Genomic DNA, 112,174 nt, shown 5'->3' on the forward strand with positions numbered 1-112,174 from the left:
TTCGCCGCCCGCCGCACCCCGCCGAGCAGCAGCTGGATCCCGCAGGCCAGCACGGTCGCGATCCACGCGCCCCGGCTGAACGACAGCGTCAGCGGCACCACCAGCAGCACCGCGCAGACCAGCGCCGCCGTCCGGGTCCGCCCCGCCGGGGCGCCGAGCGCCATCCCGGTCGCGATCACCAGGCCGTACGCCACCACCGTCGCCATGCCCATCACGTCGGTCGCCCCGAAGGTGCCCACCGCCCGGACGTCCTCGCCCTGGTACGAGGCACCCGTCCCCGTCAGGTACTGCGTCACGCCCACCGCGCCCTGGAGCAGCGCCAGCGCCACCAGCGCCCACGCCACCAGCGCGAAGTCCCGCCGGTCCCGGACCGTCAGCAGCACCGCCGCCGGCACCAGCACGAACACCTGCACGTAGCGGGCGACGCCCGGCAGGCTCGACGCCGGGTCGTTCGAGGTGACCGCCGCCAGGCAGATCCCGAGGACCGGCAGCCCCAGCACCACCGCCGCCGTCCGGGTCAGCGGCCGGGCGCCGCCCCGCACGACCCGGACCAGACACACCAGCACCAGCAGGCCCGAGGCCGCGTCGGCGACCGTGCCCGTGCCGCCCGTCCCGCCCTCCGCCCCGCCGCCGCCCGGCACCAGGAGCAGCGCGATCACCGCCAGGACCGGGGAGAGCGCGCCGGCCCGGCGCGCCCACTCCCGGGCGTCCGGCGTCCCCGCGAGGACCGGCGCCGTCGTCACGGCCGTCGCCATCTCAGCTTCCCGTCGGTCGGAGGAGTCCGGCCGCGGTGCGGACCAGGATGCAGACGTCCTGCCAGAGCGACCAGTGGTCGATGTAGTGGTTGTCGAAGCGGCAGCGGTCCTCGATCGAGGTGTCGCCGCGCAGCCCGTTCACCTGCGCCAGACCGGTGAGCCCGACCGGCATCCGGTGCCGCGCCGCGTACCCCGCGTGGATCTTGCTGAACTGCGCGACGAAGTACGGCCGTTCGGGCCGCGGCCCGACCAGGCTCATGTCGCCGCGGAGCACGTTCCACAGCTGCGGCAGCTCGTCCAGCGACGACTTCCGCAGGAAACCGCCGGCCGCGCTCATCCGCCGGTCCCCGGCCACGTTCCACCGGGTCGCCGACTCCGTCTCGTCCGACGGCCGCAGCGTCCGGAACTTCAGCAGCGTGAAGTGCCGTCCGTGCTGGCCCACCCGCTCCTGCCGGAACAGCACGCCCGGCCCGTCCGACAGCCGCACCGCCAGCGCGCACAGCGCCAGCACCGGCAGCGCCAGCGCCAGCGCCGGACCGGCCAGCGCGATGTCCAGCGCCCGCTTCGCCCGCGCCCCGCGCCGCTCGCCCGGCGGGACCAGCCGGCGGCGGGCGTACCCCCACACGTGCTCGCCCATCGGCCCGTCGCACAGCTCCCCGCCGACCCGCCAGGTCACGCACCCGTAGTGCTGGAAGAGCGTCACCAGCTCCGGCTCGTCCGACAGGAACACCGCTTCCTGGACCGCGTTCTGGATGACCGCCCGGCGGATCTCCTCCGCCGTCGTCAGCAGCGGCAGCCCGCCGTCCACCGGCCGCTGCTCGCCGACCGTCGCGTCCGGCAGCCCCACGACGCCGACCGGCCGCATCCCGTACTCGGGGTGCTGGAGGGCCGCCGCCGCGAACCGGCGGGCCGCCGTCGGCGGACCCACCACCAGCGCCGAACGGGGCCGCTCCCGGGCGATCCGCCGCCCGCGCGCCAGCAGCACCGCCCGCAGCACCGCCGCCACCCCGACGTGCGCGCCGTACGCCGCGCACAGGTGCCCCGGCCCGATCGCCAGCGCCGGCGACCAGGCCGCGGCCCCGGCCGCCGCCACGCACCACACCACCCCGGCCCGGGAGGCCAGCGCGGGCAGTTCGTCGAGCAGCCGCACGTGCGCCGCCGGCCGGTACAGCCCGCCGCGCCCGTCGAGGACGAGCAGCAGCGCGGCCACCGGCAGCAGCAGCCGCGGGTCCTGGTGGGCGGGGCCGAGCAGCGCGGCACCGGCGAGCACCGCCAGGCAGTCGACGGCCCGCAGCACCGCGGGACCCGGCTGCGGCCGCGCGGCCGACCGGTGGCGCGGCGGCGCGAGCCGGCCGGGCAGCCGGCGCCGGGGGAGGAGCGAGGCGGACCCGAACGCCGGGCCCGCGACCGGCCACGGGCCGGGCGAAGAGGGAACGCTGGTACTTTCCGTGGTCACTGCGCAATCGGCTCTCTGTGCTCGGTGCCCCGCACTCCGGCCAGCTCGCGGTAGATCTCCGCGACGGCCGCGCCGGTGCGCCGCACATCGAATCTGCTGAGGACGTGCTCGTGGGCCTCCCGGCCCAGGCGGTGCCGCAGCTCCGGCCTGCCGAGCAGGCGGCCGAGAGCGGCGGCGAGGGCGGCCGGGTCCTCGGGCGGGACCAGGCACGGTGCTTCATGACCGGGCGGCAGGCTCTCGCGCGCCCCGTCGACGTCGGTGACGACGACCGGCCGGCCCGCCGCCATCGCCTCCAGCGGCGCCAGCGCCATGCCCTCCCAGCGGGACGGCAGCACGACGACGTCCGCCGCCCGGTACCAGGGCGCGGTGTCGCCGACGGCGCCGGCGAACCGCACCGAAGGACCGGCGGCGGCCCGCAGCCGCTCCCCGTCGGGACCGTCGCCGACCAGGACGAGCCGCGCCGCCGGTACGTCGCGGAGCACGGCCGGCCAGGCGGCGAGCAGCACGTCCTGGCCCTTCTGCCGGCACAGCCGGCCCACGCACACCACGGTCGGCGCCGGGTTCCGGGCGGGCCCGCCGGTCGCGAACCGGGCCACGTCCACGCCGTTGTGCACCACGGACCAGGCGGCCGCGACCCCGGCCTCCTCGCCGGTACGCCGCTCCGCCGCGCTCACGCACAGGATCCGGTCGGCCCAGCGGGCGCCGAACCGCTCCCAGCGGCGCGCCAGTTCGGCCGTGGTGCCGGTGACCGCCTCGAAGGACCAGGCGTGCGGCTGGTACACGGTCGGGATCCGGCCGCGCACCGCGAGCCGGGCGCACAGGCCCGCCTTCGCCGAGTGCGCGTGGACGAGGCCGGGCCGCACGGCCCGGACCACCCGGGCCAGGTCGCGGGTCTCCCGGAACAGCGCGGGACCGGGGTCCCGGCCGGCCCGCCAGTCGTGGACCTCGGCGCCCCCGGCGCGCAGTTCCGCGGCGAGCGCGGCAGACGGCGGGCAGGCGACGACGGGCCGCAGCCCGGCGGCGCGCTGGGCGCGCACCAGGTCGGCGACGACCCGGGCGACCCCGCCGTCGCCGGGCTGGACCGCGTGCAGAACGGTGACGGACCAGGGGTCCGTGGTCGGGGCCCGCACGTCAGCGCCGTACGTCCGCCCGCGGGACGTGCGCGCCGGGCCGGACCTGGACGCGATCGGCTCCCCGGCGCGGCGCCCCCGCCGTGCTGAATTCCGCGGTGCCGGAGTTCGGAGAACCCGTCGCGGAATGGGCGGAATCCCCGGTCCGCGAGGTGCCGAAGGGGACGCGGGCCGCCTCTCCGGGCGCCGGCGCGGCGGGCGTCACCGCGCGCGACAAGGCGCACCACACGTTGCGACGCACAGCAAGAACCGCTGAATTCCGCATACAGGTTCTCCGCTTTGATGAGAGAAGGAAGGGAAGACCCGTGAAGGCCGGGGGAGAGGGGAGAGGTGTCGTCCGCACGAAATGGGTGAACGCGCGGCGGGCCCGGAAGCAACGTTCGGAAACGTTATAACCCCGGCGCGGGGCGATAGTAAGCATTAGATGCTCGGAAACGCTAACTCCCGTATCCGCACGGCAGGTTCCTCGTTGAGCGTGTTGCGCCATTCCCCGGTCCGTCGCCCGAATGGCCCTCCGATGGCCCAAAGATCGGTTGAACGTCACCCGTTCGGGAGAGCAACCGATGAATATCCGGAGCGTTGTTGAGGGAGCCGGGCCGAACAGTCCGCGCAGTCCGAGTTGGAAATCGATCGAGGAGAACTTCTCCATGTCCCGTATCGCGAAGGCCGTTGTCCTGACCGTGGGTGCCGCCGCCGCGGTCGCCGGTGCCGCCGGTGCCGCCGCCGCCGACTCCATCGCCGAGGGCGCTGCCGTGAAGTCCCCCGGCGTCGGCTCCGGCAACGTCGTCCAGGTCCCGGTCCACGTCCCGGTCAACCTCTGCGGCAACACCGTCAACGTCATCGGCGCGCTGAACCCGGCCTTCGGCAACACCTGCGTCAACGCCTGATCTCGCACGTCGGATCGGTCCTTCCGAAGCCGGTGCGCCCACCCCGCGGGTGGGCGCACCGGCTTTTTCCTTGTGATCACCGGGCCCCCACCCGTTCGGACGCACCCGGCGTGCGCCGTCCGGTGCAACGGCGCACGCCCCCCTGGAGGGCAGGTCGCGCCGGCGGATTCACTCGAACGTGTCGGTGGCGCTCAGTAGTTCTGCGGTTGCGGAGGGCTATACCCGCAGGCACGGTGGGAGGGCAGTTGTCCGACGCATAAGGAAAAGGAACACATATGCGTCCCCTGGCTTCACGCCGTCTCACCGCCCTGGCGATATCCGCCGCCCTCACCCTCGGCATGGCGGGACCCGCCGTCGCCGACGACCTCACCCCGTCCCGCGCGGCCCACCAGGCCGCCCGCTCCGCGCTTCCCGACGCCGCCGCCCTGCTGGCCCAGACCAAGGCGCTCGGCGACGTCGGCGGGGTGACGACTCCCGTGACCGAACTCGTCACGGCGGCCCTCGAAGCCGACGACGGCCAACTCCCCACGGCCGACGCCGACGCCCTGAAGGCCCGCATCCAGGCCGCCGTCGACCGGGCGAGAGCCGCCGCGCCCGCCCCGCTCCCGGAGGCCCCGGCCGTCCCGCCCGTCGCCGACGCCCCGGTCACCCCGCCGGCCGCCGAGGCGCCCGCGGTCCCGCCGGCCGCGGAGACCCCGGCCGGGCTGCCCGTGAAGCCGCCCGCCGCCCTGCCCGTCACGGCCGGGGCGAAGGCCGCGCAGGCGGCGCCCGCCGACCTGGTCGCCGACGCCCTCGCCTCCGTCGAGAAGGCCGTCGCCGGGCTCCTCGCCGCCGTCACCTCCGGGGACGCCACCGGCGTCGTCCCGCAGGTCACGGCCACGCTGACCTCCCTGGTCAACCTCGCCGTCGCGACCGTGCTCGGCAGCGGCCTGCCCGCGCCGGACCTGCCCGGCCTGCCCGCGCTGCCGTCCCTCCCGGTGGAGACCCCGGAGCTGCCCGTCGACCCGCCGGTCGAGGCGCCCGAGCTGCCCGTCGAGGCGCCGGTGAAGCCTCCGGTCGCGGCGCCCGAGCTGCCGGTGAACCCGCCGCTGCCGGTCCGCTGACCCGCGCACCCCTCACCGACCCGTACCGGTCCGGCCACCCCGCCGGGCCGGTACGGGCGCGTGTGCGACCGGTCATCCGGAAATCGCACCGGGCCCCTTCGATCGGGTGCAGTGTCGAGAAATCCCCGCCCATGGAGTTTCCGGGGCGCGCACCTCTCGTTACAGAAGACGGAAACGACGCACGGAATTCCCCAAGAAGGCCGTGCGGAACGTGAGTTGGAAGTACAGAGGAAGGATTCTCCCCATGAAGCCCACCAAGGTCGCCGCGGTCGTCGCCGGTTCGCTCATGGCCCTCGGCGCCGCCGCCCCCGCCATGGCCGCGGAGGCGCTGACCCCCACCAGCCTGAACGGCGGTCTGGAGGCCATCGCCGCCAACGGGCTGAAGTCGGACGTGCTGAGCAGCACCACCGAGGGCTCCCCGGTCAAGACCGTCACCGACACCGCCACCCAGCTGAACCAGACCGGCAAGGGCCTCCCGCTGCTCGGCGGCCTGCCGGCGAACCCGCTCGGCGGCTGATCGAATGATTTTCTGACCGGTCGCCGTGTGGCCTGGACACCACACGGTGCGCCGCTCCCTACTCTCTGGACCGTCCCACCGCACACGTCAGCGGGGGGACACGGCCGGACGGAGCGAGGGGGGATCCTCGCCGGTCTCTCCCTTTCTCCCGAGGAAGAGCGGTATGCGGTCCATCATCAGCAGGAAAGTACTCACCGCGGCTGCAGCGACCGGCCTGCTGTCGCTGACCGGCGGTTTCGCGCTGGCCGCGCACGCCCAGCCCGGAACCGGCGACAGGCCGGGACCCGGCAGCGGCCAGGCGGCCCATGCCCCCGTGCCGCCGGAACTCTGCGGCCCGGGCATGGACCTCGGCGGTTACGTGGCGTCGGCCGTCGGAGACCTCTGCGCCCAGGCGGCGGAGGACCCCGACGGCGGCTACGGCGAGGAGCCCACGCACCCGCCGACCAAGCCGCCGACCCACCCGCCCACGCATCCGCCGACGCACCCGCCGACCCATCCCCCGACGCATCCGCCCACGCACCCGCCGACCCACCCTCCGACGCACCCGCCGACCACGCCGCCGACGACTCCGCCGGGTGAGTGTGAGGAGCCGGAGCCGGGTGAGGAGCCGGAGCCGGGCTGCGAGCCGACGACGCCGCCGACCAAGCCGCCGACGCACCCGCCGACGACGCCGCCCACGACTCCTCCGACCACACCGCCGACGACTCCGCCGGGCGAGTGTGAGGAGCCGGAGCCGGGTGAGGAGCCGGAGCCGGGCTGCGAGCCCACCACTCCGCCGACCAAGCCGCCGACGACGCCTCCCACCAAGCCGCCGACGACGCCGCCCACGAACCCGGACGAGCCGCCGGGCGAGTGTGAGGAGCCGGAGCCGGGTGAGGAGCCGGAGCCGGGCTGCGAGCCCACCACTCCGCCCACCAAGCCGCCCACGACGCCGCCCACCACACCGCCCACGACTCCGCCGGGCGACTGCGAGGAGCCGGCCCCCGGTGAGGAGCCGGAGCCGGGCTGCGAGCCGACGACGCCGCCCACCACACCGCCCACCACCCCGCCCGGCAAGCCCGAACTGCCCGACACCGGCAGCGACCCCGCCCTGTGGGGAGCGGCCGCCGTCAGCGCCGCCCTCATCATCGGCGGCACCGTCGTCCAGCTCCGCGGCGGACGCCTCGTCCGCTCCCGCCGCCACTGACGTACGGATAGCGCTGACCCGACGTCAACCGGGGCCCCACCCTCACCGGCGGGGCCCCCGTCGTTGCTGCACATGGGGGATCCCGCCGCGACGTTTCGGCCAACCGGCTCGTTCACCCGGCATGACTCTGCGCTCTCACGCCGGCATGGGCATCCTCATGACCGCGCTCGCCTCCGCCGCCATGGCCACCCCGGCCGCCGCCGTCGAGGCCCCGGTGGTGGTCCCCCTCCAGGGCCTCGAACCCGTCCTCCCGATGGACGCCCCCACCGTCGCGACCGGCGTCCCCGTGCCCGTCCCCGGCGCGCCCACCGGCTTCCAGAAGGGCTTCGGCGCGCTGCCCGACGTGACCCTGCCCAGCGTCCCGCTCACCGGCACCCTGCCCGCGACCGTCGTGGAGGCCCCGCTCCCCGAGCTCCTGGAGGGCAGCGAGCCCGGCCGCGCGCTGCTCACCAGCCCGCACTCCGAGATGGCCGCCGCCACCCCCGGCGCCGTCCTCGGCAACCCCGTCGAGGCGCCGCGGGGCAACGGGCTCGCCGGACTGCCCGACCTCGCCCCGCCGCAGCTCGGCCTCATCGCCCCCACGCTCAGCGGCGCCCTCGACTCCCGGCTCGGCCTCGCCCCCGGCCGCGACTGACACCCCTTCCTTCCCCCACCCCCTCCCTCCGGAAGGGTGTGCGAAAGCAGTCCGGGCGGGTGAAGACACGATTCTTCCCCGCTACCGCACGGGCTTTCCGTCGTTGCACCGGAAGGCTTGTCGCATGGCCGCGGCCCGCGGACCGGTGCGCCGCCCGTCGTATCCGACGGCGGGAGGAGACCGGACCGCGGGCCACCTTTCCGTCTTTCCCCTCCCGTTCGGCCCAACGGCCGTGACCCCGTCCCCGGTGCGGCGTTGATACGGAAGTGACGGCCGTGATCCCTGCGGTCGCTCGACCCATCCAAGGAGTTCTGATGTCTCGCATCGCCAAGGCTGCCGCCGTTCTGGCCGGCACCGGTGCCGTTGCCCTCACCGGAGCCGGCCTGGCCGTCGCCGACTCGGGCGCCGAGGCCGTCGCCGCCCACTCGCCCGGCGTCGCCTCCGGCAACGTCGTCCAGGTCCCGGTCCACGTCCCGATCAACGTCTGCGGCAACACCGTCAACGTCATCGGCCTGCTGAACCCGGCCTTCGGCAACACCTGCGCCAACGTCGACGCCCCGCACGCCGACGGCGGCTACGGCGGCTGACCGGCCCCCGTTCTCACGACCGTCCCCCCGACCCCGCCAGGGCCGGGGGGACGGCCGCGTTCCGGGGCGGGCCCGCCCGTCAGGCGTACCGGTAGATCCGGCTGTGGTCGAACATCTCCGCCGGCGTCACGCCCCACGGCGCCATCGGCTGGTGCCGGGCCACCACCTTGCGGTACTGGGAGTCGCCCAGCGGCGGCGGCTCCGCCGGCAGGTACGCGGCCCCCGGATTGCGCTGCTGCCACCGCGACCACACCAGGTCCACGAACGAGTGGTGCAGCCAGAACACCGGATCGTTCACCGAGCCGCCGCCCAGCATCAGGCCGCCCACCCAGCGGTGCACCCGGTTGTGGATCCGGAACCGCTCGTTGCCCGAGCCCGAGGCCCAGCCCTCCAGGCGGTTGCGGAAGCCCGACGGGCTCGTCGAGTTCCACGGCGCCGTGTCGTACGCCCGCTCCCGCATCACCTCCTCCAGCTGCGCCGCCGTCGGCAGCGCCACCGGATCCCGCGGCCGGCCGAAGTCCCTGGTCAGATACGACACCTCGGTCATCGCGTGCTTCACCGTCCACTTCCCCGTGGCGTACGCGAAGGGGCCGGTGGTCACCTGGAGGTCCGAACGGCGGCCGTTGCCGCCCAGGAAGTCCTCCGACCAGAGCGACGACGCCGGGGTGTTGTCCCGGGTCCAGTCCCAGTACGGAACCGTCACCGACGCGTCGATCCGGCGCAGCGCCCGCTCGAACTCCAGCAGGAACTTCCGGTGCCACGGCAGGAAGCTCGGCGCCATGTGCGCCGTCCGCAGCCGGCCGGCGCCGTCCGCCACGTAATGGTCGATGTGCATCCGGACGAACTCGTCGTACTCGCCGCGGCGCTTCAGTTCGAGCACCGCGGCCACGAACCTGCGGCGCTCCGCCGTCGTCAGGTCGCGCTGGTTCTTACGCGTGTACACCACGCGGGTTCCCTTCCGTCGGGTCGGAGTGGAGGCCGTGCCCCGCCGCGTACCGGGACAGCGGGGCCGGCCCCGCCGCGTCCACCGCCGCGCGGACGGCGGCCAGCGGGGTCGGGCAGGACTCGTAGTGGTCGAGCGGGGTCACCCAGCCGCCGTCGGCGCACCGCATCAGGTGCAGCGGCCGGCCGTCCACCAGGGCCACCGGCTCGCCCCCCGGCCCGGTGAGACCGCGGATCCGGCGGCCCGCGTACATCTCGTCGAAGGCGAACGGGTCGGCCGGCTCCTCCCGGAGCGCGATCCGGCCGAGGGCGCCGCCCGTGACGGCGGTGACGGCCAGCGCGAACAGGGACCGGAGGGCGACACGGCGCGGGAAGGACATCGGCGATCTCCTGGCGTCGACAAGGGGGCCTCAGGGCACAACGATGAAAACCCGTGTTCGTTGCGGCCGGGAGTTCGAGCGGGGGAATGTCGGCCGGATGAGTGAATTCGGTACGGGGAAAGGGTGGTTGCCCCACTAGCATCCCGTTCCATGACCACTCCCCACGTCCTTTCCGAGGCGCGCAGCGTCTCTCCGCTGGGCACGCTCACGGTGATTCCGTGGTCCAGCGAAGCCACCGCCGATTCCCCCGGCACGCCTTTCCTGATGGCGTATTCCCTCGGCGACGGCCGCGACGGGCCGGAGGCCGGTCAGCAGGCGATGCGCGCCGCCCTGGAATCCATGGGCCTCTCCGTCGGCGACCGGCTCTTCGACCTGGAGAAGGACGCGGGGATCAGCGCCACGCTGCTCGTCGAGGCCGGCACCGCGGTCCTCACCCTGCCCTTCCTGAAGGTGCAGTGCCCGGTGCCCGACGAGTGGCGGGCCGCCGCCGACGCGAGCGGCAAGGTCTACTTCCTCTGCTCGGTCCGCCCCTGGGCCGACGGCGTCCCCGGGCAGCCGGTGGACGAGGACCGGCTGCGCGCCTTCGTCTCCGACGAGGCGACGCTCGCCGACTGCGCCCACGTCATGCTGCCGGTCCGGCGCGTGCAGGGCTGAGCGGAAGGAGCGGCGCGATGACGACGCTCGGGGTGCGCGACGGCGTACCGGGTCAGCGGCAGCGGGACGGGGCGGCGGAGGCCGGGCGGCGGGAGGACGGGACGGTCGGCGCGAGCCGGGCGCTCGGCGTGCTGCTGGTCGTCACCGGCGCGGCCGGGATCCTCGCCGCGTGGGTGATCACCACGGACAAGTTCAAGCTCCTGGAGGACCCGGGCTTCCAGCCGGGGTGCAGCCTGAACCCGGTGGTGTCCTGCGGGAACATCATGAAGAGCGAGCAGGCCGCGGTCTTCGGCTTCCCCAACCCGATGCTCGGTCTCGTCACGTACGCCGTCGTCGTCGCCGTCGGCGCCGGGCTGCTCGCCGGGGCCCGGTACCGGGGCTGGTTCTGGCTCGGGCTGAACGGCGGGATGCTGTTCGGCGTCGGCTTCTGCACCTGGCTGATGCAGCAGTCGCTGTACGAGATCAACGCGCTCTGCCTGTGGTGCTGCCTCGCCTGGGCGGCGACGGTCACCATGTTCTGGTACGTCACCGCGCACACCGTGCGGACCGGGGTGCTGCCCGCGCCGGCGGCGGTGCGCGGCTTCCTCGGCGACTTCACGTTCGCCCTGCCCGTCCTGCACCTCGGGATCATCGGGATGCTGATCCTGACCCGGTGGTGGGACTTCTGGACCGGCTGAGGTGAACCGGCGCGCCGTCCGGCCGCGGGCCGCACTCCTGGTGCTGCTCGCGGCCGTCGTCACGCTGCTGCTGGTGCCGGGGCGGCTCGTGCCCGGCGAGCGGCCGACGGGGGCCGGGACCGCGCCTGATCCGGTGCGGCGGGCGCAGGTGGCGGCCGGCTTCTTCACCGGCTCCGACGCCGAGGGGGTGCGGCGGATCTCCGGGGTGGAGCGCTGGCTGGGCGGCGCCGGTCTGCGGGTCGGGCACACGTACCTGCCGGGCGACCGGTGGAGCAACATCGAGGGGCATCCGGCGCTGTTCGCGCCCTGGGCGCGGTGGAAGGCGGAGCGGCCCGGGCGGCTCTTCGTGCTGAACGTGCCCATGATGGACCGCAACGAGGCCGGGCTGAGCGACGCCGAGGTGCGGGACGGGCTGCGGCGCGGTGCCGCCGGCGCCTTCGACGGGCACTTCCGGACGCTCGGCGAGCGGCTGGTCGCGCACGGGCTCGGCGACGCGGTCCTGGTGCTCGGCTGGGAGATGAACGGCACCACGTACGGGCACCGCTGCGGGCCGGACCCGGCGGCCTGGAAGGCGTACTGGCGGTCGGCGGTCGCCACGCTGCGCGGGGTGCCGGGGCAGCGGTTCCGCTTCGACTTCACGCCGAGCCGGGGGCGGGACGCGGTGCCGTGGCCGGAGTGCTATCCCGGGGACGACGTGGTCGACATCATCGGGATGGACGCCTACGACCAGCCCGAGGGGGTCTCCTTCGAGGAGCAGGTGAGCGAGGAGTACGGGCTCGCGCACCACGTGGCCTTCGCGAAGGCGCACGGCAAGCCCGTCTCGTACCCGGAGTGGGGGCTGTTCCGGAACGGGGACAACCCGGCGTACGTGCGGGGGATGCTCGACTGGTTCGCCGCCTACCGGCCGGTCTACCAGACAATGACGGACTACTGCCCGCACGGTGTGTGGGGGTGCGCGGACAATCCGCGGTCGGCCGAGGTGGTCAGGGGCGCGCTGGGAGCGCCTGCCCGGCCCTGAGAGCGTCGACCGTGCGGTGCAGCAGCTCGGTCAGGTCGTCGGTGAGGCCGCGCTCGGCCCAGTAGAGGGTGGTCTCGCGGAGCGCGCCGAGGACGGCCGTGGTGAGGACCCGTACCTCCAGGTCGTCGGCGGCGCGGCCGGTGCGGTCGGCGAGGGCGCGGGCGAGCCGGCGGCCGGTCTCGGCGCTCGTCTCGGCGAGCCGGGCGCGGACGGCCGGGGTGCCGGCCATCAGCCGGGCGCGGAGCCGGATCTCCTCCGGGTCGGCCGCCAGGGCGGCGCCGACGGCCTCGGTGAGGACGGCGCGGAGCGATTCGAGGGGGTCCTCGCCGGCGGGGCGGGCGCGCAGCAGGGCTTCGAGGCGGGTGTCGTCGGCGCCGCCGGTGAGGACGATGTCCTCGCGGACGGGGAAGTACCGGACGACGGTCGAGGGGGAGACGTCGGCCTCGGCGGCGATGCGCTCGACGGTGGCCGCCTCCCAGCCGTGGGCGGCGGCGATGTGCCGCGCGGCCCGGCGGATCGCCGCCCGGGTCCGTTCCTTCTTCCGTTCCCTCAGGCCCGTGGACATGGGTCCATTCTGCCCGGTCAGGCCTGGTAGGCGACCAGGGAGATGCCGACGTAGTGGACGATGAACGCGGCGAGGGTGAACGAGTGGAAGACCTCGTGGAAGCCGAACCAGCGGGGGGACGGGTTCGGGCGCTTGATGCCGTAGACGATCCCGCCGGCGCTGTAGAGCAGGCCGCCGACGACGACGAGGACCAGGACGGCGATGCCGCCGGTCCGCAGGAAGTCGGGGAGGAAGAAGACGGCGGCCCAGCCCATCGCGATGTAGCAGGGGGTGTAGAGCCAGCGGGGCGCGCCGACCCAGAAGACGCGGAAGGCGATGCCGGCCGCCGCGGCGGCCCAGACCGCCCACATGAGCGGCCGCGCGGTGGAGTCCGGGAGCAGCAGCAGGGTGAGCGGGGTGTAGGTGCCCGCGATGATCAGGAAGATGTTGGCGTGGTCGAGGCGGCGCAGCACCGCCTCGCCGCGCGGGCCCCAGTTCCCCCGGTGGTAGAGGGCGCTGACGCCGAAGAGCAGGCAGGCGGTCAGCACGTAGATCCCGCAGGCGACGCGGGCCCGGGGGGAGTCGGAGAGGGCGACCAGGACCAGGCCGGCGACGATCACGGCCGGGAACATGCCCGCGTGCAGCCAGCCCCTGAGCCGTGGCTTCAGCGGGAGCGACGGTGCCGCGGCGATCGGGGCGGGCTCGACCGGTGTCACGTCCGGTGTGGCTGCAGTCATGACACGGAATCGTACCTACGCGCCCGTAGGTCCCGGGTATGAGTGGCGATGCTCACGTGTGCACCCCCCTGGACATATGGGCGGATCCGGCGGATGATCAAATGAGTGCGGTCGGCACCGGATGAGCAGCTACGACGCATCCGGGTCGCAGCCCCCACGGGGCATACAGCGAACAGAACACCCCTCGACAAGGAGCAATCGTGGCGCGCGACAACGCGGCTCCCCTTCCCACCCAGCACCAGGAGCTCATCTCCTGGGTGAACGAGATCGCCGAGATCACCCAGCCGGACGAGATCGTCTGGTGCGACGGCTCCGAGGCCGAGTACCAGCGCCTCTGCGAGGAGCTGGTCGCCAAGGGCACGTTCACGAAGCTCGACCCGGTGAAGCGCCCGAACTCGTACTACGCCGCCTCCGACCCCACCGACGTCGCCCGCGTCGAGGACCGCACCTTCATCTGCTCCGAGAAGGAGGAGGACGCCGGCCCGACCAACCACTGGAAGGCCCCGGCCGAGATGAAGGAGCTCTTCGCGGGCTCCGAGGGCATCTTCCGCGGCTCCATGAAGGGCCGCACCATGTACGTGGTCCCCTTCTGCATGGGCCCGGTCGGCTCCCCGCTCTCCGCCATCGGCGTCGAGATCACCGACTCCGCGTACGTCGCGGTCTCCATGCGCACCATGACCCGCATGGGCCAGGCCGTCCTCGACGAGCTCGGCACCGACGGCTTCTTCGTGAAGGCCGTCCACACCCTCGGCGCCCCCCTCGCGGAGGGCCAGCAGGACGTGCCGTGGCCGTGCAACTCCACCAAGTACATCTCGCACTTCCCGGAGACCCGCGAGATCTGGTCGTACGGCTCCGGCTACGGCGGCAACGCGCTCCTCGGCAAGAAGTGCTACGCGCTCCGCATCGCCTCCGTCATGGCCCGCGACGAGGGCTGGCTCGCCGAGCACATGCTCATCCTGAAGCTGACCCCGCCGCAGGGCGAGGCGAAGTACGTCGCCGCCGCCTTCCCGTCGGCCTGCGGCAAGACCAACCTCGCCATGCTGGAGCCGACGATCCCCGGCTGGACCGTGGAGACCATCGGCGACGACATCGCCTGGATGCGCTTCGGCGAGGACGGCCGCCTGTACGCCATCAACCCCGAGGCCGGCTTCTTCGGCGTCGCGCCCGGCACCGGCGAGCACACCAACGCCAACGCCATGAAGACCCTCTGGGGCAACTCCGTCTTCACGAACGTCGCGCTCACCGACGACGGCGACGTGTGGTGGGAGGGCATGACCGAGGAGGCGCCCGCGCACCTCACGGACTGGAAGGGCAACGACTGGACGCCGGAGTCCGAGACGCCCGCCGCCCACCCGAACGCCCGCTTCACCGTCCCGGCCGGCCAGTGCCCGACGATCGCCCCCGAGTGGGAGGACCCGAAGGGCGTCCCGATCTCGGCGATCCTCTTCGGCGGCCGGCGCGCCTCCGCCGTCCCGCTGGTCACCGAGTCCTTCGACTGGAACCACGGCGTCTTCCTCGGCGCCAACGTGGCCTCCGAGAAGACCGCCGCCGCCGAGGGCAAGGTCGGCGAGCTGCGCCGCGACCCGTTCGCCATGCTGCCGTTCTGCGGCTACAACATGGGCGACTACATGGCCCACTGGGTCAAGGTGGGCGCCACCGCCGACGCGGCGAAGCTGCCGAAGATCTACTACGTGAACTGGTTCCGCAAGAACGACGCCGGCAAGTTCGTCTGGCCCGGCTTCGGCGAGAACAGCCGCGTCCTCAAGTGGATCGTCGAGCGCCTCGACGGCAAGGCCGACGGCGTCGAGACCCCGATCGGCGTCCTGCCGACCAAGGAGGCCCTGGACACCGACGGCCTGGACCTGGCCGAGGAGGACCTGGACTTCCTGCTCACCGTCGACAAGGACGTGTGGCGCGAGGAGGCCGCCCTGGTCCCGGCGCACCTGGAGACCTTCGGCGAGCACACCCCGAAGGAGCTGTGGGACGAGTACAAGGCGCTGGTCGAGCGCCTGGGCTGATCCCCCGGCCACCCCGAGACTCGTGGTGGGCTGCCCCGAACTACCGCCCTGACCAGTGGGGTCACGACGGTCCATCACGACGCAACCGGCCCCGGAGCCCCCTCAGGCTCCGGGGCCGGCGCACGTCCCGGCGGGGATCAGGCGCCCCGGTCCTCCAGATAGCGGGTGTGGGCGCGCTGGCGCAGTTCCTCCGCCTCCTGCAGGGCCGCCGCGATCTGCCCCGCCTCCTCGCGGAGCGCGGCCAGCTGCCGCTCCAGATGCCGCTCCGGCGGTTCCGAGCCCGGGTTCACCCGGGTCCACCAGCGGGTCCGCACGAACGCGTCGACCGCCTCCGGCACGTCCTGCCGCACCGCGCGGGCCAGCACGTGCAGGTGCTCCGGGTCGCTGACCCAGCCGGGTTCGAGCAGCGCCTCGAACAGCGCGTCCAGCTCGTCGAGCCGCTGCCGCGCCGACTCCGGCAGCTCCACCTCCGCCAGGTACTCCCGCAGCCTGGCGTGGTCGGCGCGCAGCGACTCCAGCTGCTCGCCGGCGCTCGGGAAGTCCGGGGTGCCGGGCCGCTCCGGCGGGGCGATCAGCGCGCCCGCCGCGTACAGGCCGCACACCACCAGCGGCCACAGCGCGCCGGCCGCGCCGGTGAGGGTGACCCCGAGGCCGGCGAGGCCGCAGACGCAGCCGGTGAGGTTCTTGCGGGACCCGGCGTAGCGGAGCACGCGGTCACTGGTACCCACGGATCTCCTCGAAGGCGCCGTCGAGGGAGCCCTGGGCCGCCTCGAAGAGCTTGCCGCCGGTCAGCTCCGCGATGTGCTCCAGCTCGGCCCGGTCGGAGTCGCCGAACAGGATCGGGAAGACCGGGGTGCGCTGCTGCTCGGCGGGGAGCGCGCGGTAGAAGGCGTCGAACTCGCCGGCCGCCATCCCGTCGGTGTTCTCCCCGTCGGTCATGAGCACGACCGAGGTGAAGGTGTCGCGGGGCGCGGCGCCGAGGCTGCGGTACGCCTCCGTGACGCTGGAGTAGACCGCGGTGCCGCCGGAGGCGGTGAGCCGGCCCGCGTCGGCGCGGATCGCGTCGCGGGCCCGCGCCGGGTCCTTCGGGTCCACCGTGTACGTGCGCACCTCGCCGGTCTTCACGGTGCTGCCGAACGGCATCAGGGTGACCTCCTCGCGGTCCCGGAAGTCGCCGGTCAGCTCGGCCAGCGCCTCCTTGAGGCGGGTCAGCCGCTCGCCGGCCATCGACCCGGAGGTGTCCAGGACGTAGACCGTGCGGGAGGGCCGGCGGAGGGTGTTGTCGTACGCGTCGAGCAGGCCGTCGGCGACGGCCCGGCTGCCGGGGAAGGGGAGTTCGCGCCGCAGGTCCCGGTCGAGCCGGGGCGCCGGCTCGACGCCGGCGACGACGGGGCGGCGCAGCGTCGTCCCGGTGATGCGGCGCTGCGCCTCCGGGGTGCGGAGCCAGGTGCTGAGCCGCTGGGCGGACTCCTTGGCGTGGGCGGGGGCGGCGGTGAGCAGGGTGAGGGGGTAGTCGGCGGTGACGACGCCGTCGGCGGGGCGGATGACGGTGAGCCCGCCGGGCGCGGCGAGCAGGACCGACTCGTAGTTGACGAGGGCGTCGACGTCGGTGCGGCGGCCGTAGGCGGTGGCGAGCCAGCCGGAGGAGCCGGAGGTGAGCTTCTGGCCGGTGAAGAACTCCCGGAGCTTCGGGGTGGCCTTGCGGACGTCCTGCTCGCTGAGGGCGGACTGGGCGCCGGAGAGGCCGGAGGCGACCGAGACGAGCGCGGAGAAGCCGGAGTTGGACCGCTTCGGGTCGGTCATGCCGTACGTCAGCTTCCCGGCGGCGACGGCCTGGTGGAGCTGCGACCAGGTGACCTTCCGCGGGTCCCAGCCGAGCCGGGTGACGACCTCGGGGCGGACGCCGAGCGCCACCGGGGAGGTCATCACGGGGGTCTCGTTGGTGATCCGGCGGGCGGTGTCGGGGCGGAGCCGGAGGTAGTCGTTGGAGGACAGCCAGACGGCGTCGTAGTCCTTCTCGGCGCGGCCGGAGGCGATCTGCTCGACGGCGTCGAGGGTACCGGCGTAGGTGGTGCGGACGGTGACGCCGGTGGCCTCGCGGGCTTCCTCCAGGACCGGTGCCATGTCGGCGAGTTCGGAGGAGGCGAGGACCCGGAGGGTGCCGGGCGCGGCGGGCGGCGTCCGGTCGGTCCTCGGGCGGCCGGCGCCCTGGCCGCCGGTCGAGTTGTCGGGGACGGAGCAGGCCGCGGCGGTGGTGGTGAGGGCCAGGCCGAGCGCGAGGGCGGCGAGCAGGCGCGGGAGGGCGCGGGGTCTCATGCCGGGGTGCCGCCTTCCAGGGCGCCGGTGCGTCGGCTGCGGTCCAAGTGGGCGCTCGCTTCCTGGAGTTCGGCGGTGAGGGAGGAGACGGTGGCGGCCATCGCCTCGGTCGCCTGCACCTTGTAGGTGTCGATGGCGTCGAGGGTGCGGTAGATCTGCTGGAAGGCGGTGCGCAGGGTCTCGGCGCCGACGGCGGGGTCGGCGGCGATCCGCTGGATCTCGCCGGCCTTGGTGGACAGCATCTCGGCGTTGCCGCGGATGAGGTCCTCCGTCGTCGAGCGGAGCACGTTCACCTGCTCGGTGACCTTGCGCTGGTTCTCCAGCGCGGAGGCGAGCATGACCGCGATCCGCAGCGCGGACAGGGTGGTGGTCGCGGCCCGGTCGACGCCCTTGATCAGCTCGTCGTTGTTGCGCCGGACCACGTCCATGGCGAGGTACCCCTGCGCGCAGACGGCGAGCTGGGTGAGCAGGTCCTGGTGCTTCTGGCGGACCGGGAAGAGGACGTCGGCGCGGAGCGCGTCCGCCTCCGCCGGGTCGGCGGTGGCCGCGATCCGCTGCTCGACGGCCGCGTCGAGGGCCTCGGTGAGGACGGCGAACTCCTGGAGCTTGCCCATCGTCTCCCAGAGCCGGGCGCGTTCGGTCTGGAGGGCGGCGTTGTCGCGGCGGAGTTCGTCCTGGCCGCCGCGGAGCGCGCCGACAATCCGGTTGAGGGTGGCCTGCGAGGAGGCGTACCGGGCGACGTGGTCGCGGAACCGGTTGCCGCCGGGCAGCTTCGACAGGAGCCCCTTGAGGCCCTTGCCGGGGGCGTCGCGGGGGTCGAGGTCCTCGACGGTGCGCCGGAGTTCGACCAGGGAGGAGCCGACGCGGGCGGAGGCGTCGCCGCCGCCCTGGCCGAGGGAGCGGACGGTGCGGTCCAGCATCCGGTTGGACTGCTGGGCGGCGGCCCGCATCTCGCCGGAGCCGAGGGCGGCGATCTCGCCGATGCGGCCGGCGAACTCCGGGGAGCGCGGGTCGAGTCCGGCGAGGGAGCCGACGTACTCCTCGGCCCGGCGGGACATCTCCGCGCGGACCGTCTCGTCCAGCGGGACGAGTCCGGCGGCCTGCTCGGCGCGGACCGCGGGGGCCGGGGCGGGCGGGGTGAGGACGAGCGGGGTGTCGTGCTCGGGCGGGGTCAGGACGAAGGTGGACTCCGGCGGCGCGGCGTACGGGTTCGCGGGCGGCCGGCCGGCGCGCGGGTCGGTGTGCTCGGTCATGCGGTGCCCCCCTGGTCACGGGCCCGCAGCGCCATGTCGCGCAGCACCGCTCCGGTGGGCACGGGCGCCTGGCGGACTCCGGTGAGTGTCTGGTTGAGGTATTCGCCGTGCGGGTTGGTGGCCTCGGTGAACTCGGCGGCGGCGCCCTGCGGCCGGAAGCCGTGCCGGACGGCGAGGCGGCGCAGTTCGGGGTCCTCGGCGAGCAGCCGGCCCAGCTCCTTGCCGCCCTCGGTGAGGGGGACGAGGGTGTGGTCGCTGTTGACCGTGGTGTCCGGGTAGAGGACGACGAGGTCGCCCATCGGCCGCTTGGCGAGGAGCTGGGAGGCGACCTGGGACTCGTACACCAGCACCAGCGGGTTGCCGACGCCGCTCACGAAGTCCCGGAAGGGGGCGTCGGAGCTGGTCTGCTGGGCGCCCTGCACCTGGGTGAGCTTGCGCAGCAGCGGGGCGGTGCGGCCGACGGCCTCCTTGCCGTCGGCGACCCGGCCGCCGTCGGCGACGTAGCTCGCGGCGGCGAGGTAGAGGGCGCCGGAGTTGGAGGCCACCGGGTCGGTGGAGGTGACGAAGAGCGTGCCGCTGAGTTCGGCGTGCCGGTCGGCGCCCTTGAGCTGCTGCCAGGTGCGGTCGGCGCGAGCGGCGGCCAGGTAGGCGTCCATCTTGAGGATGCCGCGGGTGCCGCGGGCGGTCAGGGTGGCGAGGCCGTTGCTGGCGAGCACCCGGGCGGCGTCGCTGTGGGCGACGACCACCAGCGGGGAGTAGAAGGGGCGCAGCGGCGCGGCGAGGGCCTTGTCGGCGGCCTTGGCGCGCAGCTCGTCGGCCGGTCCCTTCGAGGACGGGAACGCGAAGTCGTATCCCTCCAGGGGGAGTTGCTCCATGTCCCAGGACCCGGAGGTCTCGGTCCGCACGGTGAGGCCCCGGGCTGCCAGGGCCTTCACGACGTCGGCGTCGGCGAAGAACTCGCTCTTCTCCGAGCCGATGACTCCTCGCACGGTCTTCGTTGCCGTGCCCTTGTCCTGATCGCCGCCCGTCACGAGGACGGCGGCCACGCCGCCGAGGAGCAGGACGGCCAGGACGATTCCGAGAATGCGTCTCACGCGGGCAGAGTGCTCGCGGAAACCCACATTCCAGGGGGAGTTGGGTGGACGGGCGGTGAAGTGACGATCCCGGTAGGGAACCGGAGGGGAACCCGCCGGAACGGCCCGGGGGTTGGGTGGCTCCCGGGCCGCGCGGTTCGTGCCGCGCGGCCCGGGGCCGTCAGGGGGCGGCGGCCAGGGAGTCCCCGGCCAGTGCCGCGCTGTGCGCGTCCATCCGCTCCGCCGCGAGGATCGCGGCGGAGGTGTCCGCGCGGGAGGCGGCGACGACCAGGGCGCGGCCCGCGAGCGCGTGCGCCTTGCGGTGCAGCGCCTCGGGGGAGGCGCCGCTGAGGCCCGCGTGGCGGGCGGGCGGCGCGCCGCGGAGGCGGGCCACCTGCCGGGCGATCAGCTCGCCGCCCTCGGTGTCGCCGAGCTCGTCGGTCACGGCGAGCAGGGCGGCGAGGTGGCCGGCGAGCTGGATGTCCAGCTCCTCCTCGCGGGAGCGGTGAGGGTAGGCGCCGGGGTCGTCGGACGCCGTGTGGACCGACTTGGTGCGGATCGGTTCGTACATGGGGACGGCCTCCTGACTGCTCGGAGACCATCCTAGCGGCTAGTTTAGATCCTGTCTAAAGTTGAGACCGGTCCGGAGTCGGGGGCCGTCACGGCTGGCTGTAGCCGTCCAGGAAGCGCCCGATCCGCGTCACCGCGTCCGTGAGGTCCGCGACCGACGGCAGCGTCACGAGCCGGAAGTGGTCCGGCTCGTGCCAGTTGAAGCCCGTCCCGTGCACCACCATGATCTTCTCGGCCCGCAGCAGGTCCAGGACCATCTGCCGGTCGTCCTTGACCTTGTAGACGTTCGGGTCGAGGCGCGGGAACAGGTACAGCGCGCCCTTCGGCTTCACACAGGTCACGCCCGGGATCGAGGTCAGCAGCTCGTACGCCGTGTTCCGCTGCTCCAGCAGCCGGCCGCCCGGCTGCACCAGGTCCTCGATCGACTGCCGCCCCTGGAGCGCGGCGGCCACCGCGTGCTGGGCCGGCATGTTCGCGCACAGGCGCATGTTGGCGAGGATCGTCAGCCCCTCGATGTACGAGGAGGCGTGGTGCTTCGGGCCGCAGACCGCGAGCCAGCCCGACCGGAAGCCGGCCACCCGGTAGTTCTTGCTCATGCCGTTGAACGTCAGGCACAGCAGGTCCGGGGCGATCGCCGCGGTCGGCGTGTGGGTCGCGCCGTCGTAGAGGATCTTGTCGTAGATCTCGTCCGAGCAGACCACCAGGCCGTGCCGGCGGGCGATCTCGGTCAGCCCGCGCAGCATCTCGTCGTCGTAGACGGCGCCGGTCGGGTTGTTCGGGTTGATGATCACGATCGCCTTGGTGCGGTCGGTGATCTTCCGCTCGATGTCGGCCAGGTCCGGCATCCAGTCCGCCTGCTCGTCGCAGCGGTAGTGCACCGCCGTACCGCCCGCGAGGGACACCGACGCCGTCCACAGCGGATAGTCGGGCGCCGGGACCAGCACCTCGTCGCCGTCGTCGAGCAGCGCCTGCATCGACATCTGGATCAGCTCCGAGACGCCGTTGCCGAGGTAGACGTCCTCGACCGACAGGTGGATGCCCTTGGTCTCGTAGTGGCTCATCACCGCCCGGCGCGCGGCCAGCAGGCCCTTCGCGTCGCCGTAGCCGTGCGCCTCGGACAGGTTCCGGAGGACGTCCTCCAGGATCGCGGGCGGGCACTCGAAGCCGAAGGCGGCCGGATTGCCGGTGTTGAGCTTGAGGATGCGATGACCCGCGGCTTCGAGCCGCATCGCCTCTTCGAGCACCGGGCCCCGGATTTCGTAACAGACGTTGGCGAGCTTCGTGGACTGGATCACCTGCATGACGAGAGCTTACGGCGGGGGAGGGCCGGACGCCCCGTGTTCTCGGACACGTCGGGTGTCGCCGGGCCCCGCCCCGCACGGCGGACGGCGGCACCTGTCGTGATCCCTACAATGCGGGCCATGAGCTTCGAGGACCCCCACAGACCCGCCCGCGGGCGCCGCAGACACGCCTCCGCCCGGCGCGGACGCGGCGCCCTGTGGCTGGTCGCCGCCGGCGGGGCCGCGGTGCTGGGACTCGGGGCGGTGGCGCTCACCGGAGGCGGCGGCGGACCGAAGCGGCCGGCCGAACGCGGCACCGGCGACGGACTCCCCGCCCTCATCCAGGCCGACCCCGCGCAGGACGCCACCACCCCCGCCGCCGACCCCGGCACGAGCCGCCCGGCGGCCCCCGCCCCCACCGCCCCGGCCACGGCGAGCGGCCCCGCCACCACCGCCCCGCCGCCGTCCGCCTCCTCCGCCCCGGCCCCCGCGGAGACCACCGCGCCGTCCGCCGCCCCCACCCGCCCCGCCGCCCCCGCGACCGACCGGCCCGGCAAGGGCCGCGGCAACGGCAAGGGCCGCCGCTGACCGACCGGCCCCCGGGCCCGCGCCGGCCGCCAGGTAGTTTGTCCGGCATGTGGGCGGTGAGTGGTTCCGGATGCCGGTGGCTGGGTGCGGGCGGGTCGCTCGCCGTGGCCGTCGGCGGGTACGCGGCGGGGGCGCTGCCCGTGATCGGCGGCGGCCCCCTGTGGGCGCCGCGCGCCTCCGCGACCGAGACCGCCGGCGCCGTCCTCGCCGCCCTCGGCCTGACCCTGCTCGTCGCCGCCTGGTGGCGTTACGGCGTGCTGCTCGCGCGCGGCGCCGCCACCGGCGCGCTCGGCACCCTCGCCGCCTGGGGCGCGCCGCTGCTGCTCGCCCCGCCGCTGCACAGCGCCGACGTGTACAGCTACATCGCGCAGGGCGCCATGGTCCTGGAGGGCCACGACGTCTACGGCGCCGGCCCGTCGGCGCTCCGCCCCGGAGAGCTCGGGGCCGACGCGGCGGCGAGCGTCGGCGGCAACTGGACCGACACCCCCGCCCCGTACGGTCCCGTCTTCCTGCTGCTCGCCGAGGCCGTCGTCCGGCTCACCGGCGGGTCCGTCGTCCCCGCCGTCCTGCTGCTGCGGCTCCTCGCCGTCGCCGCCGTCGCGCTGCTCGTGTGGGCGGTGCGCGGCTTCGGGAAGGGCGACGGGGCGCTCTGGCTCGCCGTCCTCAACCCGCTGCTCCTCGTCCACGTCCTCGGCGGCGTGCACAACGACGGGCTGATGGCCGCCCTCACCCTCGGCGGCATGCTGCTCGCCGTGCGCGGACGGTGGGTCCTCGGCAGCGTGCTCATCGGCTGCGCCGTCATGGTGAAGTCGCCGGCGGTCGTCGCGCTCCTCTTCGTCGCGGTCGTCGTCGCCCGCCGGGACGGGCTCCCGAAGGGACTGCTGCTGCCGCCGGCGGTCGCCGGGGCGGTGGCCGCCGGCGCGAGCCTGCTCGCCGGGACCGGCTTCGGCTGGCTGCGGACCCAGTCCGTCGCCGGCGCCATCCACACCCCGCTCTCCCTCACCAGCGACCTCGGCCTCGCCCTCGGCACCCTGCTCGCCGACGACCCCGAGCTGGTCAAGGCCGTCGTGCAGAAGCTCGGCCTGCTCGCCGCCGCCGTGATCATCTGCCTGCTGGCGTGGCGGGCCTGGCGCGGCCGGCTCGACCCCGTCCTCGGGCTCGGCCTCTCCCTGGTGGCGCTGGTCGCGCTGTCGCCGATGGTGCAGCCCTGGTACCTGCTGTGGGGCACGGCCGCCGTCGCCGCCGTCGCCTGGCACAGCCGGGCCGGGCAGGTGCTCGCCGTGGTCTCGGCCGCGCTCGTCTATGAGACCCAGCCCGCCGGCCACACCCCCTGGTACGGCTTCGCCGCCGCCGGCGCCGTCCTCGCGCTCGGCGCGCTGTGGCTCCGGCGCGACCGCTGGCCGGCCGCCACCCGGGCCGGCGTCCGGACGACCTAGACCGGCGTCCGGCGGATCGCCCGGCCCGGCAGGGCGTCCGTGCGGCGGCCGTCCTCGATCACGAAGCGCCCCGCCACCAGCACGTGCGGAATGCCGGTGGGCAGCGTCCGCGGCGCGTCGTACGTGGCTCCCGCCGCGACCGTCGCCGGATCGAAGAGCACCAGGTCCGCCACGTACCCCTCCCGCACCAGGCCCCGGTCGGGCAGCCGCAGCCGGGCCGCCGGCCGCGAGGTCAGGTGCGCCACGCACTCCTCCAGCGAGAGCACGCCCTCCTCGCGCACGTACCGGCCCAGGTACTCGGGGAAGGTGCCGTAGGCGCGCGGATGCGGCTTGGCGCCCTGGAGGATGCCGTCCGAGCCGCCGGTGTGCACCCGGTGCCGCATGATCGCCCGCACGTTCTCCTCGTGCCCGACGTGCTGGAGGATCGTCGACCCGAGCCGGTCGGCCAGCAGCAGCTCCCGCGCCTCCGCCCAGGACCCGAGCCGGCGGCCCGTCCAGGAGCCGAGCGCCGGGTCCGCGACCCCCGAGATCTCGACCGTCGCCCAGTCGACCGGCACCCCGTGGCAGCCGTCCGAGCCGGTCACCTCCAGGTCGTGGCGGATCCGCTCCGCCACCGCCCCGTCCGCGAGCCGCGCCAGCACCGCCTCCGGGCCGCCCTCCTGCGCCCACGACGGCAGCAGCGCGAGCAGGGTCGTACAGCCGGGGGTGTACGGGTACGTGTCGAGGCTCAGGTCGGCGCCCGCGTCCAGCGCCCGGTCCAGCAGCGCCAGCAGCTCCGGCGCCCGGCCCGCGTTCTCGCCGAAGTTCAGGGTCGCGTGCGCGAGGTGCAGCGCGCAGCCCGCCTCCCGGGTGAGCGCGATCATCTCCTCGTACGCGCGCAGCGCCCCCGCCCCGTAACTGCGGTGGTGCGGACAGTAGTAGCCGTCGTACCCGGCCACCACCCGGCACAGTTCGGTCAGTTCCGCGTCGGGGGCGTACATGCCGGGGGTGTAGGTGAGCCCGGACGACATGCCGACCGCGCCCTGCTCCAGGCCCTCGGCGACCAGCCGGCGCATCCGGTCCAGCTCGGCGGGGGTCGCGGGCCGGTCGGCCCAGCCCATCGCGTACATCCGGACCGTGCCCTGCGGGACGAGATAGGCGGCGTTCACCGCGATGCCCTCGCCGCCGTGGGCCGTGTCCAGCCGGTCCAGGTACTCGCCGACCGTCCGCCAGTCCAGGTCCAGGTCGTGCCCGTCGCCGTTCCAGCCGGTGATCGCCCGCCGCACCTCCTCCCGGGTGCGGTCGTCCACCGGCGCGTACGACAGGCCGTCCTGGCCCAGCACCTCCAGGGTGACGCCCTGCGCGGCCTTCGCGCTGTGGTCCGGGTCGCGGAGCAGCGCCAGGTCGCTGTGGGCGTGCATGTCGACGAAGCCGGGGGAGAGGACCAGGCCCTCCGCGTCGACCACCCGGGTCGCCGTCGGCCGCTGGCAGCCCGCCGCCGCGGCCTCCCGTACGACCGAGACGATCCGGCCGTCGTCGACGGCCACGTCGGCCCGGTACGAAGGGCCGCCGGAGCCGTCCACGACCTCGGCGTCCCGGAGGACGAGATCCCACATGCCCGGCCCCCGCTCAGAAGAAGGTGCGGACGTAGTCGACGACCGTGCCGTCCGCCTCGACCAGCGGGATCAGCTGCCACTTGTCGAACGACGTGCACGGGTGCGACAGGCCCATCCCCACCCAGTCGCCGACCTCCAGGTCCGCCCCGTCCTCGGTGCGCAGCCAGGCGTGCTGGTCGGACAGGGCGGTCACGGTGACCCCGTCGGCCGGGCGGACCTCCCCGGTGCGCGCGTCCCGGATCACCTGCGCCTCCGGCAGGTGGAGGTCGTACGCCGCATCCCGCTTGCCCGCGTTGGTGAACGCCTGCCCGGCGGACGGCCGCGACACCACCTGCGACCAGAGCCGGAACGACGGCTGGAGGGAACCCTCGCCGGGGACCCGGTTGAACGGGGTCTTCTCGCGGTACTGCCCGTCGTCGTGCGACACGTACGCGCCCGACCGCAGCAGCTTCAGCACCGGCAGGGACAGCGCGGGGATCTCCGCGAACACGTCGGCGACCGCGTCGAACCAGGCGCTGCCGCCGGCGCTCACCACGATCTCGCCGGCCTCCGGCGCGAACCGGCCCTCCTTGTCGAAGGCGGCGGCCAGCCCCGTCAGCCGGCGCAGCCAGGCCCGCACCGACTCCCCGTCGGCGCCCGGCACCTCCGCCTCGTAGCCGGCCACGCCGACCAGGCGCAGCGTCGTCGTCGCGGCGACCGCGTCGGCGACCGCCGCGCACTCCGCCTCCGTCCGCGCGCCGGTCCGCGCCCCCTCGCCCGCGCCCAGCTCCACCACCACGTCCAGCGGGCGGCGGGCCCCGGCCGCCCGCAGCGCCTCGTCCATCAGCTCGACGCCGCGCACCGAGTCGGCGTAGCAGACCAGCCGGAACTCCGGGTGCGCGTCCAGCTCGGCGGAGAGCCAGCGCAGCGCCACCGGGTCCACCACCTCGTTCGCGAGGAAGATCCGGTCGACGCCGTGCGCCCGGTACACCCGCACCTGGTGCGGGACGGCGGCCGTGATGCCCCAGGCGCCGTGCTCGATCTGGCGGCGGAAGAGGACCGGCGCCATCGACGTCTTGCCGTGCGGGGCGAAGGCCAGGCCGTGCCGCTCGGCGTACTCCTCCAACGCGCGCAGGTTGTGCTCGACGGACTCGGCGGAGAGCGCGAGGACCGGGGTGGTGAAGCCGCCGGTGAAGAGGGAACGGCGCTGGGCGGCCAGCTCGCCGACGGTCAGGCCCTCCGCGTCCGGCGGCAGGCCCTTGAAGCGGTGGTCGACGCGCTCGTCCGCCAGATCGGTCGGCACGTCGGTCGGCAGCTCGCTCGGCATGAATCCCTCCTCGGGGCGTTGCGGAGTATGCAACGCCCATTGCGTATGACGCTCACCGCTGTCTAACATCCGGGCCGAGGCCGGGTCAATGGACCCGGCACGGACACCACAGGACCAGCAGGAGCGTGACCGTGGCCGGACCGTCGTGCGACGTCGTCTGCGTGGGCGAGTCCATGGTGACCTTCCTGCCCACCCGGCCCGGCCGACTCGCCGACGTCCCCGCCTTCACCCGCGCCGTCGGCGGCGCCGAGTCCAACGTCGCCTGCGCCCTCGCCGCCGCCGGCCACCGCGCCCGCTGGGTCGGCCGCGTCGGCACCGACGGCTTCGGCGACCACCTGCTCGCCGCCATCGCCGCGTACGGGGTCGACACCGGCGCCGTCCGCCGCGACCCGCACCGGCCCACCGGCGTCTACTTCCGCACCGACGCCGACCGCGCGACCGACGCCCACGAGGTCGTCTACTACCGGGCCGGCTCCGCCGCCTCCGCGATGTCCCCCGCCACCGTCCCGTACGAGACGGTCGCCGACGCCCGGATCCTCCACCTCACCGGCATCACCGCCGCGCTCTCGCCCGACTGCCGGGCCCTGCTGTACGACCTCACCGAGCCGCGCCCCGGCCGCCCCCTCGTCTCCTTCGACGTCAACCACCGGCCCGGCCTCTGGCGCGACGGCGACGCACCCGAGGTGCTGCGGGACCTCGCGAACCGCGCGGACCTGGTGTTCGTGGGCGCGGACGAGGCCGACCGGCTCTGGGACGCCGCCGACCCCGCCGCCGTCCGCGCCCTCCTGCCGGACCCGGCCACCCTGGTCGTCAAGGGCGGCACCGGCCCGGCGACGGCCTCCGTACGCCCCCCGGGAGCCGGCACCCCCGCCACCGTCGCCGTCCCGGCACCCCGCGTCGACGTCGTCTCCACCGTCGGCGCCGGTGACGCCTTCGCCGCCGGCTTCCTCTCCGCCACCCTCCGCGGCCTCGGCCTGCCCGCCCGGCTCCGCCACGGCCACCTCATGGCCGCCGCCGCCCTCACCTCCCCCGGCGACCTCGCCGTCCCGCCCCCGCGCGACCGCGCCGACCGCCTCGCCGCGCTCGACGCCGGCGCGTGGGGGAGACTGCACCTCGGCCCCGGCTGGACGGCGGCCGACGAGGAGGTACGTACCCGATGAGCCAGACCGTCGACCGGGCGCTCAGCATCCTGCCGCTGCTCGCCCAGGGCCCCGCCGACCTCGGCCAGGTCGCCGACCGGCTCGGCGTCCACAAGTCCACCGCCCTGCGGCTGCTGCGCACCCTCCACGAGCACGGCCTCGTCTACCGCCAGCAGGACCAGCGCTACCGCCTCGGCGCCCGCCTCTTCGCCCTCGCCCAGGAGGCCGTCGAGAACCTCGACGTCCGCGAGATCGCCCACCCCCACCTCACCGCCCTCAACGAGCGCACCGGCCACACCGTCCACCTCGCCGTCCACGAGGACGGCGAGGTCGTCTACATCGACAAGGTCGAGAGCCGCTACCCGGTCCGCATGTACTCGCGCATCGGCAAGCCCGTCGCGATCACCGTCGCCGCCGTCGCCAAGCTGCTCCTCGCCGACCTCCCCGAACCCGAGCGGCGCGCGCTGGCCGCCAAGCTCGACTACCCCCGCTACACGCCCCGTTCGACCCCCGACGCCGCCGCCTTCCTCCAGGAGCTGGCGACCGTCCGCGAGCAGGGCTGGGCCACCGACCTCGGCGGCCACGAGGAGTCCATCAACTGCGTCGCCGCCCCGATCCGCGGCGCCGACGGCCGGGTCGTCGCCGCCATGTCGGTCTCCGCGCCCAACGTCGTCGTCACCGCCGAGGAACTGCTCGCCCTGCTGCCGCTGGTGCGCCGCACGGCGGAGGCGATCAGCCACGACTACTCCGGCACCACCCCACCGAAGGAAGCAGAGGTATCCGCAGATGACTGAGAAGACCGCCCTCACCCCCGCCACCCACACCACGCCGCCCGCGAAGTTCTCGCACGGCGTGCGGAAGGGCAACATCCTCCAGGTCGCCGGCCAGGTCGGCTTCCTCCCTGCCGTCGAGGGGCAGCCGCCGACGCCCGCCGGCCCGACGCTGCGCGAGCAGACCCTCCAGACCTTCGCCAACGTCAAGGCGATCCTGGAGGAGGGCGGCGCGAGCTGGGACGACGTGATGATGATGCGCGTCTACCTCACGGACGTGGACCACTTCGCGGAGATGAACGAGATCTACAACGCGTACTTCGAGGAGCAGGACCTCAAGGCCCCGCCGGCCGCCCGCACCACCGTCTACGTCGGCCTCCCCGCGGGTCTCCTCATCGAGATCGACGCGCTCGCCGTCCTGGACTGAACCCGGTGGGGGCGCTTCACAGGGGCGTCGGCCATACTGCCGCCGTGGAGCAGAGCAACGGACCCATACAGCAGCCCCTGTCCGCCGCTTCGGCCGACCCGGGCTTCGTCCCGGGCCTCACGGGAACCGTGGCCCCGCCCGAGGACGCCGTGACGGAGGACGCGGCCGCGACGGACCTCGTCACGAACGACGTCACGGAGGACGTCACGGAGGACGTCACCGAGGCCGGCCGTGAGGACGGCGGTGAGGCCGTGTCCCGGAAGGAGCCGGCCGACGGCCCCGTGTTCGAGGCCGCCGACCGGCGGGGGCGGATCGTCGCCGACGCCGAGGGCGTGCGGCTGAGCTACGACGAGGAGGCGTGCGACTTCCGCTGGGACGAGCTCGCCGCCGTCGAGAGCGAGAAGAGCCGGTTCGGGAAGCGGTTCACCGTCACCGTGCACACCCCGGACCGGCGCTGGTACCCGATCGAGATCGTCGCGCCGGACCGGGGCCGCGTCGCGGCCTGGGAGACGGAGCTGGACGCGGTCCTCGACGCCTACTTCGACGACGCCTCCTGACGCCCTCTCAGCCGGTGCAGTACTGCGCCTGCTTGCCGATCGAGCGGTACATGCAGTCGGCGTTCTCCAGCAGCTGGAGCACGGCGTCCCGGTTGCGGCTGGTCTCCCGCTCGATGACCTCGTCGGGCGGGTAGAAGCCGCCGTTCCAGGACGACGTCGGGTACATCTCGAAGGTGTACCCGAAGATCCGGTGGGTGCCCCACAGGTAGTCGTCGATCGACCCGTCGGTGATGTACAGGTCGCTCGACTGCTCCGGCGTGTAGCCGTTGCTCGCCGCCATCTTGCCGCCGACCGCGGCGAAGGCGTCCCGGTCGTCCTGGGTCATGCCGGGCCCCGTGTCCGCGGTCGTCCAGCCGTACGGCCAGAGCACCAGCTCGCTGTACGTGTGGAAGTCGATCGCGGCCTTGATCTGCTGCTTGCCGCCCACCACGCGGGAGCGGACGAAGTCGGCGACGACCTTCACCTCGGGCGCCGACTCGGGGGCGGCGCCCCGGTAGGTCTCGGAGCTCTTGGAGCCGGAGGAGCCGCCGCAGCAGCCCCACTTGTAGTCCCAGTTCCGGTTCATGTCGGTGCCGACGTACGAGGAGCCGGCGTTGGGCTGCCGGTTCTTGCGCCAGCTGCGGTAGGAGCCGGAGGCGATGTCGTACTCGCCGCCGTCCGGGTTGAGGTCGGGGACGATCCAGATCTCGCGGCCGTTCACCATGTTCGTGACGCGGGAGTCCGTGCCGTAGCCCGCGCCGAGCTCGCGGAGCAGGTAGAGCGCCATCTCGACGGTCAGGTGCTCGCGGGCGTGCTGGTGGTGGGTGAAGAGGACCTCCGGCTCGTTCTCGTCGGCGGCCACGTTGTCGCTGATCTTGATGGCGACGATGTCGCGGCCCTGGTAGCTCTTGCCGATGACCCGCTTGCTCATGATCGACGGGTAGGCGGCGAGCCGCTGGTCGATCTCCGCCGTCATCTCGGCGTGGTTGTGGTACTTGGCGTCGGCGGACGGGAAGTCGAGCGGCCCGAGGGAGGACCGTCCGGGCTCGCCGCGGTCCGGCGGCGCCGGCAGGGCGGTCGCCTCGTAGCCGAGCGCCTCGATCCGGGCCAGCTGGCGCACGTCGGCGCTGACCACGACCGACCGGGCGTCGACCTCGTCGATCGAGACGCCGGTGGCGGCGAGGGCGGTGCGGGCGGCGACGGTGGAGGGGCCGGCGATCTCGTACTGCCGGATCACCTCCTCGCCGCCCCGGGCGGCGGTGGGCTGGTCGGCGCCGGCGGGTGAGGAGAGGGCGGAGAGGGGCGCCGCGAGGGCGAGCGCCACGAGGGCCGCGAGGGTGGCGGACCTTCTGCCGCGTCGGGGACGTCGCATGGTGTCTCCTGGGTGGGGAGTGTGGGGGAGTGCGACAACAGGTGCGGGTGTGTCCGGGACACAGCGTGGGGCCATGTCATGGACGGGTCAAGGTAGGGAGTTCGGCCATGGTCGCCGCCACGCTAGGGGACGGGACACCGGGCGTACGGGAACGGGCGCGGCGGGTCGCGGTGCCGGGCGTACGGGAACGGGCGCGGCGGGTCGCGGTGCCGCCGGTGCGCGCGGGGCGGGCGGGAACGCCCACGGCGCCGCCGGAGGATCCGGCGGCGCCGCGATGGGGGAGCGGGTCGGGGCGGGGCCCCTCGGGTGCGGTTACGGCAGGCCGTGGACGTGCGGGCCGACCGCGTTCGACCAGGCGTTGCCGGCCGTCGCGTCCCAGTTGGTCGACCAGGTCATGGCGCCCCGCAGGGTGGGCCACGCCTGGGCGGGCTTGAAGGTGCCGCAGTTGGCCAGCTTCGTCAGGCAGTCGATCGCGTTGTTCACGACCGACGGGGCGACGTAGCCGCTGCCCGCGCCCCGGGTGGAGGCGGGGACGCCCAGGCCGACCTGCGACGGGTCGAGACCGCCCTGGATCTGGATGCAGGCGAGCGCGGTGAGGAAGTCCACCGAGCCCTGGCTGTACACCTTGCCGTCGCAGCCCAGCATCGAACCGCTGTTGTAGTACTGGGTGTTGACCACCGTGAGGATGTCCTTCACGGCGAGCGCGGTCTTGAAGTACTCGGTGCCGGTGTTCTGCATGTCGATGGTCTGCGGGGCCATCGTCAGAACCATCGACGGGCCCGCCTTGGCGGACAGCTGCCGCAGCGCCTTGATCAGGTAGGTGGAGTTGATGCCGTGCTCGAGGTCGATGTCGATCCCGTTGAAGCCGTACTCCTGGAAGAGCGCGTAGGCGCTGTTCGCGAAGGCGGTGGCGCTGGCGTCGCTGTTGATCGTGACGTTGCCCTTCTCGCCGCCGACCGAGATGATCACCGACTTGCCGGCCGCCTTCTTGGCCGCGATGTCGGCCTTGAAGTCGGCGACCGAGGCGTAGCCGACGGCCGGGTCGAGGTTGAAGACGATCTGGCCGGGCGTGGCCGTCGAGTCCGCGAACGAGACCGCGATGATGTCGTAGGCGTCCTGGACGTCGCGGAGCTTCTGCTTGGCGGCGCCGTTGTCGAAGTTCTGCCAGTAGCCGGTGATCGCGTGCTTCGGGACGGCCGGGCCGGGGCCGGGCGTGCCGCCCTTGGCCGTACGGGCGGACACCGCGGCCGACTTCGGGGACTCGCCCGCCGTGTTGGTGGCCGCGACCTGGAAGGAGTACGCGGTGTCGGCGGCGAGGCCGGTGACCGTGGCGGAGGTGCCGGACACGGTCGCGGCGAGCGTGCCGTCCCGGTACACCTTGTAGCCGGTCGCGCCGGAGACGGCGTTCCAGCTCAGCGGGACCGTGCTGGAGGTGGGCGTGCCGGCGGCGAGCCCGGCCGGGGTGGCGGGGACGACCGGGTCGGGGTCCGGGGTGCCGCCGCCGTCGGGGCCGAAGACGCTCACGTCGTCCACGTGGTAGGCGGCGGTGCCGTACCACCCGTGGGTGAAGATCTCGACCGAGGTGGTCGAGGCGCCGGTGGTGAAGGTCGTGGTCAGCTGCTTCCAGGACGGGGAGTCCGGCGTCCAGGTGGAGACCGTGCCGGTGCCGGTCCCGGTGTTGCTCGCGCCGAGGTAGGCGTACCCGCCCTGCACCCAGGCGCTCAGCGTGTACGTCGCGTTGGGCTTCACGGTGACGGTCTGCACGCACTTGGCGTTGTCGAGGCCGGCCGGGGTCGCCTTGAGGGCGCCGGCCCCGGTGCGGACCGGGCTCGCGACGGCGGTGCCGCTGCCGGCCGAACAGGACCAGTTGGCCAGGCCGCTCTCGAAACCGGCGTTCCGGGCGTTGTTGACGTCGGCGGCGAGGGCGGTGCCGGTGCCGCCGACCAGGGCGAGCCCGGACCCGACGGCGAGCGCGAGCGCTCCGCCGAGCAGGCGGCGGGGGGTGGTGCGGTCCACGTGCATCCTCCGGTGGGGGAGTCGGGAGCTGGAGGTGCCGTACGTCGTCGTACGGGGAACTGCGGTCAGGGGATGGGGATTCGGGAGGTGGCCACCGCCGTCGTCGCACCAAGTTGGTCCAGACCAATTGGGTTGTCAAGACCTCTGGCACGGACCGGCGACGAGCGGAGCCCCGCAATCCGGTGACGGGAAAGCCGCCGGGAGTTGAGGGATTGTGTGTTCACCACCCCGGTCCGCGTGGATAAGGTGCAGAACAGGGGCGACGCACGGCACCCGGAGGCCCACGGGCCACCAGGGCCGGCGGGACCCCCGAGGACCGGCGGAGGCCGCGGGACCGGAACGGGCCGCGACGGCCGACGGCGGCCGGGAGGCCGGAGGGGACGGGAAGGCGGGGGCTCACGTGCCGACAGCGATCGCGGTCACCGGTGCCGATCTCGTGCTGCCGCCCACCGACCCCGGCACGCCCAACGCCGCCGTGCTCGCCGACCCCGGCGCCCGCACCCTCGACGACTCCGTCACCGAACTCCGCCGGCTCGTCGACCGGTTCGGACACGTCGTCGTCGTCTGCCCGTCCGCCGCGCCGCCCGCCGTCGCCCACCGCCTCCACACCGTCCGCGGCCTCCTGGAGAGCGACCGGATCGCGCTGGTCAGGACCGACCTGCCGCCACTCGGCGCCGCCGTCCTCGTCCGCCAGCTCCGGCAGCTCTCCGCCTGCGACATCAGCCCCGGCGTCCTCGCCTCCGCCGCCCGGCTCCTCGCCCACTACATCTACGCCGGCGCCGTCCTCGGCTCCGTCTCCCGCCTCGACCGCGTCCCCGTCACCCTCGGCTCCCACCTCAAGAGCTGGCTGCCCGGCGCCCAGTTCGCCGTCCTCGCCGGACCCGCGCCCCGGATCGTGCGCGTCGGCGCCGACGAGTCCGGCTTCACCGGACCCGAGTTCACCACCCGCCTCACCGTCGCCCGCGGCCAGCTCGCCACCGACTGGCCCACCACCCGGCTCGCCCCCCGCTGGGCCGTCGCCGGACCCCCCGAGGAGACCCCCCTCCCCGCCGGGTCACCCGCCTGGTGGGGCACCCCGAAACTCGTCGAGTTCGCCGCGTACCTCCCCGACCTGCCCGTCCTCCACCGGCTCGTCGCCTCGGTACGCCGCGAGACCTGCCACTGGTGCGGCATGGACCTCATCGGCGACCGCTGCGGCTTCTGCGCCGCACCGCTCGCCGCCGACCTCCCGGCCCCGGCCGGACAGCCCCGGTGAACCCGCCCACGCCCCCGACCGAGGAAGAACGACGGCCATGAACTCCCGCCAGCGCCGCGGCGTCATCCTGCTGCTGCTCTCCGTCCTCTGCGCCCTCGGCGCCTTCGCCGGCGTCCTCGCGGTCATCAGCGACGTGAACGCCAAGGTCGGGCCGGAGACCACCGCCTACCGCGTCGCCCGGGACGTCGAGCCCTACCGGCGGCTGACCGCGGCGGACTTCGAGAAGATCTCCCTGCCCAGGCGCTGGCTCTCCGCGACCGCCGTCACCGACCTCGCCCAGATCGAGGGCAAGACCGCCGTCACCACCCTCCGCAAGGGCTCCCTCCTCCAGCGCGACATGATCGTCCCCCGGCCCGAGCTCCGCCCCGGCGAGCAGGAGATCGCCATCATGATCGACGCCGCCACCGGCGTCGCCGGCAAGATCACCCCCGGCGCCACCGTCAACATCTACGCCACCTTCGACGGCGCCACCAAGGACGAGCCCAGCCAGTCCCGGCTCCTCGTCGCCGGCGCCCGCGTCATCGACGTCGGCACCCTCACCCCCTTCAAGCCGAAGCCCGACTCCCGCACCACCACCGAGGCCGTCCCCATCACCTTCGCCCTGTCCGCCCGGGACACCCAGCGCGTCGCCTACGCCGAGTCCTTCGCGGAGCACGTACGCCTCGCCCTCGTCGCCCCCGCGGCCGGCGGCGCCCCCGCCGAGCCCGCCCCCGGCGACCGCACCTACACGCTCGACAAGGACAAGTGAGGCCCGGCCATGCCCACCAGGATCCTGCCGGCCGTCGGCGACCCCGACGCCGCCCGGGCCGTCGCCACCCTCCTCGGCCAGCTCCCGGACGCCGAACCCGCCCCGCCCGTCCCCGACTCCACCCAGCTCGTCGACGCCCTCGCCCGGCTCGCCGCCGAATCCCTCGACGCGCTCCCCGAGGTCGTCCTCGTCCACGAGCGGATCGGCCCCGTCCCCGCCCTCGACCTCGTCCGCGAGGTCGCCCTCCGCTTCCCCGCCGTCGGCGTCGTCCTCGTCACCGCCGACACCGGCCCCGGCCTGCTCGCCGCCGCCATGGACGCCGGCGCCCGCGGCCTCGTCACCCTCCCGCTCGGCTACGAGGAGCTGGCCGGCCGCGTCCAGGCCGCCGCCCAGTGGTCCGCCGGCTTCCGCCGCCACCTCGGCGGCGGCGCCGCCGAACTCGCCGCGGGACCCGGCGGCACCGTCGTCACCGTCAGCGGCGCCAAGGGCGGCGTCGGCACCACCCTCACCGCCGTCCAGCTCGCCCTCGCCGCCCGCGCCGCCGGCCGCACCGTCGCCCTCGTCGACCTCGACCTCCAGAGCGGCGACATCGCCTCCTACCTCGACGTCCAGTTCCGCCGCTCCGCCGCCGACCTCGCCGCCATCGCCGACCTCTCGCCGCGCGTCCTCCAGGACGCCGTGTACGTCCACGAGACCGGCCTCTCCCTGCTCCTCGCCCCCGCCGAGGGCGAACGCGGCGAGGAGGTCACCGACCGCGCCGCCCGCCAGATCGTCAGCGCCCTGCGCGCCCGCCACGAGGTCGTGGTCGTCGACTGCGGCTCGCGCCTCGACAGCGCCAACGCCGCCGCGATCGAACTGGCCGACACCGCCCTCCTCGTGACCACCCCCGACGTCATCGCCGTCCGCGCCGCGCGGCGGACCGTCCGCATGTGGGAACGCCTCCAGGTCCGCAAGGCGGAGGCCAGCGTCGCCCTGGTGAACCGCCACGCCCGCACCGCCGAGATCCAGCCGGCCCTGGTCCAGAAGATCACCGGCACCCGGATCGCCGGCGTCACCGTCCCCGCCGCCTACAAGGAGCTCCAGGCCGTCGTCGACGCCGGCCGCCTCCACGAACTCGACGCCCGTTCCACCGTCAAGCAGGCCCTCTGGGCCCTCGCCGGCGAACTCGGCCTCACCGGGCCCGCCGCCCCCGCCCCCGGCCCCGGCAAGGCGCTCGCCCGCGCCGGCGACCGCGGCTCGCTCGGGCTGCGGCGGCGCGGCGGAGGACGCTGAGCGATGCGGCGGCCGAGGACACGGGGCGACCGGGGCCAGGTGGCGGTGGAGTTCACCGGCATGGTCCCGGTCATCCTGCTGACCATGGCCCTGCTGTGGCAGGTCGTCCTGGTCGGCTACACGTACGTCCTGGCCGGCAACGCGGCCGACGAGGCGGCCCGCGCCGCCGCCGTCGACGGCGACTGCGAGGGCGCGGCGAACCGGCACCTGGACGGGATGTGGTCGGGGGCCCAGGTGTCGGGATGCGGCCCGGGCGCGGACGGCATGGTCCGCGTCACCGTGAGCGTCCCCGTCCCGATCCTCTTCCCCGGCTTCGGAAGCTTCGACGGCGTGGAGGCCACGGCGGGCGCCGTCCACGAGGGATCGGTGACGACGCCGTGAACCGGACGAGGGTGGGGCGGGCCGGTGCCCGGCCGGGCGGTACGGGCCTGCCGGGCGACGCCCCTCGGAGCCGTACGACCTCTTCTTCCGGCGTCCGCGACCGGGGCCAGGCGGCCCTCGAGTACCTCGGCTTCCTGCCCCTCCTGCTGATCGTCGGGCTCGCCGGGCTCCAGCTCGGCCTGGCCGCCTACGCGGCGCAGCAGGCGGGCACGGCGGCGCGGGCGGGCGCGCGCGCCGCGTCCGCCGGCACGGACCTGGACCCGGTGGCCGCCCAGGAGGCCGCCGTCAGCGGATGGCTGGATCTGACCCCCGGCAGCCCCGTCCCCGGCGACGGGCAGGTGTCGGTCACCGCCGTCGTCCGGATCCCCGAGGTCGTCCCCTTCTGGGACCTCGGCACGGTCGAGAAGACCGCCACCATGCCCTTGCCCGCCACCCCGCAGGAGGACGCCCGCCCATGAGCCTGCGCGCCCGCATCCACCACTCCGGCGACGACCCCCGCGCCGCCGGGCCCGGCGGCGGCCGGGAGGACGGCCACCTCGTCGCGTCCTTCCGCGCCAAGCTGCTGGAGGAGATCGACCTCACCGAGATGTCCGCGCTCGCCGCCGCGGAACGGCGGGCCCGGCTCGAACGCGTCCTCGGGCACATCATCAGCCGCGAGGGCCCCGTCCTCTCCACCGCCGAACGCGGCCGGCTGATCCGCCGCGTCGTCGACGAGGCCCTGGGGCTCGGCGTCCTCGAACCGCTCCTCGAAGACGCCTCCATCACCGAGATCATGGTCAACGGCCCCGACCAGATCTACATCGAGCGCGGCGGCCGGGTCGAACTCCTCCCGCTCCGCTTCGCCTCCCACGACCAGCTCATGCAGACGATCGAGCGGATCGTCTCCACGGTGAACCGCCGCGTCGACGAGTCCAACCCGATGGTCGACGCCCGCCTGCCGTCCGGCGAGCGCGTCAACGTCATCATCCCGCCGCTCTCCCTCACCGGCGCCACCCTCACCATCCGCCGCTTCCCCCGCGCCTACACCCTCCACGAGATGACCGGCCTCGGCTCGCTCGACGAGCAGATGCTGCTGCTCCTGGCCGGCCTGGTCCAGGCGAAGTTCAACATCATCGTGTCCGGCGCCACCGGCACCGGGAAGACGACCCTCCTCAACGCCCTCTCCGGCCTGGTCCCGGAGGGCGAGCGGATCATCACCATCGAGGACTCGGCCGAACTCCAGCTCCAGCAGTCCCACGTCATCCGCCTCGAAGCCCGTCCCCCGAACATCGAGGGCCGCGGCCAGGTCACCATCCGCGACCTCGTCCGCAACTCGCTCCGCATGCGCCCCGACCGGATCATCGTCGGCGAGGTCCGCGGCGGCGAGACGCTCGACATGCTCCAGGCCATGTCCACCGGCCACGACGGCTCCCTCGCCACCGTCCACGCCAACTCGGCCGAGGACGCGCTGATGCGCCTCCAGACCCTCGCCTCGATGTCCGAGGTGAAGGTCCCCTTCGAGGCCCTGCGCGACCAGATCAACAGCGCCGTCGACGTCCTCGTCCAGCTCACCCGCCACCCCGACGGCACCCGCCGGATCACCGAGATCGCGATCCTCGCGTCGCACGGCCGCGAACGCTTCCTGCTCGCCACCGTCTGCCACTTCCAGGCCGAACCGCTCGCCGCCGACGGACGCGTGCACGGCCGGTACGTGCACCACCCGCTGCCCCGCCGCGTCGCCGAACGCCTCTACATGGCCGGGCAGCCCGTCCCCCCGGCTTTCGGCGTCGCCGCCGACGACAGCCACCTCGCCACCCGAGAAGCGACGTAGGAGGACCGGATGGACACCCTGGTCCCGACGCCGGCACAGGCTCCGGCGGCAGCTCAGGCCCCGCCGACCGCACAGGCCCCGACGGCCGCACAGGCCCCGACGCCGGCACAGGCCCCGACCGGCCGAGGAGGATCCCGATGACCGACCCGTTCTGGCGGGACCCGTTCTGGCTGACGACGGGCGCGGCACTGCTCGCCTGCGTCCTCGCCGTCGTCGGCGTCCAGGTGTACGCGAACGGGGCGCGCCGCCACGCCGCGCTCGTCGCCCGCCTCGACGACACCGTCGCGCCCGAGGCGACCGGCCGCCGCAGGCGCCGGTTCGCGGCCCTGGACCGGCGGGTGCGGGCGACGGCCCTCGGCCGGAACCTGGAGCGCCGCATCGCCGCGACCGGGCTCGACGTGACCCCGGGCGAGTTCACGGTCGCGCTCGCCGCGTCCGTGGCGGTCCTGTGGACCGTCGGGCAGGCGGCCCTGTCGCCGTTCTTCGGCCCGATCTGCGGCCTGCTCGGGATATGGGTCGCGCTCGGCTACCTCAACTGGCAGCGGCAGAAGCGCATCGAGCGCTTCATCAACCAGCTCCCGGAACTGTCCCGGATCCTGGCCAACGCCACCCAGGCCGGCCTCGCCCTCCGCATGGCGATCAGCCTCGCCGCCGACGAGATGGAGTCGCCGGCGGGCGACGAACTGGAGAAGGTGTCCCAGCAGCTGGCGGTCGGCACGCCGCTGGACGACGCGCTGGAGGAGCTGGCGGAGCGCCTGCCGTCCCGCGAACTCGTCGTCCTCGTCACCACCCTGGTGCTCGCCAACCGCGCGGGCGGCACGGTCGTGTCGTCGCTGCGCAACCTGACCGAGACGCTGGAGCAGCGCAAGGAGACCCGGCGCGAGGTCCGCACCCAGCTCTCCCAGGTGAGCATGACGGCGTACGCGGTCCCCGTGATCGGCTTCGGCTCGCTCCTGCTCATCGACAACATGCAGCCGGGCGCCCTGGACCGGATGACCGGCTCGCCGCTGGGCCAGGGCGCGGTGGTCGTCGCCTGCGCGCTGTACGTGCTCGGCTTCGCCGTCATCCGCCGCTTCTCGAAGATCGACGTGTAAGGGGCCGGAACCGCAGATGCTGGAACTCGCCATCGCCCTCCTCGCGGGCCTCGCCGTCGCCGGCTTCGCGTACGGGCTCCGCCTGTACCGCGCCGACGCCCGCCTCCCCGACGACCTGCGGCTCGCCCTGGAGGTCGGCGCCACCCGCACCGGCGCGGTCGACTCGGCCGTGGACCGCCTCGGCATGCGCTGGTCGCCGGCGGTCCTGCGCTGGATGGGCCCGAAGCGCGTCGGCGCGGTTCGCCGCCGCATCGACCTGGCGGGCAACCCGGGCGGCCTCACCATCGACCGCTACGGTGCGCGGCGCGCCGTCTACGGCTTCCTCGGCGGTCTCGGCGGCCTCCTGATGCTGACGCGGGGCTCCTACGTCACGGCGGCGCTGCTCTTCGCCTTCGGCGCGTTCTGGACGGAGGTCGGGATCTGGTCGGCGGTCCGCATCCGCAAGGACCAGATCGAACGGACCCTGCCCGACTTCCTCGACGTCCTCGCGGTCGTCGTCTCGGCGGGCCTCGGCTTCCGCCAGGCGCTGGAACGGGTCGCGGACAAGTACTCCGGCCCCTGGTCCGACGAACTCCGCATCACCCTGCGCCAGATGGACATGGGCGTGACCCGCCGCCAGGCGTTCGACGAACTGCGCCGCCGCAACGACTCCGAGCAGGTGGCCCAGTTCGTGACGGCGCTCCAGCAGGGCGAGGAGCTGGGCGCGCCCATCGTCGACACGCTCATCCAGATCGCGGAGGACATGCGCCGCACGGACGCGCAGAACGCGCGGCGCAAGGCGGCGAAGGCCGTCCCCAAGGCGACGATGGTCATCACCACCCTGATGGTCCCCGCCACGATGATCCTCCTCGGCGCGGGCCTGTTCCTGGGCACGGGCACCGACCTGGGCCCGATCACGGGCGAGTGAGCGGGCGGGCCGCCGACTGTCTCGATCTCACCCGAGCTTGGCGAACCCCCTTCGCGCGGGCAACCGCATGTGACAGAGTGCTGACCGAGTGTGGGAGGGGGTACGGGATGAACGCGAGCGCCGAGAGCCTGAACAGCCGACGCACCGACGCGCCTCGCCCCGCCCGGCGAGGCACCCGATGACCAGGCCCCGCACCCAGACCCACGGGCCGGCCACCCGTGCCCGAGCACAAGCGTCCGAACGCGGAGGGGACCACGATGTACGACGCGCTCCTGAAGGCCCTGACCAAGTCCCACGTCCACCTGCCCACCACCCGCACCCGGGCCCGGGACCGGGACCGGGGGCAGACGGCGGTGGAGTATCTGGGGATCATTGTGGTGGTGGTGGCGATCGTGGTGGCCATCAGTGGCACGGGCCTCGGGTCCACGATTCTGACAGCCATCGAGAACAAGATCGCCGAACTGACCGCCAAGTGAGCGGCGGCGGGGACTGGGGACAGGCGTTCCCCGCGTACATCGCGGTGATTGCCGGGCTGCTGTTTCTCGCCTTCGTCTACTTGGCTGTGGGACAGGCGGCGGTCTTGCGCAACGGTGCCCACACCGCCGCTGAGGCAGCCGCCCTCGGGGCTACGCAAGATGCTCGCGATCAGCTACGTGAGGGCTGGCTCAAGGTGATTGATGCCCCAGGCCTATGGCAGCCGTTTGTGCGGGGCGAGGCGTACACCGAGAACCGCGCGTGCGAGAGGGCCATCGAATTAGCCTCCCTCAACAAGGCCGAGGTCGATGCTTGCGAGCCGATGCAGTTCGGCTTCACCGTCACTGTGCGGACTGACGAATCGGTCGGAGAGGCGGTTGTCCCTGGTGCGAACGAACGGGCAGTGGCCACGGCCTCAGCGGTGATTGAACCGCTCTGTACGTTCAAGACCCAGGAACCGAGCCGGGGAACGAGCTCGGACCAGTCGGCCGAGCCGGAGCCATCCAGTACGCCGAGTGAAGACCCTCAAGAAGAGGACCCTGGTCCGATCTCTGGTCTCACCTGTGACGGCCAACCTTGGGATATCGACCCGGAGGACCCCGTCCTCCCTGAAGCTGATGCCCTCTTTCGTGTCCGACTGATCGGCGACGACGAGTAAAGGAAGCGCTCCTTATGAAGGTCACTCACGTGAGAGGGGGGTTCGTCATCCTCGCGGCGATGGCCTCGCTGACTGTTGCCGGCTGCAGCGCAAGCGGTGACGAACCGAAGGCCGACAAGCCCGCTGTGTCGAAGTCCGCAAGCGCCCAGGCGAGCAGTTCCCCTGCACAGCCGCAGAGTGCGCAGGAACCGGTGGAGCCCCTGGCCGTGGTGAAGGGACAGGACGGTTTCGAGGTCGCCATCAATTCGGCAGAGCGAGAGGCCGGAGGGTTCTTGACGCTCAAAGGCGTCCTGAGGAACGCGTCCGGCAAGGGGCGTGCCGTTCCCGATATGAGGGGGGTTGAAACGGAGGTGGTGAAGCATGGCAAGTCCTTGGGCGGAGCCACCCTCGTGGACGCTGTGGGAAAGAAGCGTTACTACGTCCTTCGTGACACAGATGGCCGCCCGTTGACCACCACCGGCCTCGGGATCCTGTCGGCCGGCGGCACCATAGATGTCTTCATGCAGTTCCCCGCACCCCCCGCCTCCACCACCGAGGTCTCGTTCCAGTTGCCCACGTTCGAACCCGCCACTCTCAAGCTCTCCTGAGGCGCTGTCATGACAACGACGACAGGACGACGACGCAGGCTGGCCGCGGTGGCCGTGGTCGTGGCCGTGACCGTGGGCGCGGGGACGCTCGGCGACGGTGTGGCGTACGGGGACGATCCGCCCGGCAGCACCACCACCTCCCCGCCGCCCGCCATCGACCCCAACTCCCCGAACCTGATGCTCCCCGACGGCGCCACGCTCGCGCCGGCCAAGGTGCTGGACATCAAGCAGATCGTCGAGGAGGAGGGGGGCGAGCAGCGGCGGGAGGACACGAACGTCGACGTGACGTTCGCGCTCCAGGCCGAGGTGCTGTTCGCGAAGAACAGCGCCAAGCTCAGCCCCGCCGCGACCGCCCGGATCCGCGCCATCGCGGGGGAGGTGCGGACGCAGGGGTCCGGGCGGGTGCGGGTGTTCGGGTTCACGGACAACCTGGGGACGTACGAGCACGGGCTCAAGCTGTCCAAGGAGCGGGCCGTCGCCGTGCAGCAGGTGCTCGCGCGCGAGCTGGACCCGGGGACCGCGTACGACATCCGCGGGTACAGCGAGGACTATCCGATCGCCGACAACCGCACCGAGGAGGGCCGGAAGAAGAACCGCCGGGTGGAGATCTCCTTCCCGCGTACTTCAGCCCTACCTGCTGCTCCCTGAGCGACGTCGGCCGCCGCCCGAAGCGACTGGGGCGGCGGCCGGTTCGTTCAGCCGTTCAGTCGTTCGGCTTCCAGAGGGTGACCTTCAGGGCGATCTGCGTGGGCGGCGCGGTCAGGCCGTCCTTCTGGCCGCCGATGAAGCCGGTGATCGTCACCCGGGCGACGTTGCCCTGGTCCGTGAGGATGCAGAGCACCGTCTGCGCCGGCAGCGGCCAGTCGTCCATCTCCGCCTCGGTGAAGCCGCCGACCTGCGCCGCCCGCGCGCAGTCCGCGGCCCGGTCCGACGGGTCGGTGGGCTGGAGCTGCGCGGCGTTGCGGCCGTTGCGCAGGGCCAGGTAGCCGTACGAGGTGTCCGCGTACGTCAGGTCCGCCACGACCGGTACGCCGGACTGCTCGGCCTTCTCCTTCTCGGCCGTCCATTCCGTCTCCGAGTAGCGGCGGGTGGCCGGCACGTCGAAGTCGATCGAGCCGACGTCCTCGCCGGGCGGCAGGCCCAGCGCCATCGTCTGGTCCTGGTAGAAGACCGTGTACGTGCGGGAGGCCGGGGGCGCGGCGGCGTCCGGGCCGGCACCGGTCGCCGACTCGGCGGCCGTCGGCGTCGCCGTCGGGGTCGGGGTCGGGGTCGGCGCCTGCGTGGGCGGCGGTGTCGGCGTGCCGACGGGGCCGGGCGGTTCCTCCGTGGGCGTCGGCTGCCGGGTCGTCGTCTGCGACGCCGGCGGCTTCGCGTCCGCCGGCCCGCCGTCGCCGGACGACAGCACGGACGGCAGGATCGCGGCGGCCAGCGTGGACACGCTGACGATCACCGCGCCGATGACCGTGACCTTGCCGCCCTCGCTCAGGTTTCCGAACCATCCGCGCCGCGGCGGCCGGGGCGGCTGCGGAGGCGGATGCCCCGCCGGTGAACCCTGTTACGGGTAAGGCGGGTTGTTCGGTGGCGGGGGTGCCGTGGACACCTGTGCTCCTCGTTCCTCAGGGCGTCGATCGCGCGTGGCCCACGGACTGTACCGCGCGTGGCCCGCGACCACCGTCCGGTCGGCTCCCGGCCGGACGGCGGCCGCTGGCCTGGGAGTTCAGCCGCCGAGCGCGGCCAGGACGGCCTGCACGGCGGTCACCACGGGGGCGCCCACCGCCCCGACGAGCGCGGCGATGCCGGCGATCCGGGTGAGCGGGCCCTCCAGTTCGGCCCGCGTCGCCTCGGGGGACAGGTCGGCCGCCGCGGCGTCGAGTTCCGCGCGGCGGGTGTCGTCCAGGTGGGCGCGGAGGCCGTCGATGGCCGTGCGCAGGTCGTCGAGTGCGGTCGCGGGGGTGGCCGCCGCGCCGACCGTCTTGCCTCCGGCGACGATGTCGCCGGAGCCGCTGTGGACGGCCTTGCCGATGTTGCCCGAGCCGTACTGGTGGATCTGGTCGCTCATATCACCCTGCCTGGATGTTGCCGTGGCCGAAGTGGTGGGCCGTTCCGATGTTGTGCGTGCCGTACTGCTGGATCAGGTCGCCCGCGACGGCGTGCTGCACGTGGAAGACCATCTGCGCCTGACCGGGTGTGCTGATCGCCTTGGTGATCTCCAGCACGAGGTGGTCGATCTCGTGCTTCTCGGTGCTCCAGACGGTGTCCCGCTGGGTGCCGGCCGTGTTCACGATCAGGCCGAACAGCACCGGGAGCTGGGGCCGGCGCACCTTGGCGACCAGACGCCACACCATCAGCGCGGCGACGACGGCCACCAGGACGTAGGCGACGGTCTCCTTCGACGCCTGGGCGAGCGCCCCGCCGAAGCCGAGGACGAGCCAGATGCGCACGATGCCGACGAAGAGGTCCTTTCCGATCTTCTTCTTCACGGGAATCAGCCGGCGCTGTCCCACGTGCGAGATGTTCCGCAGGGGGTACGCGTCACCGCCGACCCATAGCGACCCGGTGTGGATCTGCACCTCGACCGGGCTGTGGCGTGACATGCGCCCTTCCCCTTTCCGCAGGAAACCGGTGCTTCACTCTAGCGGAGCAACGGGTGCGCCCCTTGGGGCCAAAACCAAGCTGTGACATGGGTGTTGAGCGGCGCCAGGGGCGTGCGGCGGGCGTGCGCGCGGGCGTACGGGCGTACGCGGCGGCCGGCACCCGCACTCAGCGCGTCAGTTCCGCCAGCGCCGTGCGGATCTCGGCGGTCATCCGGTCCGGGTGCGCGAACACCTCCCGGGCCGTGAAGCGCAGGACCCGGCGGATCTCCGGACAGGACTGGAGGGCGTTGAAGCGGGCGATGTCCCGTTCGTGGGCGCGCCGCGTGCCGTGGTACGCGAACCCCTCGACCTCCACCGCGAGTCCCGCCTCCCGGAAGAGGAAGTCCGGGTGCAGCGGGCGGCCCGCGGGGGTCCGCAGCGGCGGCTGGCACGCGGGGAAGAGGCCGGCGTCGGCCATGCGCAGCCGGGCCACGGTCTCCGCCGGCGAGCCCGCCGCCGGGTGCGCCAGCCGCAGCCAGGCGCGGGCGCGCGGCGCCCCCGGCCGGCGGACGGCCAGCTGCGTGGCCAGGTCCTCGCGCCGGACCAGCGGCCCTCTCCGTACCCCCTCCGCCACCCGCCCGGACAGCGCCGAGTCCGCCGCGACGACGGCCGCCTCTCTGCTGCCGGAGGCCCGTATCAGGTCGGCGACCGTCCGCGCGGCCGTCGTCGCGCGCAGGCCCCGGCGCAGGCAGACGTCCTCCGGCGGCAGGGAGGCGCGGCACGCGCCGGGGTCGGGGGCGGGCGCCAGGAGCTCGACGCGGTGCAGCCGGGCGGCCGTCCCGTACCGGCAGACCCGCCGGGGGCCCAGCAGTTGGAGCGCGGTCTCCCGGACCCGCCAGTCCGTCTCCTTGCCCGGCACCGCCCACGCGCCCCGGCAGATCCGCTGCCAGCCGTCCCGCCGCAGGCGCGCGGCGAGCCGGCCCGGCGGCCAGCCCGCTGCCAGCGCCCAGACGGTGAGGAGCACCCCGCCCCGGGCGAGGATCGACAACTCGTACATGTGCCCAACGATCCACGGACGGGGGACGCTTCGCACCCCTGTGGATATCCGCCTGTGGACAACCCCGCGCCCGTTGTCCCCGGAAAGCGTAAAAGTGTCGGCACCGGGGCGCGGGGGAGGAGCATTCTGGACCGAAACACCACAACGCTCCGGGGCAGGGCCGCCGATGCAGCAGCACACCAGACCTCAGACCGACGCTTCTCCCACGATGCCGATGCCGACGCCGACGCCGATGCCGATGCCGACGCCGATGACGCCGACGCCGCCGACGACGACGAAACCGACCACGAGCGTGCAGCTCGTCCACGACCTGCTCGCGCACGTCCCCGCCTTCCGGGGCGCGTACGAGAGCCACGTCTTCCGGCAGGGCGGGGTCCTGCCGCACGTCTTCTTCTGGGATGTCGTCCAGGGCACCGTCCGCTCCTTCCTCGCGGAGGACGGCGAGCCGGACTGGCGCCGCACGCTCGACTTCCTGGAGGAGCAGATCCGGCGCGGGGACTCCGCCGTCGACGAGGTGATCGTGACGTCCTTCCTCGGCGACCTGCCCTCCCCGCAGGAGCCCGGCCACGGCATCGTCGGCCAGCTCGGCCCGGTCATGGCCGCCCGCTTCGGCCGCATGAGGCCCCGGGGCTGACCAGCGGGTCCGCCGGCCGGCGGGACGGCGGCGCCTCGGATAATCGACCCCATGTCCGCGCCCGCCTCCCCCCGCCCCGGTTCCCGCGCCCGCCCGTCCCCGCTCCTCCTCGCCCTCGGCGGGTACGCCGGCACCCGGCTGCTCGGGCTCGCCGTCCTCGCCGGGGCCGCCGCCGCGGCCGGGAAGGACGGCTTCCACCGGCTGAGCGGGCGGTGGGACGCGGTCTGGTACGCGCGGATCGCCGAGCACGGGTACGGGTACGAGGTCACGCTGCCGAACGGCGACGTCCACTCCGACCTGGCGTTCTTCCCGCTGTTCCCGCTCCTCGAACGGATCCTGTCCGCCGTCTCGCCGCTCGACGCCGCCGGTGCCGGGCTGCTGGTCTCGTGGACGGCGTCACTGGCCGCGGCCTGGGGCGTCTACCGCTGCGGCGAGCACGTCGTCTCGGCCCGCGCCGGGGTGCTGCTGGCGGTGCTGTGGGGCGTGTACCCGACCGCGTTCGTGCAGTCGATGGCGTACACGGAGACGTTGTTCACCGCGTTCGCCGCCTGGTCGCTGTACGCGGTGCTGCGCGGGCGGTGGATCCTCGCCGGGCTGCTCTGCGCGGGCGCCGGGCTCACCCGGCCGACCGCCGCCGCGCTGATCGCCGCCCTCGGCGTCACCGCGCTCGTCACGCTGGTCCGGGACCGTCGGCTGCCGTGGCGGACGGTGGCCGGGGTGCTGCTCGCGCCGCTCGGCTGGCTCGGGTACGTCGGATACGTCGGCGTCCGCGAGTCCCGGGCCACCGCCTACTTCGACGTCCAGGCCGGCTGGGGCAACTCCGTCGACGGCGGCGTCGCCCTCGCCCGTTTCGTCGCCTCCCTGCCCTGGCCCGCGGCGCTCGGCCTGTGCGCCGCCCTCGCGCTGCTGGTGTGGCTGGTGGTGCTGGGCGTGCGGCAGCGCCAGCCGCTGCCGCTGCTCGTGTACACGGCCGGGGTGGTCGTCCTGTCGCTGGTCGGCGCCGCGTACTTCGGGTCCCGGCCGCGCCTGATGATGCCGGCCTTCGGGCTGCTGCTGCCGCCCGCCGCCGCGCTCGCCCGCCTCCGTACCGGCCCCGCCGCCGGCGTCCTCGCGGCGCTGGCCATGGCCTCCGCCGGCTACGGCGCCTTCACCCTCCTGGGCCCCGGCCCGCCCTGACCCGGACCGCCCTAACCCGCCCCGCCCCTGCCCTCGCCCGGCGCCTCCTCCGCCCCCGCCCCCGCCACCACCACCGTCACCCGCACCCCCGGCCGCAGCCCCCAGCCGGCCATCGTGCCCGCCTCCGCCTCCAGCACGTGCCGGGCGCGGAGGCGGAGCGCCCCGAGGCGGCCCGGGCGCATCGTGACGACGGACAGCACCCGCAGCCCCCGATCCAGGTGGGCGACGTCGATCGGGAAGGCCATCCCGAAGGTGTGCACGCTGCTCGCCGGGGTGAGGAGCATCGCCCCCGCGATCCCGGCCCGGCCTAGCAGCCCGCGCCGCCGCGCCCGGTACGAGGCCGCGATCTCCAGCGGTACGGCCGCACCGCCCGGCACCGTGAGCGTGCCCGTCCCGTCCCGCCAACTCCGGCCCATGCGCCCGACCTTAGCCCTAAGGTCGCTGCGTGTACCCGTCGCTGATCGTTCTCGCCGCCCTGTGGGGCGCCGCCGCCGGGCTGCTCGTGCCGCGGGCCGCGTACCGGCTCTCCGTGGAGCCCGGGGAGCCCTGGCGGGAGCTGTGCCCGGCCGGGCACCGGCTCGCCGGCCCGGCCCGCGGCTGGCTCGGCGGACCCGGCCGCGCCGGGTGCGCGACGACCCCCGCGCCGTCCGCGGCGCCGCTGCTGACCGCGCTGGTGTGCGCGCTGCTCGCCGCCGCGACCGGCGGTCCCCGGCCGGAGCTCGCCGTCTGGCTGCTGACCGCGCCCTTCGGCGTCCTGCTCGGCTGCGTCGACGTCCGGGTGCAGCGGCTGCCGGACGGGGTGACCCTGCCGCTCGCGGCCGCCGTGCCGCTGCTGCTCGGGGCAGCCGAGCTGCTGCCGTACGACGCCGGCTCCTGGTCGCACGCGCTGCTCGGGGCGGCGACGCTCGGCGGCGGCTATCTCGCGCTGCACCTCGTCAACCCGCAGGGCCTCGGCTTCGGGGACGTGAAACTGGCCGTGCCGCTGGGCGCCGCCCTCGGCTGGTACGGCTGGGGCGTGCTCTTCACCGGCGCGTTCCTGGGCTTCCTGCTCGGCGCCGGGTACGGCTTCGGGCGCGTCCTGCTGGGCCGCGCGGGCCGCTCCTCCCTGATCCCCTTCGGGCCGTTCATGCTCGCCGGCGCCCTGCTCGGCCTCGCCCTCGGCGCCTTCACCGCCCAGCCCTGACCGCGCGGGGCCGGGCGGTCGCGGCGCGCCACGCCACCCGTGCCACCCGTGGCGCCCGTCTCTGTCGGTGGCGGCGTCAATACCGGCCGTTCCCCCGTCGGAGGGACGGAACTCCGCCGCCACGCCGGGGCGCAAACCCGCCACGGAACCCCGGAGCCCTTGGGGCGTCTGGGATCCGGGGAAATCCGGCCGCTCCGTTCGGCGCACGTGGCACGCGACCCGACTGGCGAAGGGTTATGGTGGAACCCCCCCCTCGGGCCGGTCCGTATCCCCCCCACGGACCGGCCCGTTTTCTTTCTCCGTCTCTTTCCCTCCCGCGACGGGCGGGCGTCAGCCCCGGCCGGCCCAGATGTTGGTGCCCTCGGTGTCGACGGCGAAGGAGTCGATCTCCTTCAGCTCCGCGTCGGTGAGCGGCGCGGAGGCCAGCGCCGCCACGTTCTCCTCCAGCTGCGCCACGCTCGACGCGCCGATCAGGGCCGACGTCATCCGCGGGTCGCGCAGCACCCACTTCAGCGCCAGCTGGGCCAGCGACTGCCCGCGCCGCTCCGCGATGTCGGCGAGGCCGCGCAGCCGGCGCAGTACCTCGTCGGAGAGCAGGTTCGGGTCGAGGGACTTGCCCTGGGTGGCTCGGGAGCCCTCCGGGATGCCCTTCAGGTACTTGTTGGTGAGCAGGCCCTGGGCGAGCGGTACGAAGGAGATGCAGCCCATGCCGGCCGTCTCCAGCGTGTCGAGCAGCCCGTCGTCCTCGATCCAGCGGTTGATCATCGAGTACGAGGGCTGGTGGATCAGGGCCGGGACGCCCATCTCCTTGAGCAGCCGCGCCGCCTCGGCGGTCTGCTCCGCGTTGTACGAGGAGACGCCGACGTACAGCGCCTTGCCCTGCTGGACCGCGGAGGCGAGCGCCCCCATGGTCTCCTCCAGCGGGGTCTCCGGGTCGAAGCGGTGCGAGTAGAAGATGTCGACGTGGTCGAGGCCCATCCGCTTCAGGGAGGCGTCGAGCGAGGACATCAGGTACTTCCGGGAGCCCCACTCGCCGTACGGGCCGGGGTGCATCAGATAGCCCGCCTTCGTCGAGACGATCAGCTCGTCCCGGTAGGACGCGAAGTCCTGGGCGAAGATCTTGCCGAAGTTCAGCTCGGCGGAGCCGGGCGGCGGCCCGTAGTTGTTCGCCAGGTCGAAGTGGGTGACGCCGAGGTCGAAGGCGCGGCGGAGGATCGCCCGCTGCGAGTCGAGCGTGCGGTCGTCGCCGAAGTTGTGCCAGAGGCCCAGGGAGACGGCGGGGAGCTTGAGTCCGCTGCGGCCCGAGCGGCGGTACTCCATGGAGTCGTAACGCTCGGCGGCGGCGCGGTAGAGGGGGGATTCAGTCACGTGTCTCTGCTTATCACGGAGCTGTGACACAACCGGACGGAGTTGTGACACGCCCGGACTGGGACCCTTCATCCGACCGCAGTAGTGTGGCGGCTTGCGAACCGCCCGCCCATGGAGGGGTAAAGAACAGTGAACCTGCGCGACCTGGTGTACGGGCTCTACGCACGCCGGGTGGAAGGCCGTCTCGACCACGACCAGGTGCCCAAGCACATCGGCGTCATCCTGGACGGCAACCGGCGCTGGGCCAAGGCGTCCGGCGGGACGCCCGAGCAGGGACACAAGGCCGGCGCGGACAAGATCCAGGAGCTGCTCGGCTGGTGCGCCGAGACCGACGTCGAGGTCGTCACGCTCTGGATGCTCTCCACGGACAACCTGAACCGCCCCGAGGAGCAGCTGGTCCCGCTGCTCGGCATCATCGAGAACGCGGTGCGGGCGCTCGCCGCCGACGGCCGCTGGCGGGTGCACCACGTCGGCACCATGGACCTGCTGCCGTCCCGGACGCAGACGGTCCTCAAGGAGGCCCAGGAGGCCACCCGCACCAACACCGGGATACTGGTCAACGTCGCCGTCGGCTACGGCGGCCGGCAGGAGATCGCGGACGCGGTCCGCTCGCTCCTCCTCGACCACGCCGAGCGCGGCACCAGCTTCGAGGAGCTGGCCGAGACGGTCTCCATCGACCTCATCTCGGAGCACCTGTACACGCGCGGGCAGCCCGACCCGGACTTGGTGATCCGCACCAGCGGCGAGCAGCGCCTCTCCGGCTTCATGCTGTGGCAGAGCGCCCACTCGGAGTACTACTTCTGCGAGGTCCACTGGCCGGCCTTCCGCAAGGTCGACTTCCTGCGCGCGCTGCGCGACTACGCCGCCCGGCACCGGCGCTACGGCACCTGAGGCCCGCGCCCCCTCTCCGCGCGGAACACGGGTCCCGGAGGAGTCACCGGACGTTCATGAACGCGCCGTCATAGGCCGTGGCATGGCGAGGAGTGTTCAAGGGAATAAGCCTGGTGAAGTGAGCGGCACGGAGACCGCCACCCGGGAGGCCCCTTGCACCAGGACGACCGTGCGGGACACGCACGGGAGAAGCGGAGGGCCGGTGTTCGGCCCGCGCTCGGCGGTCCGATCCCGGTCCCATTCCGCCGCGACAACGGTGATTCCGTCGCACCCCGGCCTTTTTCGGGTCTTCAGAGGGGGTCTGTCCTTCCGTGGTGACCAGCACGAAGCGCCGTCTTTCCGACCGGCGCACCTATGTTCTCGACACCAGCGTCCTGCTCGCCGACCCCAAGGCGATGTCCCGCTTCGAGGAGCACGAGGTCGTGCTCCCGATCGTGGTGGTGACCGAGCTGGAGGCCAAGCGGCACCACCCCGAGCTCGGGTACTTCGCCCGTCAGGCGCTGCGCCTGCTGGACGACTTCCGGGTGCGGTACGGGCGGCTCGACGCCCCCCTGCCCATCGGGGACCTCGGCGGCACGCTGCGGGTCGAGCTCAACCACTCCGACCCCGGTGTGCTGCCGGCCGGCTACCGGCTGGGCGACAACGACTCCCGGATCCTCGCGGTCGCGCGCAACCTCCAGGCGGAGGGCTACGACGTCACGGTGGTCTCCAAGGACCTGCCGCTGCGCATCAAGGCGTCCTCGGTGGGCCTGCTCGCCGAGGAGTACCGCGCCGAGCTCGCCATCACGGACGCCAACGGCTGGACCGGGATGTCCGAGCTGAGCCTCTCCGCCGAGCAGGTGGACCTGCTGTACGACGAGGAGCGGCTGTACGTGCCGGAGGCGGCCGAGCTGCCCGTCCACACCGGCCTGGTGCTCCAGTCGGAGCGCGGCAAGGCGCTCGGGCGGGTCGGCGCCGACGGGAACGTGCGGCTTGTCCGCGGCGACCGGGAGGCGTTCGGGATCCGGGGCCGCAGCGCCGAGCAGCGGATCGCGCTCGACCTGCTGCTCGACCCGGACGTCGGCATCATCTCGATGGGCGGCCGGGCCGGCACCGGCAAGTCGGCGCTCGCGCTCTGCGCGGGCCTGGAAGCGGTCCTGGAGCGCCGTCAGCACCAGAAGGTGATGGTCTTCCGTCCGCTGTACGCGGTCGGCGGGCAGGACCTCGGCTATCTGCCGGGCAGCGAGTCCGAGAAGATGAGCCCGTGGGCGCAGGCGGTCTTCGACACGCTGTCGTCGGTCGCCGGGCGCGAGGTGATCGAGGAGGTGCTGTCCCGGGGGATGCTGGAGGTCCTTCCGCTCACCCACATCCGGGGCCGCTCGCTCCACGACGCGTTCGTCATCGTGGACGAGGCCCAGTCCCTGGAGCGGAACGTCCTGCTGACCGTTCTGTCCCGCATCGGGGCGAATTCGCGGGTGGTGCTCACCCATGACGTCGCCCAGCGGGACAACCTGCGGGTGGGGCGGTACGACGGAGTGGTCGCCGTGGTCGAGAAACTGAAGGGGCATCCGCTCTTCGCGCACGTCACCCTGACCCGTTCGGAGCGGTCGCCGATCGCGGCCCTGGTCACCGAGATGCTGGAGGACGGGCACCTGTAGGCCTGATTCGTACCGTTTGGCTCCCGTACGGGAGTTGGCGCCGCCCGGCGAAGCGCAGGAGCTTAGCCGGGCGGCGCCTCCGTGTCCGCGACATCCGCCAAAAGACCTGCGTCCCAAGAGGTGTGAGCTTTCACACGCAACACGGAATTGCCTTGCGGCGTCCGCTTCCGGCAAAGTCTTGCTTCCGTCAGGCCCCGCATACGGCACCCGTGCCCCTTCGAGCGTTCGAAGGGGCACACCGCAGCACCACAACTCCACACTCGCCGCCGTATGCCGCCCACAGCACCACGGGCCCGTGTCTTCTGTGACCCGGTACGACGAAGACCAGCGCCAGGGGCACGATTTCGCCCGCGAGGTCACCGGTGCGGGCGATGCTGGAAGGAAACCGTGTGAGCCGGATCTCGGTCCGGGGATTCGCCGTGGCGTCTGCCACTGCGGTCACCACCGTCGGCGCCGTCGTCGGAGTTGCCACGGGCAACGCCGCCCAGGCCACTTCGGACGACAACTTCGAGGCCACCGCGGCCGACACCACCCTGCTCGCGGACATTCCCGCGGGTTCGCAGGCGCAGGTGCAGGTCGCCTCCCTCGCGGAGCAGGCCGACGTCCAGGCCGCCGCCGCGGACGCCACCGCCCGGAAGAGCGCCGAGGAGGCCGCCCGCCTCAAGGCCGCCCAGGACGCGGAGGCGAAGAAGAAGGCCGCCGACGAGAAGGCCGAGCAGGAGCGCAAGGAGCGCGAGGAGCGCGAAGCGCGGGAGGCCCGCGAGAAGGCGGAGCAGGAGCGCGCCAGCCGCGACGCCGTCCGCGACGCGTCGAGCTTCGCCGCCCAGGGCTCGTACTCCGTCTCCGAGGTCAAGGCGATGGCCCGCCAGATGATCCCGGCCTCGCAGTTCCAGTGCTTCAGCAACATCGTGGACCACGAGTCCGGCTGGAACTACCGGGCCGTCAACCCGTCCTCCGGCGCCTACGGCCTCGTCCAGGCGCTGCCGGGCAGCAAGATGTCCTCGGCCGGCGCCGACTGGCAGACCAACCCCGCCACCCAGATCAAGTGGGGCCTCAGCTACATGAACGGCCGGTACGGCAGCCCCTGCGGCGCCTGGTCGTTCTGGCAGGCCAACCGCTGGTACTAGACCGGCGCGCGCTCAACCCGGGCGAGCCCCGCACCGTCCTACGGTGCGGGGCTCCCTGCGTGTAGGTTGCCAGGGACCGAACGGGGGAAGAGGGGCGAGATGTCGAGACTGCCAGGCTGGGTGAACCGACTGGGCGCGGGCATCAGCAGGATCGGGAGCGAACTGAGCGCCCGGCGCGCGGAGGCCGAGCGGCCCGAGCCGGCCGGACCGCCGTACGAGCGCCCGCCGGTGACGCCCGCTCCGGAGACCGCGCCCCCCGCCGGAGCGCCGGCCGAGGGCCCCGCCGGGGCGCCGGCCGCCGTCGCCGAGGGCCGTACCGTCCCCGCCCCGCCCGCCTACGCCCCCGCCGTGCCCGCCCGGCCCGACCCGGTCTCCGCGATCCCGTGGGGGCTGCGGGTCGCCGGCGAGGCCGGCTGGCGGCTGCTCGTCCTCGCCGGCACCGTCTGGGTGCTGATGCGGGTCATCAGCTCCGTCCAGCTCGTCGTCCTCGCCTTCGTCGCCGCGCTCCTGGTGACCGCGCTGCTCCAGCCGACCGTCGCCCGGCTGCGGTCCATGGGCGTGCCGCGGGGGCTCGCCACCGCCATCACCGCCATCTCCGGCTTCGTCGTGATGGGCCTGGTCGGCTGGTTCGTGGTGTGGCAGGTGATGGACAACATCGACAACCTCACCGACCGGGTCAGGGACGGCATCGAGGAGCTGAAGCGCTGGCTCCTGGACAGCCCCTTCCACGTGACCGAGCGCCAGATCAACGACATCGCCAAGAACCTGAGCGACACCATCGGCGCCAACGCCGAGCAGATCACCTCCGCCGGGCTCCAGGGCGTCACCGTCATCGTCGAGACGATGACCGGCATCCTGCTCGCCATGTTCTCCACCCTCTTCCTGCTGTACGACGGGAAGAAGGTCTGGGAGTGGACGCTCAAGCTCGTCCCCGCGCAGGCCAGGCCGGGCGTCGCCGGCGCCGGGCCGCGCGCCTGGCGCACCCTCACCGCCTATGTGCGCGGCACCGTGCTCGTCGCGCTCATCGACGCCGTGTTCATCGGCCTCGGCCTGTACTTCCTCGACGTGCCGATGGCGGTCCCGCTGGCCGTCTTCATCTTCCTCTTCGCCTTCATCCCGCTCGTCGGCGCGGTCATCTCCGGCGCGCTCGCGGTGCTGGTCGCGCTCGTCACCAACGGGGTGTTCACCGCGCTGATGGTCCTCGTGGTCGTGCTCGCCGTGCAGCAGATCGAGGGCCACGTCCTCCAGCCGTTCATCCTCGGCCGGGCCGTCCGCGTCCATCCGCTGGCCGTCGTGCTCGCGGTCGCCGCCGGCGGTCTGACCGCCGGCATCGGCGGCGCCGTCGTCGCCGTGCCGCTGGTCGCGGTCGCCAACACCGTGGTCGGCTACCTGCGGGCGTGGAGCCACGAGCCGGCGCTGCTCACCGCCGCCGAGCCGCGCGGCGCGACCGCCTTCGCGGTGGCGCCCACGCCGGCGCCCGGCTCGCCGGAGCGGAAGGGCGAGGCGTGATCTCCGAACCCGAACTGGAGGGCGGCACCCCCTTCGAGACGGCCGAGGTGCTGACGGAGGAGCGGGCGCCGCGCCCGCCGCGCGGCCGCCGGCCCTGGCTGTGGGCGCTCGGCGGGGCGGTGACCGCGTCCGCGGTGTGGGGCGCCGGGCTGTACGCGTACGGGCCCGTGCGGCAGGACGACGGCGTGGACGCGCGCGGCTACCAGGCGGTCGACGACCTGTGCGCGCGGGCGGAACTGAAGGGCATGGGCGCCGTGCTCGGCGAGCGCGGCGCCGACGGCACCGGCCCCGAGGTGCGCGATCCGGCGCTGGAGATCCGCACCTGCGTCGTCAACTTCGGCGAGGGCGACCGCGAGCAGAGCGTCACCGTCACCTACAGCCTGCACCGCCGCAGCGACCCGGAGCCCGAGTTCGAGGCGCTGGCCCGGACCTCGGACCTGACGCAGCCGGTCGGCGGCGTCGGCGAGCGGGCGTTCTTCGGCGACGCCGGCGAGGACGGCGGGGTGCTGCGGGTCCTCGACGGCCCGGCCGTCCTGGAGATCGAGGCGTACCGGACGTACTACGGGGGTGAGGACGGGGAGGTCACGGGGCAGGGGGCGCCCGACCTGTCCGGGGTCGACGTGCCGATGACCCAGGACGTCCTCGCCCTGATGGCGGCGCTGAAGAAGAAGTAGCGGCGGGTACGGAGAAGGGCCCCGGAGCAGCGTGTGCTCCGGGGCCCTTCCGCGGACCGGGGTCCCGGTACCGGGGTGTCCCGCCTACTCGGCGAGGACGGCCTCGGCGTCCAGGGTGACGGCGACCGCCTGGATCACCGCGGCGATCTTGAACGCCTCCTGGATCGTCTCGCGGTCGACGCCGGCCTTGCGCAGGACCTGCTCGTGCGAGTCCAGGCACTGGCCGCAGCCGTTGATCGCGGAGACGGCCAGCGACCAGAGCTCGAAGTCGACCTTCTCGACGCCCGGGTTGCCGATGACGTTCATCCGCAGGCCGGCCCGCATCGTCCCGTACTCGGGGTCCGACAGCAGGTGCCGGGTCCGGTAGAAGACGTTGTTCATCGCCATGATCGCGGCGGCGGACTTGGCGGCCTGGTACGCCTCGGGCTTCAGGTTCGCCTGGGCCTCGGGCTCCAGCTCCTTCAGCACCTTCGGCGAGCGCGAGGCGATCGCGCAGGCCAGCACCGTGCCCCACAGCTGCTGCTGCGGGAGCTCGCTGTTGCCGATGACCGAGCCGAGGTTCAGCTTCAGGTCCTTGGCGAAGTCCGGTACGGCGGCCTTCAGCTCATCGAGCGCCATGCTCACTCACCGGCCAGGAGCTTGACCGGGTCGAGGGTGTCCTCGCCCTTGCTCCAGTTGCAGGGGCACAGCTCGTCGGTCTGCAGGGCGTCGAGGACCCGCAGGACCTCCTTGGGGTTACGGCCCACGGAACCGGCGGTCACCATGGTGAACTGGATCTCGTTGTTCGGGTCCACGATGAAGACGGCGCGCTGGGCGAAGCCGTCCTCGCCCTCGACGCCGCAGTCGCGCATGAGCTCGTGCTTCGAGTCGGCGAGCATCGGGAAGGGCAGGTCACGCAGGTCGTCGTGGTCCTTGCGCCAGGCGTGGTGCACGAACTCGGAGTCGCCGGAGACACCGAGGATCTGGGCGTCGCGGTCGGCGAACTCGTCGTTCAGCTTGCCGAACGCGGCGATCTCGGTCGGGCAGACGAAGGTGAAGTCCTTCGGCCAGAAGAACACCACACGCCACTTGCCCTCGTAGGACTTGTGGTCGATCTGCGCGAACTCCTTGCCGCTCTCCAGCGACACGCAGGCGGTCAGGTCGTAGGTGGGGAACTGGTCACCGACAGTGAGCACACGCTCTCCTTGCAGATCGGAAGGGTCCCTTTTGGGGGCTTCCATGAGGGGTTGGACGGATCACAGGATGGCACGCGGTGCATTGATCAGGGAAATAGCTAGAGTGGGTCGTGTTGATCGAAGGTGGTTATCAGTGGCTTCCCCGTACCTCCCCCCGCACGGCCCCCCGCGCGCCAAACAGCCCAGCTTGTCCCAGCTCAGGGCCTTCGCGGCGGTCGCCGAGCACTTGCACTTCCGGGACGCGGCAGCCGCCATCGGCATGAGCCAGCCCGCGCTGTCGGGCGCGGTTTCGGCCCTCGAAGAGGCACTCGGTGTCCAGCTCCTGGAGCGGACCACCCGGAAGGTGCTGCTCTCGCCCGCCGGCGAACGGCTCGCGGTCCGCACCCGGGCCGTCCTCGACGCCGTCGCCGAACTGATGGAGGAGGCCGAGGGCGCCCGCGCCCCCTTCACCGGCGTGCTCCGGCTCGGCGTCATCCCCACCGTCGCGCCCTATCTGCTGCCGGCCGTGCTGCGCCTGACCCACCGCCGCTACCCCGAGCTCGACCTCCAGGTCCACGAGGAGCAGACCTCCTCGCTCCTGGAGGGCCTGGCCGCCGGCCGGCTCGACCTGCTGCTCCTCGCCGTCCCGCTCGGTGCCCCCGGCGTCACCGAGCTCCCGCTCTTCGACGAGGACTTCGTGCTCGTCACCGGCCAGGAGCACCCGCTCGCCGGCCGCGACGACATCCCCCGCGACGCCCTGCGGGAGCTGCGGCTGCTGCTGCTCGACGAGGGGCACTGCCTGCGCGACCAGGCCCTCGACGTGTGCCGGGAGGCCGGGCGCGAGGACGGCGCCGAGGTCACCACCACCGCGGCCGGCCTGTCGACCCTGGTGCAGCTGGTCGCCGGCGGGCTCGGCGTCACCCTGCTGCCGCGCACCGCCGTCACCGTCGAGACCGCCCGCGACCCGGCCCTGCGCACCGGCACCTTCACCGCCCCGGCCCCCAGCCGCCGGATCGCCCTCGCGATGCGGTCCGGCGCGGCCCGCCAGTCCGAGTTCGAGGAGCTGGCCGAGGCGCTGCGAGAGGAGCTGTCCTCGCTGCCCGTACGGGTCCTCGGCCCCGACGGCGGCGACGCCTGAGCGCACGCGCGGGCGCGGGTTCCCGGCACCCCCCGATGCCGGGAACCCGCGCCCCGTCCTCGTACTCCGCGGATCCCGCGTCGTACATCAGCCCGGCGGGTTACTCCGTGCGCAGCCCGTCCGCGCGGGTCAGCCGCCACAGCAGCGGCAGGCTCAGCAGCGTCACCGCCGCGATCAGCCCGGCGCCGACGCCGGCCACCGGCAGGAACACCGACCAGTCGTGCACCCGCTGCTCCGTCATCGCGAGCAGCACCGAGCCGAGGCCCAGGCCGCCCGCCGCCGCCAGCGCCAGGCCGACGGTGATCGGCACCGCCGTCTGCCACAGCACCGACCAGCACAGGGTGGTGCGGCGGGTGCCGAAGGCGACCAGCGAGGACAGCAGCCGCCTGCGGTCCCGCAGCTGCTCCAGGGTCGTCACCAGCAGCGAGGCCGCGACCAGCAGCATCGTCAGGGTCGAGCCGACCAGGATGCCGGTGCGGACGCTGAGGAAGCGGGCGCTCTGCTCGGTCTCGCTCAGGCCCCGGACGGCGGCGGTCGGGTCGATCTCCAGGGCCGCGTTCCGCACCAGTTCGGGGGCGTCCCGGTGGCCGGGGGCGAGCCGGACCATCACCTGGGCCCGCGGCTCGTCCAGCCGGGTCGCGTCGATCGCCTTCGGGGTGGCGAGCAGCCCGTAGTGGCGGAATCCGGCCGGGTCGGTGCGGGCCTGCACGGTGGGGGCGTCGGCGGGGACCCGCCAGGCGGGCGGGGCGCCCTTGTGGGCCTGGGGGTCGCGGAGCACCACGTCCGCGCCGGGCCGGGCGGTCTTCGCCTGCCACGCGGCGTCCGGGGCGTCGGAGGCGCCCGGCGCCGGCTTCACCACGAAGACGTCGCCGTCGGCGCAGGACGGCAGCGTGGCGTACTCGCGCAGCGAGGCGCAGTCGCCGACCCGGATCGAGGTGAGCGGCGCGAAGTCCTCGCCGGGCTTCAGCGGGCCGGGGCGGAAGACGTGCGACTCGATCGTGCCGATCGCCGCGGTGACGCCGTCGACGGCGGTGAGCCGGTCGATCGCCCGGCGCGCCTCGCCGCCGTCCCGGACGCTCAGACGCGCTTCGAGCTGGGCGCGGCTGGTGTCGTGGCCGGTGGCCGAGACGAGGTCCCGTTCCATCGCCTGGAAGAGCATCTGGAGCGCGATCGCCCCGGCCGCCGCCACCACGATCCCGCTGACCGCGCGGGCGGCGGTGCCGCTGGACAGCTGGAGCCGGCGCACGGCGAGCTGCCAGGACACCGGGCCGCCGCGCAGCCGCTTCACCGACGCCTCGACCAGCCACGGCAGCAGCCCGGTCAGGCCGATCAGCACCAGGACGGTGCCGCCGCCGATGGTGAGGGCGTCGATGCCGGTGTCCTGGATCCCGATGTCGCCGATCGTCGGGGCGAGCAGCGCGGCCCCGGCGGCGAGGATCAGCAGCCGCCACCACAGCCGGCGGCGGCGCGGGGTCGCGGTGCGGACCACGCCGAGCGGTTCGATGGCGACCCCGCGCAGCGCGAGGAGCGTGACGACCACGGAGGCGACCGGCACCACGGCGAGCACCAGCAGGGCCAGCGGGGTGTTCGGGACGACGTCGGACGGGAAGGCGTTGACATCCCAGATCTCGACGGTGCCGGCGAACTGCCGGGCGATCAGGAAGAGCGCGCCGCCCAGGAACAGGCCGAGGAGCGCGCCGGCGAGGGATTCGCCGGCGGCGACCCGCCGGGTGGTGGCGTTGTCGGCGCCGACGAGCCGGAGCGCGGCGAGTCTGCGGTCGCGCTGTTCGCCGCCGAAGCGGGCGGCGGTCGCGATGAACACCAGCACGGGCAGCAGCAGCACCACGTACGCGATGACGACGAGGAGCAGCAGGAAGGCGTTCATCGGTTCCTCGGGCACCGACCAGCCGTAGCGCTCGGCGCGCCCGTCGTAGTTGTCGGTGGTGAGGAAGCCGGTGTGGGCCACGTACCGGAGTTCGTTGGGTCCGATCAGTCCGTCCTGGTCGATCGTCCCGGCGGTCTTGTACGGGAGCCGTTCCCTGAGGAGGGCGCCGTCGGGGGATGCGAGGACGTCGGCGAGGGCGGGGGAGACCAGCATCTCGCCCTCGGCGGGTACGCCGGGGGTGCCGGGCGGTGCCGGGGCCTTCGGGCCCTCCGGCTTGAGCAGCAGGCCGGTGAGGGGCCGGCCGCGGTAGGAGGTGTGCTGGGTGTAGTGGAGGAAGGTGTCGGCGCGGGCCTCGGTGACCTCGTGCGCGGCGTCGGCGGCGCGGGCCGCCTCCCGGACCTCGCGCTGGAAGAGCATGTTCGGCAGCGAGGAGGCGAGCAGCAGCAGCGCGACGCCGAAGCCGACGCCGGCGGCGGTGAGCAGGGTGCGGAGCAGTCCGGAGCGTCCACCGGCGACGGCGAAGCGGGCGCCGAGGGTCAGGTCGCGGGCCCAGGCGGCCGGGCTCACGCGGCCCACTCCGTGTCGCGGACGGAGCCGTCGCGGACCACGACCTCGCGGTCGGACCAGGCGGCGACGCGGGCCTCGTGGGTGACGAGGACGACGGCGGCGCCGGTGTCCCGGGACGCCTCGGTGAGCAGGCTCATCACGCGCTCGCCGTTGAGGGAGTCGAGGGCGCCGGTCGGTTCGTCGGCGAAGATCACGCGCGGGGCGGTGACGAGGGCGCGGGCGACGGCGACCCGCTGGCCCTGGCCGCCGGATATCTCGCCGGGGCGCTTGCCGGCGGTGTCGTCGACCTCCAGCCGGGCGAGCCATTCGACGGCCCGGGCCTCGGCGGCCTTCCGCTTCTCGCCGTTCAGCCGGAGCGGCAGGGCGACGTTCTCCGCGCAGGTCAGCTCGGGGACGAGCTGGCCGAACTGGAAGACGAAGCCGAAGTCGGTGCGGCGCAGGGCGCTGCGGGCGGTGTCGGAGAGGGCGGTGAGGTCGCGCCCGTCGTAGGCGATGGTGCCCGCGTCGGGGCGGACGATGCCGGCGAGACAGTGCAGCAGGGTCGACTTGCCGGAGCCGGAGGGGCCCATGACGGCGACGACCTCGCCGGCCCGCAGCGCGAAGTCGGCGCCGGAGAGCGCCGGGGTGGGGCCGTACGCCTTGGTGAGGCCGGTGGCGCGGAGGAGGGGCGTGCCGGTCATCGGCGGACCTCCTCGGCGAGCCGGTCGAGGCGGGCGGAGGTCAGTTCCAGCCAGCGCAGGTCGGCCTCCAGGTGGAACAGGGCGTGGTCGCAGATGAGCTGGTCGGCGAGGTCGCCGTCCCGCTTGCGGCGGGTGAGCTCGCGCATCAGGCGCAGGTGCTCGGCGCGCTGGGTGTCGAGCAGTTCGGCGGCCCCGCGGCCGGTCATCAGCGCGAGGACGACCTTGGTGTAGAGCGTGGACTGGAGGTACGGCTCCGGCTTCTCGGGGGTCGCGAGCCACTGGGCGACGTCGGTGATGCCGGCGTCGGTGATCGCGTACCGCTTGCGTTCGGGGCCGCCGCCGGGTTCGACGCCGTCGACGACGACGAGGCCGTTCTTCAGGAGGCGGGACATCGTCGAGTAGACCTGGCCGTAGTGGAGCGGCCGGTCGTGGCCGAACCGCTCGTCGAAGGCGCGCTTGAGGTCGTAGCCGTGGCGCGGGCCCGTTTCGAGGAGTCCGAGAAGGGTGTGACCGATGGACATGAGCGTCACTGTACACGGTGTGTATACGCGGGATGTATAGGCGGCCGGGGCGGTCCCGAGCAGGCCGGAAGGGGAAGCGCACGGAAACGGAACCAGTCCTTCACGCAACCATCACGCCCGCCCGCACGTCGGTTCCCCTGGGGGTGGGTGCTGATTCTCACGTCCTGAAAAGACGTGATCGGTTGCCCTATGTCCGCACTGTCGGTGTTAGCTTGCTGAGCTGATCCGGCGGCACGCCGGGCGCAGGGGCGGCGCGACACACGACGAGCGGAGCGACACGACACATGGGCCGACCGGACAAGAAGGCGAAGAAGAAGGGCATACGCCGCCTCTTCACCTGGAAGGCGCTGCTGGGCACCTTCCTCCTGCTCGGCCTCATCGGTGTCGGCGGCCTCTACACCGTCTACCTGCTGGTCCCCGTGCCCACGGCCAACGCCGAGGCGACCATGCAGAGCAACATCTACAAGTACGCCAACGGCACGATCCTCGCCCGCACCGGCGAGATCAACCGCGAGATCGTCGGCCTCGACAAGATCCCGCTCCCCGTCCAGCGGTCCTTCGTCGCCGCCGAGAACAAGACCTTCTACAAGGACAACGGCGTCGACATCAAGGGCACCACCCGCGCCGCCTGGAACACCCTCACCGGCAAGGGCAAGCAGGGCGGCTCGACCATCACCCAGCAGTTCGTCAAGAACTTCTACCTGAGCCAGGACCAGACGGCGACCCGCAAGCTCAAGGAGATGGTCATCGCCATCAAGGTCGACGAGGAGATGACCAAGAGCGAGATCCTCGCCGGCTACATCAACACCAGCTACTACGGCCGCTCCTCCTACGGCATCCAGGCCGCCGCCCGCGCCTACTACGGCACCGACGCCGCCAAGCTCACCACCGCCCAGGGCGCCTACCTCGCCTCGCTGCTCCAGGCCCCCAACCAGTACGACTGGACCTCCGCCAGCGCCACCGGCCGCAAGCTGGTCGAGGAGCGCTGGAACTACGTCCTCGACAACATGGTCGAGATGGGCTGGCTGCCCGCCGCCGAGCGCGCCGGGATGAAGTTCCCCGTCCCCCGCGCGCCCAGGCCGCTCCCCGGCATGGAGGGCCAGACCGGCTACCTCGTGGAGGCCGCCAACCAGGAGCTGATGCGCCAGGGCGTCAGCGAGGAGGACATCAAGGCCGGCGGCTGGACCATCACCCTCAACATCGACGAGAAGAAGCAGAAGGACCTCGTCGCCGCCGTCGACAAGCAGCTGGAAGACAAGATCGACCGCAAGGGCGACAAGAAGGCCGCCACCGTGCAGGCCGGCGCCACCTCCGTCGACCCGGAGACCGGCGCGGTCGTCGCCATGTACGGCGGCGTCGGCGCCACCGAGCACTGGATGTCCAACGCCACCCGGCGCGACTACCAGCCCGCCTCCACCTTCAAGCCGATCGTCCTCGCCTCCGCCGTCGACAACCGCGCCGAGACCCAGGACGGGCGCCCGATAGGCCTCCAGACCGTCTACGACGGCACCAGCAAGCGGCCCGTCGTCGGCAGCGACATCCCCTTCGCCCCCGAGAACGAGGACGACTGGTCGTACGGCCCCGTGACCGTCCAGCGGGCCACCGACAAGTCCATCAACTCCGTCTACGCGCAGATGATCGTCGACGTGGGCCCGGAGAAGACCAAGCGGACCGCCCTCGCCCTCGGCATGAAGGACGGCCAGGACTTCGGCGCCACCCCCGCCATGTCGCTCGGCACCATGGGCGCGTCCACCCTCGACATGGCCGGCGCCTACGCGACCCTCGACAACCACGGCAAGAAGGTCACCCCCGCCGTCGTCAAGAGCGCCCAGCACAGCGACCGCCAGGTCGACATGGTCAAGCAGACCGGCGAGCAGGTCATCAGCCGCCGCGCCGCCGACACCGTCACCCGGGCCATGCAGGGCGTCGTCAGCAACGGCTCCGGCTTCCGCGCCGCCGGCGACTACCAGGCCGCGGGCAAGACCGGCACCTCCGAGAACAACCGCTCCGCCTGGTTCGTCGGCTACACCCCCGAACTCGTCACCGCCGTCGCCCTCTTCGGCGAGGACACCTCCGGCAAGATCGCCCAGCAGGTCACCCTCACCGACTCCATCGAGCCCGGCCGCGCCAACGGCGGCCGGTACCCGGCCATGATCTGGGGCGAGTACACCGAACGCGCCCTGAACGGCGGCTCCGACGCCGCCTTCGACCTCGACACCGAGGAGGGCGGCGCCGGGTACGGCACCCCGACCTGGCCCACCGGCCCGGCCGAGACCGAGACGCCCACCGAGGAGCCGACGGAGGAGCCGACCACCGCGCCGGCCACCACCGCCACCACCCCGCCGCCCTCGGCCACCACCGCGCCCACCCCGACCCGGGAGCCCACCCAGCGGCCCACCACCACCCCGCCCGCGACGCAGGAGCCCACCCGGGAGCCCACGAACACGGCGACCGTCCAGCCCCCGGACCCGGGCGGCTCCGGCGGCGGTGGCGGCGAGGGCGAGACCGACGACGCGTCCGGCACCACGCCCGGCCTCGTCACCCGGCAGCCTCGCTGACCCCTCCGCCGTACGTACGCCGAAGGCCGGCCCCCCTCACCAGGGGGCCGGCCTTCGGCGTACGGGAGCGTTCAGCGCGCCCCGGGACGGCGGGGTCTCAGCGCGTCGACAGCTCGAACCAGACGACCTTGCCGCCCGACAGCCGGGTCGCCCCCCACCGCCGCGCCAGCCGGTTCACCAGGAACAGGCCGCGCCCGCCCTCGTCCGTCTCGCGCGCCCGCCGCTGCCGCGGCAGTTGCGGCGAGTCGTCGCCCACCTCGCAGCGCAGCACGTCGGTCCGGAGCAGCCGCAGGGTCACCGGCCGCTCCGCGTACCGCACCGCGTTGGTCACCACCTCGCTGATCAGCAGCTCGACCGAGTCCGTCAGCTCCTCCAGGCCCCAGCGCGCCAGCGCCCGGCGGGCCAGCCGGCGGGCCCGGCCCGGGGCCGCGTCCTCCGGTTCCAGGAACCAGTACGCCACGTCGCTCGGCGCGATCCCGTCGAAGCGGGCCGCGAGCAGCGCGATGTCGTCGTCCCGGTCGCCGGGGCCCAGCATGTCGAGGACGTCGTCGCACAGCGCCTCCAGCGGCGGCGCGTGGTCCGGCCCGGTCAGCTGGGCCGCCGCCGCCAGCCGCTCCCGCAGCTGCTCGATCCCGGTCCACACGTCCCGCAGCCGGGACTCCACCAGACCGTCCGTGTACAGCAGCAGCGTCGCGCCCGCCGGGGCGTCCAGCTCGACCGACTCGAAGTCCACGCCGCCGACCCCGATCGGCGCGCCGGCCGGCACCCGCAGCACCTCGGCGCGGCCGTCCAGGTGCAGCAGTATCGGCGGCGGGTGCCCGGCGTTGGCGACCGTGATCCGGTGCGAGACCGGGTCGTAGACCGCGTACATGCAGGTCGCCATCCGGTTCTCGCCGAGCCGCTGCGCCTGCTCGTCGAGGTGGTGCAGCACCTCCTGCGGCGGCAGGTCGAGCCCGGCCAGGGTCTGCGCGGTCGTGCGCAGCTGGCCCATGATCGCGGCCGAGGTCATCGAGTGGCCCATCACGTCGCCGACGACCAGCGCGACCCGGCTGCCGGGCAGCGGGATCGCGTCGTACCAGTCGCCGCCGACCCGCGCGGTCTCGGCCGCCGGCAGATAGCGCGAGGCGAGCTTGACGCCGGTCGGCTGCGGCAGCGAGTCCGGCAGCATCGTCCGCTGGAGCTCGTCCGCGATGTACGCCTCCCGGCCGTACAGCACCGCCTTGTCGATGCCCAGCGCGGTGTGGGTGGCCAGCTGGGCGGCGACCAGCAGGTCGTCCGGCTCGAAGGCCGGCTGCTCGGCGCGGCGCAGCAGCACCGCGGCGCCGATCACCCGGCGGCGGCCCCGCAGCGGCGCCAGTATCGCCCGCAGCCCGCGCGGCAGCGGATGGTCCGCGCCCAGCAGCTCGCCGAGGGCGGTCCGGGCGGCGGCGGAGTCGCCGAAGACCGGCCGGACCCCGCGGAGCACCTCGGAGAGGGCGCTGCCGGAGCGCACCTCGCACAGCTCGGCGGCCGGGGTCGGGTCGGGATCGGGTACGAGGACGAGCTCGTCGCCCTCCAGGTCCGGCGTTAACCGCAGCCGGTCGGTGCGGCGCAGCCGCAGCACGAACGGGGCCACGGGCCGCTCGTCGCCCACCGGGAGCGGGTCGCGGAGGTAGACCAGGATCTCGTCGGAGAAGGCCGGCACGGTGGCCCGGCACAGGCCGAGGACGATCTCGTCCAGGTCGAGGCCGCGGGCGATCCGCCGGGTCGCGGCGCCGACGAACCGCAGCCGGTCGCCCTCGCGCCGGCCGGACGGGGCCGTGCCGGGCGAGACGGCGACGGCGACCGCGGGCGCGGCGGGACCGGCCGGCGGCGGGGGAGCCGGGGCGGCCGGTGACGCCTGCGCCGCCGGCGGCCCGGGCGTCTCCGGCGCGGCGGGCTCGGGGGCCTGCGCCGAGGGCTGCGCGGGGATGTCGGAGGGGAGGCCGGCGGGCGCGGCCTCCTGGCGGGGCCGCGTCTGCTCCTGGGGCCGGTCGGCCAGGGGCTGCCGGCCTTCGTGGGAGGTGGGATGCTCCGTCACGCGTGGGATTCCGTCCGTCCGGGCCGGTGGTGCGATGCACTCGCTCTTCTCGCCGATGCCGCGCCCCCGCCGGGGCGGAACCCTCCGGGGAGGGACCCTCCGGTGACGGGGCCCGCGGACGGTCCGCGGACGGCGGCAGGGGCAGGGGGCGCGCCACCCGGGCACAGCTCCGGCACTGCTCTCCCCCTCATCGATGACGTGCGGTGACGTGTGGTCAGTTGCTGTGCTGCGTTCGGTCGGTGACGTCGTGCTCGCCCGGTGTCGGCCGCGCGGAGGACGATCCTACGTTTGGACCCCGGGGGCGCATCAAGGGTCTCATGGCGCCGTGTGCGCCGGGGTGCGGTCCCAGTCCGCCGGAAGGGCCGGGACGGTCCACGCGGGATCGGGCCGCCAGTCCTCCCACCCGTCCCGGAAGGGGGCGCCCCAGCGCCCGATCAGCGCCACGGCGGCGTCCCCCGCGGCCCGCACCCGGGCGGCCGCGCCGGGGCTCATCAGCCCGGCCCGCTGGGCCTGGGCGAACTCGTCCTCGTCGCGCCACAGCCAGCTGCGGTCGGGGTAGACGGAGATGTCGAGGAAGTGGTCCTCGGAGTCGACGCCGCCGGCCCAGCGGCGGCGCGGCTCCTCCAGGTTCACGTACCAGCTGCGGAAGCGCCAGCCGCGCTCCCAGAACAGCCAGACCGACCACGGGTCGCCGGGGCGGGCGAGCTTGAGGACGCCGCTGCCCGCCCAGCGGGCGCGCTCGGTGGTGCGGGGCGCGGTGTAGCGGGTGGCGAGCGGTTCGTCGTGGACGGCGGTCCCGTCGGCGAGGACGGGCCGGACGCACTCGGTGCCGGGCGCCATCCAGACGGCGAGCAGGTCGGGGGTGTCGCGGACGACGGTCACCGGCCGGCAGATGTGCACCTCGTCGGTGCCGACGCCGCGGTAGCGCCAGAGGATGTGCTCCCCCGGCGCCCAGTGCTGGATGCCGCCCGACCCGTCCGCTCCTGTCATGCGCAGATCTTAGGGGCGCGCTCCCACGCGCGCTGCGGTCCGCGTCACGCTTGCGTCACGCGCGGGACGGGCGGGCGTCACGCCGGGGTCACGGCCGGGTCATCCGCAGGACGTCGAGGGCCTCGTCGAGCTGTTCGAGGGTGAGGTCGCCGCGGTCGACGTAGCCGCCCTCCAGGACGACCTCGCGGATGGTCTTCCGCTCGGCGAGCGAGCGCTTGGCGATCTTGGCGGCCTCCTCGTAGCCGAGGTACTTGTTGAGCGGGGTGACGACGGAGGGGGAGGACTCGGCGTACTCGCGGGCGCGTTCGGCGTTGGCGGTGATGCCGTCGACTGTGCGGTCGGCGAGCAGCCGGGACGCGTTGGCGAGCAGCCGTACGGACTCCAGCAGGTTCTTGGCCATCACCGGGAGCATCACGTTGAGCTCGAAGTTCCCGGCGGCGCCGGCCACGGCGACCGTGGTGTCGTTGCCGGTCACCTGGGCGGCGACCATGAGGACCGCCTCGGGGATCACCGGGTTGACCTTGCCGGGCATGATCGAGGAGCCGGGCTGGAGGTCGGGGAGGTTGATCTCGGCCAGTCCGGTGCGGGGGCCGCTGGCCATCCACCGCAGGTCGTTCGCGATCTTGGTGAGGGAGACGGCGACGGTCCGGAGCTGGCCGGAGGTCTCCACCAGGCCGTCCCGGGCGCCCTGGGCCTCGAAGTGGTCGCGGGCCTCGGTGAAGGGCAGTCCGGTGGCGCGGGCGAGCTCGGCGATGACGGCGGCCGAGAAGCCGGGCGGGGTGTTGATGCCGGTGCCGACGGCGGTGCCGCCGAGGGGGAGTTCGGCGAGCCGGGGGAGCGAGGCGCGCAGCCGTTCGATCCCGTACCGGACCTGGGCCGCGTAGCCGCCGAACTCCTGGCCGAGGGTGACCGGGGTGGCGTCCATCAGATGCGTACGACCCGACTTCACCACTGTCGCGAATTCGGCCGATTTTCGCTCCAGGGCGTCGGCCAGGTGGTCGAGCGCCGGGATCAGGTCGCGGGTGACGGCGGCGGTGGCGGCGATGTGGATGGAGGAGGGGAAGACGTCGTTGGACGACTGCGAGGCGTTGACGTGGTCGTTGGGGTGGACGGCCCGGTCGTCCGGCAGCCGCTCCCCGGCCAGGGTGGCCAGCACCTCGTTGGTGTTCATGTTCGAGGAGGTGCCGGAGCCGGTCTGGAAGACGTCGACCGGGAAGTGGTCGTCCCAGCGGCCCTCCGCGACCTCCTCGGCGGCGGCGGCGATCGCCTCCGCCCGGTCCCGGTCGATCACGCCGAGGTCGGCGTTGACCTTCGCCGCGGCGGCCTTGATCCGCGCCAGCGCCTCGATGTGGGCGCGCTCCAGGCGCTGCCCCGAGACCGGGAAGTTCTCCACCGCCCGCTGGGTCTGGGCCCGCCACTTGGCGTGCGCGGGGACCCGCACCTCGCCCATGGAGTCGTGCTCGACGCGGTAGCCGCCGTCGTCGTTCGTGCGTTCGCTCATGGTTCAACCTCCGTAAAAAGATGAGCACTTGTCTTGTTCGATGTATTCCCAAGGCGCGTACCGGCCAGTAAAAACCGTGGGTAACCCCACTTCCAGGAGGCGCAATGACGCGCACCAGGCACAGACTCCGGTGGCCCATCGCCGCCGTCGCCGCGGCGGCCGCCGCCCTCGGCACCCTGACCGCCGTCCCCGCCGGAGCGGCCGACACCGGGACGAGGGCCGCCGTCGCCTCCGTACCCCTCCCGGCCGAACTGGAGGCGATCCGGGCCGCCGAGGCCACCACGATCTACGGCAGCCCCGAGGAACGCCCCCTCGACCAGCGGAAGACCGGCCTGATCTCGCTCGGCGACAGCGAGATCTCCGGCGAGGGCGTCGGCACCTACGAGCCCCCCACCAACGGTCCCACCAACTGGTGCCACCGCTCGCCCGACGCCGCCATCCACCGCACCGGCATCGCCGCCGACCTCACCTTCAACGTCTCCTGCTCCGGCGCCTACACCGGCCACATCCGGATCGGCGGGCACAAGCAGTACGCCGACGAGCTCGTCCAGAGCGACAACCTCGCCATCAAGGCCCGCAACACCCGCATCAAGATGGTCTTCCTGGTCGCCGGCGCCAACGACGACCTCCAGTTCGGCCCCGTCATGACCGACTGCGTCACCCGGTACGTCCTCAGCCAGGGCGCCTGCGAGCCGAAGTACGCCCCCGGCTGGCAGGCCCGCGTCGACGCCCTCGTCCCCAAGGTCGAGCAGACCGTCCGCGACCTCAAGTCCGTCATGCGCGACGCCGGATACGCCGACGGCGACTACAAGCTCGTCGTCATGGGCTACCCCAGCCCCATCGGCCCCGACTTCCGCGACAACCCGAACTTCCCCGGCAAGCTGGCCTGCGGCGGCATGGGCTACGACTCCGACACCAAATGGGGCCGCAACGTGGCCGTCCCCGCCTTCGAGCGCGGCATGCGCAAGGTCGCCGCCTCCACCGGCGCCGTCTACCTCGACAACTCGCGGCTCTTCCACGGCCACGAGGTCTGCATGGAGGACACCTGGGCCCGGGGCCTGTACATCGACCTCTCCAAGCCCGGCGGCATCGACGAGAACACCACCCGCCAGTCCTTCCACCCCAACAAGAGCGGCCACGCCGCCTTCGCCTCCTGCCTGACCCAGCTGTACGCCTCGGGCCTGCGCGAGGCGAGCTGCGCCGACGTCAACTCCTCCGGCACCCCGACGCTCTTCCCGCTCGCCTGGGACGACGTCTACAAGCCGCTGCGGAACGAGGCGACCGGCAACTGCCTCGACGTGAACGCCTCCGAGTCCGCCAACGGCACCGCCGTCCTCGGCTGGGACTGCCACGGCGGGCGCAACCAGGGCTGGTGGTACGACTCCGCCCGGAAGACCGTCCACACCGAACTGACCCAGGACCGCTGCCTGGACGTGCCGGGCGCCGCCTACCAGGCCGGCAAGGCGCTCGTCCTCTGGAACTGCTCCGGCGCCGCGAACCAGAGGTTCGTCCGCGACGGCGCCACGATCCGGCCCGCCGCCGCGACCGGCCTCTGCCTGACGCAGGCGGCGGCGAAGGAGCCGGTCCGGCTCCAGACCTGCGACGGCTCCGCGCGCCAGCGGTTCGCGTAGCCGGCCGCACCGAGAACGCCGTGGCCCTCCGTCCGGTGCGGGACGGGGGGCCACGGCCCTGTCACGGCGTCGTGCGGTCCGGCCTCACGTGACCTTCAGGCTCGACCTCGCCAGCTCGTACGCGGCGATCATCGCGTCCTCCTCGGCGTCGAAGCCGCCGAGCTCCACGACGACCGTGCTCCTCGCGGTCTCCACCGCGAACGCCCGCCCGGCGCGGTCCTCGTCGAGGAGTTCGCTGTGCACGGTGTAGCGGGCCTCCACGATCGGCGTCCCGCCCGTCTTCAGGTCCGCCAGGGTTAGCCCCTTGCTGCCCTTCTCGGCCTTCACGAAGGCCCGCAGAGTGGTCCCGGCCGGGCCCTTCGGGGCGGACCACACCCGCAGGAAGCCCAGGTTGCCGGTGGCCTTGGCGTTCGCCTCGCACACGATGGTGGCCGGGCCCTGCTTCACCAGGTCGGCGAAGTCGGGGTCGGCGGGGACCTCGACCGCCTTCGGCTCCCAGTCCTCGGCCAGGGAGAAGGAGACGGGGAGGGCGCAGGGCGTGCCGGGCCCGCCGAGCGAGCCGGCGGCCCGCGCGGCGGACGGGGTCGCCGACGGGGTCGCCGACGGGCTCGTGGCGGAGGAGGGCGCGGCGGAGGCGGACGGGTCCGGCTCCGGGGTCGTACCGCAGGCGCCGGCGGTCAGCAGGACCGACGCGAGCAGGGCGGTACGGAGGAAGGGGGCTCTGGGCATGTCCCCATCATTCCCGACGGCTCACGTCCCCCGGACGGCGCCCGGGGGCTCAGCGAACGCCCTCCCGCGTCCGGGTCAGGACAGCTTGCCGTAGTCCGGTAGCTTGAAGGCGCGCTCGGCGTGGCCGCCGACGATGTCGGTCGTGTTGTTCCCGATGTTCGCGATGATCGTGTACCCCTTGGCCTCGATCTCGGCGCGCTTCTCCGTCTTGTACGCGCTGACCTCGGCGAACAGGTCGGGCAGCGAGCGCACGTACAGCCCGTCCACCGGGTAGCCGACCTGCTTCAGGTTCCACTCGGTGAGGGAGTGGATGATCCCCGGGCGGGCGGTCACGAAGAAGACCTTCACCCCGCGCGCGTGCGCGTCCCGGACCAGCGCGCGGACCTCGGGGATCGCCGGGGTCGGCAGCTCCCAGAAGGGGTGGAAGTCCGTCTCCAGGGAGCTGTTGTCGATGTCGAGGACGATCGCCTGCTTCTCGGTGCCGGCGTCCTCGGCGCGCTCCTCGACGTACGGGCGCGCCTCGGCGATCACGGCCGCCACGTCACGGCGCCAGGTCGCGTAGTCCACGCCCTCGATCGTGGCGGCGGAGGTGAGGTGGGTGTCCGGGTCGGCGGCGGAGGCGGCGGGCGCGGGCCCGACGACGAGGAGGGCGGTGAGGCCGAGGAGGCCGGTGGCGGTGGCAGCGGCCTTGGCGGAGGGCCTGGAGGGCTTGGGGGGCATGGCGGGCTTGGGGTTGGAGGGCATGGGGGGCTCCCGAGTGGTCGACCGGCTCAGTGGTTGACATGCTCGCGACCCATACTGACCAGTAGGCGTCCAGCTGACTACCGGTCGGTAGCGACTTTCGGAGCGGAACGTGACGCCGCCCCCGGTCCGTACGGACGGACCGGGGGCGGTGACGGGCTACCGGAGGTTACGAGAGCTGGGAGCCCTGGCGCACCGGGATGTGGGTGAACGTCGGCTCGGGCGCCGGGTTCTGGAAGAAGTCGTTGCCCTTGTCGTCGACGACGACGAAGGCGGGGAAGTCCTCCACCTCGATCTTCCAGACGGCCTCCATGCCGTCCTCCTCGTTGTCCAGGACCTCGATCTTCTTGATGCAGTCCTGGGCGAGGCGGGCGGCCGGGCCGCCGATGGAGCCGAGGTAGAAGCCGCCGTGCGTGCCGCACGCGTCCGTGACCTGCTGCGAGCGGTTGCCCTTGGCGAGCATCACCATCGAGCCGCCCGCCGCCTGGAACTGCTCCACGTAGCTGTCCATCCGGCCGGCCGTCGTCGGGCCGAAGGAGCCGGAGGCGTACCCCTCGGGGGTCTTCGCCGGGCCGGCGTAGTACACCGGGTGGTCCTTCATGTACTGCGGCATGTCCTCGCCCGCGTCGAGCCGCGCCTTGATCTTCGCGTGCGCGATGTCACGGGCGACCACCAGCGGACCGGTCAGCGAGAGCCGGGTCTTGACCGGGTACTTGGTCAGCTCGGCCAGGATCTCGTCCATCGGCTGGTTGAGGTCGATCTTCACGACGTCGGAGGACTCGTCGAGGTGCTCGTCGGTGGTCTCCGGCAGGAAGCGCGCCGGGTCCGTCTCCAGCTGCTCCAGGAAGACGCCCTCGGCGGTGATCTTCGCGACGGCCTGGCGGTCGGCCGAGCAGGAGACGGCGATCGCGACCGGCAGCGAGGCGCCGTGCCGGGGGAGGCGGACCACGCGCACGTCGTGGCAGAAGTACTTGCCGCCGAACTGCGCGCCGATGCCGATCTTCTGCGTCAGCTCGAAGACCTTCTCCTCCAGCTCCTTGTCCCGGAAGCCGTGGCCGGTGGCCGGGTCGCCCTGGGTCGGCAGCTCGTCCAGGTAGTGCGCGGAGGCGTACTTCGCGGTCTTCAGCGCGAACTCGGCGGAGGTGCCGCCGACCACGATCGCCAGGTGGTACGGCGGACAGGCCGCCGTGCCGAGCGAACGGATCTTCTCCTCCAGGAACTTCATCATGGACGCCTCGTTGAGGACGGCCTTCGTCTCCTGGTAGAGGAACGACTTGTTGGCGGAGCCGCCGCCCTTGGCCATGAAAAGGAACTTGTACGCGCCGCCGTCGGTCGCGTACAGCTCGATCTGCGCCGGCAGGTTCGAGCCGGTGTTCTTCTCCTCCCACATGGTCACCGGGGCCATCTGCGAGTACCGCAGGTTCAGCTGGGTGTACGCGTCGTAGATGCCCTTCGACAGGGCCTCCTCGTCGCGGCCCTGGGTGAGCACGTTCTGGCCGCGCTTGCCCATGACGATCGCGGTGCCGGTGTCCTGGCACATCGGGAGCACGCCGGCGGCGGCGATGTTCGCGTTCTTGAGGAGGTCGAGCGCCACGAACTTGTCGTTGGACGACGCCTCCGGGTCGTCGATGATCTTCCGCAGCTGGGCCAGGTGGGCCGGGCGCAGGAAGTGCTGGATGTCGTGGATCGCCTCGGCGGCCAGCTTGCGCAGCGCCTCCGGCTCGACCTTGAGGAACGTACGGCCGTCGGCCTCGAAGGTCGAGACGCCCTCGGCGGTCACCAGGCGGTAGGGCGTGGTGTCCTCGCCTACGGGGAGCAGATCGGAGTACGCAAACTCTGGCATGACGGCGGCCATTCCTCACTCGGCAGACAGCAGCGCGCCGCCTCCGTTGGCGGGCGCGCCCTCCAGCGTAGAACGCGGGCGCTGCGGCGATCCTGTGAGGTAAGGCTCACCAGGCGCGGCGAACGCGCCGATCCGGAGTGTTGCCGGGGGGCGCTGCCCCGGGGTGGGGGTCGGGGGATCGGCGTCGGCCGCTTCCCCTAGGGGAGAGATGGGGGTCCGGGGCTCTGGTCGCGATCTATCGCGTGTGCCAGGGTGAAGAGGTGGACCTCGAAAAGCAGCCCGCCGCCGCCCAGCCCCCCACCCCGCCGAACCCCCCGGCCCCGCCCGCCGCCCCGGCGGCGCCGGCCGCTCCTGTGGCCCCGGCCGCCGCCGAGGTCCCGGCCGCGCCCGCCGCTCCGGAGGCCCCCGAGCCGCCGGTTGCCCCCGCGCCGCCCGCTGCTCCCGTACCGCCCGCCGCTCCCGCGCCGCCCGCTGCTCCGGCGGCGCCCGCCGCTCCCGCGCCGCCCGCCTACGCCGATCCCCAGGGGGCGCTTCGGGCGTCCGACGCCGATCGGGACCGGGTGGCGGACATCCTGGCGGAGGCGCTGGCGCAGGGGCGGCTCGACCCGGAGGAGCACGCCGAGCGGGTGGAGGCGGTCTACCGGGCGAAGACCGTCGGCGAGCTGGAGCCGATCGTGCGGGACCTGCCCGCCGGGGACCGGGGTCCGTCCGCGCCGCGGCCCGAGCCGGTCCCGGCCGCGTACGGGCCCGAGGACGTGGAGGGGAACGCGGACCGGCTGCTCGCGGTCTTCTCCAGCACCACCCGCAAGGGCCGCTGGCGGGTCGCCCGCCGCACCGACGCCTTCGCGATCTTCGGCAACATCGAGATCGACCTGACCGAGGCGATCTTCGCCCAGCCGCTCACCACCATCAACGCCACCTCGATCTTCGGGAACGTCGAGATCCGCGTCCCGGAGAACATCAGCCTGCGCGGCACCGGCACCGGCATCCTCGGGAACTTCGAGGTCACCACCCTGGAGGGGGTGGACCCGCAGGCTCCGATGGTGGTGGTCAACGGCTACTCGCTCTGCGGGAACGTGGAGGCGAGACCCAAGCGCGGCAAGTGGGTCGTCGACCTCCAGAACAAGATCCGCAAGCACCTCGGCCACTGACGCCCGCCCGCTGATCCACATCGCCCACGGAGCAGTCCAGCGGGGTTCCGGCCAGGAAAGTGACCGGAATACGTCGCCGGGGCTCCGGACTCCGGATGGGAGGCGTACGCAGTGCATAGGCGCGCGCACAGCGGGTAGGGCTCGTGCATCGCTGCTCGCTCGCGAAGCCGTCGTCAGGAGTAGACCGTGCTGCAACTGCCGCATCAGCCCCTCCAGGTAGCCCCCGTGCCGCCCCAGCGCGCCCCCGCGCGGGCGGACGAGGAGGGCCCCTGGCACGCGGAGGCCGTCTGCCGCCGGGACGAGGCGGGACTGTTCTTCGCCCCCTCCAAGGAGCCGACCGCCGCGCGGCTCGCCCGGGAGGAGGCGGCCAAGCGGGTCTGCGCGCGCTGTCCCGTGATGGTCGACTGCCGGGAGCACGCGCTGCTCCAGCCGGAGCCGTACGGCGTGTGGGGCGGGCTCACGGCCGCCGAGCGCCGGGTGGTGCTGGCCCGCCGCCGGCGCCGCGAGGTGGAGCTCCGCAAGGCCGCCGCGGCGGACCGCATCGCCCAGGCCGGCTGACGCGCGGCCGGTTCCGCGACGGACGCAGGCGTACGGAGACACACCGCGACATACGGGAAGGGGCGCCCCCACCGCACCGGGGGCGCCCCTTCTCCGTGGGCGTCGTCGAGCCGGGGTCAGTTCGCCCGGTCGAAGTCGATCTTGCTGTACGCGCGCAGCTTCGCGAGCCGGTGCGTGGAGTCGATCTGGCGGATCGTGCCGGACTTCGACCGCATGACCAGCGACTGCGTGGTCGCGGTCTCGGAGCGGTAGCGCACCCCGCGCAGCAGCTCGCCGTCCGTGATGCCGGTGGCGACGAAGAACACGTTGTCGCCGCCGACCAGGTCGGTCGTGGTGAGGACGCGGTCCAGGTCGTGGCCGGCGTCGATGGCCTTCTGGCGCTCCGCGTCGTCCTTCGGCCACAGCTTGCCCTGGATGACACCGCCGAGGCACTTGATGGCGCAGGCCGAGATGATGCCCTCGGGGGTGCCGCCGATGCCCATGAGCAGGTCCACGCCGGTGCCCTCGCGGGCGGCCATGATGGAGCCGGCGACGTCGCCGTCGGAGATGAACTTGATCCGGGCGCCGGTCTCGCGGATCTCCTTGACGATGCCCTCGTGGCGGGGGCGGTCCAGGATGACGACGGTGACGTCCTCGGCGGTCATGCCCTTCGCCTTGGCGACCCGGCGGATGTTGACCGAGACGGGCGCGTTGATGTCGACGAAGTCGGCGGCCTCGGGGCCGGTGACCAGCTTGTCCATGTAGAAGACCGCGGACGGGTCGAACATGGAGCCGCGGTCGGCGGCGGCGAGCACGGCGATGGCGTTCGGCATGCCCTTGGCGTTCAGGGTGGTGCCGTCGATCGGGTCCACGGCGATGTCGACCTCGGCGCCGGTGCCGTCGCCGACCCGCTCGCCGTTGAAGAGCATCGGCGCCTCGTCCTTCTCGCCCTCGCCGATGACGACGACGCCGTTCATCGAGACGGTCGAGATGAGGGTCCGCATCGCGTTGACCGCGGCGCCGTCCGCGCCGATCTTGTCACCGCGGCCGACCCAGCGGCCGGCGGCCATGGCGGCGGCCTCGGTCACCCGGACCAGTTCGAGGGCCAGGTTGCGGTCGGGGGCCTCGGGAGAGACCTCAAGCTCGGGGGGCAGGTGGTGCTCGGTCATCGGAGCGCACCTTTCTGTACGACGACGGCCGGAAAAAAGGAGGGTGCTGCGACTCTATCGCCAGGTCGACATATTGAGCAGAGGGGCCCACGTATGAGCGCGGGACCGTGATGCGACCATATGGGGCGTGGCAGCTAAGCGAGGCAGGCAGACGGTACGCGGGATGTTCCAGTCCCTCGGGGTGATCATGGTCGCCGCGGGGGTCATGTATCTCTTCATCCCGCACGACGAGAACGCGGATCCGGTGAAGGCCAAGGACTACCGGGTCGAGCTCCTCACGGCGCAGCGCGCGGCCCCCTACCCCGTCCTGGCCCCGCAGGGCCTCGGCGACGGCTGGAAGGCGACGGTCGTCTCGTACAAGCGCGAGCAGGGCGACACCTGGCAGCTCGGTTTCCTCTCGCCGGACACCCAGTACGTCTCGGTGAACCAGTCGACGGCGGAGCCGAAGAAGTTCGTGCCCAAGGTCACGCACGAGGCGCAGGACACCGGGAAGACGCAGACGGTCGGCGGCCAGGTGTGGCAGCGCTGGGAGGGCCCCAAGTACGACGCGCTGGTGCGGACCGACGGCAAGGCGACGACCGTCGTGACCGGGACGGCGTCCTTCGACACGCTCGCGCGGATGGCGGGCGCGCTCCGCTCGCAGCAGACCTGACGGCGGCCCCGCGCCTCCGTACGGCGAAACCCCCCGGTGCCGGGCACCGGGGGGTTTCGCCGTACGCCGTGCGGAGGGGTCCGGCTCAGACGGTCGTGACGACGTCCTCGTAGGCGAGGCGCGGGGAGCGCGGGAACCAGGCGTCCTCGCCCGGCTTGCCGATGTTGACGACCATCAGCGGGGTGTGGTCGGCGTCCAGGAACTCCTTCTGGACGCCGGCGAAGTCCAGGCCGGTCATCGGGCCGGCGGCGAGGCCGGCGGCGCGGACGCCCACGATGAAGTACGCGGCCTGGAGGGCGGCGTTCAGCAGCGCGGAGCCCTCGCGGACCGGGCGCTCCGCGAAGAACATGTCCTTGGCCTGCGGGAAGTGCGGGAGCAGGGCCGGCAGCTCCTCGTGGAACTCGTTGTCGGCCGAGAGGATCGCGACCAGCGGGGCGGCGGCCGTCTTGGCCTGGTTGCCCTCGGCCATGTGCTTGACCAGGCGCTCGCGGGCCTCGGGGGAGCGGACCAGCGTGATGCGCAGCGGGGTCTGGTTGAAGGCGGTCGGGCCGTACTTCACCAGGTCGTAGATCGCCTGGACCTGCTCGTCGGTCACCGGCTCGTCGGTGAAGGTGTTGGCGGTGCGGGCCTCGCGGAAGAGGAGGTCCTGGGCGGCGGGGTCGAGAACGAGGGACATGCTGCGTACCTTCCGGACTGCAAAGGGGACCGCCCGGCGGGCAATCCCGGGCGACGTCCTCGACAGTACGCCGATGATTGATGAAAGTTCAACTATACGATCCGGATAGTGATCCGCTTCACTCGCCCCAGTCTAGCCCCAGACCGTCCCTAGCCCCGGCCCTCCCCGGACTCGTCCTCCTCCGCCGCGCGCTCCGCCGCCAGCGAGGCGTCGAGGCGGGCGCGGGCGCCTTCCAGCCAGCGCCGGCAGACCTTGGCCAGCTCCTCGCCCCGCTCCCAGAGCGCCAGTGACTCCTCCAGAGTCGTGCCGCCCGCCTCCAGGCGCCGCACGACCTCGATCAGCTCGTCGCGGGCGTCCTCGTAACCGAGCCCCGCCGCCGTCTCCGTACCGCCAGCCATCCGTCTCTTCTCCGATCTCCGTCGCCGTGACGCTCGTCGTCCCGTACCCGCTGCCGCCCGCCGCTAGGTGCGCCGGACCGTGAACTCGCCGTCCGCCACCCGGGCCCGCAGCTCCTCGCCCTCCGCGACCTCGTCCGCCGCGCGGACCACCGCGCCGTCCGCCCGCTGGAGCACCGCGTACCCGCGCTCCAGCGTCGCCGCCGGGGAGAGCGCCCGCACCCGCGCCCGGGTGTGCGCCAGCTCCGAGTCCGCCCGGTCCAGCAGGTGCCCGAGGACCCGCCGGCTGCGCGCGAGCAGCGCATCCAGCTCGTCCTCCCGGACCTCCACCATCCGCTGCGGATGCTCCATCACCGGCCGGGCCAGCGCGTGCGCCAGACCCCGCTCCTCGCGGTCGAGCAGCCCCCGCACCGTCCGCAGCGCCCGGTCTCGGAGCTGGCGCACCCGCTCCAGCTCCTCGCCCACGTCCGGGACGACCTTCTTCGCCGCGTCCGTCGGCGTGGAGGCCCGCAGGTCCGCCACCAGGTCGAGCAGCGGCGAGTCCGGCTCGTGCCCGATCGCGGACACCACCGGCGTCCGGCACGCGGCCACCGCGCGGATCAGCTGCTCGTCCGAGAACGGCAGCAGGTCCTCGACGCTGCCGCCGCCCCGCGCCACCACGATCACGTCCACGTCCTCGTGCGCGTCGAGCTCCCGGACCGCCGCGATCACCTGCGGCACCGCCTTCACGCCCTGCACCGGCACGTTCCGCACCTCGAAGCGGACGGCGGGCCATCGGCGCCGCGCGTTCTCCAGCACGTCCCGCTCCGCCGCCGACGCCCGGCCGCACACCAGGCCGATCAGCCCCGGCAGGAACGGCAGCGGTTTCTTCCGCTCCAGCGCGAACAGCCCCTCGGCCGCCAGCCCCCGCTTCAGCTGCTCCAGCCGGGCCAGCAGCTCGCCGATCCCGACCGGTCTGATCTCCGCCGCGCGCAGCGACAGCTGCCCGCGCGGCGCGTACCACTCCGGCTTCGCGTGCACCACGACCCGGGCGCCCTCGGACACCACGTCGCCCACCGCGTCGAACACCTGCCGGTAGCAGGTCACCCCGATGGAGATGTCGTACGAGGGATCCCGCAGCGTCAGGAAGACGACCCCGGCACCGGGGCGCCGCGAGAGCTGCGTGATCTGCCCCTCGACCCAGATCGCCCCCAGCCGGTCGATCCACCCCCCGATCATCCGGGAGACCTCACCCACGGGCAGCGGCGCTTCGGCGGACGTAGTCAGACCCATGCACCGAGCGTAACCGCGCCCACCGACAACGTCAGCGCCCCGGCCGCCCCGGAACCGAAACCCCGGCCGCCCCGGACCCGGAAACCCCGGCCGCCCCGGTCACCTCCTGCCGGCCGTCCGCCCCGTCCCCTGCACCGCGAGCACCACCAGCCCCACGCCCAGCCAGATCACGCCCACCACCTGGGCCGCCGCCGACGCCTCCACGATCACCGCCACCAGGACCGCCGCGCCGACCACCGGCAGCACGACGTGCTTCAGCCAGTGCGGCTCGCCCTCCGCCCGCCGGACCGCGAACCAGCCCACCACGCTCGCGTGCAGCAGCACGAACGCCGTCAGCGCGCCCACGTCCACCACCGACACCAGGTGGTCCAGGCCGTCGTCGCGCCGGGCCGCCCACACCGCCGCGATCATCGTGACCGCCGCCGACACCAGCAGCGCCACCCGGGGCACGCCCGAGTCGGTACGGGCCAGCGCGTGCGGCAGCCGCCCCTCCCGGCCCATCGCGAACAGCAGCCGCCCGCCGGCCGCCTGGCCCGCCAGCGCCGCGAAGGCCGCGCCGATCGCCTTCGACACCGCGACCAGGTCGTGCAGCCACCCGCCGACCGACGCGTCCACCGCGTCGTAGAAGGCGGACCCCTGCTTCCCCGGGTCCGCCGCCAGCTCCGCCGAGGAGACCGGTTCGAGCAGCGCCACCAGCCACGTCTGCGCGACGAACAGCACACCCGCCAGGACCAGGCAGAACAGCAGCGCCCGCGCCACCTTCGCCGACCCGCCGGTCACCTCCTCCGCGAAGGCCGCGATCGCGTCGAAGCCGAGGTACGACAGGACCGCCACCGACACCGCGCCGACCACCGCCGCGAGCGAGAAGGTCCCGTCGCCGGTGAGCGGCGACCACCAGTCGCGCTGCGCCCCGTCCCGTACGAGCACCACCACCGCGGACACCACGAAGACCAGCAGCACCAGGATCTCCATCGCGAGCACCGCGAAGCCGACGCGGGCCGCCGCCCGCACCCCCCACAGGTTCAGCAGCGTCGTCACCACCACCGCGATGCCCGTCCACACCCACCGGTGCACCTCCGGCACCAGCGCCTCCATCGCGATCCCCGCGAAGAGGTACGCGACGGCCGGGATCAGCAGGTAATCGAGCATCGCCATCCAGCCGGCGACGAAGCCGGGCCCCTCGCCGAGCCCCTTCCGGGCGTACGCGAAGACCGAACCGGCCTGCGGCGCGACCCGGACCATCTGCGCGTAGCTGAAGGCCGTGAACGCCATCGCCACCGTCGCCACGACGTACACCAGTGCGACCGCGCCGTGCGACTTCGCGTCCAGCGTGCCGAAGACCCCGACCGGCGCCATCGGGGCGATGAACAGCAGCCCGTACACGACCAGGTCGCGGAAGCCGAGCGTCCTGCGGAGTCCCGTGTGGTCCGGACCCGGTGCCGCTCCGTCCACCTGCGCGTTCTCAGCCATGGCGTCAGTTTCGGACACGGCCGCGCTCCAGCCGGTCACCGACGCGGCCTTACGATGGGACACATGACTGCAACGCCCGCGACCAACCGCCCGAAGCGTGTCCTGCTCGCCGCTCCCCGCGGCTACTGCGCGGGCGTGGACCGTGCCGTGATCGCCGTGGAGAAGGCCCTGGAGCAGTACGGGGCCCCCGTCTACGTCCGCCACGAGATCGTCCACAACAAGTACGTCGTCCAGACCCTGGAGCGGAAGGGCGCCATCTTCGTCGACCAGGCCACCGAGGTCCCGCCGGGCAACATCGTGATGTTCTCCGCGCACGGCGTCGCCCCGACCGTCCACGAGGAGGCCCGCCGCGGCCGGCTCGCGACCATCGACGCGACCTGCCCGCTGGTCACCAAGGTCCACAAGGAGGCCATCCGGTACGCCAAGGAGGACTTCGACATCCTCCTCATCGGCCACGAGGGCCACGAGGAGGTCATCGGCACCTCCGGCGAGGCCCCCGACCACATCCAGCTCGTCGACGGCCCCGAGGACGTCGCCAAGGTCGAGGTCCGCGACCCCTCCCGGGTCGTCTGGCTCTCCCAGACCACCCTCTCCGTGGACGAGACCATGGAGACCGTCGACGCCCTCAAGGACAAGTTCCCGCAGCTGGTCTCCCCGCCGTCGGACGACATCTGCTACGCCACGCAGAACCGCCAGACCGCGATCAAGGAGCTGGCCGGCCAGGCCGAGCTCGTCATCGTCGTCGGCTCCAAGAACTCCTCGAACTCGATCCGCATGGTCGAGGTCGCCAAGCAGGCCGGCGTCCCCGCCGCGTACCTGGTGGACTTCGCGAGCGAGATCGACGAGGCGTGGCTGGAGGGCGTGACCTCGGTCGGCCTCTCCTCCGGCGCCTCCGTCCCCGACGTGCTGGTCCAGGAGGTCCTGGAGTGGCTGGCGCAGCGAGGCTACGTCGACGTGGAGATCGTCAAGACCGCCGACGAGCACCTCACCTTCTCGCTCCCGAAGGAGCTCCGCCGCGACCTGCGCGCCGAGGCCGCCGCGCTCGTCAAGGAGTAGGACCCGGCCCCGCCGGTTAGCTTGGGTCCATGAACGTCTTCGGAGTGGACATCGGCGGTTCCGGCATCAAGGGCGCCCCCGTGGACCTGGGACGCGGCGCCCTGACCGAGGAGCGGTACAAGGTCCTCACCCCGCAGCCCGCGACCCCGGACGAGGTCGCGGGCCGCGTCGCGGAGGTCGTGGCGCACTTCGGCTGGGACGGCCCGGTCGGTGTGACCTTCCCGGGCGTCGTCACCGGCAGTACGGTCCGTACCGCCGCCAACGTCGACCCGGCCTGGATCGGCACCGACGCCGGCGCGCTCGTCCGGGAGGCCGTCGGCGGCCTGCCCGTCACCGTCCTCAACGACGCCGACGCGGCCGGCGTCGCCGAGATGACCTTCGGCGCCGGCCGGGGCCGCACCGGCACGGTGATCCTGCTGACCCTCGGCACCGGCATCGGCTCCGCCGTCTTCACCGACGGCCGCCTCGTCCCCAACACCGAGCTCGGCCACCTGGAGCTCAAGGGCCACGACGCGGAGACGCGCGCCTCCTCGAAGGCGCGCGAGGACGAGGACCTGACCTGGGAGCACTGGGCGACGAAACGGCTCCGCAAGTACCTGGCCCACGTCGAGATGCTGTTCTCCCCGGAGCTGTTCATCCTCGGCGGCGGGGTGAGCCGCAAGGCCGACCGGTTCCTCCCGTACCTCGACGGCATTCGCGCCGAGATCGTCCCCGCGGAACTCCGCAACGACGCCGGCATCGTCGGCGCGGCCATGGCGGCGCGCGCGGCAACCCTCCGCTGAACTCTCAGCGGGCGTACGCCTACGCCTACGGGGCGGGGCGCCTGCCGCGGGCGGGCGCCTGGTCGCGGCGGGCGCCGGCGGCCGGTCCGGCACCGGTCCGGCCGCGGGGAGCGCCGGACGCGGGCCGGGCGGCGGAGCCGGACGGGCCCGGCGCCGCTCCCGACGGGGAGCCGGACCGCGGCCCCGACGACGGCCGGTCGGCCGGCCCCGCGGGACGGCGGCGCCGCCGCCCCATGTCCCGCGCCTTCCGTACGCTCGCGATGACGCCGGCGATCAGCGTGCCCCCGTACAGCCAGCCGGCGTGCACGGCGAGCGCGGTCACCACGGCCATCGCCTGGCCGCCGAAGCCGCCGGTGCCGCCCGCGATCGGCACGACGCCGACGGCGAAGGCGATCGGCACCGCGATCGGCGCGGTCACCAGGTCGGCGGTCCGCACCCACAGCGCGGTGAGCGCGCTCACCGGCAGGAACAGCAGCCCGAACGCCAGCGGCGACCCGTCCAGCACCAGCCAGTCCAGGAAGCCGACCAGCAGCATCGAGGCCGAGGCGAAGAGCCCCGCGCCGAGCCCGGTGAGCCGGGGCGCGGGCAGCCGCCGCAGCGCCTGCACGACCGGCGCGGGCCGGCGCCCGGCGGCCGGGCCCCCGGCCCGGTACACGGTGGCCGCGCCGGCCGTGCCCCCCTCCACCTCGACCACCGCGCCGGGCGGCGGGAGGGGGGTCTGGGGCCGTCGGCGGCCTTGCGGCTGACTTGTCCTGTGCTGCTCCACCTCACCAACGTAGGTCGGGAGGCGGCGGGAGAGGCCCGGGACACGCCCTTCGGGTGGTCCCCGGCCGCAGTTCGACCGAAGTCCGCCGGGGAGCGCCGGGGGTCCGCCGCCGTCCGCAGGGCCCCGCCCCCGGCGAACGGCGAGGGCCGGGCCGGGCCCCCCGTAAACTGGGGGATCGACCCATCATCCGTATCTAGGGAAGTCGCCACCGTGTCGCTCACGATCGGAATCGTCGGCCTGCCGAATGTCGGCAAGTCGACCCTGTTCAACGCCCTGACCAAGAACGACGTGCTGGCGGCCAACTACCCGTTCGCCACGATCGAGCCGAACGTCGGCGTGGTCGGCGTCCCCGACGCCCGCCTGACCAAGCTGGCCGAGATCTTCGGCTCGCAGCGCGTGCTGCCGGCCACCGTCGACTTCGTCGACATCGCCGGCATCGTGCGCGGCGCGAGCGAGGGCGAGGGCCTGGGCAACAAGTTCCTGGCGAACATCCGCGAGTCGGACGCGATCTGCCAGGTCATCCGCGCCTTCAAGGACGAGAACGTCGTGCACGTCGACGGCAAGGTCTCGCCGAAGGACGACATCGAGACGATCAACACCGAGCTGATCCTCGCCGACCTCCAGACCATCGAGAAGGTCCTCCCGCGCCTGGCGAAGGAGGCCCGCATCAAGAAGGACGTGGCCCCCAAGGTCGCGGCCGTCGAGGCGGCGAAGGAGATCCTGGAGCGCGGCGACACCCTCTTCTCCCAGGGCATCGTCCAGGGCTCGGAGAAGGCGGAGCTCCTCCACGACCTCCACCTCCTCACCACCAAGCCCTTCCTCTACGTCTTCAACGTCGACGAGGACGAGCTCACCGACGAGTCCTTCAAGGACGAGCAGCGCGCCCTCGTCGCCCCCGCCGAGGCGATCTTCCTCAACGCCAAGCTGGAGGCGGACCTCGCCGAGCTGGACGAGGCGGACGCGATGGAGCTCCTGGAGTCCGTCGGCGCCGAGGAGCCCGGCCTCGCCATCCTCGCCCGCGTCGGCTTCGACACCCTCGGCCTCCAGACCTACCTGACGGCCGGCCCCAAGGAGTCCCGCGCCTGGACCATCAAGAAGGGCGCCACGGCCCCCGAGGCGGCCGGTGTCATCCACACCGACTTCCAGAAGGGCTTCATCAAGGCCGAGGTCATCTCCTTCGACGACCTCGTCGAGACCGGCTCCGTCGCCGAGGCCCGCGCCGCCGGCAAGGCCCGCATGGAGGGCAAGGAGTACGTCATGCAGGACGGCGACGTGGTGGAGTTCCGCTTCAACGTCTGACGCCAGGCCGGTGGCCGTGCCCGATCCGCCTGGCGGCGGGTCGGGCACAGCTGTGTGTCCGCGGTGAGTCCCCGGCCCCCCTCCTGCGGTGGCGTCCCGGGGGTGTACCTGGGTACACCCCCGGGACGGGACGCACGTCCCCTGCGCGTCGGGGCCCGGTCGGCAAGACTCGGCGCAGCACCACGGCAGGGAGCCGTGGACCGAGGGGAATGGGACGACCGTGATGAATGGGAACATCCGCGAGGGATTCCGCGCCGCCGGCAGGGGAGTGCCCGTCCTCGGCCTCGCGTTCGCCCAACTCGCGCTCTTCTGCCTGTTCCTGACGGCGGTCTCGCTCGTCGGCATCGGTCTGGGCGTGTTCCTCGTGCCGGCCCTCGCCGTCGCCCTGCGCGCCACGGTCGACGCCTCCCGCCGGACCGCCGAGAGCTGGTCCGGCCGCCCGGTCGAGCGGCCCTACCTCCCCGCCCCCGCCGCCGCGCCCGGCCTCAAGGGGTACGGGCGGCGGACCCACTGGATCCTCACCGACCCGGCGACCTGGCGCGACCTCGCCTGGGCGCTGGTCAACCCGGTGGCCGGGGTCATCGCCGCCCTGATGCCCCTGGCCCTCGTCGCCGGCGGCATCGGCGGCATGCTGATGCCCGCGATCTACCGTCCCATCGCCGACGCCGGCAGCAACTACTACCTGTGGGTCCGGATCAGCGACCTCACCTCCGCCTGGTACTCCGCCGGCCTCGGCCTCCTCGTCCTCGCCGGCGGCCTCGCCGCCGGCCCCGCCCTGCTCCGGGCCCACGCCTCGCTGGCCCACAGCCTGCTCGGCCCCAGCAGCGGCGCCCAGCGCGTCCGCCACCTGACCGACAGCCGCAGCGACGCCGTCAGCAGCTCCGCCGCCGAACTCCGCCGCATCGAGCGGGACCTGCACGACGGCGCGCAGGCCCGCCTGGTCGCCCTGGGCATGAACCTCGGCGTCGCCGAGCAGCTCATCGACAAGGACCCGGAGGCCGTCCGCGCCCTCCTGGCCGACACCCGCAAGGCGTCCGCCGCGGCCCTCACCGAACTGCGCGACCTGGTCAGGGGCATCCACCCGCCGGTGCTCGCTGACCGTGGCCTCGCCGACGCGGTGCGCGCCCTCGCCCTGGACAGCCCGCTGCACGTCACCGTCAACGCCGACCTGCCCGGCCGCCCCGAGGCGCCCGTGGAGTCCGCCCTGTACTTCGCGGTCGCCGAGGCCCTGGCCAACGCCGCGAAGCACGCCGACCCGCAGCATGTCAGCATCGACCTCTGGTACGAGGCCGGAGTGCTGCGCGGCCAGGTCATGGACGACGGCCGGGGCGGCGCCGACCCGTCGCGCGGCACCGGGCTGCGCGGCATCGAGCGCCGGCTCGCCGCCTTCGACGGCCTGCTCGCGATCCACAGCAAGCCGGGCGGGCCGACCACCCTCACCATGGAGCTGCCGTGCGCGTTGTCCTAGCCGAAGACCTCTTCCTGCTGCGGGACGGCCTCGTGCGCCTGCTGGAGTCGTACGACGTCGAGGTGGTGGCCGCCGTGGACACCGGTCCCGGACTGCTCCAGGCCCTGCTCGACCACGAGCCGGACGTCGCCGTCGTCGACGTCCGGCTCCCGCCGACGTTCACCGACGAGGGCCTGCGGGCCGCGCTGGAGGCCCGCCGCCGGATCCCCGGCCTGCCGGTCCTGGTCCTCTCCCAGTACGTCGAGCAGCTCTACGCCCGGGAGCTGCTCGCCGACGGCAGCGGCGGCATCGGCTACCTCCTCAAGGACCGGGTCTTCGACCCCGACGGCTTCGTGGACGCGGTCCGCCGGGTCGCGGCCGGGGGCACCGCGATGGACCCGGACGTCGTCGCCAAGCTCTTCGCGAAGGACCACCACCGCGACGGCCCGCTCTCCCGGCTCACCCCGCGCGAGCGGGAGGTCCTCGGCCTGATGGCGGAGGGCCGGTCGAACGCCGCGATCGCCCAGAAGCTGGTGATCACCGAGCGGGCCGTGATCAAGCACACGTCCCACATCTTCGCCAAGCTCGACCTGCCGCCCTCGGAGGCCGACAACCGGCGGGTGCTGGCGGTCCTCGCCTACCTCAAGTGATCCCTCCGGCCCGCGCCGCCACGGCCCGGGGACGCCGGGTTTCGGTCGAATCCGCGGACGCGGCGGGGAACGGTGCAGGTGGGGGCCGCGGAGCCGCGTATTCTCGGCTGCCGGGACGGGGCGGCGACAGGGAACGCGGAGGTGCGGGTGGAGTTCCGGCTGCTCGGGTCCGTCGCCGTGGTGACGGAGGCCGGGGACGTGGCGCCCGGACCGGCCAAGCGGACGAGTCTGCTGGCCGCGCTGCTGCTGCGCCCCAACACGACCGTGTCCGTGGCGGGTCTGATGGACGCGCTGTGGGAGGACGAGCCGCCGACGCACGCGAAGACCGTGCTCCAGGGGCACGTCTCGCGGCTGCGGGCGCTGCTCGCCGCGCACGGCGCCGAAGCGTACGGGATCGAGCTGGCCACCCACGGGTCGGCGTACGTGCTGCGGATGCCGGAGTCGCTCGTGGACGCGCACCGGTTCGAGGAGCTGGTCGGGCTCGCGGGCGCGCAGCGGCACGCCTCCGACAGCGTGCGGATGCTGCGGGAGGCGCTGTCGTACTGGCAGGGGCCCGCGCTCACCGGCACCGTGCCGAGCGGCCCGCTGGAGGCCGCCGCCACCGCGCTGGAGGAGCTGCGGCTCTCGTCGGTGGAGGCGCTGGCGGAGGCGTACGGGAGGCTGGGCGAGCACGGGCGGGCCGCGGCGGTGCTGCGGACCGAGGCCGTCGCGCATCCGCTGCGCGAGTCGCTGGCCGCCGCGCTCATGACGGCGCTGGCCCGGGCCGGGCGCCGGTCCGACGCGCTCGACTGGTACCACCGCACCCGGCGGCTGCTCGCCGACGAGCTGGGCGTGGACCCGGGTGCGGCGCTGAGCGAGACGTACGCCGGGCTGCTGCGGGAGCAGGGCGGGGCGCTCGCCCCGGTGCCCGACGCCCCCGCGCCGCCGGCGGCCGAACCGCCCGCCGTGCCCGAGCTGCTGCCCCGGGCGCCGCGCGGGTTCACCGGCCGGGAGGCCGAGGCCGGGCTGCTGGACCGGGCGGCGGGCGGCGGCGAGGGACCGGTGTGCCTGGTCACCGGGCCCGCCGGCGTCGGCAAGACCGCCTTCGCCCTGCACTGGGCGCACCGGCGGCGCGACGCCTTCCCGGACGGGCGGCTCTTCGCCGACCTGCGGGGCTTCAGCGACACCCCGGAGCCCGAGACGGGCGTCGTGCTGCGGGAGTTCCTGCTCGCGCTGGGCGTGCCGCAGCAGCGGGTGCCGGAGACGGCGGAGGGGCGCGGGGCGCTGTTCCGCTCGCTGACGGCCGGCCGCCGGATGCTCGTCCTCCTCGACAACGCCCGCTCCTCCGAGCAGGTCAGGCCGCTGCTGCCGGGCGGCGACGGGTGCGTGACCGTGGTGACCAGCCGGGACCGGCTCGGCGGGCTGATCGCCTCCGACGCCGCCCGCCCGGTGCCGCTCGGCCAGCTGCCCCGGGACGCCGCGACGGCGCTGCTCGCGTCCGTGCTCGGGGAGGCGCGGGTCGCGGCGGAGCCGGAGGCGGCGGCCCGGCTCGCGGGGCTCTGCGACGGGCTGCCGCTCGCGCTGCGGGTGACGGCCGCCCGGCTCGCCGAGCGGCCCGGCCGCTCGCTCGGCGCGATGGTCGGCGAACTCGCCGACGAGCAGGGCAGGCTGGCCCTCCTCGACGTGGAGGACGTCGGCGTCTCCGCCGCGCTCCGCCTCACCGTGCAGCAGCTGCCGGAGTCCGCCGCCCGCACCTTCCGCGCCCTCGGCCTGCACACCGGCTCCGACCTGGACCACTTCGCCGCCGCCGCGCTCGCCGGCACCACGCCCGCGCGGGCCACCGCCGACCTGGAACGGCTCGCCGCCGCCCACCTCCTGACGGAGGCGGTGCCCGGCCGCTGGACCCCGCACGACCTCGTACGCCTCTACGCCCGCGCGCTCGCCCCGCAGGCCGACCCGGAGGGGCTGCGCCGGCTCCTCGACCACTACCTGTACACCGGGCTGGCCGCCGACGCCGCCGCCGAACCCGGCTCGCAGCCCTGCTACGCGCTGCCCGCCGACGTGCGCCGGCCCGCCGCGATCCCGGAGTTCGAGGGCCGTACGGCCGCGCTCGACTGGTACGCGGCCGAGCGCCCCGCCCTGGAGGGCGCGGTCGCCGCCTCCGCCGCGCTCGGGCTGCACGACCGCGCCTGGCGGCTGGCCCTGGTCGCCTGGCCGCTGATGCTGATGCGGCTCCAGGACGGCTGGACCCCGCTGCTGGAGGCGGGGCTCGCGTCGGCGGAGGCGGTCGGCGACCCCGACGCGCAGTCCCGGACGCGGGCGCTGCTGGGCTGGATCCTGCACCAGGAGGGGCGGAACGCGGAGGCGCTGGCCCACCTGGAGCGGGCGCCCGCGCTGGCCGCGCTCGCGGGGGACCCGATCAGCGAGGCCATCGCGGTCGTCAACCACGCGGCCGTCCTCGACGCCACCGGGGAGTGCGCACGGGCCCGGACGCTGATGCGGGAGGCGGTCGCGCTCGCCGACCGGACCGGGCACCCGTCCACGCAGGTGCTGACCCTCCAGCACCTGGCCGGGCACTGCCTGGCGGCGGGGGAGTACGAGGAGGCGCTGGCGCACGTGCTTCGCGCCGGGGAACTCGTCGCCCCCGACGCCGTGGTCGTCCAGGCCGAGCTGCGGATCACCCGGGGCGAGGCGCTGGCCGGTGTCGGACGTCTGGAGGAGGCCGCCCACCAGCTGGAACGGGCCGCCGCCGACGCCCGGGCGGCCGGTTTTCCCGAGGGGTCGGCGCGGGCGGCGGAGCGGCTGGCGCGGCTCGCGGCGGGGCGTTAGCGATACGCAAGCGGGACGGCAGCGCGGAAGCGGAGTCTGTAACCCGGCAACGACCGGCCGCAGCACCACCGGCGCCGCACCGGCGGCGCCGCGCACCGCAGGCGCCACGATCGCGGCGCCTCACACGTTTCACGTCTCACGGGGGAACCACCACCATGCGTACGTCACACCGCACCACCACCCGCACCGCCCTTCTCGTCGCCGCCGTCGCCGCGGGCTCGCTCGCGCTGACGGCCTGCGGGGGAGGGGAGACGGGGGCGAAGGACGCCGGCAGCGCGACGACCCCGTCGTCCGCTGCCGCGCCGCAGACCACGTCCGCCGCCCCGGCCCCGTCCGGCACCACCGGCACCGGCACCGCCGCCCCGGCCGCCGGGACCGGCGGCACCGGGGACGCCGCGGGTACCGCCTCCGCCGCCCCCGCCGCCGCGAAGAGCACGGCCGGCGCGTCCGGCACCGGCTCCGCGGACGCGCCGAAGGCCGGCGCCGCCGCCAAGGCCGCCGCCTGCGCCCACGGCGACGTGAAGATCACCATGGCGAAGGCCGACGAGGTGCCCACCGAGCACATCGTCCTCACCGCCACCAACACCTCCGGCCGCGCCTGCACCCTGCTCAAGCACCCGCTGATCGCCTTCGGCCCGCTCCAGACGGCGAAGGACGTGCCGCCCGTGGCCCAGAGCAAGCCGGCCGCGCCCGTGGTCCTGGAGCCGGGCGCGCCCGCGTACGCGAACGTGCGGATCTCGCGCGGCGGCGTCCACGAGGACAACCGGGTGGTGAAGGAGTTCACCGTGAACCTGTTCGCGGCCGACGGTCCGGCCGAGGGCAGCGTCGTGGTGACGGCCCCCGCCGGCGGCATCGCCGTCGACGACGCCGTCGCGAAGACGGGCTACTGGACGCCCGAACTCCGCAACGGCGCCGACGACTTCTGAGGCGCCGCGCCGCGCCCTCCGCACGGCGGGCCCGTCTCCCGGGGGATCGGGGACGGGCCCGCTCCGTGCGTGTCGGCCCGGTGAATTCCCGGACGACGCACGGAAGTCGGCGACCGAACGGCCGGTGGGGAACGCCGCAGGTGAGCGGCGGTCGACGGGTCGTCCGGAGCTACCGGACAGTCATGTCCGTTCTGTGGCCGCCGTATTGCCGCCGTGTCGGTGCCCTTGTGCGATTCCTATGGATCGGTCAATCTTTCGGTCGACGGCAGGGCGGCCGGAAGCCGCGGGGCTCGGCGGATCTCCCGCGTCCACTTGTCATGTCCCTGTCGTGAGTGAAGGTCACTCGGCTCCCTCCCCACGGGAGCGCCCCCCACGAGGAGGACACCTCACATGGCAGTGATGCGCTCATCGCGTCGCCGTATCTCCACCGCCGCGGCCATCGCCGTCACGGCGCTCGCCCTCGGCACCCTCTCCGCCCTTCCCGCCACCGCCGCCCCCGCGGCGGCGGAGGGCGTCATCGAGAACGCCGGCGCCGAAGGCACCATCCCGGGCAGCTACATCGTCACCCTCGACGAGTCCGCGCAGGCGGAGACCGCCAAGGGCCGGGCGATCCCGGGCAAGTTCGGCGCCAAGATCACCCGTACCTACACCTCCGCGGTGAACGGCTACGCGATCGAGCTCTCCGAGGCGCAGGCGAAGAAGCTCGCCGCCGACCCCGCCGTGAAGTCCGTGGTCCAGAACCGCGTCTTCACCATCGACGCCACCCAGCCGTCCCCGCCGTCGTGGGGCCTGGACCGGATCGACCAGAAGGCGCTGCCGCTGAACCAGAGCTACACCTACCCGGACAGCGCGGGCCAGGGCGTCACGGCGTACGTCATCGACACCGGCGTACGGATCAGCCACAGCGACTTCGGCGGCCGGGCCTCCAACGGCTACGACGCCATCGACAACGACAACACCGCCCAGGACGGGCACGGCCACGGCACCCACGTCGCCGGCACCGTCGCGGGCGGCGCGTACGGCGTCGCCAAGAAGGCGAAGATCGTCGGCGTCCGCGTCCTCGACAACAACGGCTCCGGCACCACCGACCAGGTCGTCGCCGGCATCGACTGGGTGACCCGGAACGCGGTCAAGCCGGCCGTCGCCAACATGAGCCTCGGCGGCGGCGTCGACACCGTCCTCGACCAGGCCGTCCGCAACTCCATCGCGGCCGGCATCACCTACGCGGTCGCGGCCGGCAACGACAGCTCCAACGCCTCCAACTACTCCCCGGCGCGGGTCACCGAGGCGATCACGGTCGGCTCCACGACCTCCACCGACGCCCGCTCCAGCTTCTCCAACTACGGCAGCGTTCTGGACCTCTTCGCCCCGGGCTCCTCCATCAAGTCGGCCTGGAACACCAGCGACACCGCCACCAACACCATCTCCGGCACCTCGATGGCCACCCCGCACGTGGCCGGCGCCGCCGCCGTCTACCTCGCCGACAACCCGACGGCCACCCCGGCGCAGGTCTCCACGGCCCTGACGAACGCCGCCACCCCGAACGTCGTCACCAGCCCCGGCACCGGTTCCCCGAACAAGCTGCTCTTCGTCGTCGGCGGCGGCACCACCCCGCCGCCCGGCCCGAAGTTCGAGAACACCGCGGACTTCGCCATCGCCGACAACGCGACCGTCGAGTCCCCGGTGACCGTCAGCGGCGTCTCCGGCAACGCGCCCTCGGCCCTGCAGGTCCCGGTGAACATCGCGCACACCTACATCGGCGACCTCCAGGTCCAGCTGATCGCCCCCGACGGCACGGCCTACACGCTGAAGGCGTTCGGCACCGGCGGCAGCGCGGACAACATCAACACCACATACACCGTGAACGCCTCCGCCGAGGCCGCCAACGGCACGTGGAAGCTCCGGGTGACGGACAACGCGAACTACGACACCGGGAAGATCGACTCCTGGGGTCTCCAGTTCTGACCCGGACGACCCGCTCTGACCTTCTGAGCGACCCGAGCGACCCGAGCGACCCGCTCTGACCCGAGCGACGGAGGGGCGGCCACCACCGGTGGCCGCCCCTTCCGCGTCCCCGCGTGGCGGCCCCCGCACCCCGACCGCGTACGATGCGCGCCCGATCGTCTGTTCGTCCCGCCCCTACAGGAGCACGCCACCCGTGGAGCCGACCCAGCCGCCCCAGCCGCCCTCCGGTCCGTACGGGGCGCCCGGACCGTACCCGGCACCGGGGCCGTACACCTCGCCCGGCATGCCGTACGCGGGTCCGTACGGGCCGTACGGTCCGCCGCCGGCCGCCCCCACCACCAACGGTCTCGCCATCGGCTCCCTCGTCAGCGGCATCGTCTGCTGCCTGCCGCCGCTCGGCCTCGTCCTCGGCGTCTTCGCGCTGCGGCAGATCGGGAAGCGCGGGCAGAACGGCAAGGGGCTCGCCGTCGCCGGCGTCGTGCTCTCCTCGCTCAGCACCCTCCTCGTGATCATCGGCCTGATCACCGGTCAGGTGCAGGCGGGCGTACGGGAGTTCAGCGAGGGCATGCGCGAGGCCGCCGCCACCCGGTCGCCCGTCGAGCTGCGCACCGGGGCGTGCTTCGTCGACGACTCCGCGGACGAGCGGTACAGCCGGGGCGTGCGGACCGTCGACTGCGCCGAGCCCCACGACGGCGAGGTCACCGGCCGCTTCGAGGCCACCACCTCCGACACGTGGCCCGGCGAGAAGGAGCTGGAGCGGATCGGCGAGGAGCGGTGCGACACCATGGCCGCCGAGTACGCCCTGGACACCTGGTCGCTGGGCCCCGAGACCATGAGCCTGTACTACTACCCGGACCGGAGCGCCTGGCGCGAGGGCGAGCGGCGGATCGCCTGCGGCATCGGCGGCGAGGAGCGCACCCGGGGGTCGCTGCGCTCCGACCGCACCACGCTCACCCCCGACCAGCTCGCCTTCCTCACCCAGGTGAACCCCATCGAGGACGCCGTCTACGAGGAGCCGGGCGACGACCAGGCGGACGACCTCGAAGCCCACCGCGCCTGGGCGGCCGGCGTCCGCGCGGCGGTCGACTCCGCGCGGACCGGGCTGCGGGGCCGGGTCTGGGAGAAGGACGCGCAGGCCGAGGTGGACGCCTACCTCGCGAGCCTGGGCCGGGCGTCGCAGCAGTGGGCGAAGCTGGCCGGCGCGAAGGACGCGGACGCGTTCTGGGCGGAGTACGACCGCGCCTGGGAGCTGCTGCCGGAGGACGGCAGCGCCGGCGTCCGCGGCGCCCTGGACCTGACGGCCACACCCCCGGAGACCCCGGGCGGGACCGGCTCGGCCTGAGGTCCGGGGGCGCGTACGCCCTCGGCCTGAGGTCCGGGGGCGCGTACGCCCTCTGTCAGGCCGCCGGGTACGCGGACGGGGCCGGGTCTCCGCGCGGGAGACCCGGCCCCGTCGTGTGCGGACCGGTGCCGGGACGGGGACGGCGGCCCGTGACCAGCCGCCGTCCGTGCCCCGGGCGCCGTCGCCGGCGGGCCGGTCCGCGGCCCCGCGGGAGCCGCCGGCGGGCGGTCCCGGGGGAGCGGGGTGGTTCAGCGGCGGGTGAGGCCGCGGTCGATGGCGCGCATCAGCTCGCCGTCGGCGGTGTCGCCGTCGAGGGACCAGACCATCGCGCCGGCCAGCCCGTGGGTGCGGACCCAGTTCGCCTTGGTGCGCAGCACGGCGGGGTCGTCGTAGGTCCACAGGGTGGTGCCGTCGAAGAGCCAGGCGTGACCGCCGCGGTGGCCCCGGTGGAGCGTGTACGTCCCCGACTCCGCCAGCTTCTTGAGGTTCTTGTAGTCCTCCGAGCCGGGCGCCCAGGTCGCCGGGGCGGGGCCCGCGGCGGGCTGCCCGAGGCCGTCGCCGCCGCCGGTCACGCCGGTCCAGCCCTGTCCGTAGAACGGCATGCCGACGACCAGCTTGTGGGCCGGGGCGCCGCGCCGCAGCCAGGACCTGACGGTTCCCTCGACGCTCCAGTCGTTCTTGGCGAAGAGCGCGGACTGCTGGGCGGTGGTCGTCTCGCCGGACACGTGGAAGTCGTAGCCCTGGAGGTTCACGAAGTCGAAGTCCCGCATGATCTTGGCGACTTCGAAGCCGGCGTCGATCTTGGCGGGCGCGGTGGGCACGTACGCGGTGAGCTCGTAGCGCTTCCGCTGCGGGAGCGAGCGCCCGTACGCGTCGAGCTGGGTGCGGAACTCCCGTACCAGGGCGGTGAAGTTGACCTTGTCCTCGGGGCGGATGACGTTGCCCGGGGCGCCGTCGGAGCCGGGCCACTCCCAGTCGAGGTCGATGCCGTCGAAGAGGCCGGCGGCGGCTCCGGCGCCGCCGCGGGCGCCGTCCTGCGGGAGGTTGCCCTTGATGTACAGGTCGATGCAGGAGGAGACCAGGGCCTTGCGGGACGCGGGGGTGCGCACGGCGTCGGAGAAGTACGCCGATCCGCTCCAGCCGCCCAGCGAGATCATGACCTTGAGGTTCGGGTGCTTCGCCTTCAGTTCGCGCAGCTGGTTGAAGTTGCCGGCCAGCGGCTGTTCCGCGGTGTCGGCGACGCCGTCCACGGAGGTGGCCGCGTCGACCGGGCGGACGTAGTCGGCCCAGGGGTCGGAGCCGGGCACCGGTCCGATGACGCACTTGCCGGCCTTGTCGACGATGCCGAAGGCGTAGTTGATGTGGCTGAGCCGGGCGGCGGAGCCGCTGGTGTCCAGGTCCTTGACCTGGAAGTTCCGGCCGTAGATGCCCCATTGGGTGAAGTAGCCGACGCGCTTGAGGGCGTGTTCGGCGGCGGGCGGCCGGGGGGCCGGGTCCGGGTGGGCGCCGGCGGCGGGGGCGAGGCCGGCGAGGAGGCCGAGGGCCGCGGCGGCGGCCGTGCCGAGGGTCAGCCGGTTCAGGGCTCTGGGACGCATGGGCTCGTTCCTGTGCGAGGCGGGAGGGAGCGGGGACGCGCAGCAGGAAGTTATTGGTCCAGACCAATAGGGGTCAAGAGGTCGGGCGGACCCGATTCGCTGTCATCACTTCGGGTGAAATTCTGGCCCATGCTTGCGGATGGCCACATTCGGTTGTCAGGCTGTAGCTGTCTGTCAACTTGAGGGGAGTGCCCAGTGACGTTCGGCGAGCAGCCCGCCTATCTGCGCGTGGCGAGCGATCTGCGGGAGAAGATCGCGAACGGCTCGCTCCCGCCGCATACCCGCCTCCCCTCGCAGGCACGCATCCGCGAGGAGTACGGGGTGTCGGACACCGTCGCACTGGAGGCCCGCAAGGTGCTCATGGCGGAGGGCCTGGTCGAGGGCCGCTCCGGCTCGGGGACGTACGTACGGGAGCGGCCGGTGCCCCGCCGGGTCGCCCGCTCCGGCTACCGCCCCGCCTCCGGCGCCAGCCCCTTCCGGCAGGAGCAGGCCGCCGAGGGGGCGCGCGGCACCTGGGACGCGCACAGCGAGCAGGAGCCGGCGAGCCGCGAGACCGCCGCCCGTCTTGGCATCGAGCCGGGGGACCGCGTGATGCGCACGCGGTACGTGTACCGGGACGGCGGCGAGGCCATGATGATCGCCACCTCCTGGGAGCCGCTGGCCGTCACCGGCCGCACCCCCGTCATGCTCCCCGAGGAGGGCCCCCTGGGCGGCTGCGGCGTCGTCGAGCGGATGGCGGCGATCGACGTCGTCGTGGACAACGTGGTGGAGGAGGTCGGCGCCCGTCCCGGCCTCGCCGAGGAGTTGCTCGTGCTGGGCGGCGTCCCCGGCCATGTGGTGATGGTCGTCGAGCGCACGTTCTACGCGTCCGGGCTCGCCGTGGAGACCGCCGACGTCGTCGTCCCCGCCGACCGCTACCGCCTCTCGTACCACCTCCCGGTCCGCTGACCGCCAGGAGCCCGCCCGCCCCGGCGACTCCGCGTTCCCGTTCCCTGACCGGCCCCGAGCCCCGACCCCGGCGCACGAGCACAGCCCGCACCGGCCCCGCCGCCCCCGTACGTCCGGACCCGGGGGCCCCGCGACTGGCGCCGCCAGACTCGCGGGCCCGCGGCTGGTGCCGCTGGACCCGCGGGCCATGCGGCTGGCGCCGCCCGTCTCCTCGCGTACCCGGACCAGGTGCCCGGGCCCGGCGGGGGTCCCGCACTCGGCTCCGGCGGAGGTCTCCGTGCCCCGGCCCCGGCACCCGGGCCCGGCGGAGGTCCCGTGCCCGGGCCCGGCGAGGGGCCCCTCACCGGGCCCGGCGCAGGTTCCCGTACCCGGCGCCGGCGGCGGCCCCGCACTCGGACCGGGCGAGGGGCCCGGCACCCGGACCGGGGGAGGGTCCCGGCACCTGGGCCCGGCGAGAGCCCCGCACCCGGGCACGGTGAGGCTCCCGGCATCCGGCCCTGGCGACGGCACCGCACCCGGACCGGGTGAGGGCCCCCGCACGCGGGCTCGGCGAGAGCCCCGCGCACCCGGGCCCGGCGACGGCCCCCCGCGCCCCTCCGTGTCGCCGCGGCGCCGTCGGGCGGCCCGTCCTCATGCCGGTGTTCGTCGTCCCCGCGGCGGCGTCCGGCATGTGACCTTCGGCCGCCTTCCGTCGGTTCCCGGCCGATCCGTGTCTCTTGGTGAAAACGCGTATCCGCTGGGTGAAGGTCAGGCGTAAGCTCAGGCATATGCGGATCGGGGTTTCCCCGACCCCGCGATGACACCTGCCCCGGCGGAGGGAGATGCCTGATGACCGACAGCGGCGCCGTCCAACCGTGGCTCGTCATACGGCAGGACGACAACGGGAACCGCTACCGGGTGGGCCGGTACGCGACCCAGGACGAGGCCCAGAAGATCGCGGACACGCTCGACTCCCGCGGTCACAAGCAGCTCTACTGGGTCGAGCGCGCGACACCGGCCGGCTGACCCCCGGCTACCCTCGCGGGCATGACCGAAAGCACCGCACACCACGGCACCGGCCCCGCCCAAGGGGCCGGTGCCGTGGTCGTCGTCGCGGCGGCCCTCCTCGACCGGGGCCGCCTGCTCGCCGCCCGCCGCAGCGCCCCCGCCGACCTCGCCGGCCGCTGGGAACTGCCCGGCGGCAAGGTCGAGCCCGGCGAACGCCCGGAGGACGCCCTCGTCCGGGAGCTCCGCGAGGAGCTGGGCGTCGAGGCCGAGCCCGGCGAGCGGATCCCCGGCGAATGGCCCCTCAAGCCCGGATACGTCCTGAGGGTGTGGACCGCCCGTCTGCGCTCCGGCGAACCGCGCCCACTGGAGGACCACGACGAACTCCGCTGGCTCGCCCGCCACGAACTGGACACCGTGGACTGGCTCGACCAGGACCGCCCGGCGGTCGCGGAGGCGGCGCGCAGGCTCCCCGCCGCGCGCCCCTAGACCCCGCGCGCGGCGCCGTCCCTACGCCGTTCGTGCCACCGTGCGCCCGCAGCCGCCCCCAGCGGGATATTTCGTCCCGAATTCCGGGTATGTCCCCATTGGTCCCTCGGGAGAGGGTGATCGTCGGGTGATCCTCTTCCTGCCGCACCGTGGTTGGGGAAGTGATCGCGTGTGATCGACACCGACGGCCTCCGCGCCGAGTGGAACTTCCCGGCGGAGGCCGACGCCGTGCGCACCGCCCGCCACGCCGTGCGCGAGACGCTCCGCTCCTGGCGGATCGACGCGGCCGTGGGCGACATGGCCGTGCTGCTGGTCAGCGAGCTGGTCACCAACTCCCTCCGGTACGCCTCCGGCCCCATCGGCGTGCGGATCCTGCGCGCCGAGGGCGCCGCCACCGACCCGCCCCGGCACTCGGCGCTCCTCGTCGAGGTCTCCGATCCGCTTCCGGATCCGCCCACCGAGCGGCCCGCGGGACCCGACGACGAGGGGGGCCGCGGACTGGGCCTGGTGGCCTGCTCCGCCCGCCGCTGGGGAACCCGGCAGGGCGCCGCCGGGAAAACCGTATGGTTCGAGCTGGCTCTCCCTGGTGAGTAAAGAGAGAGGGACGACGATCACCGGAGCGGGTCTCGAGCCGACCGAGACCACCCTGTGATCGTGGACGTCGTGCCGCCGGAGCCCGCGGTGCTGAATACTGCGGGCATGGCCGGTCCGGTGCGGTGAGCTGGAGGGGACGGTCGCGTGAGCGAGATATCCAGGACGACGGGCGGCGTCGTGTGGCAGAGCAGCCCGCCCGGTTCGATCTACGACTACATCCGGGTCGCCTCCTTCTCCCTCGGGCCCGACGGGCGCGTCGACCAGTGGAGCCACCGGGCCGCCGACCTCTTCGGCGTCTCCGCCCAGGAGGCCCGCGGCAAGGACCCCGTCGAGGCCTTCATGCCCGCCGAGCTGCGCGATCGCGGCCACCAGCGGATCAAGGAGATCCTCGACGGGCGCGAATGGACCGGCCTCGTCCCCTTCCGCGTCCCCGGCCCCGCCGGCTCGCCCGAGCAGGACCGCCCGCACGGCATCGCCGAGATGTACGTCATGCCCAGCGAGACCGACACCGGCGAACGGGCCGCGCTCTGCATCGTGGTCGACGTCCGGGCGCTGCGGCGGATCGAGACCGACCTCGCCGCCTCCCAGGCGATTTTCGGCCAATCGCCCTTCGGGTTCCTCCTCTTCGGCACCGACCTCACCGTCAAGCGCGCCAACCAGCGCTTCGCCGCCGTCTTCGGCGGCGACGCCGACGACCACCGCGGCCGCAGCGTCCACGACTACCTCGCCAAGCCCGAGGCCGACCGGATGACCGCCGCCCTCCGCCGCGTCCTGGAGACCGGCGAGTCCGTCACCGACCTCCGCATCACCGGTGCCGCCCCCGGCGCCCGGATCCGCCGCCACTGGTCCATCAACCTCTACCGGGTGCACAGCGGCTCCGGCCGCCCGGTCGGCGTCGCCGGCCTCGGCATCGACGTCACCCGCCGGGAGAACGCCGCCCGCGAGGCCGCCAGCGCCCGCCGCAACCTCGCCCTCCTCAACGAGGCGGGAGCCCGCATCGGCAACTCCCTCGACCTGGAGGCCACCGCCCGCGAACTGCTCGACGTCGCCGTCCCCGGCTTCTGCGACCTCGCCTCCGTCGACCTCTACCAGGGCCTGCTCACCGGCGACGAGGCCCCGCCCGGCCGCTGGGGCAGCTCCCACGACATCGGCTACGGCGCCGGCAGCGCCGAACTGCGCCGGGTCGCCTTCGCCAGCGCCGTCTCCGACACCCCCCACCGGACCGACGAGGGCCACGGACCGGCCGGCGACGGCGGCGCCGTCCCCATCGAGGTCGGCGCCGTCCACCGCTACCCCTTCAACTCGCCCGCCGCCGGAGCGCTGCGCACCGGCCGCGTCCGGACCGTGCCCGGCGGCGACGGCGACCTCGTCCAGTCCACCCTGGCCGTCCCGATGACCGCCCACGACACCGTCGTCGGCCTGGTGCAGTTCTCCCGCACCAAGGGCAGCGAGCCGTTCGGCGACCGCGACCGGGCGCTCGCCGTGGAACTCGCCGCCCGCGCCGCCGTCTGCATCGACAACGCCCGCCTCTACCGGCGCGAGCACGAGCGGGCCCTCATCCTCCAGCGCAGCCTGCTCCCGCCCGGCGACCCCGAGGCCGCCGGACTCGACATCGCCTGCCGCTACCTCCCCGGCACCGACGCCACCGAGGTCGGCGGCGACTGGTTCGACGTCATCGAACTGCCCGGCCACCGCACCGCCCTCGTCATCGGCGACGTCATGGGCCGCGGTCTGCGCGCCGCCGTCGCCATGGGCGAACTGCGCACCGCCGTCCGCACCCTCGCCCAGCTCGACCTCGAACCCGCCGAGGTCCTCTCCCACCTCGACGAGATCGCCCGCGGCCTCGGCGCCCCGATCGGCGCCCAGCAGTCCCGGGCCACCAAGAACCGCGGCCCCGAACTCTCCGAGGTCTACCTCGCGACCTGCGTCTACGCCGTCTACGACCCGGTGACCCGGCGCTGCACCTTCGCCAACGCCGGCCACCTCCCGCCCGTCCTCGTCGAACCCGGCGAGGAGGCCCTGCTGCTCGACGTGCCGCCGGGGATGCCGCTGGGCGTCGGCGGCGAGCCCTTCGAGGAGGTCGAGGTCGAACTCCCCGAGGGCTCCCTCCTCGCCCTCTACACCGACGGCCTGGTCGAGTCCCGCGAACACCCCCTCGACGAGGGGCTGCGCGCCTTCCGCCGGGCCCTCGCCGACCGGGACCGCCCCCTGGAGGACGTCTGCGACCGGGTCCTCGGCACCCTCGACACCGGACACGGCGAGGACGACATCGCCCTCCTGATGGCCCGTATCCGCGGACTGCCCGCCGAGGCGGTGGGGGACTGGCGGCTGCCCCGCGAGCCCCGGTCCGTCGGCCGCGCCCGCGAACTGGCCCGGACCCAGCTCACCGCCTGGGGGCTCGACGCGCTCGTCGACACCGTCGAACTCCTCGTCAGCGAACTCGTCACCAACGCCCTCCGGTACGGCGAGGGCGAGATACGGCTCCGGCTGCTGCGCGACCGCACCCTGGTCTGCGAGGTCTGGGACGCCGGCCTGGTCCAGCCGCGCCGGCGCCGCGCCAAGGACACCGACGAGGGCGGCCGGGGCCTCCAGCTCGTCGGACTGCTCTCCGCCTCCTGGGGCGCCCGCCGCACCCCGCGCGGCAAGACCGTCTGGTTCGAGCTGGCCCTCCCGGGCGGCGGGCCCGCGGCGGAACCCACCGTGGACCAGCTGCTCAGCATGTTCTGACCGGACCCGCCGGAGCGTTCTGACCGGACCCGCCGTAGCGCGGCTCAGGCGGCCTTGAGCGCGGCCAGCCGGGCCGCGATCTCCGCCTCGTCGCCCATCGCGTCCAGCTGCTCGAACTGGGCGTCCAGCGAGGAGGCGGCCAGCTCCTGCTTGCCCAGCGCCCGCGCCTCCTCCCGGCGCACCTTCTCCTCGAAGCGGCTCAGCTCGCTCGTCGGGTCCAGCACGTCGACGCTCTTCACCGCGTCCATCATCGTGTTCTGCGCCTGCGCCGACCGGGAGCGGGCGACCAGCTCGTCCCGCTTGGCCTGGAGCTCGACCAGCTTGGCCTTCATCCGGTCCAGCCCCGACGTCAGCCGCGACACCACCTCGGTCTGCGCGGCGATCGTCGGCTCGGCCGTCCGCGCCTCCTTCTCCGACTGGAGCTGGCGGCCCAGCGCGACCTTCGCCAGCCCGTCGAAGCGGTCGGCCTCCTCCGTCCGCCCGCCGGCCCGCAGCTCGTCCGCCTTCCGGCTGGCCGCCAGCGCCTTCCCGCCCCACTCGGCCGCTGCCGCCACGTCCTCCGCGTGGTCCTGCTCCATCAGCCGCAGATTGCCGATCGTCGCCGCGACCGCCTCCTCCGCCTCGGAGATGTTGCTGGAGTAGTCGCGGATCAGCTGGTCCAGCATCTTCTGCGGGTCCTCGGCCTGGTCGAGCAGGGCGTTGATGTTCGCCTTCGCCAGCTGGGTGACGCGGCCGAGGATGGTCTGCTTGCTCATGCGCTGCTCCTTGCAGGGTGTCGTGGACGTGGAACTCAGAAGCGGCCGCCGCCGCCCCGCCGGCCGCGCGTGCCGCTGCCGCCGAAGCTGCCCGGCCCGCCGCCGAAACCTCCGCCCCCTCCCCTCCCGGAACCCCCGCCGAACAGCCCGCCGAGGACGATGCCGCCGAGCACGGCCCCGCCGAGCCCGCCGCCACCGCTCACTCCCCCTCCTGATACACCGCCCAGCCCGTTCGGGTTCCCGTACCGGCGCACGTCCTGCTCGGCGAGCTCCTGCGCCCGCCGGGCCAGCGCGTCCGCCTGCTGCGCCTCCGCCAGCGCCGACTGCGGCTCGGCCGCCGCCAGCGCCCCGGCCCGCTCCAGCCGCCGCCGGGCCTCCGCGAGCCGGGTCCTGGCCTCGCTGCCCACCGCGCCCCGGTGGGTCTGGACGAAGTCCGCGGCGGCGCCCAGTTCCGCACGGGCCGTCAGCAGCGCCTGCTCCAGGAGCGCGCGGGCGCGCGCGTCGCCGGACTCGCGCTCCCGTGCGCCGGCCAGTGCCTGGTCGAGCGCCGTGTCCGCCTCCTTGATCCGCCGCAGCGCGTCCAGCGGGTCGTACCGCCCCGCCTCCACCAACCGCCGCACCTCCGCCGCCACCGCCTCCGCACGGGCGATCCGGCCCCGCAGGTCACCGGTCGCGGCGCCCTCCGCCGTCCCTTCGAGGAGGCCGCGGGCCTCCGCCAGGTCGGCGTCGGTCTCGGCGAGCACGCCCGGCAGCCGGCCCTCCGCCTCGGCCAGGTCCCGCGCCCGCCGGTCCACCGCCCCGGCCAGCCGGGCCGCCTGGTCGACCGCCCCCTCGGCGGCGCGCACGTGCACGGCCGCGACGCCGGTCTCGCCGCCGTCGACGGCCTGGCGGGCCTGGTCGATGTGCGTGGTGGCGAAGACGAGCCGGTCCTTCGCCTGCTCGACGTCGCCGGCGACGGGGGAGGCGGCGGAGGCGGCGTACCGCTCGCGCATCGACGCCAGCGCGGCCTCGGCGGCGGCGACCCGGCCGGTCTGCTCGCGGAAGGCGGCCTCCACGGCGGCCAGCGCCTCGGGCGCGGTCCGCTCCAGGGCCCGCAGCCGGTCGAAGTCCTCGCTCTGCGCGTCGAGCCGGGCGTCGGCCTCGGCGCAGCGCCGCAGGATCTCCTCCAGCATCGAGCGCCGGGTGGCCTCGTCCTCGGGGAAGGAGTCGTCGAGCCGCTGCCGCAGCCGGAAGGAGGCGGTCAGCTGCTCCTGGGCGAAGGTCACCGCCTCCTCGAAGGGGCGGGTGGCGTCCTCGCCGAACTGGGCGGTGGCGAAGCCCAGTTCCTCCTGGCTGGTGCGGACGGCGTCGTCGGTGGCGACCAGGGTCCGCCGGGCCTGCCCGTCCAGCTCCTCGACGGACGGCCGCGCGGGCCGCGCGTCGCGGCCCCAGCCCTGCCCGCCGCCGGGCGTGGTGCGGGTCGCGGCCCGCCGGCGCCGGCGGGTGTACGCGTACGCCGCGACCGCCCCGGCGCCGCCGACGAGCGCGAGCGGGAGGACCAGGTCGGTGCCGGAGGTGCCGGCGGAGCCGCCGGGGTCGGCGGGGCCGGGGGTGATCGCCGGGGCGGGGACCGGGCGGCCGGCGAGGACGGCGGCGTAGCCGTCCGCCGCGCCGATCGCGGCGCCCGCCCAGTCGTTGCGCCGCAGCGCGGGCTCGATCGCGGTGCCGGCCACCTCGTCGAGCTGGTCCTGGGTGAGACGGGAGGAGGGATCGGCGGAGTAGCCGTACCGCCGGTCGTGGGTGGCGACGGCGAGCAGCACGTCGTCGCGGCCGAGCCCGTTGCGCTCGGCGGTGGCGTCGGCCCAGTCCTGGCCGGAGCGGCCGGAGAAGTCGCGCACGTAGACCACGAAGAGCTGGATGCGGCGGTCGTCGTAGAGCCGGTCGAGGGCCGCGGCGACCTCGGGGCGCCGGTCGCGCAGGGCGCCGACCCGGTCGAGGACCTGCCCGTCGGAGGGGAGGACGACGGGGTCGTCGGCGCGGGCGCCGGCCGCGGCGGGCACGACCGCCCACCACGCCGCCACCAGCATCGCGAGCAGGACTCGGGTGGCTGTTCGGGTCACAGAAGGGAGGTTATGTACGGAGATGCGGCCTCGCGACCGGACGGGACCGCCGGAAACCGACCGCCGTGCTCGTACGTCCGTGTCAGTGCCGATCTTCACCATGGTCTCCGGCGGGCGGGGAGGCCCATGACGCTCTGGGGGCACGAATGGACGGACGACTGAAGCGGGTGTGGCGCAAGGGGCGCTGGTGGGCGCTGGGGCTGGTGCTGCTGCTCGTGGTGCCGCCGCTCTTCGCCGCGCTGGCCCTGCGGGTCAGCTACGCGGGCGACCTCCGCGACGACGCCCGCACGCGCGGCCGGGACGCGTACTGGATCGGGCACGCGTGGGTGGACGGCCGCAAGAAGGACGCCGACGTGCGGGAGCTCGCCGAGCGGCTGAAGGGCACCGGGATCAAGGACCTGTACGTGCACGCCGGACCGCTCGAACACGACGGGACGCTGCCCGCGGAGCGGCACCCCCGCGCGCGGTGGCTGACCGACGCCCTGCACCGGGCCCTGCCGGGGGTGCGCGTCCAGGCGTGGCTCGGGGACGTGCTCGCCAACGACGGCCCGACCGGTCTCCGGCTCTCCGACGCCGCCTCGCGCGCCGCCGTGACGGCCTCCGCCGGGCAGGTCCTCGACGCGGGTTTCGACGGCGTCCACTTCGACCTGGAGCCGCTCCAGTCCGGCGACGCCGACTACCTGACGCTCCTCGACGGCCTGCGGAGCATGACCCGGGAGCGGAAGGCGGTGCTCTCGGTCGCCGCCCACCAGATCGACCCGCTGCCGGGCGCCCACCACGCCCTGCTCCTCGCCGGCGACAACGGCAAGTGGTGGTCCCAGGAGTTCTTCGGCGAGGTCGCCCGGCGGGTGGACCAGATCGCCGTGATGTCGTACGACACCTGGATGCCGCTGGAGAGCCTGTACGGCGGGTACGTCGCCCAGCAGACGGCGCTCGCCCTGGAGGTGACGCCGGAGACGACGGACCTGCTCATGGGGCTGCCCTTCTTCCACGAGGACGACCTCGGCCACCACGAGCACGCGGAGACCGTCGCCGCCGGCGTCCGCGGCGTGCGGCTCGGCCTCGGCCGCACCGACCCCGGCCGCGAGCGCTTCGGCGTCGCCCTGTACGTGGACTTCGCGGAGGAGCCCGGCGACTGGGCCGCGTACCGCGCCGGCTGGTCCCGCGCGGGCTGACCGGCCGCCCCGCCCGGCGCGCGTGGCCGCTGGGGCGGCGGGGGCGGTTGGGCCGCACGAGTGGGTTTGCCGGGGGCGCCGCCGTGTCGTGGGGGCCGGGTCCGCCGGGTGCCGTTCAGTGGGATGAGTAAGAGAAGTCTGATCATCTCCAAATGGCATGAAAACGGACGAAGGGGTAAAAGTCATGTCCCTGGTCGGCGTCCCCCAGGGGAGGACATGGGCCGGTCCCTCCCGGAGCCCCCGCTCCCGGACCCTCCGCTCCGTGGCCACCCTCACCAGCGCGGTCCTCGCCGTCACCGTCCTCGCCGGATGCAGCTCCGACGACGACGCCGGCGCCGCCCCGGCCGCCGCCCAGGACAACGCGCCCACCGCGCGCGCCCTGGTCGACGACGGCGGCACCCTGCGCTGGGCGGTCGACGCCCCGCCGGCCACCTTCAACGCCTTCCAGGCCGACGCCGACGCCACCACCGGCCGCGTCGCGGGCGCCGTCCTGCCGGCCCTGCACACCCTGGACGAGCGCGGCCGGCCCCGGCTCAACCCCGACTACCTGGAGAGCGCCGAGGTCGTCGAGACCGAGCCCCGCCAGGTCGTCCTCTACAAGATCAACCAGCAGGCCGTCTGGAGCGACGGGCGCGAGATCGGCGCCGCCGACTTCGTCGCCCAGTGGCGCGCCCTCAGCGGCCGCGACACCGCCTACTGGACGGCCAGGAACGCCGGGTACGAACGCATCGAGAAGATCGAGAAGGGCAAGAACGACCTGGAGGTGCGGGTCACCTTCGCCAAGCCCTACGCCGACTGGCGCTCCCTCTTCACGCCCCTCTACCCCAAGCAGGTGATGGGCTCCCCGAACGCCTTCAACGACGGGGCCCGCACCACCCTCAAGGCCACCGCCGGACCGTTCCTGCTGAGCAAGACGGACCGCGCCTCCGGCGACGTCACCCTCGTCCGCAACCCCCGCTGGTGGGGACAGCCCGCCAAGCTCGACAGCCTCGTGCTGCGGGCCGTGCCGCGCGCCGACCGCGAGGAGGCCCTCGCCGCCGGGAAGCTCGACCTCGCCGAGATCGACCGGGCCACCGCCGAGCGGATCGCCCTCGCCGTCAAGGACGCCGGCGCCGGCCGCAGCGGCGCCGAGGCGGCCCGGCTGCACGGCCCCGGCTCCGGGATCACCCCCGGCAAGGCGCTCGGCTCCTGGGCGCTCGCCCACGGCGCCGACGAGGAGCTGGCCGAGCAGGTCATCGCCGCCCGCGCCGCCAACCAGGCCGCCGCCGCCCGCTACGCCCGGGCCCAGGACACCCTCGCCCGCTACGTCGTGCGCAAGTCCCTGGAGCCCGCCTACACCCAGCTCTCCCTCAACGGCGAGTCCGGGCCGCTCGCCGACGAACGGGTCCGCCGCGCGGTCGCCCGCGCCATCGACCGCCGGGAACTGGCCGAATCCGTGCTCAAGCCGCTCGGCCTCCCCGCCGAGCCGCCCGGCAGCCACCTCGCCCTGGCGGGCCAGGCCGCCTACGCGGACAGCAGCGACGCCCTCGGTGACCAGGACACCCAGGAGGCCCGCGCGCTCCTCGCCGACGCCGGCTGGGTCCCCGGCGGCGCGCGGAAGAAGCCGGCCGGCACCGAGGCCGGCTCCGAGGCGGAGAAGAAGGCCGGGAAGAAGACGGACGAGCGCGAGGCCGACGCCAAGAAGAAGGCCGAGAGCGGCGACCGGGCCGCCGACACCGCCTCCGACGACGGCCTCTACATCGTCGGCGACGACAAGCCCGGCGAGCTCGCCCCCCGGATCGGCCCCGGCGGCCCCGAGCAGACCCGCGTCCTCGCCCCGGCCCCCGCCGCCGCCCGGGAGAGCGCCGCCCTCCTCGCCCGCGCCGAGGCCCTCGACACCGGCGCCCGCGCCGCCGTCCAGCCCGGCAACGGCAAGCCCGACCAGGGCGTCGCCGGCGCCTACGCCCCCCGCGGCAGCGCCGCCCCGGCCGCCGTCCCCGCCGCCTCCCAGGCCCTCGGCAAGGACGGCAAGGCCCTCAGCCTCCGCTTCGTCCTGCCGTCCGGGCCCGGCTCGGAGACGCTGCGGGCGGTCGGCGACCGGATCGTCCGGATGCTCGACGCGGTCGGGATCCGCACCGAGGTCACCAAGGTCTCCGACGAGAGCTTCTTCAAGGACCACGTCGCCGCCGGCGACTACGACCTGGCCCTCTACTCCTGGCCGGCGTCCGCCTACCCGGCGACCGACGCCCGGCCGATCTTCGCCAAGCCCGAGCCCGCCTCGGACGGCTCCCTGCTGGTCGAGCAGAACTACTCGCGGGTCGGCACGGACCGGATCGACCAGCTCTTCGACCAGGCGGCCGGCACCCTCGACGAGGAGGAGGCGGGCGAGCTGATCCGCCAGGCCGACGCCCGGATCTGGGCCGCCGCCGGGTCCATCCCGCTCTACCAGCGCCCCCAGCTGGTCGCGGCCAGGAACGACGTGGTCAACGCGGGTGCCTGGGGCTTCGCCGCCCCCCGGTACCAGGACATCGGTTTCAAGAAGAGCGAAACGACCAAGGGTAGCCCGTCCCGCCGCTGAAACCGCAGGCCACAACCTCAGAAGCAGCTCAAGTTCCTTGCCCGCCGGCGGCCCCGGCGGGCAGGATCGCGTCGGCCCCTTGACCCGGGCGGCATGACTTTCCCCACACCCTGTGACCGGCAGCACCCCGAAACGTCCCAGTAGACCCTCTCGGATCCCTCCGGGGAAGCCCCTTGCACGGCAGCCCCGTACCATAGGACATAGCCGTGGCGCGTCCGCCCGGCGGGCGTAAGAGGAACTGACGCCGATTCCCACGATCCGAGAGAAGCGCAAGCCACCCATGCCCACGCGCCACGACATCCGTAACGTCGCCATCGTCGCCCACGTCGACCACGGCAAGACGACCATCGTCGACGCCATGCTCAAGCAGGCCGGTGCCTTCGCCGCCCACCAGCAGCTCGACGACCGCATGATGGACTCGAACGACCTGGAGCGTGAGAAGGGCATCACGATCCTCGCCAAGAACACGGCGGTGAAGTACCACCCCAAGGACGGCGGGGCCCCGATCACGATCAACATCATCGACACCCCCGGCCACGCCGACTTCGGCGGCGAGGTCGAGCGCGGTCTGTCGATGGTCGACGCCGTCGTCCTCCTGGTCGACGCCTCCGAGGGTCCGCTCCCGCAGACCCGCTTCGTGCTGCGCAAGGCCCTCCAGCAGCGCAAGCCCGTCATCCTCTGCATCAACAAGACGGACCGCCCGGACTCCCGGATCGACGAGGTCGTCAACGAGACCTACGACCTGTTCCTCGACCTGGACGCCGACGAGGACCAGATCGAGTTCCCGATCGTCTACGCGTGCGGCCGCGACGGCATCGCCTCGCTGACCAAGCCGGAGGACGGCACCGTCCCGGCGGACTCCACCAACCTGGAGCCGTTCTTCTCCACGATCCTGGAGCACGTCCCGGCCCCGGTGTACGAGGAGGGCGCGCCGCTCCAGGCCCACGTCACCAACCTCGACGCCGACAACTTCCTCGGCCGCATCGCGCTGCTCCGCGTCGAGCAGGGCGAGCTGCGCAAGGGCCAGACGGTCGCCTGGATCAAGCGCGACGGCTCGGTCCAGAACGTCCGCATCACCGAGCTGATGATGACCGAGGCGCTCACCCGCAAGCCGGCCGAGGTCGCCGGCCCCGGTGACATCTGCGCCGTCGCCGGCATCCCGGACATCATGATCGGCGAGACCCTCGCCGACCCCGAGAACCCGGTCGCGCTGCCGCTCATCACGGTCGACGAGCCCGCGATCTCGATGGTCATCGGTACGAACACCTCGCCGCTGGTCGGCCGCGGCGGCACCGGCAAGGGCGCCGACGCCAAGGCCGCCGTCAAGGACCGCAAGGTCACGGCCCGTCAGGTCAAGGATCGCCTGGACCGCGAGCTCATCGGCAATGTCTCGCTCCGCGTCCTGGAGACCGAGCGCCCCGACGCCTGGGAGGTGCAGGGCCGCGGCGAGCTGGCGCTGGCCATCCTGGTCGAGCAGATGCGCCGCGAGGGCTTCGAGCTCACCATCGGCAAGCCGCAGGTCGTCACCAAGGAGGTCGACGGCAAGGTTCACGAGCCGGTCGAGCGCATGACGATCGACGTGCCCGAGGAGCACATGGGCGCCGTCACCCAGCTCATGGGCGTCCGCAAGGGCCGCATGGACAACATGTCGAACCACGGCTCCGGCTGGGTCCGCATGGAGTTCGTCGTCCCGTCCCGCGGCCTCATCGGCTTCCGCACGGAGTTCCTGACCCAGACCCGTGGCACCGGCATCGCGCACTCGATCCACGAGGGCCACGAGCCGTGGTTCGGCCCGCTCCAGACCCGTAACAACGGCTCCCTGGTCGCCGACCGCGCCGGCGCGGTCACCGCCTTCGCGATGACCAACCTCCAGGAGCGCGGCGTCCTCTTCGTGGACCCGGGCACCGAGGTCTACGAGGGCATGATCGTCGGTGAGAACTCGCGCTCCGACGACATGGACGTGAACATCACCAAGGAGAAGAAGCTCACCAACATGCGCTCCTCCTCCGCCGACTCCTTCGAGGCGATCGTCCCGCCGCGCAAGCTGTCCCTGGAGCAGTCCCTGGAGTTCTGCCGCGACGACGAGTGCGTCGAGGTGACCCCGGAGGCCGTGCGCATCCGCAAGGTCAACCTGGACCAGCGCGAGCGCGCCCGCGCGGCCTCCCGCGCCAAGAACGGCTGACCGGCCGGACACCCCGAGAACGGCTGAGCCGCATCTCACACCGAGGGCCTGGCCACTCGCATCATGTGCGAGTGGCCAGGCCCTTTTCGTCAAACGCATTGGCCCCGACGAGTGTCCGGAATTCGGTCATCGCTCTCCGGTACGTGTGTTAACGGTCCGTTTCGGGGGTGTCTGTCTGTGCTCAGTTTGTCCGGATTTCGGTCTTCGCGGCCAAGGTGATGTTGTCAAAACGAGACCACTTAAGTGTGGTTTACAGCCCGGACGTACTTAATAGTTGGCTCCATTGAGCTCGGGTCAATGGGTCACGCACTGTGGGGAGTGCCGACTCACGAGCACACTCGGGGTACCGGGGGATCAACGCCGTCAGGGGTGTCGGCAGGTCTCGAAGTGCCCTTCTTGTAGTGACAAGTGGACTCATGAGGAGGAAACCCATGCGCGGTGCCAAGAGCGCCAAGTGGGTAACGGGCGCGATCATCGTCGCCCTGGCTGCGACCGCCTGTGGCGGGGGCAAGAGCGACGGTGGCAACAGCGACGCCAAGGGCAAGATCGACCCGAACGGCATCTACTCGATCGAGGTCGGTGAGCCGGAGAAGCTCCTGCACACCGGTGACACCATGGAGTCCAACGGCTCCATCGTGATGTCCGGCCTGTTCTCGACCCTGGTCGACTACAAGGCCGACGGCTCGCTCGAGATGATCAACGCCGAGTCGGTCACCACCAGCGACTCGAAGCTCTGGACCGTCAAGCTCAAGAAGGGCTGGAAGTTCCACGACGGCACCCCGGTCACCGCCAAGTCCTTCGTGGACGCGTGGAACTGGAACGCCAACGTCGAGAACGCCCAGGGTCTCGCCTCCTGGTACGCCGACATCAAGGGCTTCGAGAAGGTCCACCCCGAGGAGGAGGGTGCCAAGCCCACCTCCAAGACCCTCGACGGTCTGAAGGTCGTCGACGAGACCACCTTCACCATCGAGCTCGCGAAGCCGGTCCCGTACTTCGCGCACAAGCTCGCGTACATCTCCTTCGCCCCGCTCCCCGAGTCCTTCTTCAAGGACCCGCAGGCCGCCGGCCTCAAGCCGGTCGGCAACGGTCCCTACAAGTTCAAGAGCTGGGACCGCAAGAAGCAGATCGAGATCGTCCGCTTCGACGACTACACCGGTCCGAACAAGGCGAAGAATGGCGGTGTGGTCTTCAAGAACTACACCACCCTCGAGGCCGCCTACGAGGACCTGAAGTCGGGCAACGTCGACGTCCTCCGCCAGATCGCCCCGAAGGACCTGCCGGTCTACCGCCAGGACCTCGGCGACCGCGCCGTGGACCAGCCGTACTCCTCGATCCAGACCATCGCCGTCGCCTTCTACGCCGACCAGTGGAAGAAGCCGAAGCAGATCGACCCGAAGGTCATCCAGGGTCTGTCGATGGCCATCGACCGCGCCACGATCACCAAGACGGTGCTCAACGGCACCCGCGAGCCCGCCACCGGCTGGGTCGCCCAGGGCGTGCTCGGCTACCAGCCGAACGCGGTCGAGGTCACCAAGTTCGACCCGGCCAAGGCCAAGGAGCTCATCAAGGCCGGCGGCGGCGTCCCCGGCAACAAGATCTCCATCCAGTTCAACGCCGACGGCGGTCACAAGGAGTGGGTGGACGCGGTCTGCAACTCCATCACCCAGGCCACCTCCGTTCAGTGTGTCGGCGACGGCAAGCCGGACTTCCAGTCCGACCTGCAGGCGCGCAAGAACCAGCAGGTCAAGTCCCTGTACCGCTCCGGCTGGGTGCTCGACTACCCGGTGAACGC

The 112,174-nt window shown here is 73.6% G+C and carries 103 protein-coding genes (2 of these 103 running past the window's edge); 60 read left to right on the forward strand and 43 right to left on the reverse strand.

Annotation, left to right across the window (positions count from 1 at the left end; translation table 11 throughout):
• The 3 genes in view from ACFVQZ_RS20875 to ACFVQZ_RS20885 are tightly spaced (at most 1 nt apart) and all read right to left on the reverse strand, a layout consistent with a single transcriptional unit that may run on beyond the window.
• A protein-coding gene (locus ACFVQZ_RS20875; RefSeq protein ID WP_051788351.1) for an O-antigen ligase crosses the window boundary here: on the reverse strand, window positions 1-755 show its 5' portion. Its footprint begins 586 nt before the window's first position; only the first 755 of its 1,341 coding nucleotides appear in the window; the start codon lies at window positions 753-755; its stop codon lies off the left edge, out of view.
• 1 nt (window position 756) lies between these two features.
• The gene (locus tag ACFVQZ_RS20880) at window positions 757-2,211 is read right to left on the reverse strand and encodes a sugar transferase (protein ID WP_030497677.1); all 1,455 of its coding nucleotides are present in this window, start codon (window positions 2,209-2,211) and stop codon (window positions 757-759) included.
• Window positions 2,208-3,341, reverse strand: a complete 1,134-nt coding sequence (locus ACFVQZ_RS20885; RefSeq protein WP_383624695.1) for a glycosyltransferase — start codon at window positions 3,339-3,341, stop codon at window positions 2,208-2,210. Before ACFVQZ_RS20885 ends, ACFVQZ_RS20880 begins: the two co-directional genes overlap by 4 nt.
• Before the next feature lie 647 nt (window positions 3,342-3,988).
• Between ACFVQZ_RS20885 and ACFVQZ_RS20890 the strand changes: the two genes are divergently transcribed.
• The 6 genes from ACFVQZ_RS20890 to ACFVQZ_RS20915 all read left to right on the forward strand — a co-directional run bounded on the left by ACFVQZ_RS20890 (window position 3,989) and on the right by ACFVQZ_RS20915 (window position 8,255).
• On the forward strand, window positions 3,989-4,228 hold the full coding sequence (locus ACFVQZ_RS20890) for a chaplin (protein WP_030497675.1): 240 nt from the start codon (window positions 3,989-3,991) through the stop codon (window positions 4,226-4,228).
• Window positions 4,229-4,503: 275 nt separating this feature from the next.
• Window positions 4,504-5,331 carry a hypothetical protein gene (locus ACFVQZ_RS20895; RefSeq protein ID WP_383624699.1) on the forward strand — a complete coding sequence of 276 codons (828 nt, stop codon included), beginning with the start codon at window positions 4,504-4,506 and terminating at the stop codon, window positions 5,329-5,331.
• Between the two features lie 244 nt (window positions 5,332-5,575).
• Complete coding sequence (locus ACFVQZ_RS20900; RefSeq protein ID WP_030497673.1) at window positions 5,576-5,848, forward strand: hypothetical protein; 273 nt, start codon at window positions 5,576-5,578, stop codon at window positions 5,846-5,848.
• 163 nt (window positions 5,849-6,011) lie between these two features.
• Window positions 6,012-7,034 (forward strand): hypothetical protein, encoded by a 1,023-nt coding sequence (locus ACFVQZ_RS20905; protein ID WP_383624702.1) that lies wholly within the window; start codon window positions 6,012-6,014, stop codon window positions 7,032-7,034.
• A 121-nt stretch (window positions 7,035-7,155) separates the two neighbouring features.
• Window positions 7,156-7,668 (forward strand): hypothetical protein, encoded by a 513-nt coding sequence (locus ACFVQZ_RS20910; protein WP_383624705.1) that lies wholly within the window; start codon window positions 7,156-7,158, stop codon window positions 7,666-7,668.
• A gap of 314 nt (window positions 7,669-7,982) precedes the next feature.
• Window positions 7,983-8,255 carry a chaplin gene (locus ACFVQZ_RS20915; RefSeq protein ID WP_383624708.1) on the forward strand — a complete coding sequence of 91 codons (273 nt, stop codon included), beginning with the start codon at window positions 7,983-7,985 and terminating at the stop codon, window positions 8,253-8,255.
• A gap of 79 nt (window positions 8,256-8,334) precedes the next feature.
• On the opposite strand, the gene ACFVQZ_RS20920 is transcribed toward ACFVQZ_RS20915, so the two are convergent.
• Complete coding sequence (locus ACFVQZ_RS20920) at window positions 8,335-9,201, reverse strand: tyrosinase family protein (RefSeq protein WP_383624711.1); 867 nt, start codon at window positions 9,199-9,201, stop codon at window positions 8,335-8,337.
• Window positions 9,185-9,577, reverse strand: a complete 393-nt coding sequence (locus ACFVQZ_RS20925; RefSeq protein WP_383624714.1) for a tyrosinase family oxidase copper chaperone — start codon at window positions 9,575-9,577, stop codon at window positions 9,185-9,187. The genes ACFVQZ_RS20920 and ACFVQZ_RS20925 overlap by 17 nt, the downstream gene beginning before the upstream one ends.
• A gap of 150 nt (window positions 9,578-9,727) precedes the next feature.
• On the opposite strand from ACFVQZ_RS20925, the gene ACFVQZ_RS20930 reads away from it, so the two are divergent.
• From ACFVQZ_RS20930 to ACFVQZ_RS20940, 3 genes are read left to right on the forward strand one after another with little or no spacing between them, the layout of a single operon-like run.
• Complete coding sequence (locus ACFVQZ_RS20930; protein ID WP_030497669.1) at window positions 9,728-10,231, forward strand: DUF5949 family protein; 504 nt, start codon at window positions 9,728-9,730, stop codon at window positions 10,229-10,231.
• 17 nt (window positions 10,232-10,248) lie between these two features.
• Window positions 10,249-10,908, forward strand: a complete 660-nt coding sequence (locus tag ACFVQZ_RS20935) for a vitamin K epoxide reductase family protein (RefSeq protein WP_383624717.1) — start codon at window positions 10,249-10,251, stop codon at window positions 10,906-10,908.
• A gap of 1 nt (window position 10,909) precedes the next feature.
• Complete coding sequence (locus ACFVQZ_RS20940) at window positions 10,910-11,926, forward strand: glycoside hydrolase family 26 protein (protein ID WP_383624720.1); 1,017 nt, start codon at window positions 10,910-10,912, stop codon at window positions 11,924-11,926.
• Here the strand turns inward: ACFVQZ_RS20940 and ACFVQZ_RS20945 are convergent.
• Together ACFVQZ_RS20945 and ACFVQZ_RS20950 are read right to left on the reverse strand one after the other, a co-directional pair.
• The gene (locus tag ACFVQZ_RS20945) at window positions 11,892-12,491 is read right to left on the reverse strand and encodes a TetR family transcriptional regulator (RefSeq protein ID WP_051788346.1); all 600 of its coding nucleotides are present in this window, start codon (window positions 12,489-12,491) and stop codon (window positions 11,892-11,894) included. The genes ACFVQZ_RS20940 and ACFVQZ_RS20945 overlap by 35 nt on opposite strands.
• Window positions 12,492-12,508: 17 nt before the next feature.
• Window positions 12,509-13,207, reverse strand: coding sequence for a hemolysin III family protein (locus tag ACFVQZ_RS20950; protein ID WP_030497666.1), 699 nt, complete (start codon window positions 13,205-13,207; stop codon window positions 12,509-12,511).
• Between the two features lie 200 nt (window positions 13,208-13,407).
• On the opposite strand from ACFVQZ_RS20950, the gene ACFVQZ_RS20955 reads away from it, so the two are divergent.
• Window positions 13,408-15,225, forward strand: a complete 1,818-nt coding sequence (locus ACFVQZ_RS20955; protein ID WP_030497665.1) for a phosphoenolpyruvate carboxykinase (GTP) — start codon at window positions 13,408-13,410, stop codon at window positions 15,223-15,225.
• A gap of 137 nt (window positions 15,226-15,362) precedes the next feature.
• On the opposite strand, the gene ACFVQZ_RS20960 is transcribed toward ACFVQZ_RS20955, so the two are convergent.
• The 6 genes from ACFVQZ_RS20960 to ACFVQZ_RS20985 all read right to left on the reverse strand — a co-directional run bounded on the left by ACFVQZ_RS20960 (window position 15,363) and on the right by ACFVQZ_RS20985 (window position 21,738).
• Window positions 15,363-15,953, reverse strand: a complete 591-nt coding sequence (locus ACFVQZ_RS20960) for a hypothetical protein (protein ID WP_383624724.1) — start codon at window positions 15,951-15,953, stop codon at window positions 15,363-15,365.
• Entirely contained in the window at window positions 15,940-17,541 is a 1,602-nt protein-coding gene (locus ACFVQZ_RS20965) for a substrate-binding domain-containing protein (protein ID WP_383624727.1), read from the reverse strand. Before ACFVQZ_RS20965 ends, ACFVQZ_RS20960 begins: the two co-directional genes overlap by 14 nt.
• Entirely contained in the window at window positions 17,538-18,794 is a 1,257-nt protein-coding gene (locus ACFVQZ_RS20970; RefSeq protein ID WP_383624730.1) for a toxic anion resistance protein, read from the reverse strand. Before ACFVQZ_RS20970 ends, ACFVQZ_RS20965 begins: the two co-directional genes overlap by 4 nt.
• Window positions 18,791-19,915, reverse strand: a complete 1,125-nt coding sequence (locus tag ACFVQZ_RS20975) for a hypothetical protein (RefSeq protein WP_383624733.1) — start codon at window positions 19,913-19,915, stop codon at window positions 18,791-18,793. The genes ACFVQZ_RS20970 and ACFVQZ_RS20975 overlap by 4 nt, the downstream gene beginning before the upstream one ends.
• Before the next feature lie 133 nt (window positions 19,916-20,048).
• A complete protein-coding gene (locus tag ACFVQZ_RS20980) occupies window positions 20,049-20,438 on the reverse strand; it encodes a hypothetical protein (protein ID WP_030497660.1) in 390 nt (129 codons plus the stop codon).
• 88 nt (window positions 20,439-20,526) lie between these two features.
• Window positions 20,527-21,738, reverse strand: a complete 1,212-nt coding sequence (locus ACFVQZ_RS20985) for a pyridoxal phosphate-dependent aminotransferase (protein ID WP_030497659.1) — start codon at window positions 21,736-21,738, stop codon at window positions 20,527-20,529.
• A 120-nt stretch (window positions 21,739-21,858) separates the two neighbouring features.
• Between ACFVQZ_RS20985 and ACFVQZ_RS20990 the strand changes: the two genes are divergently transcribed.
• Together ACFVQZ_RS20990 and mptB are read left to right on the forward strand one after the other, a co-directional pair.
• A complete protein-coding gene (locus ACFVQZ_RS20990) occupies window positions 21,859-22,305 on the forward strand; it encodes a hypothetical protein (protein WP_383624738.1) in 447 nt (148 codons plus the stop codon).
• 47 nt (window positions 22,306-22,352) lie between these two features.
• Window positions 22,353-23,741 (forward strand): polyprenol phosphomannose-dependent alpha 1,6 mannosyltransferase MptB, encoded by a 1,389-nt coding sequence (gene mptB / locus ACFVQZ_RS20995; RefSeq protein ID WP_383624741.1) that lies wholly within the window; start codon window positions 22,353-22,355, stop codon window positions 23,739-23,741.
• Here the strand turns inward: mptB and ACFVQZ_RS21000 are convergent.
• Window positions 23,738-25,336, reverse strand: a complete 1,599-nt coding sequence (locus ACFVQZ_RS21000) for an amidohydrolase family protein (RefSeq protein WP_383624744.1) — start codon at window positions 25,334-25,336, stop codon at window positions 23,738-23,740. The two genes, mptB and ACFVQZ_RS21000, sit on opposite strands and share 4 nt — an antisense overlap.
• Before the next feature lie 13 nt (window positions 25,337-25,349).
• On the reverse strand, window positions 25,350-26,642 hold the full coding sequence (locus tag ACFVQZ_RS21005; protein ID WP_383624746.1) for an alanine racemase: 1,293 nt from the start codon (window positions 26,640-26,642) through the stop codon (window positions 25,350-25,352).
• A 173-nt stretch (window positions 26,643-26,815) separates the two neighbouring features.
• On the opposite strand from ACFVQZ_RS21005, the gene ACFVQZ_RS21010 reads away from it, so the two are divergent.
• The 4 genes from ACFVQZ_RS21010 to ACFVQZ_RS21025 are packed head-to-tail and all read left to right on the forward strand — an operon-like array spanning window position 26,816 to window position 29,535.
• A complete protein-coding gene (locus ACFVQZ_RS21010) occupies window positions 26,816-27,802 on the forward strand; it encodes a sugar kinase (protein ID WP_383624935.1) in 987 nt (328 codons plus the stop codon).
• Window positions 27,799-28,575: an IclR family transcriptional regulator gene (locus tag ACFVQZ_RS21015; RefSeq protein WP_383624749.1), complete on the forward strand. Its 777-nt coding sequence runs from the start codon at window positions 27,799-27,801 to the stop codon at window positions 28,573-28,575. Before ACFVQZ_RS21010 ends, ACFVQZ_RS21015 begins: the two co-directional genes overlap by 4 nt.
• Complete coding sequence (locus tag ACFVQZ_RS21020; protein ID WP_030498179.1) at window positions 28,568-28,978, forward strand: RidA family protein; 411 nt, start codon at window positions 28,568-28,570, stop codon at window positions 28,976-28,978. Before ACFVQZ_RS21015 ends, ACFVQZ_RS21020 begins: the two co-directional genes overlap by 8 nt.
• A 44-nt stretch (window positions 28,979-29,022) precedes the next feature.
• The gene (locus tag ACFVQZ_RS21025) at window positions 29,023-29,535 is read left to right on the forward strand and encodes a hypothetical protein (protein WP_383624753.1); all 513 of its coding nucleotides are present in this window, start codon (window positions 29,023-29,025) and stop codon (window positions 29,533-29,535) included.
• 7 nt (window positions 29,536-29,542) lie between these two features.
• Here the strand turns inward: ACFVQZ_RS21025 and ACFVQZ_RS21030 are convergent, their stop codons facing one another.
• Together ACFVQZ_RS21030 and ACFVQZ_RS21035 are read right to left on the reverse strand one after the other, a co-directional pair.
• Window positions 29,543-30,886, reverse strand: a complete 1,344-nt coding sequence (locus ACFVQZ_RS21030) for a M14 family metallopeptidase (protein ID WP_383624756.1) — start codon at window positions 30,884-30,886, stop codon at window positions 29,543-29,545.
• A gap of 312 nt (window positions 30,887-31,198) precedes the next feature.
• The gene (locus tag ACFVQZ_RS21035; protein ID WP_383624759.1) at window positions 31,199-32,908 is read right to left on the reverse strand and encodes a chitinase; all 1,710 of its coding nucleotides are present in this window, start codon (window positions 32,906-32,908) and stop codon (window positions 31,199-31,201) included.
• Between the two features lie 394 nt (window positions 32,909-33,302).
• Here ACFVQZ_RS21035 and ACFVQZ_RS21040 point away from each other — a divergent pair, with 394 nt between their 5' ends.
• From ACFVQZ_RS21040 to ACFVQZ_RS21095, 12 genes are all read left to right on the forward strand, one after another.
• The gene (locus tag ACFVQZ_RS21040; protein WP_030498175.1) at window positions 33,303-34,157 is read left to right on the forward strand and encodes a hypothetical protein; all 855 of its coding nucleotides are present in this window, start codon (window positions 33,303-33,305) and stop codon (window positions 34,155-34,157) included.
• 37 nt (window positions 34,158-34,194) lie between these two features.
• On the forward strand, window positions 34,195-34,905 hold the full coding sequence (gene cpaB, locus ACFVQZ_RS21045; RefSeq protein WP_030498174.1) for a Flp pilus assembly protein CpaB: 711 nt from the start codon (window positions 34,195-34,197) through the stop codon (window positions 34,903-34,905).
• Between the two features lie 9 nt (window positions 34,906-34,914).
• The gene (locus tag ACFVQZ_RS21050) at window positions 34,915-36,177 is read left to right on the forward strand and encodes a MinD/ParA family protein (protein ID WP_030498173.1); all 1,263 of its coding nucleotides are present in this window, start codon (window positions 34,915-34,917) and stop codon (window positions 36,175-36,177) included.
• Window positions 36,178-36,180: 3 nt separating this feature from the next.
• Window positions 36,181-36,558 (forward strand): TadE/TadG family type IV pilus assembly protein, encoded by a 378-nt coding sequence (locus ACFVQZ_RS21055; protein ID WP_383624764.1) that lies wholly within the window; start codon window positions 36,181-36,183, stop codon window positions 36,556-36,558.
• The gene (locus ACFVQZ_RS21060) at window positions 36,555-37,016 is read left to right on the forward strand and encodes a TadE/TadG family type IV pilus assembly protein (RefSeq protein WP_383624767.1); all 462 of its coding nucleotides are present in this window, start codon (window positions 36,555-36,557) and stop codon (window positions 37,014-37,016) included. The genes ACFVQZ_RS21055 and ACFVQZ_RS21060 overlap by 4 nt, the downstream gene beginning before the upstream one ends.
• Window positions 37,013-38,368 (forward strand): CpaF family protein, encoded by a 1,356-nt coding sequence (locus ACFVQZ_RS21065; RefSeq protein WP_383624769.1) that lies wholly within the window; start codon window positions 37,013-37,015, stop codon window positions 38,366-38,368. The genes ACFVQZ_RS21060 and ACFVQZ_RS21065 overlap by 4 nt, the downstream gene beginning before the upstream one ends.
• 137 nt (window positions 38,369-38,505) lie before the next feature.
• Entirely contained in the window at window positions 38,506-39,462 is a 957-nt protein-coding gene (locus tag ACFVQZ_RS21070; RefSeq protein ID WP_030498169.1) for a type II secretion system F family protein, read from the forward strand.
• A gap of 19 nt (window positions 39,463-39,481) precedes the next feature.
• On the forward strand, window positions 39,482-40,369 hold the full coding sequence (locus tag ACFVQZ_RS21075) for a type II secretion system F family protein (RefSeq protein ID WP_030498168.1): 888 nt from the start codon (window positions 39,482-39,484) through the stop codon (window positions 40,367-40,369).
• Window positions 40,370-40,626: 257 nt separating this feature from the next.
• Entirely contained in the window at window positions 40,627-40,845 is a 219-nt protein-coding gene (locus ACFVQZ_RS21080; protein WP_383624939.1) for a Flp family type IVb pilin, read from the forward strand.
• Entirely contained in the window at window positions 40,842-41,501 is a 660-nt protein-coding gene (locus ACFVQZ_RS21085) for a hypothetical protein (protein WP_383624772.1), read from the forward strand. The genes ACFVQZ_RS21080 and ACFVQZ_RS21085 overlap by 4 nt, the downstream gene beginning before the upstream one ends.
• A gap of 14 nt (window positions 41,502-41,515) precedes the next feature.
• On the forward strand, window positions 41,516-42,088 hold the full coding sequence (locus ACFVQZ_RS21090; protein WP_383624775.1) for a hypothetical protein: 573 nt from the start codon (window positions 41,516-41,518) through the stop codon (window positions 42,086-42,088).
• Window positions 42,089-42,097: 9 nt separating this feature from the next.
• Entirely contained in the window at window positions 42,098-42,736 is a 639-nt protein-coding gene (locus ACFVQZ_RS21095) for an OmpA family protein (protein WP_383624778.1), read from the forward strand.
• Window positions 42,737-42,791: 55 nt separating this feature from the next.
• Here the strand turns inward: ACFVQZ_RS21095 and ACFVQZ_RS21100 are convergent, their stop codons facing one another.
• The 4 genes from ACFVQZ_RS21100 to ACFVQZ_RS21115 all read right to left on the reverse strand — a co-directional run bounded on the left by ACFVQZ_RS21100 (window position 42,792) and on the right by ACFVQZ_RS21115 (window position 45,718).
• Window positions 42,792-43,538 (reverse strand): hypothetical protein, encoded by a 747-nt coding sequence (locus ACFVQZ_RS21100; RefSeq protein ID WP_383624781.1) that lies wholly within the window; start codon window positions 43,536-43,538, stop codon window positions 42,792-42,794.
• A 267-nt stretch (window positions 43,539-43,805) separates the two neighbouring features.
• The gene (locus ACFVQZ_RS21105; RefSeq protein ID WP_383624784.1) at window positions 43,806-44,147 is read right to left on the reverse strand and encodes a hypothetical protein; all 342 of its coding nucleotides are present in this window, start codon (window positions 44,145-44,147) and stop codon (window positions 43,806-43,808) included.
• Between the two features lies 1 nt (window position 44,148).
• Window positions 44,149-44,682 carry a DUF6232 family protein gene (locus ACFVQZ_RS21110; RefSeq protein WP_030498162.1) on the reverse strand — a complete coding sequence of 178 codons (534 nt, stop codon included), beginning with the start codon at window positions 44,680-44,682 and terminating at the stop codon, window positions 44,149-44,151.
• Window positions 44,683-44,848: 166 nt separating this feature from the next.
• A complete protein-coding gene (locus tag ACFVQZ_RS21115; protein ID WP_383624788.1) occupies window positions 44,849-45,718 on the reverse strand; it encodes an endonuclease domain-containing protein in 870 nt (289 codons plus the stop codon).
• A 292-nt stretch (window positions 45,719-46,010) separates the two neighbouring features.
• Here ACFVQZ_RS21115 and ACFVQZ_RS21120 point away from each other — a divergent pair, with 292 nt between their 5' ends.
• Together ACFVQZ_RS21120 and ACFVQZ_RS21125 are read left to right on the forward strand one after the other, a co-directional pair.
• Entirely contained in the window at window positions 46,011-46,352 is a 342-nt protein-coding gene (locus ACFVQZ_RS21120; RefSeq protein WP_030498160.1) for a hypothetical protein, read from the forward strand.
• A 51-nt stretch (window positions 46,353-46,403) separates the two neighbouring features.
• Complete coding sequence (locus tag ACFVQZ_RS21125) at window positions 46,404-47,528, forward strand: mannosyltransferase family protein (RefSeq protein WP_383624792.1); 1,125 nt, start codon at window positions 46,404-46,406, stop codon at window positions 47,526-47,528.
• An 11-nt stretch (window positions 47,529-47,539) separates the two neighbouring features.
• On the opposite strand, the gene ACFVQZ_RS21130 is transcribed toward ACFVQZ_RS21125, so the two are convergent.
• Window positions 47,540-47,944, reverse strand: a complete 405-nt coding sequence (locus ACFVQZ_RS21130; RefSeq protein ID WP_383624795.1) for a DUF192 domain-containing protein — start codon at window positions 47,942-47,944, stop codon at window positions 47,540-47,542.
• Between the two features lie 29 nt (window positions 47,945-47,973).
• Between ACFVQZ_RS21130 and ACFVQZ_RS21135 the strand changes: the two genes are divergently transcribed.
• The gene (locus ACFVQZ_RS21135; protein ID WP_383624798.1) at window positions 47,974-48,711 is read left to right on the forward strand and encodes a prepilin peptidase; all 738 of its coding nucleotides are present in this window, start codon (window positions 47,974-47,976) and stop codon (window positions 48,709-48,711) included.
• Between the two features lie 330 nt (window positions 48,712-49,041).
• Here ACFVQZ_RS21135 and mgrA read toward each other — a convergent pair whose 3' ends face one another.
• Entirely contained in the window at window positions 49,042-50,079 is a 1,038-nt protein-coding gene (mgrA, locus tag ACFVQZ_RS21140) for an L-glyceraldehyde 3-phosphate reductase (RefSeq protein WP_383624800.1), read from the reverse strand.
• 129 nt (window positions 50,080-50,208) lie between these two features.
• Here mgrA and ACFVQZ_RS21145 point away from each other — a divergent pair, with 129 nt between their 5' ends.
• The 5 genes from ACFVQZ_RS21145 (at window position 50,209) to ACFVQZ_RS21165 (ending at window position 55,917) form a co-directional block, all read left to right on the forward strand.
• Window positions 50,209-50,970 (forward strand): isoprenyl transferase, encoded by a 762-nt coding sequence (locus ACFVQZ_RS21145; RefSeq protein WP_030498139.1) that lies wholly within the window; start codon window positions 50,209-50,211, stop codon window positions 50,968-50,970.
• A gap of 311 nt (window positions 50,971-51,281) precedes the next feature.
• Window positions 51,282-52,607, forward strand: a complete 1,326-nt coding sequence (locus tag ACFVQZ_RS21150; RefSeq protein WP_030498140.1) for a PhoH family protein — start codon at window positions 51,282-51,284, stop codon at window positions 52,605-52,607.
• A 389-nt stretch (window positions 52,608-52,996) separates the two neighbouring features.
• A complete protein-coding gene (locus ACFVQZ_RS21155) occupies window positions 52,997-53,734 on the forward strand; it encodes a transglycosylase SLT domain-containing protein (protein ID WP_030498141.1) in 738 nt (245 codons plus the stop codon).
• 99 nt (window positions 53,735-53,833) lie between these two features.
• Window positions 53,834-55,243: an AI-2E family transporter gene (locus ACFVQZ_RS21160; RefSeq protein WP_383624805.1), complete on the forward strand. Its 1,410-nt coding sequence runs from the start codon at window positions 53,834-53,836 to the stop codon at window positions 55,241-55,243.
• Window positions 55,240-55,917 (forward strand): hypothetical protein, encoded by a 678-nt coding sequence (locus ACFVQZ_RS21165; protein WP_030498143.1) that lies wholly within the window; start codon window positions 55,240-55,242, stop codon window positions 55,915-55,917. Before ACFVQZ_RS21160 ends, ACFVQZ_RS21165 begins: the two co-directional genes overlap by 4 nt.
• Before the next feature lie 84 nt (window positions 55,918-56,001).
• On the opposite strand, the gene ACFVQZ_RS21170 is transcribed toward ACFVQZ_RS21165, so the two are convergent.
• Both ACFVQZ_RS21170 and ACFVQZ_RS21175 read right to left on the reverse strand, forming a co-directional pair.
• The gene (locus tag ACFVQZ_RS21170) at window positions 56,002-56,535 is read right to left on the reverse strand and encodes an alkyl hydroperoxide reductase (protein WP_030498144.1); all 534 of its coding nucleotides are present in this window, start codon (window positions 56,533-56,535) and stop codon (window positions 56,002-56,004) included.
• Window positions 56,536-56,537: 2 nt separating this feature from the next.
• The gene (locus ACFVQZ_RS21175; RefSeq protein WP_030498145.1) at window positions 56,538-57,092 is read right to left on the reverse strand and encodes a peroxiredoxin; all 555 of its coding nucleotides are present in this window, start codon (window positions 57,090-57,092) and stop codon (window positions 56,538-56,540) included.
• A gap of 133 nt (window positions 57,093-57,225) precedes the next feature.
• Between ACFVQZ_RS21175 and ACFVQZ_RS21180 the strand changes: the two genes are divergently transcribed.
• Window positions 57,226-58,209 (forward strand): LysR substrate-binding domain-containing protein, encoded by a 984-nt coding sequence (locus ACFVQZ_RS21180; protein ID WP_383624810.1) that lies wholly within the window; start codon window positions 57,226-57,228, stop codon window positions 58,207-58,209.
• Between the two features lie 100 nt (window positions 58,210-58,309).
• Here ACFVQZ_RS21180 and ACFVQZ_RS21185 read toward each other — a convergent pair whose 3' ends face one another.
• The 3 genes from ACFVQZ_RS21185 to ACFVQZ_RS21195 are packed head-to-tail and all read right to left on the reverse strand — an operon-like array spanning window position 58,310 to window position 61,862.
• Window positions 58,310-60,661, reverse strand: a complete 2,352-nt coding sequence (locus ACFVQZ_RS21185; RefSeq protein WP_321193470.1) for an FtsX-like permease family protein — start codon at window positions 60,659-60,661, stop codon at window positions 58,310-58,312.
• Window positions 60,658-61,341 carry an ABC transporter ATP-binding protein gene (locus ACFVQZ_RS21190; RefSeq protein ID WP_030498148.1) on the reverse strand — a complete coding sequence of 228 codons (684 nt, stop codon included), beginning with the start codon at window positions 61,339-61,341 and terminating at the stop codon, window positions 60,658-60,660. Before ACFVQZ_RS21190 ends, ACFVQZ_RS21185 begins: the two co-directional genes overlap by 4 nt.
• Window positions 61,338-61,862, reverse strand: a complete 525-nt coding sequence (locus ACFVQZ_RS21195) for a PadR family transcriptional regulator (RefSeq protein WP_030498149.1) — start codon at window positions 61,860-61,862, stop codon at window positions 61,338-61,340. Before ACFVQZ_RS21195 ends, ACFVQZ_RS21190 begins: the two co-directional genes overlap by 4 nt.
• 284 nt (window positions 61,863-62,146) lie before the next feature.
• Between ACFVQZ_RS21195 and ACFVQZ_RS21200 the strand changes: the two genes are divergently transcribed.
• On the forward strand, window positions 62,147-64,420 hold the full coding sequence (locus ACFVQZ_RS21200; RefSeq protein ID WP_383624815.1) for a transglycosylase domain-containing protein: 2,274 nt from the start codon (window positions 62,147-62,149) through the stop codon (window positions 64,418-64,420).
• Window positions 64,421-64,517: 97 nt separating this feature from the next.
• On the opposite strand, the gene ACFVQZ_RS21205 is transcribed toward ACFVQZ_RS21200, so the two are convergent.
• The 3 genes from ACFVQZ_RS21205 to ACFVQZ_RS21215 form a co-directional block, all read right to left on the reverse strand.
• The gene (locus tag ACFVQZ_RS21205) at window positions 64,518-66,479 is read right to left on the reverse strand and encodes a SpoIIE family protein phosphatase (RefSeq protein ID WP_030498151.1); all 1,962 of its coding nucleotides are present in this window, start codon (window positions 66,477-66,479) and stop codon (window positions 64,518-64,520) included.
• A 315-nt stretch (window positions 66,480-66,794) separates the two neighbouring features.
• Window positions 66,795-67,469, reverse strand: coding sequence for a DUF402 domain-containing protein (locus ACFVQZ_RS21210; RefSeq protein WP_030498152.1), 675 nt, complete (start codon window positions 67,467-67,469; stop codon window positions 66,795-66,797).
• A gap of 88 nt (window positions 67,470-67,557) precedes the next feature.
• The gene (locus tag ACFVQZ_RS21215) at window positions 67,558-68,970 is read right to left on the reverse strand and encodes a class II fumarate hydratase (RefSeq protein WP_030498153.1); all 1,413 of its coding nucleotides are present in this window, start codon (window positions 68,968-68,970) and stop codon (window positions 67,558-67,560) included.
• A 104-nt stretch (window positions 68,971-69,074) separates the two neighbouring features.
• Between ACFVQZ_RS21215 and ACFVQZ_RS21220 the strand changes: the two genes are divergently transcribed.
• Complete coding sequence (locus ACFVQZ_RS21220) at window positions 69,075-70,601, forward strand: ricin-type beta-trefoil lectin domain protein (protein ID WP_383624820.1); 1,527 nt, start codon at window positions 69,075-69,077, stop codon at window positions 70,599-70,601.
• Window positions 70,602-70,685: 84 nt separating this feature from the next.
• Here the strand turns inward: ACFVQZ_RS21220 and ACFVQZ_RS21225 are convergent, their stop codons facing one another.
• From ACFVQZ_RS21225 to ACFVQZ_RS21235, 3 genes are all read right to left on the reverse strand, one after another.
• Window positions 70,686-71,330: a lipoprotein gene (locus ACFVQZ_RS21225; RefSeq protein ID WP_030498155.1), complete on the reverse strand. Its 645-nt coding sequence runs from the start codon at window positions 71,328-71,330 to the stop codon at window positions 70,686-70,688.
• Between the two features lie 75 nt (window positions 71,331-71,405).
• Window positions 71,406-72,050: an HAD family acid phosphatase gene (locus ACFVQZ_RS21230; RefSeq protein WP_383624942.1), complete on the reverse strand. Its 645-nt coding sequence runs from the start codon at window positions 72,048-72,050 to the stop codon at window positions 71,406-71,408.
• Between the two features lie 190 nt (window positions 72,051-72,240).
• A complete protein-coding gene (locus ACFVQZ_RS21235) occupies window positions 72,241-73,914 on the reverse strand; it encodes a fumarate hydratase (protein ID WP_030498157.1) in 1,674 nt (557 codons plus the stop codon).
• A 353-nt stretch (window positions 73,915-74,267) separates the two neighbouring features.
• Between ACFVQZ_RS21235 and ACFVQZ_RS21240 the strand changes: the two genes are divergently transcribed.
• Both ACFVQZ_RS21240 and ACFVQZ_RS21245 read left to right on the forward strand, forming a co-directional pair.
• Window positions 74,268-75,065 carry a DUF1707 domain-containing protein gene (locus ACFVQZ_RS21240; RefSeq protein WP_383624945.1) on the forward strand — a complete coding sequence of 266 codons (798 nt, stop codon included), beginning with the start codon at window positions 74,268-74,270 and terminating at the stop codon, window positions 75,063-75,065.
• Between the two features lie 186 nt (window positions 75,066-75,251).
• Complete coding sequence (locus tag ACFVQZ_RS21245) at window positions 75,252-75,623, forward strand: WhiB family transcriptional regulator (RefSeq protein WP_030496058.1); 372 nt, start codon at window positions 75,252-75,254, stop codon at window positions 75,621-75,623.
• A 116-nt stretch (window positions 75,624-75,739) separates the two neighbouring features.
• On the opposite strand, the gene glpX is transcribed toward ACFVQZ_RS21245, so the two are convergent.
• Window positions 75,740-76,771: a class II fructose-bisphosphatase gene (gene glpX, locus ACFVQZ_RS21250; protein WP_030496057.1), complete on the reverse strand. Its 1,032-nt coding sequence runs from the start codon at window positions 76,769-76,771 to the stop codon at window positions 75,740-75,742.
• Window positions 76,772-76,898: 127 nt separating this feature from the next.
• Between glpX and ACFVQZ_RS21255 the strand changes: the two genes are divergently transcribed.
• Window positions 76,899-77,423 carry a DUF4245 domain-containing protein gene (locus ACFVQZ_RS21255; protein ID WP_383624826.1) on the forward strand — a complete coding sequence of 175 codons (525 nt, stop codon included), beginning with the start codon at window positions 76,899-76,901 and terminating at the stop codon, window positions 77,421-77,423.
• A gap of 85 nt (window positions 77,424-77,508) precedes the next feature.
• Here ACFVQZ_RS21255 and ACFVQZ_RS21260 read toward each other — a convergent pair whose 3' ends face one another.
• From ACFVQZ_RS21260 to ACFVQZ_RS21275, 4 genes are all read right to left on the reverse strand, one after another.
• Entirely contained in the window at window positions 77,509-78,099 is a 591-nt protein-coding gene (locus ACFVQZ_RS21260) for a malonic semialdehyde reductase (RefSeq protein ID WP_030496055.1), read from the reverse strand.
• A 149-nt stretch (window positions 78,100-78,248) separates the two neighbouring features.
• Complete coding sequence (locus ACFVQZ_RS21265) at window positions 78,249-78,497, reverse strand: exodeoxyribonuclease VII small subunit (protein WP_030496054.1); 249 nt, start codon at window positions 78,495-78,497, stop codon at window positions 78,249-78,251.
• 63 nt (window positions 78,498-78,560) lie between these two features.
• Complete coding sequence (gene xseA, locus ACFVQZ_RS21270; RefSeq protein WP_383624830.1) at window positions 78,561-79,766, reverse strand: exodeoxyribonuclease VII large subunit; 1,206 nt, start codon at window positions 79,764-79,766, stop codon at window positions 78,561-78,563.
• A 99-nt stretch (window positions 79,767-79,865) separates the two neighbouring features.
• Window positions 79,866-81,236 (reverse strand): APC family permease, encoded by a 1,371-nt coding sequence (locus tag ACFVQZ_RS21275; protein ID WP_051788024.1) that lies wholly within the window; start codon window positions 81,234-81,236, stop codon window positions 79,866-79,868.
• Between the two features lie 54 nt (window positions 81,237-81,290).
• Between ACFVQZ_RS21275 and ACFVQZ_RS21280 the strand changes: the two genes are divergently transcribed.
• Both ACFVQZ_RS21280 and ppgK read left to right on the forward strand, forming a co-directional pair.
• Window positions 81,291-82,292 carry a 4-hydroxy-3-methylbut-2-enyl diphosphate reductase gene (locus ACFVQZ_RS21280; RefSeq protein WP_383624835.1) on the forward strand — a complete coding sequence of 334 codons (1,002 nt, stop codon included), beginning with the start codon at window positions 81,291-81,293 and terminating at the stop codon, window positions 82,290-82,292.
• 29 nt (window positions 82,293-82,321) lie between these two features.
• Window positions 82,322-83,074, forward strand: coding sequence for a polyphosphate--glucose phosphotransferase (gene ppgK / locus ACFVQZ_RS21285; RefSeq protein ID WP_030496050.1), 753 nt, complete (start codon window positions 82,322-82,324; stop codon window positions 83,072-83,074).
• A gap of 25 nt (window positions 83,075-83,099) precedes the next feature.
• Here the strand turns inward: ppgK and ACFVQZ_RS21290 are convergent, their stop codons facing one another.
• Window positions 83,100-83,759, reverse strand: a complete 660-nt coding sequence (locus tag ACFVQZ_RS21290) for a DUF6542 domain-containing protein (protein WP_383624838.1) — start codon at window positions 83,757-83,759, stop codon at window positions 83,100-83,102.
• A 291-nt stretch (window positions 83,760-84,050) separates the two neighbouring features.
• On the opposite strand from ACFVQZ_RS21290, the gene ychF reads away from it, so the two are divergent.
• The 7 genes from ychF (at window position 84,051) to ACFVQZ_RS21325 (ending at window position 94,277) form a co-directional block, all read left to right on the forward strand.
• The gene (gene ychF, locus ACFVQZ_RS21295) at window positions 84,051-85,139 is read left to right on the forward strand and encodes a redox-regulated ATPase YchF (protein ID WP_030496048.1); all 1,089 of its coding nucleotides are present in this window, start codon (window positions 84,051-84,053) and stop codon (window positions 85,137-85,139) included.
• 223 nt (window positions 85,140-85,362) lie between these two features.
• The gene (locus tag ACFVQZ_RS21300) at window positions 85,363-86,607 is read left to right on the forward strand and encodes a sensor histidine kinase (RefSeq protein ID WP_383624842.1); all 1,245 of its coding nucleotides are present in this window, start codon (window positions 85,363-85,365) and stop codon (window positions 86,605-86,607) included.
• A complete protein-coding gene (locus tag ACFVQZ_RS21305; RefSeq protein ID WP_030496046.1) occupies window positions 86,592-87,236 on the forward strand; it encodes a response regulator transcription factor in 645 nt (214 codons plus the stop codon). The genes ACFVQZ_RS21300 and ACFVQZ_RS21305 overlap by 16 nt, the downstream gene beginning before the upstream one ends.
• A gap of 147 nt (window positions 87,237-87,383) precedes the next feature.
• A complete protein-coding gene (locus ACFVQZ_RS21310; protein ID WP_383624948.1) occupies window positions 87,384-90,044 on the forward strand; it encodes a BTAD domain-containing putative transcriptional regulator in 2,661 nt (886 codons plus the stop codon).
• 155 nt (window positions 90,045-90,199) lie between these two features.
• Window positions 90,200-90,970 carry a DUF4232 domain-containing protein gene (locus ACFVQZ_RS21315; RefSeq protein ID WP_383624845.1) on the forward strand — a complete coding sequence of 257 codons (771 nt, stop codon included), beginning with the start codon at window positions 90,200-90,202 and terminating at the stop codon, window positions 90,968-90,970.
• A gap of 390 nt (window positions 90,971-91,360) precedes the next feature.
• On the forward strand, window positions 91,361-92,935 hold the full coding sequence (locus tag ACFVQZ_RS21320) for a S8 family peptidase (RefSeq protein ID WP_383624848.1): 1,575 nt from the start codon (window positions 91,361-91,363) through the stop codon (window positions 92,933-92,935).
• A gap of 193 nt (window positions 92,936-93,128) precedes the next feature.
• Window positions 93,129-94,277 carry a DUF4190 domain-containing protein gene (locus ACFVQZ_RS21325; protein ID WP_383624850.1) on the forward strand — a complete coding sequence of 383 codons (1,149 nt, stop codon included), beginning with the start codon at window positions 93,129-93,131 and terminating at the stop codon, window positions 94,275-94,277.
• 248 nt (window positions 94,278-94,525) lie between these two features.
• Here ACFVQZ_RS21325 and ACFVQZ_RS21330 read toward each other — a convergent pair whose 3' ends face one another.
• Window positions 94,526-95,872 carry a glycoside hydrolase family 18 protein gene (locus ACFVQZ_RS21330; RefSeq protein ID WP_030496041.1) on the reverse strand — a complete coding sequence of 449 codons (1,347 nt, stop codon included), beginning with the start codon at window positions 95,870-95,872 and terminating at the stop codon, window positions 94,526-94,528.
• A gap of 195 nt (window positions 95,873-96,067) precedes the next feature.
• Between ACFVQZ_RS21330 and ACFVQZ_RS21335 the strand changes: the two genes are divergently transcribed.
• The 5 genes from ACFVQZ_RS21335 to ACFVQZ_RS21355 all read left to right on the forward strand — a co-directional run bounded on the left by ACFVQZ_RS21335 (window position 96,068) and on the right by ACFVQZ_RS21355 (window position 101,614).
• Window positions 96,068-96,820, forward strand: coding sequence for a GntR family transcriptional regulator (locus tag ACFVQZ_RS21335; RefSeq protein WP_030496040.1), 753 nt, complete (start codon window positions 96,068-96,070; stop codon window positions 96,818-96,820).
• An 828-nt stretch (window positions 96,821-97,648) separates the two neighbouring features.
• Window positions 97,649-97,825, forward strand: coding sequence for an SPOR domain-containing protein (locus ACFVQZ_RS21340; RefSeq protein WP_321193018.1), 177 nt, complete (start codon window positions 97,649-97,651; stop codon window positions 97,823-97,825).
• 21 nt (window positions 97,826-97,846) lie between these two features.
• On the forward strand, window positions 97,847-98,293 hold the full coding sequence (locus tag ACFVQZ_RS21345) for a (deoxy)nucleoside triphosphate pyrophosphohydrolase (protein WP_383624855.1): 447 nt from the start codon (window positions 97,847-97,849) through the stop codon (window positions 98,291-98,293).
• Window positions 98,294-98,464: 171 nt separating this feature from the next.
• Window positions 98,465-98,887 carry an ATP-binding protein gene (locus tag ACFVQZ_RS21350; protein ID WP_030496038.1) on the forward strand — a complete coding sequence of 141 codons (423 nt, stop codon included), beginning with the start codon at window positions 98,465-98,467 and terminating at the stop codon, window positions 98,885-98,887.
• A gap of 144 nt (window positions 98,888-99,031) precedes the next feature.
• The gene (locus tag ACFVQZ_RS21355; RefSeq protein WP_383624859.1) at window positions 99,032-101,614 is read left to right on the forward strand and encodes a SpoIIE family protein phosphatase; all 2,583 of its coding nucleotides are present in this window, start codon (window positions 99,032-99,034) and stop codon (window positions 101,612-101,614) included.
• Window positions 101,615-101,658: 44 nt separating this feature from the next.
• Here the strand turns inward: ACFVQZ_RS21355 and ACFVQZ_RS21360 are convergent, their stop codons facing one another.
• Window positions 101,659-102,369, reverse strand: coding sequence for a PspA/IM30 family protein (locus ACFVQZ_RS21360; protein WP_030496036.1), 711 nt, complete (start codon window positions 102,367-102,369; stop codon window positions 101,659-101,661).
• 35 nt (window positions 102,370-102,404) lie between these two features.
• On the reverse strand, window positions 102,405-104,435 hold the full coding sequence (locus ACFVQZ_RS21365) for a TPM domain-containing protein (protein ID WP_383624951.1): 2,031 nt from the start codon (window positions 104,433-104,435) through the stop codon (window positions 102,405-102,407).
• Between the two features lie 179 nt (window positions 104,436-104,614).
• Here ACFVQZ_RS21365 and ACFVQZ_RS21370 point away from each other — a divergent pair, with 179 nt between their 5' ends.
• The 4 genes from ACFVQZ_RS21370 to ACFVQZ_RS21385 form a co-directional block, all read left to right on the forward strand.
• The gene (locus ACFVQZ_RS21370) at window positions 104,615-105,643 is read left to right on the forward strand and encodes a hypothetical protein (protein WP_321193016.1); all 1,029 of its coding nucleotides are present in this window, start codon (window positions 104,615-104,617) and stop codon (window positions 105,641-105,643) included.
• A 184-nt stretch (window positions 105,644-105,827) separates the two neighbouring features.
• Entirely contained in the window at window positions 105,828-108,200 is a 2,373-nt protein-coding gene (locus ACFVQZ_RS21375) for an ABC transporter family substrate-binding protein (RefSeq protein ID WP_383624863.1), read from the forward strand.
• A gap of 280 nt (window positions 108,201-108,480) precedes the next feature.
• Window positions 108,481-110,382 (forward strand): translational GTPase TypA, encoded by a 1,902-nt coding sequence (gene typA, locus ACFVQZ_RS21380; RefSeq protein ID WP_030496032.1) that lies wholly within the window; start codon window positions 108,481-108,483, stop codon window positions 110,380-110,382.
• 431 nt (window positions 110,383-110,813) lie between these two features.
• Window positions 110,814-112,174, forward strand: partial view of an ABC transporter substrate-binding protein gene (locus ACFVQZ_RS21385; RefSeq protein ID WP_383624867.1) — the 5' portion only. Its footprint extends 283 nt past the window's final position; 1,361 of the gene's 1,644 nt are visible here — the first part of the coding sequence; its start codon is at window positions 110,814-110,816; its stop codon lies beyond the right edge, outside the window.

Source organism: Streptomyces sp. NPDC057854 (assembly GCF_042797055.1).
GTDB lineage: Bacteria > Actinomycetota > Actinomycetes > Streptomycetales > Streptomycetaceae > Streptomyces.

Coding starts and splice junctions, on each gene's coding strand:
- ACFVQZ_RS20890 (WP_030497675.1), top strand. CDS start 3,989: ATGTCCCGTATCGCGAAGGCCGTTGTCCTGACCGTGGGTGCCGCCGCC.
- ACFVQZ_RS20895 (WP_383624699.1), top strand. CDS start 4,504: ATGCGTCCCCTGGCTTCACGCCGTCTCACCGCCCTGGCGATATCCGCC.
- ACFVQZ_RS20900 (WP_030497673.1), top strand. CDS start 5,576: ATGAAGCCCACCAAGGTCGCCGCGGTCGTCGCCGGTTCGCTCATGGCC.
- ACFVQZ_RS20905 (WP_383624702.1), top strand. CDS start 6,012: ATGCGGTCCATCATCAGCAGGAAAGTACTCACCGCGGCTGCAGCGACC.
- ACFVQZ_RS20910 (WP_383624705.1), top strand. CDS start 7,156: ATGACTCTGCGCTCTCACGCCGGCATGGGCATCCTCATGACCGCGCTC.
- ACFVQZ_RS20915 (WP_383624708.1), top strand. CDS start 7,983: ATGTCTCGCATCGCCAAGGCTGCCGCCGTTCTGGCCGGCACCGGTGCC.
- ACFVQZ_RS20925 (WP_383624714.1), bottom strand. CDS start 9,577: ATGTCCTTCCCGCGCCGTGTCGCCCTCCGGTCCCTGTTCGCGCTGGCC.
- ACFVQZ_RS20930 (WP_030497669.1), top strand. CDS start 9,728: ATGACCACTCCCCACGTCCTTTCCGAGGCGCGCAGCGTCTCTCCGCTG.
- ACFVQZ_RS20935 (WP_383624717.1), top strand. CDS start 10,249: ATGACGACGCTCGGGGTGCGCGACGGCGTACCGGGTCAGCGGCAGCGG.
- ACFVQZ_RS20945 (WP_051788346.1), bottom strand. CDS start 12,491: ATGTCCACGGGCCTGAGGGAACGGAAGAAGGAACGGACCCGGGCGGCG.
- ACFVQZ_RS20950 (WP_030497666.1), bottom strand. CDS start 13,207: ATGACTGCAGCCACACCGGACGTGACACCGGTCGAGCCCGCCCCGATC.
- ACFVQZ_RS20965 (WP_383624727.1), bottom strand. CDS start 17,541: ATGAGACCCCGCGCCCTCCCGCGCCTGCTCGCCGCCCTCGCGCTCGGC.
- ACFVQZ_RS20970 (WP_383624730.1), bottom strand. CDS start 18,794: ATGACCGAGCACACCGACCCGCGCGCCGGCCGGCCGCCCGCGAACCCG.
- ACFVQZ_RS20980 (WP_030497660.1), bottom strand. CDS start 20,438: ATGTACGAACCGATCCGCACCAAGTCGGTCCACACGGCGTCCGACGAC.
- ACFVQZ_RS20985 (WP_030497659.1), bottom strand. CDS start 21,738: ATGCAGGTGATCCAGTCCACGAAGCTCGCCAACGTCTGTTACGAAATC.
- ACFVQZ_RS20990 (WP_383624738.1), top strand. CDS start 21,859: ATGAGCTTCGAGGACCCCCACAGACCCGCCCGCGGGCGCCGCAGACAC.
- mptB (WP_383624741.1), top strand. CDS start 22,353: ATGTGGGCGGTGAGTGGTTCCGGATGCCGGTGGCTGGGTGCGGGCGGG.
- ACFVQZ_RS21000 (WP_383624744.1), bottom strand. CDS start 25,336: ATGTGGGATCTCGTCCTCCGGGACGCCGAGGTCGTGGACGGCTCCGGC.
- ACFVQZ_RS21005 (WP_383624746.1), bottom strand. CDS start 26,642: ATGCCGAGCGAGCTGCCGACCGACGTGCCGACCGATCTGGCGGACGAG.
- ACFVQZ_RS21010 (WP_383624935.1), top strand. CDS start 26,816: ATGGTGACCTTCCTGCCCACCCGGCCCGGCCGACTCGCCGACGTCCCC.
- ACFVQZ_RS21015 (WP_383624749.1), top strand. CDS start 27,799: ATGAGCCAGACCGTCGACCGGGCGCTCAGCATCCTGCCGCTGCTCGCC.
- ACFVQZ_RS21020 (WP_030498179.1), top strand. CDS start 28,568: ATGACTGAGAAGACCGCCCTCACCCCCGCCACCCACACCACGCCGCCC.
- ACFVQZ_RS21030 (WP_383624756.1), bottom strand. CDS start 30,886: ATGCGACGTCCCCGACGCGGCAGAAGGTCCGCCACCCTCGCGGCCCTC.
- ACFVQZ_RS21035 (WP_383624759.1), bottom strand. CDS start 32,908: ATGCACGTGGACCGCACCACCCCCCGCCGCCTGCTCGGCGGAGCGCTC.
- cpaB (WP_030498174.1), top strand. CDS start 34,195: ATGAACTCCCGCCAGCGCCGCGGCGTCATCCTGCTGCTGCTCTCCGTC.
- ACFVQZ_RS21050 (WP_030498173.1), top strand. CDS start 34,915: ATGCCCACCAGGATCCTGCCGGCCGTCGGCGACCCCGACGCCGCCCGG.
- ACFVQZ_RS21055 (WP_383624764.1), top strand. CDS start 36,181: ATGCGGCGGCCGAGGACACGGGGCGACCGGGGCCAGGTGGCGGTGGAG.
- ACFVQZ_RS21065 (WP_383624769.1), top strand. CDS start 37,013: ATGAGCCTGCGCGCCCGCATCCACCACTCCGGCGACGACCCCCGCGCC.
- ACFVQZ_RS21070 (WP_030498169.1), top strand. CDS start 38,506: ATGACCGACCCGTTCTGGCGGGACCCGTTCTGGCTGACGACGGGCGCG.
- ACFVQZ_RS21080 (WP_383624939.1), top strand. CDS start 40,627: ATGTACGACGCGCTCCTGAAGGCCCTGACCAAGTCCCACGTCCACCTG.
- ACFVQZ_RS21090 (WP_383624775.1), top strand. CDS start 41,516: ATGAAGGTCACTCACGTGAGAGGGGGGTTCGTCATCCTCGCGGCGATG.
- ACFVQZ_RS21095 (WP_383624778.1), top strand. CDS start 42,098: ATGACAACGACGACAGGACGACGACGCAGGCTGGCCGCGGTGGCCGTG.
- ACFVQZ_RS21105 (WP_383624784.1), bottom strand. CDS start 44,147: ATGAGCGACCAGATCCACCAGTACGGCTCGGGCAACATCGGCAAGGCC.
- ACFVQZ_RS21110 (WP_030498162.1), bottom strand. CDS start 44,682: ATGTCACGCCACAGCCCGGTCGAGGTGCAGATCCACACCGGGTCGCTA.
- ACFVQZ_RS21115 (WP_383624788.1), bottom strand. CDS start 45,718: ATGTACGAGTTGTCGATCCTCGCCCGGGGCGGGGTGCTCCTCACCGTC.
- ACFVQZ_RS21125 (WP_383624792.1), top strand. CDS start 46,404: ATGTCCGCGCCCGCCTCCCCCCGCCCCGGTTCCCGCGCCCGCCCGTCC.
- ACFVQZ_RS21130 (WP_383624795.1), bottom strand. CDS start 47,944: ATGGGCCGGAGTTGGCGGGACGGGACGGGCACGCTCACGGTGCCGGGC.
- ACFVQZ_RS21160 (WP_383624805.1), top strand. CDS start 53,834: ATGTCGAGACTGCCAGGCTGGGTGAACCGACTGGGCGCGGGCATCAGC.
- ACFVQZ_RS21170 (WP_030498144.1), bottom strand. CDS start 56,535: ATGGCGCTCGATGAGCTGAAGGCCGCCGTACCGGACTTCGCCAAGGAC.
- ACFVQZ_RS21190 (WP_030498148.1), bottom strand. CDS start 61,341: ATGACCGGCACGCCCCTCCTCCGCGCCACCGGCCTCACCAAGGCGTAC.
- ACFVQZ_RS21195 (WP_030498149.1), bottom strand. CDS start 61,862: ATGTCCATCGGTCACACCCTTCTCGGACTCCTCGAAACGGGCCCGCGC.
- ACFVQZ_RS21200 (WP_383624815.1), top strand. CDS start 62,147: ATGGGCCGACCGGACAAGAAGGCGAAGAAGAAGGGCATACGCCGCCTC.
- ACFVQZ_RS21210 (WP_030498152.1), bottom strand. CDS start 67,469: ATGACAGGAGCGGACGGGTCGGGCGGCATCCAGCACTGGGCGCCGGGG.
- ACFVQZ_RS21215 (WP_030498153.1), bottom strand. CDS start 68,970: ATGAGCGAACGCACGAACGACGACGGCGGCTACCGCGTCGAGCACGAC.
- ACFVQZ_RS21220 (WP_383624820.1), top strand. CDS start 69,075: ATGACGCGCACCAGGCACAGACTCCGGTGGCCCATCGCCGCCGTCGCC.
- ACFVQZ_RS21225 (WP_030498155.1), bottom strand. CDS start 71,330: ATGCCCAGAGCCCCCTTCCTCCGTACCGCCCTGCTCGCGTCGGTCCTG.
- ACFVQZ_RS21230 (WP_383624942.1), bottom strand. CDS start 72,050: ATGCCCCCCAAGCCCTCCAGGCCCTCCGCCAAGGCCGCTGCCACCGCC.
- ACFVQZ_RS21235 (WP_030498157.1), bottom strand. CDS start 73,914: ATGCCAGAGTTTGCGTACTCCGATCTGCTCCCCGTAGGCGAGGACACC.
- glpX (WP_030496057.1), bottom strand. CDS start 76,771: ATGACCGAGCACCACCTGCCCCCCGAGCTTGAGGTCTCTCCCGAGGCC.
- ACFVQZ_RS21260 (WP_030496055.1), bottom strand. CDS start 78,099: ATGTCCCTCGTTCTCGACCCCGCCGCCCAGGACCTCCTCTTCCGCGAG.
- ACFVQZ_RS21265 (WP_030496054.1), bottom strand. CDS start 78,497: ATGGCTGGCGGTACGGAGACGGCGGCGGGGCTCGGTTACGAGGACGCC.
- xseA (WP_383624830.1), bottom strand. CDS start 79,766: ATGGGTCTGACTACGTCCGCCGAAGCGCCGCTGCCCGTGGGTGAGGTC.
- ACFVQZ_RS21275 (WP_051788024.1), bottom strand. CDS start 81,236: ATGGCTGAGAACGCGCAGGTGGACGGAGCGGCACCGGGTCCGGACCAC.
- ACFVQZ_RS21280 (WP_383624835.1), top strand. CDS start 81,291: ATGGGACACATGACTGCAACGCCCGCGACCAACCGCCCGAAGCGTGTC.
- ppgK (WP_030496050.1), top strand. CDS start 82,322: ATGAACGTCTTCGGAGTGGACATCGGCGGTTCCGGCATCAAGGGCGCC.
- ACFVQZ_RS21300 (WP_383624842.1), top strand. CDS start 85,363: ATGAATGGGAACATCCGCGAGGGATTCCGCGCCGCCGGCAGGGGAGTG.
- ACFVQZ_RS21315 (WP_383624845.1), top strand. CDS start 90,200: ATGCGTACGTCACACCGCACCACCACCCGCACCGCCCTTCTCGTCGCC.
- ACFVQZ_RS21320 (WP_383624848.1), top strand. CDS start 91,361: ATGGCAGTGATGCGCTCATCGCGTCGCCGTATCTCCACCGCCGCGGCC.
- ACFVQZ_RS21330 (WP_030496041.1), bottom strand. CDS start 95,872: ATGCGTCCCAGAGCCCTGAACCGGCTGACCCTCGGCACGGCCGCCGCC.
- ACFVQZ_RS21340 (WP_321193018.1), top strand. CDS start 97,649: ATGACCGACAGCGGCGCCGTCCAACCGTGGCTCGTCATACGGCAGGAC.
- ACFVQZ_RS21345 (WP_383624855.1), top strand. CDS start 97,847: ATGACCGAAAGCACCGCACACCACGGCACCGGCCCCGCCCAAGGGGCC.
- ACFVQZ_RS21360 (WP_030496036.1), bottom strand. CDS start 102,369: ATGAGCAAGCAGACCATCCTCGGCCGCGTCACCCAGCTGGCGAAGGCG.
- ACFVQZ_RS21365 (WP_383624951.1), bottom strand. CDS start 104,435: ATGCTGGTGGCGGCGTGGTGGGCGGTCGTGCCCGCCGCGGCCGGCGCC.
- ACFVQZ_RS21370 (WP_321193016.1), top strand. CDS start 104,615: ATGGACGGACGACTGAAGCGGGTGTGGCGCAAGGGGCGCTGGTGGGCG.
- ACFVQZ_RS21375 (WP_383624863.1), top strand. CDS start 105,828: ATGTCCCTGGTCGGCGTCCCCCAGGGGAGGACATGGGCCGGTCCCTCC.
- typA (WP_030496032.1), top strand. CDS start 108,481: ATGCCCACGCGCCACGACATCCGTAACGTCGCCATCGTCGCCCACGTC.